The sequence below is a fragment of the Pseudomonas faucium genome, assembly GCF_021602585.1.
Lineage (GTDB): Bacteria > Pseudomonadota > Gammaproteobacteria > Pseudomonadales > Pseudomonadaceae > Aquipseudomonas > Aquipseudomonas faucium.
This window is the reverse complement of the sequence record NZ_BQIP01000008.1, coordinates 55602-170002: the sequence shown is the minus strand read 5'-3', so window position 1 is coordinate 170002 and position 114401 is coordinate 55602. Positions and strand designations below refer to the sequence as shown.

General features: G+C 64.4%; 107 protein-coding genes and 1 pseudogene (1 of these 108 only partly in view). 59 read left to right on the top strand and 49 right to left on the bottom strand.

Annotation, left to right across the window (positions count from 1 at the left end; genetic code table 11):
• Positions 1-713, bottom strand: the 5' portion of a protein-coding gene (locus L6D75_RS11945; RefSeq protein ID WP_176514663.1) for a glucokinase. 247 nt of this gene lie to the left of the window's left edge; the window shows 713 of its 960 coding nt (coding positions 1-713); it begins with the start codon at positions 711-713; its stop codon lies off the left edge, out of view.
• Entirely contained in the window at positions 710-2536 is a 1827-nt protein-coding gene (edd, locus tag L6D75_RS11940) for a phosphogluconate dehydratase (protein WP_176514661.1), read from the bottom strand. The genes L6D75_RS11945 and edd overlap by 4 nt, the downstream gene beginning before the upstream one ends.
• Positions 2537-2800: 264 nt before the next feature.
• Here edd and gap point away from each other — a divergent pair, with 264 nt between their 5' ends.
• The 6 genes from gap (at position 2801) to L6D75_RS11910 (ending at position 9574) form a co-directional block, all read left to right on the top strand.
• Positions 2801-3802, top strand: a complete 1002-nt coding sequence (gap, locus tag L6D75_RS11935) for a type I glyceraldehyde-3-phosphate dehydrogenase (protein ID WP_176514659.1) — start codon at positions 2801-2803, stop codon at positions 3800-3802.
• A 225-nt stretch (positions 3803-4027) separates the two neighbouring features.
• Positions 4028-4540 (top strand): RNA polymerase sigma factor, encoded by a 513-nt coding sequence (locus tag L6D75_RS11930; RefSeq protein ID WP_176514657.1) that lies wholly within the window; start codon positions 4028-4030, stop codon positions 4538-4540.
• Between the two features lie 90 nt (positions 4541-4630).
• Entirely contained in the window at positions 4631-5593 is a 963-nt protein-coding gene (locus L6D75_RS11925) for a FecR family protein (protein ID WP_176514655.1), read from the top strand.
• Between the two features lie 125 nt (positions 5594-5718).
• On the top strand, positions 5719-8307 hold the full coding sequence (locus tag L6D75_RS11920) for a TonB-dependent receptor (RefSeq protein WP_176514653.1): 2589 nt from the start codon (positions 5719-5721) through the stop codon (positions 8305-8307).
• A 206-nt stretch (positions 8308-8513) separates the two neighbouring features.
• On the top strand, positions 8514-9107 hold the full coding sequence (locus L6D75_RS11915; protein WP_176514651.1) for a biliverdin-producing heme oxygenase: 594 nt from the start codon (positions 8514-8516) through the stop codon (positions 9105-9107).
• 53 nt (positions 9108-9160) lie between these two features.
• Entirely contained in the window at positions 9161-9574 is a 414-nt protein-coding gene (locus tag L6D75_RS11910) for a YbaN family protein (RefSeq protein WP_176514649.1), read from the top strand.
• Here L6D75_RS11910 and arcD (L6D75_RS11905) read toward each other — a convergent pair.
• Positions 9554-10981, bottom strand: a complete 1428-nt coding sequence (gene arcD / locus L6D75_RS11905; RefSeq protein ID WP_176514647.1) for an arginine-ornithine antiporter — start codon at positions 10979-10981, stop codon at positions 9554-9556. The two genes, L6D75_RS11910 and arcD (L6D75_RS11905), sit on opposite strands and share 21 nt — an antisense overlap.
• A gap of 432 nt (positions 10982-11413) precedes the next feature.
• Here arcD (L6D75_RS11905) and arcD (L6D75_RS11900) point away from each other — a divergent pair, with 432 nt between their 5' ends.
• From arcD (L6D75_RS11900) to L6D75_RS11840, 13 genes are all read left to right on the top strand, one after another.
• Complete coding sequence (arcD, locus tag L6D75_RS11900) at positions 11414-12841, top strand: arginine-ornithine antiporter (protein ID WP_176514645.1); 1428 nt, start codon at positions 11414-11416, stop codon at positions 12839-12841.
• A 33-nt stretch (positions 12842-12874) separates the two neighbouring features.
• Entirely contained in the window at positions 12875-14131 is a 1257-nt protein-coding gene (gene arcA / locus L6D75_RS11895) for an arginine deiminase (protein ID WP_176514643.1), read from the top strand.
• 69 nt (positions 14132-14200) lie between these two features.
• The gene (locus L6D75_RS11890; protein ID WP_176514641.1) at positions 14201-15211 is read left to right on the top strand and encodes an ornithine carbamoyltransferase; all 1011 of its coding nucleotides are present in this window, start codon (positions 14201-14203) and stop codon (positions 15209-15211) included.
• Positions 15212-15280: 69 nt separating this feature from the next.
• Positions 15281-16219, top strand: coding sequence for a carbamate kinase (gene arcC, locus L6D75_RS11885; RefSeq protein WP_176514640.1), 939 nt, complete (start codon positions 15281-15283; stop codon positions 16217-16219).
• Positions 16220-16275: 56 nt separating this feature from the next.
• Positions 16276-16647: a DUF5064 family protein gene (locus L6D75_RS11880; protein ID WP_176514639.1), complete on the top strand. Its 372-nt coding sequence runs from the start codon at positions 16276-16278 to the stop codon at positions 16645-16647.
• A gap of 152 nt (positions 16648-16799) precedes the next feature.
• Positions 16800-18311 (top strand): sigma-54-dependent transcriptional regulator, encoded by a 1512-nt coding sequence (locus tag L6D75_RS11875; RefSeq protein WP_176514638.1) that lies wholly within the window; start codon positions 16800-16802, stop codon positions 18309-18311.
• Between the two features lie 91 nt (positions 18312-18402).
• Positions 18403-19608: a sodium/glutamate symporter gene (gltS, locus tag L6D75_RS11870; protein ID WP_176514636.1), complete on the top strand. Its 1206-nt coding sequence runs from the start codon at positions 18403-18405 to the stop codon at positions 19606-19608.
• Positions 19609-19888: 280 nt separating this feature from the next.
• Positions 19889-20272, top strand: coding sequence for a glycine cleavage system protein GcvH (gene gcvH / locus L6D75_RS11865; protein ID WP_176514634.1), 384 nt, complete (start codon positions 19889-19891; stop codon positions 20270-20272).
• A gap of 10 nt (positions 20273-20282) precedes the next feature.
• Complete coding sequence (gene gcvP, locus L6D75_RS11860; RefSeq protein WP_176514632.1) at positions 20283-23138, top strand: aminomethyl-transferring glycine dehydrogenase; 2856 nt, start codon at positions 20283-20285, stop codon at positions 23136-23138.
• 129 nt (positions 23139-23267) lie between these two features.
• Positions 23268-24644, top strand: coding sequence for an L-serine ammonia-lyase (locus tag L6D75_RS11855; RefSeq protein WP_176514630.1), 1377 nt, complete (start codon positions 23268-23270; stop codon positions 24642-24644).
• 24 nt (positions 24645-24668) lie between these two features.
• Positions 24669-25793: a glycine cleavage system aminomethyltransferase GcvT gene (gene gcvT / locus L6D75_RS11850; RefSeq protein ID WP_176514628.1), complete on the top strand. Its 1125-nt coding sequence runs from the start codon at positions 24669-24671 to the stop codon at positions 25791-25793.
• 357 nt (positions 25794-26150) lie between these two features.
• Positions 26151-26363 (top strand): cold-shock protein, encoded by a 213-nt coding sequence (locus L6D75_RS11845; RefSeq protein ID WP_008094261.1) that lies wholly within the window; start codon positions 26151-26153, stop codon positions 26361-26363.
• 92 nt (positions 26364-26455) lie between these two features.
• The gene (locus L6D75_RS11840) at positions 26456-26944 is read left to right on the top strand and encodes an RDD family protein (RefSeq protein ID WP_176514626.1); all 489 of its coding nucleotides are present in this window, start codon (positions 26456-26458) and stop codon (positions 26942-26944) included.
• 63 nt (positions 26945-27007) lie between these two features.
• Here L6D75_RS11840 and lptG read toward each other — a convergent pair whose 3' ends face one another.
• Positions 27008-28069, bottom strand: coding sequence for an LPS export ABC transporter permease LptG (lptG, locus tag L6D75_RS11835; protein WP_176514624.1), 1062 nt, complete (start codon positions 28067-28069; stop codon positions 27008-27010).
• On the bottom strand, positions 28062-29177 hold the full coding sequence (gene lptF, locus L6D75_RS11830) for an LPS export ABC transporter permease LptF (protein ID WP_176514622.1): 1116 nt from the start codon (positions 29175-29177) through the stop codon (positions 28062-28064). Before lptF ends, lptG begins: the two co-directional genes overlap by 8 nt.
• Before the next feature lie 289 nt (positions 29178-29466).
• On the opposite strand from lptF, the gene L6D75_RS11825 reads away from it, so the two are divergent.
• The 5 genes from L6D75_RS11825 (at position 29467) to rlmF (ending at position 35919) form a co-directional block, all read left to right on the top strand.
• On the top strand, positions 29467-30960 hold the full coding sequence (locus L6D75_RS11825) for a leucyl aminopeptidase (RefSeq protein WP_176514620.1): 1494 nt from the start codon (positions 29467-29469) through the stop codon (positions 30958-30960).
• A 51-nt stretch (positions 30961-31011) separates the two neighbouring features.
• Positions 31012-31440 carry a DNA polymerase III subunit chi gene (locus L6D75_RS11820; RefSeq protein WP_176514618.1) on the top strand — a complete coding sequence of 143 codons (429 nt, stop codon included), beginning with the start codon at positions 31012-31014 and terminating at the stop codon, positions 31438-31440.
• A 5-nt stretch (positions 31441-31445) separates the two neighbouring features.
• Positions 31446-31817, top strand: coding sequence for a DNA polymerase III subunit chi (locus L6D75_RS11815; RefSeq protein WP_176514616.1), 372 nt, complete (start codon positions 31446-31448; stop codon positions 31815-31817).
• Between the two features lie 197 nt (positions 31818-32014).
• Positions 32015-34861 (top strand): valine--tRNA ligase, encoded by a 2847-nt coding sequence (locus tag L6D75_RS11810; protein ID WP_176514614.1) that lies wholly within the window; start codon positions 32015-32017, stop codon positions 34859-34861.
• Positions 34862-34968: 107 nt separating this feature from the next.
• The gene (gene rlmF, locus L6D75_RS11805; protein ID WP_176514612.1) at positions 34969-35919 is read left to right on the top strand and encodes a 23S rRNA (adenine(1618)-N(6))-methyltransferase RlmF; all 951 of its coding nucleotides are present in this window, start codon (positions 34969-34971) and stop codon (positions 35917-35919) included.
• Positions 35920-35969: 50 nt separating this feature from the next.
• On the opposite strand, the gene L6D75_RS11800 is transcribed toward rlmF, so the two are convergent.
• Positions 35970-36251, bottom strand: coding sequence for an HU family DNA-binding protein (locus tag L6D75_RS11800; RefSeq protein ID WP_027920195.1), 282 nt, complete (start codon positions 36249-36251; stop codon positions 35970-35972).
• Between the two features lie 393 nt (positions 36252-36644).
• Here L6D75_RS11800 and yejK point away from each other — a divergent pair, with 393 nt between their 5' ends.
• A complete protein-coding gene (gene yejK / locus L6D75_RS11795; protein WP_176514609.1) occupies positions 36645-37652 on the top strand; it encodes a nucleoid-associated protein YejK in 1008 nt (335 codons plus the stop codon).
• Here yejK and L6D75_RS11790 read toward each other — a convergent pair.
• The 14 genes from L6D75_RS11790 to L6D75_RS11725 all read right to left on the bottom strand — a co-directional run bounded on the left by L6D75_RS11790 (position 37633) and on the right by L6D75_RS11725 (position 48577).
• Complete coding sequence (locus L6D75_RS11790) at positions 37633-37941, bottom strand: GIY-YIG nuclease family protein (RefSeq protein ID WP_176514607.1); 309 nt, start codon at positions 37939-37941, stop codon at positions 37633-37635. The two genes, yejK and L6D75_RS11790, sit on opposite strands and share 20 nt — an antisense overlap.
• 17 nt (positions 37942-37958) lie before the next feature.
• Positions 37959-38429, bottom strand: coding sequence for a nuclear transport factor 2 family protein (locus tag L6D75_RS11785; protein WP_176514605.1), 471 nt, complete (start codon positions 38427-38429; stop codon positions 37959-37961).
• A gap of 149 nt (positions 38430-38578) precedes the next feature.
• The gene (locus tag L6D75_RS11780) at positions 38579-39844 is read right to left on the bottom strand and encodes a CynX/NimT family MFS transporter (RefSeq protein ID WP_176514603.1); all 1266 of its coding nucleotides are present in this window, start codon (positions 39842-39844) and stop codon (positions 38579-38581) included.
• 13 nt (positions 39845-39857) lie between these two features.
• Positions 39858-40508: a FadR/GntR family transcriptional regulator gene (locus tag L6D75_RS11775; RefSeq protein ID WP_176514601.1), complete on the bottom strand. Its 651-nt coding sequence runs from the start codon at positions 40506-40508 to the stop codon at positions 39858-39860.
• Positions 40509-40613: 105 nt separating this feature from the next.
• A complete protein-coding gene (hisC, locus tag L6D75_RS11770) occupies positions 40614-41660 on the bottom strand; it encodes a histidinol-phosphate transaminase (protein ID WP_176514599.1) in 1047 nt (348 codons plus the stop codon).
• Between the two features lie 2 nt (positions 41661-41662).
• The gene (hisD, locus tag L6D75_RS11765; protein WP_176514597.1) at positions 41663-42988 is read right to left on the bottom strand and encodes a histidinol dehydrogenase; all 1326 of its coding nucleotides are present in this window, start codon (positions 42986-42988) and stop codon (positions 41663-41665) included.
• 134 nt (positions 42989-43122) lie between these two features.
• A complete protein-coding gene (gene hisG, locus L6D75_RS11760) occupies positions 43123-43758 on the bottom strand; it encodes an ATP phosphoribosyltransferase (protein ID WP_012316063.1) in 636 nt (211 codons plus the stop codon).
• Between the two features lie 124 nt (positions 43759-43882).
• Positions 43883-45148, bottom strand: coding sequence for a UDP-N-acetylglucosamine 1-carboxyvinyltransferase (gene murA, locus L6D75_RS11755; protein ID WP_176514595.1), 1266 nt, complete (start codon positions 45146-45148; stop codon positions 43883-43885).
• A 23-nt stretch (positions 45149-45171) separates the two neighbouring features.
• A complete protein-coding gene (locus L6D75_RS11750) occupies positions 45172-45411 on the bottom strand; it encodes a BolA family protein (RefSeq protein ID WP_003255121.1) in 240 nt (79 codons plus the stop codon).
• A 118-nt stretch (positions 45412-45529) separates the two neighbouring features.
• Positions 45530-45832, bottom strand: coding sequence for an STAS domain-containing protein (locus tag L6D75_RS11745; protein WP_176514593.1), 303 nt, complete (start codon positions 45830-45832; stop codon positions 45530-45532).
• The gene (locus L6D75_RS11740) at positions 45829-46476 is read right to left on the bottom strand and encodes an MlaC/ttg2D family ABC transporter substrate-binding protein (RefSeq protein WP_176514591.1); all 648 of its coding nucleotides are present in this window, start codon (positions 46474-46476) and stop codon (positions 45829-45831) included. The genes L6D75_RS11745 and L6D75_RS11740 overlap by 4 nt, the downstream gene beginning before the upstream one ends.
• A 9-nt stretch (positions 46477-46485) precedes the next feature.
• The gene (mlaD, locus tag L6D75_RS11735) at positions 46486-46971 is read right to left on the bottom strand and encodes an outer membrane lipid asymmetry maintenance protein MlaD (RefSeq protein ID WP_176514589.1); all 486 of its coding nucleotides are present in this window, start codon (positions 46969-46971) and stop codon (positions 46486-46488) included.
• Positions 46971-47768, bottom strand: a complete 798-nt coding sequence (gene mlaE, locus L6D75_RS11730; RefSeq protein WP_176514587.1) for a lipid asymmetry maintenance ABC transporter permease subunit MlaE — start codon at positions 47766-47768, stop codon at positions 46971-46973. The genes mlaD and mlaE overlap by 1 nt, the downstream gene beginning before the upstream one ends.
• A complete protein-coding gene (locus L6D75_RS11725) occupies positions 47768-48577 on the bottom strand; it encodes an ATP-binding cassette domain-containing protein (protein WP_043213285.1) in 810 nt (269 codons plus the stop codon). Before L6D75_RS11725 ends, mlaE begins: the two co-directional genes overlap by 1 nt.
• A 248-nt stretch (positions 48578-48825) precedes the next feature.
• Between L6D75_RS11725 and L6D75_RS11720 the strand changes: the two genes are divergently transcribed.
• The 10 genes from L6D75_RS11720 to L6D75_RS11675 all read left to right on the top strand — a co-directional run bounded on the left by L6D75_RS11720 (position 48826) and on the right by L6D75_RS11675 (position 55841).
• Complete coding sequence (locus tag L6D75_RS11720; protein WP_176514585.1) at positions 48826-49800, top strand: KpsF/GutQ family sugar-phosphate isomerase; 975 nt, start codon at positions 48826-48828, stop codon at positions 49798-49800.
• A gap of 14 nt (positions 49801-49814) precedes the next feature.
• The gene (locus L6D75_RS11715; RefSeq protein WP_176514583.1) at positions 49815-50339 is read left to right on the top strand and encodes a KdsC family phosphatase; all 525 of its coding nucleotides are present in this window, start codon (positions 49815-49817) and stop codon (positions 50337-50339) included.
• Positions 50340-50347: 8 nt separating this feature from the next.
• On the top strand, positions 50348-50920 hold the full coding sequence (gene lptC / locus L6D75_RS11710; RefSeq protein WP_176514581.1) for an LPS export ABC transporter periplasmic protein LptC: 573 nt from the start codon (positions 50348-50350) through the stop codon (positions 50918-50920).
• A complete protein-coding gene (gene lptA, locus L6D75_RS11705) occupies positions 50907-51431 on the top strand; it encodes a lipopolysaccharide transport periplasmic protein LptA (protein WP_176514579.1) in 525 nt (174 codons plus the stop codon). The genes lptC and lptA overlap by 14 nt, the downstream gene beginning before the upstream one ends.
• Positions 51432-52157, top strand: a complete 726-nt coding sequence (gene lptB, locus L6D75_RS11700; protein WP_176514577.1) for an LPS export ABC transporter ATP-binding protein — start codon at positions 51432-51434, stop codon at positions 52155-52157.
• Positions 52158-52330: 173 nt separating this feature from the next.
• A complete protein-coding gene (locus L6D75_RS11695; protein WP_176514575.1) occupies positions 52331-53824 on the top strand; it encodes an RNA polymerase factor sigma-54 in 1494 nt (497 codons plus the stop codon).
• A 78-nt stretch (positions 53825-53902) separates the two neighbouring features.
• On the top strand, positions 53903-54211 hold the full coding sequence (gene hpf / locus L6D75_RS11690; protein ID WP_176514573.1) for a ribosome hibernation-promoting factor, HPF/YfiA family: 309 nt from the start codon (positions 53903-53905) through the stop codon (positions 54209-54211).
• Positions 54212-54223: 12 nt separating this feature from the next.
• Complete coding sequence (ptsN, locus tag L6D75_RS11685; RefSeq protein WP_176514571.1) at positions 54224-54691, top strand: PTS IIA-like nitrogen regulatory protein PtsN; 468 nt, start codon at positions 54224-54226, stop codon at positions 54689-54691.
• Positions 54692-54693: 2 nt separating this feature from the next.
• The gene (gene rapZ / locus L6D75_RS11680) at positions 54694-55548 is read left to right on the top strand and encodes an RNase adapter RapZ (RefSeq protein WP_176514569.1); all 855 of its coding nucleotides are present in this window, start codon (positions 54694-54696) and stop codon (positions 55546-55548) included.
• 20 nt (positions 55549-55568) lie between these two features.
• Entirely contained in the window at positions 55569-55841 is a 273-nt protein-coding gene (locus L6D75_RS11675) for an HPr family phosphocarrier protein (RefSeq protein ID WP_176514566.1), read from the top strand.
• A gap of 42 nt (positions 55842-55883) precedes the next feature.
• Here the strand turns inward: L6D75_RS11675 and L6D75_RS11670 are convergent, their stop codons facing one another.
• The 6 genes from L6D75_RS11670 to pmbA all read right to left on the bottom strand — a co-directional run bounded on the left by L6D75_RS11670 (position 55884) and on the right by pmbA (position 61232).
• Positions 55884-56777, bottom strand: a complete 894-nt coding sequence (locus L6D75_RS11670) for a ZIP family metal transporter (protein ID WP_176514748.1) — start codon at positions 56775-56777, stop codon at positions 55884-55886.
• Between the two features lie 11 nt (positions 56778-56788).
• The gene (locus tag L6D75_RS11665) at positions 56789-57400 is read right to left on the bottom strand and encodes a superoxide dismutase (RefSeq protein ID WP_176514564.1); all 612 of its coding nucleotides are present in this window, start codon (positions 57398-57400) and stop codon (positions 56789-56791) included.
• A 1-nt stretch (position 57401) separates the two neighbouring features.
• Positions 57402-57863, bottom strand: coding sequence for a hypothetical protein (locus tag L6D75_RS11660; RefSeq protein ID WP_176514562.1), 462 nt, complete (start codon positions 57861-57863; stop codon positions 57402-57404).
• Between the two features lie 25 nt (positions 57864-57888).
• Complete coding sequence (locus L6D75_RS11655; protein WP_176514560.1) at positions 57889-59265, bottom strand: class II fumarate hydratase; 1377 nt, start codon at positions 59263-59265, stop codon at positions 57889-57891.
• Positions 59258-59659 (bottom strand): FagA protein, encoded by a 402-nt coding sequence (locus L6D75_RS11650; RefSeq protein WP_176514558.1) that lies wholly within the window; start codon positions 59657-59659, stop codon positions 59258-59260. Before L6D75_RS11650 ends, L6D75_RS11655 begins: the two co-directional genes overlap by 8 nt.
• Before the next feature lie 226 nt (positions 59660-59885).
• A complete protein-coding gene (gene pmbA, locus L6D75_RS11645) occupies positions 59886-61232 on the bottom strand; it encodes a metalloprotease PmbA (RefSeq protein WP_176517443.1) in 1347 nt (448 codons plus the stop codon).
• Positions 61233-61340: 108 nt separating this feature from the next.
• Between pmbA and yjgA the strand changes: the two genes are divergently transcribed.
• A complete protein-coding gene (gene yjgA / locus L6D75_RS11640) occupies positions 61341-61862 on the top strand; it encodes a ribosome biogenesis factor YjgA (RefSeq protein WP_176517444.1) in 522 nt (173 codons plus the stop codon).
• 44 nt (positions 61863-61906) lie between these two features.
• On the opposite strand, the gene tldD is transcribed toward yjgA, so the two are convergent.
• The 8 genes from tldD to mreB all read right to left on the bottom strand — a co-directional run bounded on the left by tldD (position 61907) and on the right by mreB (position 72990).
• Positions 61907-63346, bottom strand: a complete 1440-nt coding sequence (gene tldD / locus L6D75_RS11635; RefSeq protein ID WP_176517445.1) for a metalloprotease TldD — start codon at positions 63344-63346, stop codon at positions 61907-61909.
• Between the two features lie 2 nt (positions 63347-63348).
• Positions 63349-64200, bottom strand: a complete 852-nt coding sequence (locus L6D75_RS11630; RefSeq protein ID WP_176517446.1) for a carbon-nitrogen hydrolase family protein — start codon at positions 64198-64200, stop codon at positions 63349-63351.
• 14 nt (positions 64201-64214) lie between these two features.
• On the bottom strand, positions 64215-68030 hold the full coding sequence (locus tag L6D75_RS11625) for a YhdP family protein (protein ID WP_176517447.1): 3816 nt from the start codon (positions 68028-68030) through the stop codon (positions 64215-64217).
• 82 nt (positions 68031-68112) lie between these two features.
• Entirely contained in the window at positions 68113-69570 is a 1458-nt protein-coding gene (rng, locus tag L6D75_RS11620) for a ribonuclease G (protein ID WP_176517448.1), read from the bottom strand.
• Between the two features lie 70 nt (positions 69571-69640).
• Complete coding sequence (locus L6D75_RS11615; protein ID WP_176517449.1) at positions 69641-70237, bottom strand: Maf family protein; 597 nt, start codon at positions 70235-70237, stop codon at positions 69641-69643.
• Between the two features lie 33 nt (positions 70238-70270).
• Positions 70271-70759, bottom strand: a complete 489-nt coding sequence (gene mreD / locus L6D75_RS11610; RefSeq protein WP_176517450.1) for a rod shape-determining protein MreD — start codon at positions 70757-70759, stop codon at positions 70271-70273.
• Entirely contained in the window at positions 70759-71730 is a 972-nt protein-coding gene (gene mreC / locus L6D75_RS11605; protein ID WP_236193542.1) for a rod shape-determining protein MreC, read from the bottom strand. The genes mreD and mreC overlap by 1 nt, the downstream gene beginning before the upstream one ends.
• 222 nt (positions 71731-71952) lie before the next feature.
• Positions 71953-72990: a rod shape-determining protein MreB gene (mreB, locus tag L6D75_RS11600; RefSeq protein WP_003255163.1), complete on the bottom strand. Its 1038-nt coding sequence runs from the start codon at positions 72988-72990 to the stop codon at positions 71953-71955.
• 204 nt (positions 72991-73194) lie between these two features.
• Here mreB and gatC point away from each other — a divergent pair, with 204 nt between their 5' ends.
• From gatC to L6D75_RS11570, 6 genes are all read left to right on the top strand, one after another.
• Complete coding sequence (gatC, locus tag L6D75_RS11595) at positions 73195-73482, top strand: Asp-tRNA(Asn)/Glu-tRNA(Gln) amidotransferase subunit GatC (RefSeq protein WP_176517451.1); 288 nt, start codon at positions 73195-73197, stop codon at positions 73480-73482.
• Positions 73483-73497: 15 nt separating this feature from the next.
• Entirely contained in the window at positions 73498-74949 is a 1452-nt protein-coding gene (gatA, locus tag L6D75_RS11590) for an Asp-tRNA(Asn)/Glu-tRNA(Gln) amidotransferase subunit GatA (protein WP_176517452.1), read from the top strand.
• Positions 74950-74960: 11 nt separating this feature from the next.
• Entirely contained in the window at positions 74961-76406 is a 1446-nt protein-coding gene (gene gatB, locus L6D75_RS11585) for an Asp-tRNA(Asn)/Glu-tRNA(Gln) amidotransferase subunit GatB (protein ID WP_176517453.1), read from the top strand.
• Between the two features lie 130 nt (positions 76407-76536).
• On the top strand, positions 76537-76911 hold the full coding sequence (locus L6D75_RS11580; RefSeq protein ID WP_176517454.1) for a septal ring lytic transglycosylase RlpA family protein: 375 nt from the start codon (positions 76537-76539) through the stop codon (positions 76909-76911).
• Positions 76912-76972: 61 nt separating this feature from the next.
• Positions 76973-78016: a calcium/sodium antiporter gene (locus tag L6D75_RS11575; RefSeq protein ID WP_176517457.1), complete on the top strand. Its 1044-nt coding sequence runs from the start codon at positions 76973-76975 to the stop codon at positions 78014-78016.
• A gap of 10 nt (positions 78017-78026) precedes the next feature.
• Positions 78027-78398 (top strand): carboxymuconolactone decarboxylase family protein, encoded by a 372-nt coding sequence (locus L6D75_RS11570; protein WP_236193540.1) that lies wholly within the window; start codon positions 78027-78029, stop codon positions 78396-78398.
• A 111-nt stretch (positions 78399-78509) separates the two neighbouring features.
• Here L6D75_RS11570 and L6D75_RS11565 read toward each other — a convergent pair whose 3' ends face one another.
• The 4 genes from L6D75_RS11565 to L6D75_RS11550 form a co-directional block, all read right to left on the bottom strand.
• Entirely contained in the window at positions 78510-79871 is a 1362-nt protein-coding gene (locus L6D75_RS11565) for an amino acid permease (protein ID WP_176515416.1), read from the bottom strand.
• Positions 79872-79925: 54 nt separating this feature from the next.
• Entirely contained in the window at positions 79926-80867 is a 942-nt protein-coding gene (locus L6D75_RS11560; protein WP_176515414.1) for an AEC family transporter, read from the bottom strand.
• A gap of 191 nt (positions 80868-81058) precedes the next feature.
• Positions 81059-81619, bottom strand: coding sequence for a response regulator transcription factor (locus tag L6D75_RS11555; protein WP_016391130.1), 561 nt, complete (start codon positions 81617-81619; stop codon positions 81059-81061).
• Positions 81619-82875: an ATP-binding protein gene (locus L6D75_RS11550; protein WP_176515412.1), complete on the bottom strand. Its 1257-nt coding sequence runs from the start codon at positions 82873-82875 to the stop codon at positions 81619-81621. Before L6D75_RS11550 ends, L6D75_RS11555 begins: the two co-directional genes overlap by 1 nt.
• A gap of 202 nt (positions 82876-83077) precedes the next feature.
• Between L6D75_RS11550 and L6D75_RS11545 the strand changes: the two genes are divergently transcribed.
• From L6D75_RS11545 to L6D75_RS11510, 8 genes are all read left to right on the top strand, one after another.
• Positions 83078-83794, top strand: a complete 717-nt coding sequence (locus L6D75_RS11545) for an SIMPL domain-containing protein (RefSeq protein ID WP_176515410.1) — start codon at positions 83078-83080, stop codon at positions 83792-83794.
• 366 nt (positions 83795-84160) lie between these two features.
• Positions 84161-85786: an ABC transporter substrate-binding protein gene (locus L6D75_RS11540; RefSeq protein WP_176515408.1), complete on the top strand. Its 1626-nt coding sequence runs from the start codon at positions 84161-84163 to the stop codon at positions 85784-85786.
• A gap of 272 nt (positions 85787-86058) precedes the next feature.
• Positions 86059-87438, top strand: a complete 1380-nt coding sequence (locus tag L6D75_RS11535; RefSeq protein WP_176515406.1) for an OprD family porin — start codon at positions 86059-86061, stop codon at positions 87436-87438.
• 73 nt (positions 87439-87511) lie between these two features.
• Positions 87512-89107 carry an ABC transporter substrate-binding protein gene (locus L6D75_RS11530; RefSeq protein ID WP_176515404.1) on the top strand — a complete coding sequence of 532 codons (1596 nt, stop codon included), beginning with the start codon at positions 87512-87514 and terminating at the stop codon, positions 89105-89107.
• Positions 89108-89183: 76 nt separating this feature from the next.
• Positions 89184-90194 (top strand): ABC transporter permease subunit, encoded by a 1011-nt coding sequence (locus L6D75_RS11525; RefSeq protein ID WP_016391137.1) that lies wholly within the window; start codon positions 89184-89186, stop codon positions 90192-90194.
• A gap of 10 nt (positions 90195-90204) precedes the next feature.
• On the top strand, positions 90205-91131 hold the full coding sequence (locus L6D75_RS11520; protein ID WP_176515402.1) for an ABC transporter permease subunit: 927 nt from the start codon (positions 90205-90207) through the stop codon (positions 91129-91131).
• A gap of 10 nt (positions 91132-91141) precedes the next feature.
• Positions 91142-92110, top strand: coding sequence for an ABC transporter ATP-binding protein (locus L6D75_RS11515; protein ID WP_176515400.1), 969 nt, complete (start codon positions 91142-91144; stop codon positions 92108-92110).
• Positions 92110-93078: a peptide ABC transporter ATP-binding protein gene (locus L6D75_RS11510; RefSeq protein ID WP_176515397.1), complete on the top strand. Its 969-nt coding sequence runs from the start codon at positions 92110-92112 to the stop codon at positions 93076-93078. Before L6D75_RS11515 ends, L6D75_RS11510 begins: the two co-directional genes overlap by 1 nt.
• A 213-nt stretch (positions 93079-93291) precedes the next feature.
• Here the strand turns inward: L6D75_RS11510 and L6D75_RS11505 are convergent, their stop codons facing one another.
• On the bottom strand, positions 93292-94179 hold the full coding sequence (locus L6D75_RS11505) for a hypothetical protein (protein WP_176515395.1): 888 nt from the start codon (positions 94177-94179) through the stop codon (positions 93292-93294).
• Between the two features lie 230 nt (positions 94180-94409).
• On the opposite strand from L6D75_RS11505, the gene L6D75_RS11500 reads away from it, so the two are divergent.
• The 4 genes from L6D75_RS11500 (at position 94410) to L6D75_RS11485 (ending at position 98196) form a co-directional block, all read left to right on the top strand.
• Positions 94410-95219 (top strand): AraC family transcriptional regulator, encoded by an 810-nt coding sequence (locus L6D75_RS11500; RefSeq protein ID WP_176515393.1) that lies wholly within the window; start codon positions 94410-94412, stop codon positions 95217-95219.
• Positions 95220-95283: 64 nt separating this feature from the next.
• Complete coding sequence (locus L6D75_RS11495; protein WP_176515391.1) at positions 95284-96690, top strand: NAD(P)/FAD-dependent oxidoreductase; 1407 nt, start codon at positions 95284-95286, stop codon at positions 96688-96690.
• Between the two features lie 32 nt (positions 96691-96722).
• A complete protein-coding gene (locus L6D75_RS11490; protein ID WP_176515389.1) occupies positions 96723-97064 on the top strand; it encodes a cupin domain-containing protein in 342 nt (113 codons plus the stop codon).
• Between the two features lie 52 nt (positions 97065-97116).
• A complete protein-coding gene (locus L6D75_RS11485; protein WP_176515387.1) occupies positions 97117-98196 on the top strand; it encodes a polyamine ABC transporter substrate-binding protein in 1080 nt (359 codons plus the stop codon).
• Between the two features lie 113 nt (positions 98197-98309).
• Here the strand turns inward: L6D75_RS11485 and L6D75_RS11480 are convergent, their stop codons facing one another.
• The 3 genes from L6D75_RS11480 to L6D75_RS11470 form a co-directional block, all read right to left on the bottom strand.
• Positions 98310-99893, bottom strand: a complete 1584-nt coding sequence (locus L6D75_RS11480) for a peptide chain release factor 3 (protein ID WP_176515385.1) — start codon at positions 99891-99893, stop codon at positions 98310-98312.
• Positions 99894-100004: 111 nt separating this feature from the next.
• On the bottom strand, positions 100005-100373 hold the full coding sequence (locus L6D75_RS11475; RefSeq protein WP_371871966.1) for a helix-turn-helix domain-containing protein: 369 nt from the start codon (positions 100371-100373) through the stop codon (positions 100005-100007).
• Positions 100318-100653 carry a type II toxin-antitoxin system RelE/ParE family toxin gene (locus L6D75_RS11470; protein ID WP_236193538.1) on the bottom strand — a complete coding sequence of 112 codons (336 nt, stop codon included), beginning with the start codon at positions 100651-100653 and terminating at the stop codon, positions 100318-100320. The genes L6D75_RS11475 and L6D75_RS11470 overlap by 56 nt, the downstream gene beginning before the upstream one ends.
• Before the next feature lie 433 nt (positions 100654-101086).
• Here L6D75_RS11470 and L6D75_RS11465 point away from each other — a divergent pair, with 433 nt between their 5' ends.
• From L6D75_RS11465 to L6D75_RS11450, 4 genes are read left to right on the top strand one after another with little or no spacing between them, the layout of a single operon-like run.
• Positions 101087-101800: an ABC transporter permease gene (locus L6D75_RS11465; protein WP_176515381.1), complete on the top strand. Its 714-nt coding sequence runs from the start codon at positions 101087-101089 to the stop codon at positions 101798-101800.
• Positions 101801-101813: 13 nt separating this feature from the next.
• On the top strand, positions 101814-102725 hold the full coding sequence (locus L6D75_RS11460; protein WP_176515379.1) for a glycine betaine ABC transporter substrate-binding protein: 912 nt from the start codon (positions 101814-101816) through the stop codon (positions 102723-102725).
• Positions 102722-103375: an ABC transporter permease gene (locus tag L6D75_RS11455; RefSeq protein ID WP_176515377.1), complete on the top strand. Its 654-nt coding sequence runs from the start codon at positions 102722-102724 to the stop codon at positions 103373-103375. The genes L6D75_RS11460 and L6D75_RS11455 overlap by 4 nt, the downstream gene beginning before the upstream one ends.
• Positions 103372-104529 carry an osmoprotectant ABC transporter ATP-binding protein OsmV gene (locus L6D75_RS11450; protein WP_176515375.1) on the top strand — a complete coding sequence of 386 codons (1158 nt, stop codon included), beginning with the start codon at positions 103372-103374 and terminating at the stop codon, positions 104527-104529. The genes L6D75_RS11455 and L6D75_RS11450 overlap by 4 nt, the downstream gene beginning before the upstream one ends.
• A 120-nt stretch (positions 104530-104649) precedes the next feature.
• Here the strand turns inward: L6D75_RS11450 and L6D75_RS11445 are convergent, their stop codons facing one another.
• From L6D75_RS11445 to L6D75_RS11415, 7 genes and pseudogenes are all read right to left on the bottom strand, one after another.
• Complete coding sequence (locus L6D75_RS11445) at positions 104650-105327, bottom strand: DUF2931 family protein (protein ID WP_176515373.1); 678 nt, start codon at positions 105325-105327, stop codon at positions 104650-104652.
• Positions 105314-105988, bottom strand: a pseudogene (locus L6D75_RS11440) (DUF2931 family protein). Before L6D75_RS11440 ends, L6D75_RS11445 begins: the two are co-directional and overlap by 14 nt.
• Positions 105975-106631, bottom strand: coding sequence for a DUF2931 family protein (locus L6D75_RS11435; protein ID WP_176515371.1), 657 nt, complete (start codon positions 106629-106631; stop codon positions 105975-105977). The pseudogene L6D75_RS11440 and the gene L6D75_RS11435 overlap by 14 nt, the downstream one beginning before the upstream one ends.
• A complete protein-coding gene (locus L6D75_RS11430; RefSeq protein ID WP_176515369.1) occupies positions 106624-108528 on the bottom strand; it encodes a PAAR domain-containing protein in 1905 nt (634 codons plus the stop codon). Before L6D75_RS11430 ends, L6D75_RS11435 begins: the two co-directional genes overlap by 8 nt.
• A gap of 180 nt (positions 108529-108708) precedes the next feature.
• The gene (locus L6D75_RS11425) at positions 108709-111138 is read right to left on the bottom strand and encodes a TonB-dependent siderophore receptor (RefSeq protein ID WP_176515368.1); all 2430 of its coding nucleotides are present in this window, start codon (positions 111136-111138) and stop codon (positions 108709-108711) included.
• Positions 111139-111245: 107 nt separating this feature from the next.
• Positions 111246-112208: a FecR family protein gene (locus tag L6D75_RS11420; RefSeq protein WP_176515365.1), complete on the bottom strand. Its 963-nt coding sequence runs from the start codon at positions 112206-112208 to the stop codon at positions 111246-111248.
• A 20-nt stretch (positions 112209-112228) separates the two neighbouring features.
• Complete coding sequence (locus tag L6D75_RS11415; protein ID WP_176515364.1) at positions 112229-112711, bottom strand: sigma-70 family RNA polymerase sigma factor; 483 nt, start codon at positions 112709-112711, stop codon at positions 112229-112231.
• A gap of 505 nt (positions 112712-113216) precedes the next feature.
• Here L6D75_RS11415 and L6D75_RS11410 point away from each other — a divergent pair.
• Complete coding sequence (locus L6D75_RS11410) at positions 113217-114380, top strand: type III PLP-dependent enzyme (RefSeq protein WP_025337787.1); 1164 nt, start codon at positions 113217-113219, stop codon at positions 114378-114380.
• Positions 114381-114401: the final 21 nt, after the last annotated feature.

The following is a 114401-nucleotide window of genomic DNA, read 5'->3' as shown; positions in this document are numbered from 1 at the left end:
CAGAACTGCTCGACCACCGCCAACGCCCGTGGCTCGCCGTTCAAGGCCGCATCGGTAATCTGCGCCGGGGTCTTGTGCCGCGGGGTATCACCGTCCAGCGCACACAGGGCCTGGTACAGGCGCACCAGGCCGCCGCCGCTGAGCACCGTCTCGGCGCTGACATGCCCGATCTGTTGGTGAATCTGCTGATGGATCGCCGCCTCGCGGGCATTGCCCACCGGCAGGTCGACATGCCCGCCCTCGCCCGGCAAGGCCTGCCAGCGTTGCTCGCCCAGGCGCAGCAGGCTGCCGACGCCAAGCCCGGTGCCCGGGCCGATCACCAGCGCCGGCCGCACGGGGTCGGCCTGGCCGGGGCACACTTCGCGAAATTCGCCCGGCTGCAGGCGGGTCATGCCCAGGGCCATGGCCGAGAAATCGTTGATCAGCAGCAGCTGCTCGACCTGCAAGGTCTTGCAAAAGGCGCTGCGGCTCAGCCGCCAGTGGCTGTTGGTAAAGCGAAACTCATCGCCATCGACCGGCCCGGCGACCGCCAGGCACACCGCCGACAAGCCACCGCGGGCAATGCCCTGGTCGTCCAGGTAAGCCTCGATGGCCTGCTCGGGGCTCGTGTAGTCCGCCGTGGCGAATACCTTCACCTCATGCAGCTGGTTGCCACGCCACAAGGCAAAACGGGCGTTGGTGCCACCGATGTCGCCAACCAGCAAGTCCTTCATTTGAGGTTCTCCAGGGCCGAGGTGAAGGCGCTGGCACCCTGCTCTGCCGGGCTGAACGCCATGCGCATGAAGCCGAACAGCTCGCGGCCACAACCCAGGTCGTTGCCCTGGGGCGGCGCCGGCAGGTCGCGGCTGGCCAGCTCATCGGCCGAGACCATCACCTGCAGCGTACCTTCGACACCATCGACGCGCACGATATCGCCGTCGCGTACCCGCGCCAGCGGGCCACCGTCGAAGGCTTCGGGGCACACGTGGATGGCTGCCGGGATCTTGCCCGAGGCACCGGACATGCGCCCGTCGGTCACCAGGGCCACCTTGTAGCCGCGGTCCTGCAGCACGCCGAGGAATGGCGTCAGCTTGTGCAGCTCGGGCATGCCGTTGCAACGCGGCCCCTGGAAGCGCACCACGGCAACGAAGTCGCGCTCAAGCTCGCCGGCCTTGAACGCATCGGCCAGCGATTGCTGGTCGTGGAAGATGCGCGCCGGCGCTTGCACCACCTGGTGCTCGGCGGCTACGGCAGACACTTTCATCACGCCACGGCCGAGGTTGCCTTCCATCACCCGCAGGCCGCCTTCGGCCGAGAATGGCCGCGACACCGGGCGCAGGATGCTCTCGTCCAGGCTCTGCAGCGGGCCTTCGCGCCACACCAGCTTGCCGTTGTCGAGGAACGGCTCCTGGGTGTAGCGGCGCAGGCCGTGGCCTGCCACGGTGTTGACGTCTTCGTGCAGCAGCCCGGCATCGAGCAGCTCGCGGATCAGGAAGGCCATGCCGCCTGCCGCCTGGAAGTGGTTGATGTCGGCCTTGCCGTTGGGGTAGACGTGGGACAGGGTCGGCACCACCTCGGAGAGGTCGGCCATGTCCTGCCAGGTGAGCTGGATGCCAGCGGCCTGGGCAATCGCCGGGATGTGCAGGGTGTGGTTGGTCGAGCCGCCGGTGGCGTGCAAGGCCACGATCGAGTTGACCAGCGCCTTCTCATCGACGATCTCGCCCAGGGGCATGAAGCTGCCGCTGGCCTTGGTCAGGCGCGTGACCTGCTGCGCGGCCTCGGCGGTGAGGGCATCGCGCAAGGGGGTATATGGGTTGACGAACGAGGCGCCGGGCAAGTGCAGGCCCATCACTTCCATCACCAGCTGGTTGGTGTTGGCAGTGCCATAGAAGGTGCAGGTGCCGGGGCTGTGGTAGGACTTCATCTCCGACTCCAGCAGCTCCTCGCGGCTGGCCTTGCCCTCGGCATAGCGCTGGCGCACATCGGCCTTCTGCTTGTTGGAGATGCCCGACACCATCGGCCCGCCGGGCACGAAGAGGGTCGGCAGGTGGCCGAAGCGCAGGGCGCCCATCATCAGCCCGGGGACGATCTTGTCGCAGATGCCGAGCATCAGCGCGGCATCGAACATGTTGTGCGACAGCGCCACGGCGGTGGACATGGCGATCACTTCGCGGCTGGCGATGGCCAGCTCCATGCCGGGCTCGCCCTGGGTCACGCCATCGCACATGGCCGGCACGCCGCCGGCGAACTGGCCGACCGAACCGACCTCGCGCAGCGCCTGTTTGATCTGTTCGGGGAAGTGCAGGTAGGGCTGGTGGGCCGAGAGCATGTCGTTGTAGGCCGAGACGATGGCCACGTTGGCCGCGTTCATCAGCCGCAGGCTCTGCTTGTCGTCGGCGCCACACCCGGCCACGCCGTGGGCGAAGTTGGCGCATTGCAGGCTGGCCCGCATGGGTCCGTCACTGGCCGCGCCGCGAATCAGCTGCAGGTAGCGTTCACGGGTGGCACGGCTGCGTTCGATCAGCCGCTGGGTGACCTCAAGGATGCGCGGGTGCATGTACTGGACTCCAGGCTAACGATTAGGGCGGCTTAGCGGGCATTTCCCCTCCAAACGATTGCGACCTAGGCTCAAGGTTAAGGGCCTGGTGCATCGACGGAGGCGGCTCACCCGACCGCTCGTTGTATATTTAAACAAAATACTGCCAGCAAAAAGGCTTGTTTTCTATCGCTCAGTGAATAATCTTGTAATTCCAACAACAAAACCGTTTCAGTGAAGCTACTTTGTGCCACAGGTTTCACTCCGACTGCCAGAGGTACTGCCATGACCCTACGCATCGCCATCAACGGATTCGGCCGCATCGGGCGCAACATCCTGCGCGCACTGTATACCCAAGGCTACCGCCAGGACCTGCAGGTCGTCGCCATCAATGACCTGGGCGACAGCGCGATGAACGCCCACCTGCTCAAGTTCGACAGCGTGCACGGCATTTTCGCTGCATCAGTCGAGGCCGATCATGAAAGCCTGACGGTGAACGGCGATCGCATTGCCGTGAGCGCCATCCGCAACCCGGCCGAACTGCCCTGGAAGGCCGAGGCGATCGATGTGGTGTTCGAATGCACCGGCTTGTTCACCGACCGCGCCAAGGCGGCCGCGCACCTGGCTGCGGGGGCTGGCAAGGTGATCGTCTCGGCGCCGGCCAAGGGCGCCGACGCCACGGTGGTGTATGGGGTCAACCATGACGTGCTGCGTGCTTCGCACCAGGTCATTTCCAGCGCCTCCTGCACCACCAACTGCCTGGCACCGATCGCCCAGGTGCTGCACCGCGAGTTCGGCATCGAGCAAGGGCTGATGACCACCATCCATGCCTACACCAACGACCAGGTGCTGACCGACGTCTACCACAGCGACCCCTACCGGGCCCGCTCCGCCACCCAGTCGATGATCCCGAGCAAGACCGGCGCCGCCGAGGCCGTGGGCCTGGTGCTGCCGGAGCTGGCCGGCAAGCTCACCGGCATGGCGGTGCGGGTGCCGGTGATCAACGTGTCGCTGGTCGACCTCACCGTCAACCTCAAGCGCGAGGCCACCGCCGAGCAGGTCAACCAATTGTTCCAGGAGGCCAGCCTGCACTCCAAGGTGCTCGGTTACAACGCCTTGCCGCTGGTGTCGTGCGACTTCAACCACAACCCGTTGTCGTCGATCTTCGATGCCAACCACACCCGCGCCAACGGGCGGATGCTCAAGGTGCTGGCCTGGTACGACAACGAGTGGGGGTTCTCCAACCGCATGCTGGATAACTGCCTGGCGCTGTGCAGCGCCCGCTGATACCGCGTCGGCCAGGTTGTAGGAGCGGCCTTGTGTCGCGAAAGGGCTGCGCAAGCAGCCCCAGGATATCTGCAGCGCAGCAGGAATCTGGGGCCGCTGCGCAGCCCTTTCGCGACACAAGGCCGCTCCTACAGACAATCTTTACCTTTTCCTAACACTTCCAGGCTTGACCTACAGGCAAGATGATAAGCATTATCATTCACCTTTCGTCGGCCAGGTCACCCCGTGAGTCAGTCCCGGTTCAACTCCGTCTTCCTCGTCCAGCGCCTTTCCCTGCTGCGCACCCTGCAGCGCATGGTGGGCAACCCCAGCACCGCCGAGGACCTGCTGCAGGAAACCTACCTGCGGGTTTCCCGTGCCCTCGGCGAGCGGCCCATCGAGCACCTCGAACCCTTCGTGTTCCAGACCGCCCGCAACCTGGCCCTGGACCACCTGCGCACGCGCCGCGTGCAAGCGCGCATGCTGGTCGACGATGTGCCCGACGAGGTGCTGCACAATGTGGCGGCGCCGCTGAGCAGCAGCGAAGACGCCGCCCATGCCGAGCAGTTGCTCAAGCACCTGAGCGTCAGCCTCAACCAGCTGACCGAGCGCCAGCAACGGATCTTCATCCTCAGCCGCCTGCATGGCGCCAGCTACCTGGAAATCGCCGAACAACTGAAGGTTTCGGCCAGCACGGTACAGAAGGAACTGAAACTGATCATGGCCATCTGCATGGGCGTGGCCGATCGCCTCAAATGAGCCGACCGTTGGCCGCCTGGGTAGGCCGAAACCCTTGCCACGCCCCGCCTTAGCCTTGATCATTCGAAAAAATCCATTCAAGGACTCACCGTGACCGACAGCCCCGCCCCTCGCCCGCCTGCTGCCGGGCCCGACGCCCGTGCCCGTGCGATGAGCGAGGCGCTGGACTGGCTCGTGCGCCTGCAATGCGCCAGCGACGCCGACACCCTGGCGTTCGAGCAATGGCTCAGCGCAGCCCCGGAAAACGCCGAGGCCTATGTCGAGGCCGAGGCCCTGTGGAACGGCACGCCACTGCGCCAGGCCGCCACCCAGATGCACCAGGGCCGGCGGCGCTCCGTGCGCGGGCGCCTGCGCAGCCATTGGAAACCGCTGGCCACTGCCGCCGTGCTGCTGGTCGGGCTGTTCACCTTCGGCAACCTGCCGGTGCGCCTGCAGGCCGACCACCTGACCGTGGTTGGCGAGCGCCAGCGCCTGCAGCTGGACGATGGCGCCAAGGTGCTGCTCAACACCAACTCGGCGTTTGCCAGCGACCTGCGCGAAGGCCGCCAGGTGGCGCGCCTGCTGCAGGGCGAGGCGTACTTCCAGGTAACGGGCGCTGCGCAACTGCCGCTGGAGGTGCAGGCCGGGCCGCTGCGCGCGCAGGTGCGCGACACCGATTTTGCCGTGCGCTACCTCGATGGCGAGGCGCAGGTGCGCGTGCAGCGCGGTGACGTCGACCTGCAGGCCGCCAGCGACCAGCGCATCCGCCTCAGCGCCGGCGACAGCATCAGCGTCGGCCCGCAGGGCTTCGGTGAGCGCCAGCGCCCCGACATGCACAAGGACCTGGCCTGGGTCGAAGGCCGCCTGGTGTTCGAGAACTGCCCGCTGAGCCAGGTGCTGGCCGAAGTGCGCCGCTATTACCCCGGCTGGATCATCAACCGCAACGGCCACCTCGACGACATGGCCGTGACCGGCAACTACCGCCTCGACCAGCCCCTGGAGACCTTGCGCGCCCTGGCGCACATCACTTCCGCGCAGCTTCACGAATACCCCGCCGTGGTCATCCTCAACTGACCTGAAATTATTTTTACGCGATCGCGCTGCCCCGTCCGTCTCGTTATAGCCAATGCAACTGATTCTTGTTTGAAAACGAGAACGGTCATCACCTATAACAGTTCGCGCGTCAGGGAGCGCTTTCGATGTCCACAGGTCCAACTCGCCCGTCCACCCTTCCCCGCCGCACAGGGCAATTGTCCCTGCTGACGCTGGCCCTGCTCGCCAGCGGCGCCTGCAGCCTGCCGGCGCTGGCCGCAGAACCGGCCCAGGCCAGCAGCCCGCGCATGGGCGACTACCGCTTCAGCATCGCCCAACAGCCGCTGGTCGAGGCGATCAACGCCTTCAGCCAGGTCACCGGCTGGCAGGTCGGCTTCAGCGCCGAGCTGGCCGACGGCGTGGCGTCCCCTGGCGTGCAGGGTTCGCTGCCGCCTGAGGCCGCGCTCAAGCGCCTGCTGCAAGGCACGGGCCTGGGCTACCGGAAGATCAGCAACGGCAACGTGGTGCTCGAGCGCCAGTCGGCGGGCAACGCCATCGCCCTGCAGCAGATGACCGTCAGCGCCACCCGCAGCGCCCAGGACGTAAGCCAGGTGCCGAGCACCGTGAGCGTGCAGACCCGCGAGCAACTGGACCGGCAGAACGTCAACAGCATCAAGGAACTGGTGCGTTACGAGCCCGGCGTGTCGGTTGGCGGCGTCGGCCAGCGCAGTGGCCTGAACGGCTACAACATCCGCGGCATCGACGGTGAGCGCATCCTGACCCAGGTCGACGGCGTGTCGATCCCCGACAGTTTCTTCTACGGCCCCTACGCCCAGACCCAGCGCAACTACGTCGACCCGGAAATCGTCAAGCGCGTGGAAATCCTCCGCGGCCCGGCCTCGGTGCTGTACGGCAGCAACGCCATCGGCGGCGCGGTGAGCTATTTCACCCTCGACCCGGACGACATCATCAAGCCCGGCAAGGACGTGGGTGCGCGCCTGAAGACCGGCTACAGCTCGGCCGATGAGAGCTGGCTGACCTCGGCCACCGTGGCCGGCCGCCAGGGCGACTTCGACGGCCTGCTGCACCTGAGCCAGCGCAACGGCCACGAGACCGAGTCCTATGGCGAGCACGGCGGCACCGGCCTTGGCCGTACCGAAGCCAACCCCGAGGATGTGCGCACCACCAACGTGCTGGCCAAGCTGGGCTGGAACTACGCCGACGACGCGCGCCTGGGCTTTACCTACGAGCGCTACAAGGATGACCGCGACCAGAACATCCTCAGCGCCGTGGGCGGCCCGTTCATTCCAGGCTTCGGCGCCATGAACTCCTACCGCATGCGCCAGGGCAACGACACCGTCACCCGCGAGCGCTTCGGCATCAACCACGAATTCGGCCTCGACAGCCTGGTCGCCGACCACGTGAAGTGGAGCCTGAACTACCAGATCGCCAAGACCGACCAGCGCACCGACGAGCTGTATGTGGCCTCGGGGCGCCAGGTCATGCGCGACCGCCAGACCACCTACAAGGACCGCCAATGGGTATTCGACGCCCAGCTGGACAAAGCCTTCAGCCTCGGCCAGACCGACCACCTGCTGACCTACGGCACCACCCTCAAGCATGAAGAAGTGACCGGTTCGCGCAGCGGCTCCGGCACCTGCGTGGCGGTTGGCGGTGGCTGCAGCGCCATCGGCCAGGACAGCCCGCGCGACGGCCAGGCGCTGGTCAGCGACTTCCCGGACCCAACCGTCAACACCTACAGCCTGTTCGTGCAGGACGAGATCCGCTGGAACAACTGGACCTTCCTGCCAGGCGCCCGTTACGACTACACGCGCATGGAGCCAAAATTCACCGACGAATTCCTGCGCGGCATCCAGGGCACGGGCACGGCGCCCAGCGAGCTGGACGACTCGGACAAGAAGTGGCACCGCGTGTCGCCCAAGCTCGGCATCACCTACGCCTTCAACGACAACTACACCTGGTACGGCCAGTACGCCGAAGGCTTCCGCACGCCGACCGCCAAGTCGATGTACGGCCGCTTCGAGAACCCGGGCCTGGGCTACAGCGTGCGCGGCAACCCGAACCTGGAGCCGGAAAAGAGCAAGAGCTACGAAACCGGCCTGCGCGGCAACTTCGATGCCGGTAACTTCAGCGCCGCGGTGTTCTACAACAAGTACCGCGACTTCATCGACGAAGACGCCGTGCAGTCGGCCAACCTGGGCACCACCTTCCAGGCCAACAACATCAAGCACGCCACCATCAAGGGTGCCGAGGTCAAGGGCCGCCTCAACCTCGACCACTTCGGTGCGCCGCAGGGCCTGTACACCCAGGGTTCGATCGCCTATGCCAACGGGCGCAACGATGACAACGGCCAGCCGCTGAACAGCGTCAACCCGCTGACCGGCGTGTTCGGCCTGGGCTATGAGCAGCCGAACTACGGCGGCTTGCTGAGCTGGACCCTGGTCAAGCGCAAGACCCGCGTCGACGACACCACCTTCTACGCCCCCGATGGCGCCAGCTCGCAGTTCCGCACCCCCGGTTACGGCGTGCTGGACCTGAGCGGCTTCTACAAGGTGACCGACGATGTGACGGTGAACGCCGGGCTCTACAACCTGACCGACAAGAAGTACTGGCAGTGGGATGACGTACGCGGCTACGACGGCCAGGGCGAAGCGGCTGTGACCCAGCCGGCCAACCTCGACCGCCTGACCATGCCGGGGCGCAACTTCGCCATCAATGTGGTGTGGGATATCTGATGTGAGCTGATCCGTTCTGGCCTCATCGCCGGCAAGCCGGCTCCCACAGGTGCAGCACAGGTTTCGAATACTGTGCAGTTCCTGTGGGAGCCGGCTTGCCGGCGATGAGGCCAGCACAAACACCACAAGGCCACAGTTTTTTTACTGTCCCCGCCCCGCTGTTTCGTCTTGTCACTAGACGCCCTCATTTTCCAAGGACCCACCCCATGACCGACCGCCCAGCCCTGCGCTCGCAACGCCTCAACCAGGTCACCCACGCCCCGCACACCGAGCTCGACGCCCTGGTCAAATCGCACAAGCCGTTCGACAGCCGCGAAAGCTTCGCCCGCTTCGTCGTCGCCCAGTACCTGTTCCAATCCGAACTGCAGGCCCTGTACAACGACCCGCAACTGATCGCCATCGTCCCCGACCTCGCCGAGCGCTGCCGCGCCGAACAAGCCCGCCTGGACCTCGCCGACCTGGATACCGAAGTGCCGGCCGCAGTACCCGGCGCACTGCACACGCCAAGCCTGGGTGAGGCATTGGGCTGGATCTTCGTCTCCGAAGGCTCCAAACTGGGCGCTGCGTTTCTGATCAAGCGCGCCGTGGCGCTGGAATTGTCCGACAGTTTCGGTGCCCGCCACCTCGGCGAACCGGCCGGTGGCCGTGCCGAAGGCTGGAAGCAGTTCACCCGTATCCTCGATGGCCTGGCGCTGTCGGCCGAAGAAGACGCTGCTGCCGAACGCGGTGCAGTCGCCGCCTTCGAGCGCTTCACCGAACTGCTCAAGCATGCCTACGCCGCGGACGCCGCGCTGGCCTGACACGCATCACCCGGCCGCCCCTCCGGTGGCCGGACGTTTTACGCAGTGAGACCATGACCCGACCTGCCCGCTCGAAACTGACGCGCCTGCTGTACGGCATCCTGGCTTACGTGAGCCTGGGCATCGGCCTGGTGGCGATCGTCATCCCCGGCCTGCCGACCACCGAATTCATCCTCCTTGCCGCCTGGGCCGCGACCCGCAGCTCGCCACGGCTGTCGGCCTGGCTGGAGAACCACCGGCTGTTCGGGCCAATTCTCTACAACTGGCGCAATGGCAAGGTGATCCAGCGCCGGGCCAAGGTCAGCGCGACGATCAGCATGCTGCTGTGCGCAGGCCTGATGCTGACCTTCCTCGAGCACCACTGGCCGGTGTTCCTGGCCATTGCCGGCATGACCCTGGGCAACCTGTGGATCTGGTCGCGCCCGGAGCGGGCATGCCCTGCCGGGTCACAGGCTCAGCAGCCCTGAATACAGCAAGTAGGCCGCCAGCGCAGCGCCAGCCAGCACCGCCGCGAAGATCAGCTTTTCCCAGGTGGTGAACAAAGGCTGGCCCTGCTCGCGCTTGGCCCGGGCGAACAGGATGACCCCGGGGGCATACAGCAGCGCCGACAGCAGCAGGTACTTGAGCCCCCCGGCGTACAGCAGCCACACCGCATACACCAGCGCCACCGACGCCACCAGCAGGTCCTTGCGCCGCAGCGCCGGCTGCCCGGCGTAGCTTTCGCCGCGCACCGCCAGCAGCACCGCATAGGCTGCCGACCATAAATAAGGCACGAGGATCATCGACGAGGCCAGGTAGATCAGGCTGGTGTAGGTGCCCGCCGACACCAGGGTGATCAGCAGGAAGCCCTGGATCATGCAGTTGGTCAGCCACAGGGCGTTGGCCGGCACGTGGTTGGCGTTTTCCTTGGCCAGAAAGCGCGGCATGGTCTTGTCCCGCGCCGTGGCATACAGGATTTCGGCGCACAGCAGCGCCCACGACAGCAGCGCACCGAGCAGCGAGATGGCCAGGCCGACGCTGATCAGCAAGGCGCCCCAGGGCCCGACGATGTGCTCGAGCACCGTGGCCAGCGACGGGTTCTGCAGCCCGGCCAGCTCCGGCTGGGTCATCACCCCCAGCGACAGCACGTTGACCAGCACCAGCAGCGCCAGCACGCCGATGAAGCCGATCACCGTGGCCTTGCCCACGTCCGAACGGCGCTGCGCCCGCCCCGAGTACACGCTGGCGCCTTCGATACCGATGAACACGAACACCGTCACCAGCATCATGTTGCGCACCTGGTCCAGCACATTGCCGAACTGCGGGTTGCTCAGGCCCCAGATATCGCGGGTGAAGATGTCGGCACGGAAGGCAAAGGCAGCGATGACGATGAAGATCAGCAGCGGCACCACCTTGGCCACGGTGGTCACCTGGTTGATGAACGCCGCCTCCTTGATGCCGCGCAGCACCAGAAAGTGCACCGCCCACAGCAGCAGCGACGCGCAACCGATGGCGACCGGCGTGTTGCCCTCGCCGAACACCGGAAAGTAGAAGCCCAGGGTGCTGAACAGCAGCACGAAGTAGCCGACGTTGCCCAGCCAGGCGCTGATCCAGTAGCCCCAGGCCGAGGAAAAGCCCATGTACTCGCCAAACCCGGCCTTGGCATAGGCGTATACGCCTGAGTCCAGCTCAGGCTTGCGGTTGGCCAGGGTCTGGAACACGAAGGCCAGCGCCAGCATGCCCACCGCGGTGATGCCCCAGCCGATCAGCACGGCACCGACGTCGGCGCGTGCTGCCATGTTCTGCGGCAGCGAGAAGATCCCGCCGCCGATCATCGAACCGACCACCAGCGCGATCAATGCACCAAGGCGCAATTTCTGTCCTGGTTCGCTCATGGAGATCTTTTTTCCTGTGTTGTCATGCAGTTGAAACAGCCGAGATGGCCATATGAATAGCGCGTTCTTATATATCCGAGGGTATTTGTGACAGGCTGCTCATAACTGCTTTGTCTATCAACCCTACCTGTGAAAATTAGCAGCATCCGAGCAACTAGAAAAGAAACTGATAAAACTCAATATTCTTGTGAAAAATTTGCGAAAGCGACAAAAGCGTCTAGCTTCAGACATCGCAGGTGTAACAGAGCGTTTGCTCTAGTAGTACATGGAGGTGCCAGCGCACAAGGCCTGCGGCAGAGCGGTTGGCACTCTCCGGGAGCCCGGGTGTGGGAAATTTCCTACATTTCGCGACCATGAACTGATCTAGGTCAGGGCATGGCTTAGGCGTCGGAACTATTCTGTCGTCAACTTTCTCCTGGCAGGAGTTGTTAAATGTCTGATTCATCCGGAAAACTAAAACTCGGCGCGTTAGTTGCACTTGTGGTCGGGTCAATGATCGGCGGCGGGATCTTCTCGCTGCCACAAAACATGGCGGCCAGCGCCGGCGTCGGTGCCGTGCTGATCGGCTGGGGGATCACGGCGGTCGGCATGCTGATGCTGGCATTCGTGTTCCAGACCCTGGCCAACCGCAAGCCTGACCTGGACGGCGGGGTATATGCCTACGCCAAGGCGGGTTTCGGTGACTACATGGGCTTCTCGTCAGCCTGGGGTTACTGGATCAGCGCCTGGCTGGGCAACGTCGGTTACTTCGTCTTGCTGTTCAGTACCCTCGGTTACTTCTTCCCGATCTTTGGCGAGGGCAACACGCCCGCAGCCATCATCGGCGCCTCGATCCTGCTCTGGGCGGTGCATTTTTTGGTGCTGCGAGGCATCAAGGAAGCGGCGTTCATCAACCTGGTCACCACCGTGGCCAAGATCGTGCCGCTGGTGCTGTTCGCCCTGATCTGCCTGTTCGCCTTCAGGCTCGACATCTTCACCGCCGACATCTGGGGCACCGGTACGCCTGAGCTGGGTAGCGTGATGAACCAGGTGCGCAACATGATGCTGGTCACCGTCTGGGTGTTCATCGGCATCGAAGGCGCAAGCATCTTCTCGTCCCGTGCGGAAAAACGCTCCGACGTCGGTAAGGCCACGGTCATCGGCTTCATCACCGTGCTGCTGTTCCTGGTGCTGGTCAACGTGCTGTCGCTGGGCGTGATGACCCAACCGGAGCTGGCCAAGCTGCAGAACCCATCGATGGCGGCCGTGCTCGAGCACGTGGTCGGCCACTGGGGCGCGGTGCTGATCAGCGTCGGCCTGATCATCTCGCTGCTCGGAGCCCTGCTGTCGTGGGTGCTGCTGTGCGCCGAGATCATGTTCGCCGCGGCCAAGGACCACACCATGCCGGAGTTCCTGCGCCGCGAAAACGCCAACCAGGTACCCGCCAACGCGCTGTGGCTGACCAACGCCATGGTGCAGATCTTCCTGGTCATCACCCTGTTCTCCAGCAGTACCTACCTATCGCTGATCTACCTCGCCACCTCGATGATCCTGGTGCCTTACCTGTGGTCGGCGGCCTATGCGTTCCTGCTGGCCATGCGCGGCGAAACCTATGAGCAAGCTGCCAAAGAGCGCAGCAAGGACCTGCTCATCGGCGCCATCGCATTGGTCTACGCCATCTGGCTGCTGTACGCCGGCGGCGTGAAATACCTGCTGCTCTCCGCCCTGCTGTATGCCCCGGGCGTGATCCTGTTCGCCAAGGCCAAGCACGAAATTGGCCAACCGATCTTCACCAACGTGGAAAAACTGATCTTCGCAGCCGTGGTCATCGGCGCCCTGGTGGCGGCCTATGGTCTTTACGACGGCTTCCTGACCTTGTGATCCCACGTCTTTGCACTAATGGAGGATTGAACCATGTCCGCTGAAAAACAGAAGTACGGTGTCCACTCCGAAGCCGGCAAACTGCGCAAGGTGATGGTTTGCTCCCCGGGCCTGGCGCACCAGCGCCTCACCCCGAGCAACTGCGATGAATTGCTGTTCGATGACGTCATCTGGGTCAACCAGGCCAAGCGCGATCACTTCGACTTCGTCACCAAGATGCGTGAGCGCGGTATCGAAGTCCTCGAGATGCACAACCTGCTGACCGAGACCGTCTCGAATCCAGAAGCCCTGAAATGGATCCTCGATCGCAAGATCACCCCCGATACCGTCGGTGTCGGCCTGACCAACGAAGTGCGTAGCTGGCTCGAAAGCCTGGAGCCTCGCAAACTGGCCGAGTTCCTGATCGGCGGCGTTGCCGGTGAAGACATCCCGGACAGCGCCGGCTCCAACGTGATCAAGATGTACCGTGACTACCTCGGCCACTCCAGCTTCCTGCTCGACCCGCTGCCCAACACCCAGTTCACACGTGATACCACTTGCTGGATCTATGGCGGTGTGACGCTGAACCCGATGTACTGGCCCGCACGACGTCAGGAAACCCTGCTGACCAGTGCCATCTACAAGTTCCACCCAGAGTTCACCAATGCCGACTTCGAAGTCTGGTATGGCGACCCGGACAAGGACCACGGCAAGTCCACCCTCGAAGGCGGCGACGTGATGCCTATCGGTAACGGCGTGGTGCTGATTGGCATGGGTGAGCGCACCTCGCGCCAAGCCATCGGCCAGCTTGCTCAGGAGCTGTTCAAAAAAGGCGCGGTAGAGAAAGTGGTGGTCGCCGGCTTGCCAAAATCCCGCGCTGCCATGCACCTGGATACCGTCTTCAGCTTCTGTGACAGAGACCTGGTTACGGTCTTCCCGGAAGTGGTCAAGGAAATCGTGCCATTCGTTATCCACCCAGACACAAGCAAACCTTATGGGCTGGATGTGCGCCGCATCGATAAATCGTTCATCGAAGTGGTGGCCGAATCGCTCAACCTGAAAAAACTGCGCGTTGTCGAAACCGGTGGCAACAGCTTCGCCGCCGAACGCGAACAGTGGGATGACGGTAACAACGTGGTCGCGGTAGAGCCCGGCGTGGTCATCGGCTACGACCGCAACACCTACACCAACACCCTGCTGCGCAAGGCCGGGGTCGAAGTCATCACCATCAGCGCCGGCGAACTGGGCCGGGGCCGTGGCGGCGGCCACTGCATGACCTGCCCGATCATCCGCGACCCAATCGATTACTAACGTCCATACACCCGGCCGCGCCCACGAGGCGGCGGCCGGGACCCTCACCGAATTCAAGGAGAATCAGTCATGGCGTTCAACATCCACAACCGCAACCTGCTCAGCCTCGAGCACCACACCACGCGCGAGCTGCGCTACCTGCTGGACCTGTCCCGCGACCTCAAGCGCGCCAAGTACACCGGCACCGAGCAGCAGCACCTGAAGGGCAACAACATCGCCCTGATCTTCGAAAAGACCTCGACCCGCACCCGCTGCGCCTTCGAAGTCGCCGCCTATGACCAGGGCGCCAACGTCACCTACATCGACCCCAACTCCTCGCAGATCGGCCACAAGGAAAGCATGAAGGACACCGCCCGCGTACTCGGGCGCATGTACGATGCCATCGAATACCGCGGCTTCAAGCAGGAAATCGTCGAAGAGCTGGCCAAGTTCGCCGGCGTCCCGGTGTTCAACGGCCTGACCGACGAATACCACCCGACCCAGATGATCGCCGACGTGCTGACCATGCGCGAGCACAGCGACAAGCCACTGCACGACATCAGCTACGCCTACCTGGGTGATGCCCGCAACAACATGGGCAACTCGCTGCTGCTGATCGGCGCCAAGCTTGGCATGGACGTGCGCATCGCCGCGCCGAAGGCCCTGTGGCCACATGACGACCTGGTCGAGCGCTGCAAGAAATACGCGGAAGAAAGCGGTGCCCGCATCACCCTGACCGAAGACCCGAAAGCCGCGGTCAAGGGCGTGGACTTCGTCCACACCGACGTCTGGGTATCGATGGGCGAGCCGATCGAAGCCTGGGGCGAGCGCATCAAGCTGCTCAAGCCCTACCAGGTGAACAAGGAGCTGATGAAGTCCACCGGCAACCCACGCACCAAGTTCATGCACTGCCTGCCGGCGTTCCACAACTCCGAGACCAAGGTCGGCAAGCAGATCGCCGAACAGTACCCTGAGATGGCCAACGGCATCGAAGTGACCGACGACGTGTTCGAGTCGCCCGCCTGCATCGCCTTCGAGCAGGCGGAAAACCGCATGCACACCATCAAGGCGATCCTCGTCTCGACCCTGGCCGACCTCTGACGGCGCACCTCGCCCCCCTTGTGGGGGCGAGCTGCTTTCTCTTCTGCACATCCGCAAAGGACATTCCCCATGCGTATCGTTGTTGCATTGGGCGGCAACGCCCTGCTGCGCCGCGGCGAACCCATGACCGCTGACAACCAGCGCGCCAATATCCGCACCGCCGCCGAACAGATCGCCAAGGTTCACCCTGGCAACGAGCTGGTCATCGCCCACGGTAACGGCCCGCAGGTCGGCCTGCTGGCCCTCCAGGGCCTCTCCTACAAGCCGGACGAAGCCTACCCGCTGGACGTGCTCGGTGCCGAAACCGAGGGCATGATCGGCTACATGATCGAACAGGAGCTGGGCAACCTGCTGCCGTTCGAAGTGCCGTTCGCCTCGCTGCTGACCCAGGTCGAAGTCGACCCTAACGACCCAGCCTTCAAAGACCCGACCAAGTTCATCGGCCCGGTCTACGACAAGGACGAAGCACTGCGCCTGGCCGACGAAAAAGGCTGGAAGGTCAAGCCCGACGGCGACAAGTACCGCCGGGTCGTGGCCAGCCCCAAGCCGATCCGTATCTTCGAGATCAAGCCCATCACCTGGCTGCTGGAACGCGGCACCGTGGTGATCTGCGCCGGCGGCGGTGGCATCCCCACCATGTACGACCCTGACAAGACCAAGCGCACCCTCAAGGGCATCGAAGCGGTGATCGACAAGGACCTGTGCTCGGCCCTGCTGGCCAGGGAACTGCGCGCCGACCTGCTGGTGATCGCCACCGACGTCGATGCCGCATACATCGACTACAAGAAGCCAACCCAGAAAGCCATCGCCGAAGCGCACCCCGACGAGCTCGAACGCCTGGGCTTTGCCGCCGGCTCCATGGGCCCGAAAGTCCAGGCAGCCTGCGAGTTCGCCCGCCTGACCGGCCGGGTGGCAGTGATTGGTTCGCTGGAGAACATCGAGAAGATCGTGCAAGGTACCGGCGGCACCCGCGTGAGCATCGCCAAGCCAGGAATCAGCTACCGTTGATTGCAGTAGGCGGGCACCTGGGTGCCCGCCATTTTCACCCTTTCGGAGATTCCGCCATGGCTAAGTACGAGCCCGGTCACGTGCACATCGAGCGCGACGCCCTCAATACCCTTGACCACAGCTACGACCTCAACATCGAGTACGAAGCGACCACGCTCGACCCCAAGGAAGGCCGTGGCATCCAGTTCCACATGCATGGCACCATCGAGGGCAAGCCGGTCGACGAGAAGTTCTTCCTGCCCAAGGACCAGGTATTGCCCAGCTTCCTGATGGTGCTGAGCCGCAAGGCCCAGTCCTACCTCGCACCGCCCAAGAAATTCGAGAACCTCAGCTCGCCGCACAAGCTCTACGACCTGATGTTCGAAGACATCCGCCACAAGCTGGATATGAAGTCCGGTGACGCGGTCAAGATCGACAGCCCCGATTGAGCCCCCAATCGCCGGCAAGCCGGCTCCCACAGGTACTGCGCTGAACCCAGGGCAGCGAAATACCTGTGGGAGCCGGCTTGCCGGCGATTAGGCTTCACCCGTAACACCAAGGCATACTACCGCCCTCCTCCGGCAACCAGCCTGCCCTCTTCATGCGCATCCACGTCAGTTTCATCGACCGCGTCGGCATCACCCAGGAAGTCCTGGCCCTGCTCGGTGCCCGCCACCTCAACCTGGACGCCGTGGAGATGGTGCCGCCGAACGTCTACATCGACGCCCCGACCCTCAGCCCGGCCGTGCTCGAAGAGCTGCACGACGCCCTGTTCGAAGTGCACGGCGTGCAGTCGGTGGACGTGGTCGACATCCTCCCCGGGCAACGCCGCCACCTGCAGCTCGATGCCCTGCTGGCCGCCATGAGCGACCCAGTGCTGGCGGTGGACAGCGCAGGCAAGGTGCTGCTGGCCAACCCCGCGCTGATCGCCCTGTGCGGCCGCGAATCGGCCGGGCGCTCGGTGGGCGAGCTGTTCAACGACGCCGGCCTGCTCCAGGCGCTTCTGGACAACAACTTCCACCTGCCGATGCGCGAAATGCAGCTCAACGGCCAGAGCCTGCTGCTGGACGCCACGCCGATCACCAACGCCGGTGGCCTGCTGACCCTGTACCCGCCCAACCGCATGGGCGAACGCCTGTCGGCCTTGCACCACGACCACGCCGAAGGCTTCGACGCCTTGCTCGGCGACTCCCCGGCCATCCGCACCCTCAAGGCCCGCGCCCTGCGCGTGGCGGCGCTGGATGCCCCGCTGCTGGTGCATGGCGAGACCGGCACCGGCAAGGAGCTGGTGGCCCGCGCCTGCCATGCCATCAGCAGCCGCCATGCCGCGCCCTTCCTGGCCCTGAACTGCGCCGCCCTGCCCGAGAGCCTGGCCGAGAGCGAGCTGTTCGGCTATGCCCCCGGCGCCTTTACCGGCGCCCAGCGCGGCGGCAAGCCCGGGCTGATGGAACTGGCCAACCAGGGCACGGTGTTTCTCGACGAAATCGGCGAGATGTCTCCTTACCTGCAGGCCAAGCTGCTGCGTTTTCTCAGTGACGGCAGCTTCCGCCGGGTGGGCGGCGACCGCGAGGTGAAGGTCGATGTGCGCATCATCAGCGCCACCCACCGCGACCTTGAGCGCATGGTCGCCGAGGGCACCTTCCGCGAAGACCTGTTCTACCGCCTCAACGTGCTCAACCTGCAGGTGCCGCCGCTGCGCGACCGTGGCCAGGACATCCTCATGCTGGCGCATTTTTTCATGCAGCAGGCCTGCACGCAGATCCAGCGCCCGCCCTGCCGGCTGACACCCGCCACCCACTCGGCGCTGCTGGCCAACCCCTGGCCAGGCAACGTGCGCCAGCTGCAGAACGTGATCTTCCGCGCCGCTGCGATTTGCGAAGGCAACCTGGTGGACATCGGCGACCTGGACATTGCCGGCACCTCGGTGGCACGCGGCCAGGATGGTGAGGTGGCGAGCCTGGAGCAGGCAGTGGGCGATTTCGAACGCGAGTTGCTGCAACGCCTGTATGCCAGCTACCCCTCGACCCGGCAGCTGGCCGGGCGCCTGCAGACCTCGCATACCGCGATTGCGCAACGTTTGCGCAAATACGGCATCCCCAAAGCTAATTCCTGATTTTCTACAGCTTTTTCCTACACATATTTGGCCATCACCCCCGCGAAAATGGAGGCACCGTTCACGCCCGAATACAACAAAGAGTTACAGAATGCTTGAGCTTGATTTCTATGGAACGCTGGTCGCCGCATCGCTGGTACTTCTCCTCGGACGCGGCCTTGTCGCACGCATCCATTTCCTGCGCATCTACAACATCCCCGAACCTGTAGCGGGCGGCCTGGTGGTTGCCCTGGTGCTGCTGGGCCTGCGCGGCCTCGATGTGCAGGTGCAGTTCGACACCTCGCTGCAATCGCCGCTGATGCTGGCCTTCTTCGCCACCATCGGCCTTAACGCCGACCTTGCCAGCCTGAAGAAAGGCGGCCGCGTGGTGGCCATTTTCCTCTTTGCCGTCACCGGCCTTCTGCTGGTGCAGAACGCCATGGGCATCGGGCTGGCCAAGGCGCTGGGCCTAGACCCCCTGATGGGCCTGCTGTCCGGCTCGGTTTCCCTGTCGGGCGGCCATGGCACAGGCGCTGCGTGGGGGGCGACCTTCAGCGAGAAATATGGCCTGGTCTCGGCGTCGGAACTGGCGCTGGCGGCCGCAACCTTCGGCCTGGTGCTGGGCGGCCTGATTGGTGGCCCCGTCGCCCGCCTGCTCATGAGCCGGGTGCAGGCGCCGGGGCTGGATCAGCAAACCCCGCACTTGCCCAAGGGGTTCGAGCAGCCGAACAAGGAGCGCTTGATCACCCCGTTCTCGATGGTCGAATCGCTGGCCCTGATTTCGGTCAGCCTGATGGGTGGCTCCGTGCTCAACGGCCTGCTGCTGGGCACGGCCTTTGAATTGCCGACCTTCGTCTGCGTGCTGTTCGTGGGCGTGCTGCTGCGCAACGGGCTGGCGATGTTCGGCCTGTACCAGGTGTTCGAGCGGGAAGTGTCGGTACTGGGCAATGTCAGCCTGTCGCTGTTCCTGGCCATTGCCCTGATGTCGCTGAAACTGTGGGACCTGGCTGCACTGGCGTTGCCGTTCTTCACCATCCTGGCCGTGCAGACGCTGGTGATGGCGCTGTTCGCCATCTTCGTCACGTTCAGGCTCATGGGCAGCAACTACGACGCCGCCGTGCTGGCGGCAGGGCATTGCGGCTTCGGCCTGGGGGCGACGCCGACGGCCATCGCCAACATGCAGGCCGTGACCCAACGCTACGGCCCTTCGCATATCGCTTTCCTGGTCGTGCCGATGGTGGGCGCCTTCTTCATCGACATCATCAATGTGATCGTGATCAAGCTCTACCTCGCCCTGCCCTTCTTCACCGTCCTGTAAAGCCCTCTTCACACCTATGTATCGATTTCACTACATCGTATTGAAATCGATACAAACCCTCTCCGGCACCCACAGCCAAGGGTTTGATCCTCAAACCCTTTTCTGGCCCACGCATTCCGTATCGATTTCATTCCACCAACAAGTCTCAGTACTCGCCAAGAATCTATAACTAACTGATTTATATGATTTTTTTGTAGATGGCCGAGATATTGCTTGAAGGAATCCCAACCCAAGAGCGCGAACCCACCGCGCCCAACGCCCTGCCCCTTGAGGATTCCCCATGAGCGAGTTGCGTTTCACTGAAGATCACGAATGGCTGCGCACCGAGGCCGACGGCAGTGTCACCGTGGGCATCACCGCCTACGCCCAGAACGCCCTGGGCGATGTGGTCTTCGTGCAACTGCCGGAGCTGCAGCAGTACGACAAAGGCGCTGAAGTCTCCACCGTCGAATCGGTGAAGGCCGCCAGCGGCGTGTACATGCCGCTGGAAGGTGAAGTGCTGGCCGTCAACGAAGCCCTCAACGACAGCCCCGAACTGGTCAACGAAGACCCGCTGGGCGAAGGCTGGTTCTTCCGCTTCAAGCCCGCCGACAGCCAGGCAGTGGCCGCCCTGCTCGACCAGGACGCCTACGACCGCCTGATCAAAGCCAACGACGACGCCTGAGGAATTCGCCATGACCACTAACCTCGGCACCGCCAACGAATTCATCGCGCGCCACATCGGCCCGCGCGCCGCCGACGAACAGGCCATGCTGGCCACCCTGGGCTTCGACTCGCTGGACGCCATGAGCGCCGCCGTCATCCCCGACAGCATCAAGGGCACCAGCGTGCTCGGCAGCGAAGACGGCCAGAGCGAAGCCGATGCACTGGCCGCCCTGAAGGCCATCGCCGGCAACAACCAGCTGTTCAAGAACTACATCGGCCAGGGCTACTACAACACCCACACCCCGGCCCCGATCCTGCGCAACCTGCTGGAAAACCCGGCCTGGTACACCGCCTACACCCCGTACCAGCCAGAAATTTCCCAGGGCCGCCTGGAAGCGCTGCTGAACTTCCAGACGCTGATCAGCGACCTGACCGGCCTGCCGATCGCCAACGCCTCACTGCTCGACGAAGCGACCGCCGCCGCCGAAGCCATGACCTTCTGCAAGCGCCTGTCGAAAAACAAGGCCAGCCATGCCTTCTTCGCCTCCGTGCACTGCCACCCACAGACCCTCGACGTGCTGCGCACCCGCGCCGAACCCCTGGGCATCGAAATCGTGGTGGGCGACGAGCGCGAGCTCGGCGATGTGAGCGCCTTCTTCGGCGCCCTGCTGCAATACCCTGCCAGCAACGGTGAAGTGTTCGACTACCGCGAACTGGTGCAGCGCCTGCACGCCGCCAATGCCCTGGTGGCCGTGGCCGCCGACCTGCTGGCCCTGACCCTGCTGACCCCGCCGGGCGAATTCGATGCCGACGTGGCCATCGGCAGCGCCCAGCGCTTTGGTGTGCCGCTGGGCTTCGGTGGCCCGCACGCCGCCTACTTCGCCACCCGCGACGCCTTCAAGCGCGACATGCCGGGCCGCCTGGTCGGGGTGTCGATCGACCGCTTCGGCAAGACCGCCCTGCGCCTGGCCATGCAGACCCGCGAGCAACACATCCGCCGCGAAAAGGCCACCAGCAACATCTGCACCGCCCAGGTGCTGCTGGCCAACATCGCCAGCATGTACGCCGTGTACCACGGCCCGCAAGGCCTCAAGCGCATTGCCCAGCGCACCCACGCACTGACCGCGATCCTTGCCGCCGGCCTGAAAACCCTGGGCATCGAGGTGCTGGGCGACACCGCCTTCGACACCCTGACCCTGGCCACCGGCAACGCCACCGCCAGCCTGCATGCCAAGGCCCGTGAGCAGCGCATCAACCTGCGCCAGATCGACGCCGGCTCGCTGGGCCTGTCGCTTGACGAAACCACCACCCAGGCCGATGTCGAGGCCCTGTGGCAGGTCTTCGCCAACGGCCAGGCACAACCTGACTTCGCCAGCCTGGCCGCCAGCACCGCCTCGCGCCTGCCTGCCGCCCTGCTGCGCCAGTCGGCGATCCTCGAGCACCCGGTGTTCAACCGCTACCACAGCGAAACCGAGCTGATGCGCTACCTGCGCCGCCTGGCCGACAAGGACCTGGCGCTGGACCGCAGCATGATCCCGCTGGGTTCGTGCACCATGAAGCTCAACGCCGCCAGCGAAATGATCCCGGTGACCTGGGCCGAATTCGGCAACCTGCACCCGTTCGCCCCGGCCGAGCAGAGCCAGGGCTACCTGCAGATGACCCAGGAGCTTGAAGCGATGCTGTGCGCCGCCACCGGCTACGACGCCGTGTCGCTGCAGCCCAACGCAGGCTCCCAGGGCGAGTACGCCGGCCTGCTGGCGATCCGCGCCTACCACCGCAGCCGCGGCGAAGGCCACCGCGACATCTGCCTGATCCCGTCCTCGGCCCACGGCACCAACCCTGCGACCGCGCACATGGCCGGCATGCGTGTGGTGGTCACCGCCTGTGACGCCCGCGGCAACGTCGATGTCGAGGACCTGCGGGCCAAGGCCATCGAACACCGCGAGCGCCTGGCCGCGATCATGATCACCTACCCGTCGACCCACGGCGTGTTCGAGGAAGCGATCGGCGAGATCTGCGCGATCATCCACGACAACGGCGGCCAGGTTTACATCGACGGCGCCAACATGAACGCCATGGTCGGCCTGTGCGCCCCGGGCAAGTTCGGCGGCGACGTGTCGCACCTGAACCTGCACAAGACCTTCTGCATCCCCCACGGCGGTGGCGGCCCGGGCGTCGGCCCGATTGGCGTCAAGTCGCACCTGGCGCCGTTCCTGCCGGGCCACGCCCAGCTGGAAAACCGCGAAGGCGCCGTGTGCGCCGCGCCGTTCGGCAGCGCCAGCATCCTGCCGATCACCTGGATGTACATTCGCATGATGGGCGGTGCCGGGCTCAAGCGCGCTTCGCAGATGGCGATCCTCAACGCCAACTACATCGCTCGCCGCCTGGAAGAGCACTATCCTGTGCTGTACACCGGCGGCAATGGCCTGGTCGCCCACGAATGCATCCTCGACCTGCGCCCGCTCAAGGACACCAGCGGCATCAGCGTCGACGACGTGGCCAAGCGCCTGATCGACTTCGGCTTCCACGCCCCGACCATGTCCTTCCCGGTGGCGGGCACGCTGATGATCGAACCGACCGAAAGCGAGTCCAAGGAAGAACTCGACCGCTTCTGCGCGGCCATGATCCAGATCCGCGAAGAGATTCGCGCCGTGGAGAACGGCAGCCTGGACAAGGACGACAACCCGCTGAAGAACGCCCCGCACACCGCGGCCGAGCTGGTTGGCGAATGGGCTCATGGCTACAGCCGCGAGCAGGCGGTGTACCCGCTGCCGAGCCTGGTGGAAAGCAAGTACTGGCCGCCGGTCGGGCGGGTCGACAACGTGTTTGGTGACCGCAACCTGGTCTGCGCCTGCCCGTCGATCGAGAGCTATCAGGACGCCTGACCTGACTGGCTTGCCGGCCTCATCGCCGGCAAGCCGGCTCCCACAGGCGCCGCGCCGTCCTTGTGGGAGCCGGCTCGCCGGCGATGGGCTGCGCAGCAGCCCCAATCGGCTTAACCAGGAGGAACCACCATGTCCCTGAGTGTCTTCGACCTGTTCAAGATCGGCATCGGCCCCTCCAGCTCCCACACGGTCGGCCCGATGCGCGCCGCTGCGCGCTTTGCCGAAGGCCTGCGGCGCGACGGCCTGTTGGCCAGCACCGCCAGCGTCAAGGCCGAGCTGTATGGCTCGCTGGGTGCCACCGGCAAGGGCCATGGCAGCGACAAGGCGGTATTGCTCGGCCTGGAAGGCGAGCACCCGGATACCGTCGACACCGAAGCCATCCCCGCCCGCCTGCAGGCGATCCGCGCCAGCGGCCAGCTGCGCCTGCTCGGCGAGCACGCCATCGCCTTCGTTGAAAAACAGCACCTGGCGATGATCCGCAAGCCGCTGGCCTACCACCCCAATGGCATGATCTTCCGCGCCTTCGACAGCGCCGGCCTGCAGATCCGCAGCCGCGAGTACTACTCGGTGGGTGGCGGTTTCGTGGTCGATGAAGATGCCGCCGGCCACGACCGCATCGTCGAGGACAGCACGCCGCTCATCTACCCGTTCAAGACCGCCAAGGAGCTGCTCGGGCATTGCACCGCGCAACAGTTGTCGGTGAGCCAGGTGATGCTGGCCAACGAGGCCGCCTGGCGCCCGGAGGCCGAGACCCGCGCCGGCCTGCTGCGCATCTGGCAGGTGATGCAGGACTGCGTCCAGGCCGGTTACCGCCATGAAGGCATCCTGCCGGGCGGGCTGAAGGTCAAGCGCCGCGCCCCGGCGCTGTATCGCCAGCTCAGCCAGCACCCGGAAGCCAACCTGCGCGATGCACTGACGGTGCTCGACTGGGTCAACCTCTACGCGCTGGCGGTCAATGAAGAAAACGCCTACGGCGGGCGTGTGGTCACGGCGCCCACCAATGGCGCGGCCGGCATCGTCCCGGCAGTGCTGCACTACTACATGCGCTTCGTGCCGGGCGCCAGCGAGGACGGGGTGGTGCGCTTTCTGCTCACCGCTGCGGCGATCGGCATCCTGTACAAGGAAAACGCCTCGATCTCCGGGGCCGAGGTTGGCTGCCAGGGCGAGGTCGGAGTGGCCTGCTCGATGGCCGCCGGCGCCTTGTGCGAAGTGATGGGCGGCACCGTGCAGCAGGTCGAGAACGCCGCCGAGATCGGCATGGAACACAACCTCGGCCTGACCTGCGACCCGATCGGCGGGCTGGTGCAGGTGCCGTGCATCGAGCGCAACGCCATGGGCTCGGTGAAGGCCATCAACGCGGTGCGCATGGCCCTGCGCGGCGACGGGCAACACTTCGTGTCGCTCGACAAGGTGATCCGCACCATGCGCCAGACCGGCGCCGACATGAAAAGCAAATACAAGGAGACCGCCCGCGGCGGTCTGGCCGTCAACATCATCGAATGTTGACCCGACAATAAAACCAAGGAGTCCTTGATGTCCGAAACACTGCAAAAGACCCCGCTGCACGCCCTGCACCTGGAACTGGGCGCACGCATGGTGCCGTTCGCCGGCTTCGACATGCCGGTGCAGTACCCGCTGGGCGTGCTCAAGGAGCACCTGCACACCCGCGATCAGGCTGGCCTGTTCGACGTCTCGCACATGGGCCAGATCATCCTGCGCGGCAAGGACGCTGCCCGGGCCCTGGAAACCCTGGTGCCGGTGGACATCGTCGACCTGCCGGTGGGCATGCAGCGCTACGCCATGTTCACCAACGCGCAAGGCGGCATCCTTGACGACCTGATGGTCGCCAACCTGGGCGACGACACCCTGTTCCTGGTGGTCAACGCCGCCTGCAAGGACCAGGACCTGGCCCACCTGCAACGGCACATCGCCAGCCGCTGCGAAGTCCAGCCGCTGTTCGAACAGCGCGCCCTGCTCGCCCTGCAAGGCCCGGCTGCGGCCAAGGTGCTCGAGCGCCTGGCGCCGGAAGTGGCCGGCATGACCTTCATGCAGTTCCGTCCGGTCAGCCTGCTCGGGCAGGACTGCTTCATCAGCCGCTCGGGTTACACCGGCGAAGACGGGTACGAAATCTCGGTGCCGGTTGAAGCCGCCGAAGCCCTCGCCCGCCGCCTGCTGGCCGAACCCGAGGTGCAACCGATCGGCCTGGGTGCCCGCGACTCGCTGCGCCTGGAAGCCGGCCTGTGCCTGTACGGCCACGACATGGACACCAACACCACGCCGATCGAGGCCAGCCTGCTCTGGGCGATCTCCAAGGTACGCCGCGCCGACGGCGCCCGCGCCGGAGGCTTCCCCGGTGCCGAGGCGATCTTCGCCCAACAGCAACAGGGTGTGGCACGCAAGCGCGTCGGCTTGCTGCCGCAGGAACGCACCCCGGTGCGCGAAGGCGCCGAGATTGTCGATGCAACTGACAAAGTGGTCGGCAAAGTGTGCAGTGGCGGCTTCGGCCCGACACTCGGTGCACCGCTTGCGATGGGCTATGTCGATATCGAACATGGCGCAATCGATACACCACTGTTTGCCAGGGTGCGCGGTAAGAAGGTGGCCCTGAAAGTCAGCAAAATGCCTTTTGTTCCGCAACGTTACTATCGCGGTTGAAGGCACCGTGTGAGGTTATCTGGCAGGTTCGCGATATTCGATTTCGAACCTGCCCAATAACTTTTGAACACGGCGCCAGGCCAGGCTGCATGCCGTTTCCAACAAACTGTTCGGTCACTGGAAAAAGCCTGATTTTCCAGACGACCAAGGGCTTGTTTTTTTCGCGGGAGTTGGCGTAGAGTCACTTCACTGTGTTTGCATGGGTCGCAACAGTTCGTGACCTGGGCCAGTAGCCGCAATCTGCTACAACCCGTTCGACGTCTCTTACTTTCCTGCAACCCAGCCCAGTACTCTTTCACTCTTATATAACGTGAAAGAAACTGTCATTAAAATTCAAGCTTCATAGGAAATAAGAAAATGGCTGAGCGTCAGAACGGTACCGTCAAGTGGTTCAATGACGAAAAAGGTTACGGTTTCATCACCCCAGAAAGCGGTGCTGATCTGTTCGTGCACTTCCGCGCCATCGAAGGCAACGGTTTCAAGAGCCTGAAAGAAGGCCAGAAAGTCACCTTCGAAGCAGTCCAGGGCCAGAAAGGCATGCAGGCTGACAAGGTTCAGGTCCTCGGCTAAGCCGCTCGAGACTTCGAAAGAAAGCCCCTGCCCAGTGCAGGGGCTTTTTTTTGCCCGTAGAATACCGGCTTCGCCATTCGGAGCCGTTTTGCATGTCCAAGCCTCTGCTCTCACCCCAGGGTGATTTCCCACCGGTCGGCCTTGGCCGGCGCCTGGCGGCGATGTTCTATGACTTCTTGCTGTGCACGGCGCTGCTGATCGTCACTGCCGGTGCCTACAAGATGATCCAGATGGCGATCATCGGCGAAGCCCGCATGCGCGAGCTGACCGAAGCCGGCGCGCTGGACGGCGACCCGCTGCTTTCCACGGTCTTGTTGTTCGTGCTGTTCGGCTTCTTTGCCAAGTTCTGGACCCATGGCGGGCAGACGCTGGGCATGCAGGTGTGGGGCGTGCGGGTGCAGAACGCCGATGGCAGCGCCATCAGCCTGTGGCAGGCGCTGCTGCGTTTCGTGGTCTCGATCGCCTCGTGGCTGTGCCTGGGGCTGGGCTTCTTCTGGTCGTTGATCGACAAGCGCCAGCGTGGCTGGCATGACATCTACTCGGAAACCCAGCTGGTGCGGGTGCCCAAGCGCAATAAATAGCCGTAAGCAGCTGCCCATGAAAAAGCCGACCCTGAGGTCGGCTTTTTCATTGCAGCCAGGCCATCATCCCGCCCGGCGCAGCAACCACACCCCGGCCAGGGCACAGACCCCCGCCGGAATCACCACCGCCAACAGCGGCGGGAAGCCGAACACCTGGCTCGAAGGGCCCAGCAGGTCGCCGGCGATGCGGAACACGAAGCCCACCAGCACCCCGGTGAACACCCGCTGGCCGAGGGTTACCGAACGCAGCGGCCCGAAGATGAAGGAAATCGCCATCAGCACCAGCGCCGCCGTCACCATCGGCTGCAGCACCTTGGTCCAGAACGCCAGCCAATAGCGGGAGTTGTTCAAGCCCTGGTCGGACAGGTAGTGGATGTAGTCCCACAGCCCGCTGATGGACAGCGACTCCGGCGCCAGGATCACCGTGTTCAGCAGCTCTGGCGTGACCGACACGTCCCAGCGCTCCTCGGGGGCCTTGACCACTTCGGTATGGTCGCCACGGAAGTAGGTGGTGCTGACGTCGCTGAGCAGCCAGTGGTCCTGGTTGTACTGGGCACGGCGGGCGAAGCTCGAGGTGACGATCTTGCGATCGCTGTCGAAGCGGTAGCGGGTCACCCCCAGCAGCAGGCCATTGGGCTGCACGGCGTTGATGTGCACGAACTCCTCGCCCTGGCGGTGCCACATGCCGCGCTTGGAGCTCTGCGCCTCACCACCGCCCTGGGCCAGGGAACGGTCGGCCTGGGCCTTGTTCTCGGTGACCGGGGCGACGTATTCGCCGATCAGCACGCCGACCAGCATCAGCACCAGCATCGGCTTCATCACCGCCCAGACGATACGCCCGATGGACACACCGGCGGCGCGCATGATGGTCAGCTCGCTGTTGCTGGCCAGGCTGCCCAGGCCGATCAGGCAGCCGATCAGCGCGGCCATCGGCAGCATGTCGTACAGGCGCCGCGGTGCGGTCAGCAGCACGAAGCTGCCGGCGTCCATCACGGTGTAGGTATCGCTCAGGTCGCTCATCTCATCGATGAAGGCGAACAGCGAAGCCAGGCCGAGGATGATCCCCAGCACGGCGAGGATGGCCAGCAGCACGCTCTGGCCGATGTAGCGATCGAGCTTAGCCACGGGCCACCTCCGCACGACGCGCAGCCATCTTCAGGCGCAGCGGTTCCCAGTACATCAGGCCAAGGCCGATCAACAGGAACAGGGCGTGCACCCACCACAGCCCCAGGGCGATCGGCAACTTGCCCTTTTCCAGGGCGCCGCGAGCGGAAATCAGCATTGTCAGGTAGGCCATGTACAAAAGAATCGCCGGCAACAGCTTGAGGAAGCGGCCTTGGCGCGGGTTGACCCTGGCCAGCGGCACCGCCAGCAGGGTCACGACGAATACCAGGATCGGCAGCGAGATTCGCCATTGCAGCTCGGCACGCTCGCGCAGGCCGCCACTGCCGAACAGCTCGGAGGTCGGAATCGCTTCGCGTTCGGTCACTTCCTCGCTGACTTCAGGCTTGGGCAGCAGCACGCCGTAGGTGTCGTACTTGATGGCGCGGTAGTCGGCCTGGCCGGGGTTGCCGTCGTAGCGGTAGCCGTTTTGCAGGACCAGGTAGCGGTTGCCGTCGGCCTGCACTTCCTGGTGGCCTTTTTCGGCGACCAGCACCGAAGGTGCGCGGTCCTTGGTCTTGTCCTGGTTGAAGCGCTTCTCGGAGATGAACACCCCGGCAAGGTTGCTGCGGTCATCGGACAGCTCTTCGGTGTAGGTCACCCGCGAGCCATCGCGCAGGGTCTGGAAGCGCCCGGGCACCAGGGTGTCGAACTCGGTCAGGGCGTCCTGCTGGCTGATGATCTGCTGCACCTGGGCCACGCCCAGCGGTGCCAGGCTCAGGCTCAGCCAGGCGACCAGCAGGGCGACCAGCGCAGCCGGTGCCATGGTCAGGCCGAGCAGGCGCTGCTGGCTCATGCCGGTGGCTGACAGCACGGTCATTTCGCTTTCCAGGTACAAGCGGCCGTAGGCCAGCAGGATGCCGAGGAACAGCCCCAGCGGCAGGATCAGTTGCAAGAAGCCCGGCAGGCGGAAACCCATGATCAGAAACAGCACGCTCGGGTCGAGCACGCCCTGGGCCGCCTGGGCCAGGTACTTGATGAAGCGCCCGCTCATGATGATCACCAGCAGCACGGCGCTGACGGCGCTCAAGGTCAACAGGACCTCGCGGGACAGATAACGAAAGACGATCAAGCCAGACACTCCTGGGTTGTCAGGGGCGGATTGCCAAACAAAGGCTTACGACAGCCAAGACCAATGCCGGTTCGCCGGGGGCGAACCTCCATGTAAAGTGCGCGCATTATCCTGTGATTGGCCGCGCCTGTCACTTGGCCGCGCATGAAGGTGGACAACGGGGTTGTCAGCACGCTTGCCAGAGGCTCAAACTGGCAGCTTTTCCACTGGTCCGCGAGCACGCGGCCAGGCCCGTCCAGAGCGCGAGACATCCAAGCGCCAACTGCATCGATCATTCGGGGACCCTGACATGGAACTGGTTGTAAAAAGCGTAGCCGCTGCATCCGTAAAAACCGCCACATTGGTTGTCCCGGTGGGTGAAGGCCGCAAGCTCGGCGCCGTTGCCAAGGCCGTCGACCAGGCTTGCGAAGGCGCCATCAGCGCCGTGCTCAAGCGCGGCGACCTGGCCGGCAAGCCTGGCCAGACCCTGCTGCTGCAAAGCCTGCCGGGCCTGAAGGCCGAGCGCGTGCTGCTGGTCGGCGCCGGCAAGGAAGAAGCCCTTGGCGATCGCACCTTCCGCAAGCTGGTCGCCAGCGTGGCCGGTGTGCTCAAGGGCCTGAACGGCAGTGACGCGGTGCTGGCGCTGGACGATATCGCGGTCAGCAACCGTGATGGCCACTACGGCAAGTACCGCCTGCTGGCCGAGACCCTGCTGGACGGCGAATACGTGTTCGACCGTTTCAAGAGCCAGAAGGCCGAGCCTCGCGCACTGAAGAAAGTCACCCTGCTGGCCGACAAGGCCGGCCAGGCCGAGGTCGAGCGCGCCGTCAAGCACGCCAGCGCCATCGCCACCGGCATGGCCTTCACCCGCGACCTTGGCAACCTGCCGCCAAACCTGTGCCACCCGAGCTTCCTGGCCGAGCAGGCCAAGGACCTGGGCAAGGCGCACAAGGGCCTGAAAGTCGACGTGCTGGACGAGAAGAAGATCAAGGACCTGGGCATGGGCGCGTTCTACGCCGTGGGCCAGGGCAGCGAGCAGCCGCCACGCCTGATCGTGCTGAACTACCAGGGCGCCAAGAAGGCTGACAAGCCGTTCGTGCTGGTGGGCAAGGGCATCACCTTCGACACTGGCGGCATCAGCCTGAAGCCAGGCGCCGGCATGGACGAGATGAAATACGACATGTGCGGCGCCGCCAGCGTGTTCGGCACCCTGCGCGCCGTGCTCGAGCTGCAGCTGCCGATCAACCTGGTGTGCCTGCTGGCCTGCGCCGAGAACATGCCCAGCGGCGGCGCCACCCGCCCAGGCGACATCGTCACCACCATGAGCGGGCAGACCGTGGAAATCCTCAACACCGACGCCGAAGGCCGCCTGGTGCTGTGCGACACCCTGACCTACGCCGAGCGCTTCAAGCCGCAAGCGGTAATCGACATCGCCACCCTGACCGGTGCCTGCATCGTCGCCCTGGGCAGCCACACCTCGGGCCTGATGGGCAACAACGATGCACTGGTCAACCAGCTGCTGGACGCCGGCAAGCGCGCCGACGACCGCGCCTGGCAGCTGCCGCTGTTCGATGAGTACCAGGAGCAGCTGGACAGCCCGTTCGCCGACATGGGCAACATCGGTGGGCCAAAGGCCGGCACCATCACCGCGGGCTGCTTCCTGTCGCGCTTCGCCAAGGCCTATGACTGGGCGCACCTGGACATCGCCGGCACCGCCTGGATCAGCGGCGGCAAGGACAAGGGCGCCACCGGCCGCCCCGTGCCGATGCTGACCCAGTACCTGCTGGACCGCGCCGGCGCCTGATGGCGCATGACCGGTGGCGCCTGAACGCGCCACCGGTCGGCAGACACCACCATGAGCCAAGTCGATTTCTACATCCTGCCCACCGACTCGCTGTCGGCGCGGCTGGATTTCGCCTGCAAGCTGTGCGAGAAGGCCTGGCGCCTCGGCCACCGGGTCTACCTGCACTGCCAGGACGCCGAACAGCGCCAGGCGCTGGACCTGCGCCTGTGGCACTTCAAGGGCGAGGCCTTCGTCCCCCACGACCTAGCCGAGGCCCACGCCGATGCCGCCGTGGCCCTGGGCCTGGGCGCCGATGCCGGTGAACACCGCGACCTGCTGATCAACCTGGGTGCCGATGTGCCCGCGTTCGTCGGCCAGTTCCAGCGGGTTGCCGAGATCGTGGTCGAGGAGCCAGGCATCCGCCAGTCGGCCCGTGAACGATTCCGTTTCTACCGCGAACAGGGCTATGCTCTGCAAGACCACCGCTTACAGCGACTTTAATGACGATGGACAAGCCCTCCGCCCTACCCGATTCCGCCCATCTGCTCGACGACCTGGAGTCGATTCGCCAACTGCTGGGTGATGCCGACCTGCAGCCGCCGTTGTTGACCGAGACGGTCGAGCAGATTCCACTGCTGCTGGACACCCCCGCCGGCAATGCCGCGCCGGCGCCTGAGCCGCTCAAGGCCGAGCCCGAGCCCGAAGACGACCCGCAGACCCGCCGCCAGGACACTTTGCTGCACCTGGAGGCCGAACTGCGCGCGGCGGCGCAGCTGATCATGCAGGACGTGATCAACGACTTCACCCCGCATATCGAGACCGAGATCAAGCGCCGCCTGGATGCGCGCATCGAGCGGTTGATCCAGCGCTCCGAATAAGCCCTGACGGCCTCATCGCCGGCAAGCCGGCTCCCACAGGTAAAGCACCAGCCTCCAGCGCAATGGTGAACCTGTGGGAGCCGGCTTGCCGGCGATAGGACCCTGGCAGGCAACTCGAGTACAGCTGTCGCCTGCGGCCCCCACCTTGGTTATACTTCCCGGCTTTCCCGAATAAATGCCATAGGGTCCCGCCGCGCATGGATAAGACCTACCAGCCGCACGCCATCGAAACTTCCTGGTACAACACCTGGGAGTCCGAGAACTATTTCGCCCCGCAAGGTGCAGGTGAGTCCTACACCATCATGATCCCGCCACCGAACGTGACGGGCAGCCTGCACATGGGCCACGGTTTCAACAACGCGATCATGGACGCCCTGATCCGTTTCCGCCGCATGCAGGGCCGCAACACCCTGTGGCAGCCGGGTACCGACCACGCCGGTATCGCCACCCAGATGCTGGTCGAGCGCCAGCTCGAAGCCAAGGGCCAGAACCGCCACGACCTGGGCCGCGAAGCCTTCCTCGACAAGGTCTGGGAATGGAAAGAGCAGTCCGGTGGCAACATCAGCCGGCAGATCCGCCGCCTGGGCTCGTCGGTCGACTGGAGCCGCGAGCGCTTCACCATGGACGATGGCCTGTCCGAAGCGGTCAAGGAAGCCTTCGTGCGCCTGCACGAAGATGGCCTGATCTACCGCGGCAAGCGCCTGGTTAACTGGGACACCAAGCTGCACACGGCAATCTCCGACCTCGAAGTGGAAAACCACGACGAGAAAGGCCACCTGTGGAACCTGCGCTACCCGCTGGCCGACGGCGCCAAGACCGCCGAAGGCAAGGACTACCTGGTCGTCGCCACCACCCGCCCGGAAACCCTGCTGGGTGACGCCGCGGTCGCGGTCAACCCGACCGACGAGCGCTACCAGGCACTGATCGGCAAGTTCGTGGTACTGCCGCTGGTCGGCCGTCGCATCCCGATCGTCGCCGACGACTACTGCGACCCGGAATTCGGCACCGGCTGCGTGAAGATCACCCCGGCCCACGACTTCAACGACTATGAAGTCGGCAAACGCCACAACCTGCCGCTGCTCAACATCTTCGACAAGAACGCCCTGGTGCTGCCCGCCGCCCAGGCCTTCAACCTCGACGGCAGCGTCAACGAGCAGGTCGACACCAGCCTGCCTGCCCAGTACGCCGGCCTCGACCGCTTCGTCGCGCGCAAGCAGATCGTTGCCGACCTGGATGCCCAGGGCCTGTTGGTCAGCATCGATGACCATGCGCTGAAGGTACCGAAGGGCGACCGCTCCGGCACCGTCATCGAGCCGTGGCTGACCGACCAGTGGTACGTCTCCACCAAGCCGCTGGCCGAGCCTGCGATCGCTGCCGTGGAAGACGGCCGCATCCAGTTCGTGCCCAAGCAGTACGAGAACATGTACTTCTCCTGGATGCGTGACATCCAGGACTGGTGCATCAGCCGCCAGCTGTGGTGGGGCCACCGCATTCCGGCCTGGTACGACGAAGCCGGCCAGGTCTACGTCGGCCGTGACGAGCAAGAAGTCCGCGCCAAGCACAACCTGGGCGCCGACGTGGCCCTGCGCCAGGACGACGACGTGCTCGACACCTGGTTCAGTTCGGGCCTGTGGACCTTCTCCACCCTGGGCTGGCCACAGCAGACCGAGTTCCTCAAGACTTTCCACTCCACCGACGTGCTGGTCACCGGTTTCGACATCATCTTCTTCTGGGTTGCGCGCATGATCATGCTGACCATGCACCTGATCAAGAACGAGGATGGCACCCCGCAGGTGCCGTTCAAGACCGTGTACGTGCACGGCCTGGTGCGCGATGGCCAGGGCCAGAAGATGTCCAAGTCCAAGGGCAACGTCCTTGACCCGCTGGACATCGTCGACGGCATCACCCTCGACGCCCTGCTGGAAAAACGCACCAGCGGCATGATGCAGCCCAAGCTTGCCGAGAAGATCGCCAAGCAGACCAAGGCCGAGTTCCCCGAAGGCATCGCCAGCTACGGCACCGACGCCCTGCGCTTCACCTTCTGCTCGCTGGCCTCCACCGGCCGCGACATCAAGTTCGACATGGGCCGCGTCGAAGGCTACCGCAACTTCTGCAACAAGATCTGGAACGCCGCCCGCTACGTGCTGGACAAGGGCGAGGACTGCGGCCAGAACGGCGAGGCCTACGAGCTGTCGCTGGCCGACCGCTGGATCATCTCGCAGCTGCAGCGCACCGAAGCCGAAGTGACCCGCCAGCTCGAGCAGTTCCGCTTCGACCTGGCCAGCCAGGCCCTGTACGAGTTCATCTGGAACCAGTACTGCGACTGGTACCTGGAGCTGTCCAAGCCGGTACTGTGGGACGAAAACGCCCCGGTCGAACGCGCCCGTGGCACCCGTCGCACCCTGGTGCGCGTGCTGGAAGTGGCGCTGCGCCTGGCGCACCCGTTCATGCCGTTCATCACCGAAGAGATCTGGCAGCGCATCGCGCCGCTGGCGGGCATCGATGGCAAGACCATCATGCTGCAGCCGTGGCCGGTGGCCAACGAAGCCCGTATCGACGTGGCGGCCGAAGGCGATATCGAATGGCTGCAACAGCTGATGGTCGGCCTGCGCAACATTCGCGCCGAGATGAACATCGGCCCAGGCAAGCCGCTGCCGCTGTTCCTCAAGAACGCCAATGCCGACGACCAGCGTCGCCTGCAGGAGAACGAGGCGCTGCTCAAGAAGCTGGCCAAGGTCGAATCGTTCACCGTGCTCGGCGATGCCGACGAAGCCCCGCTGTCGGCTACCGCACTGGTGGGCGACCTGCAGGTGCTGGTGCCGATGGCTGGCCTGATCGACAAGGATGCCGAGCTTGCGCGCCTGAACAAGGAAATCCAGCGTTTGCAAGGTGAAGTGCAGCGTGTGGGCGGCAAGCTGTCCAACGCCGCCTTCGTCGACAAGGCGCCGCCTGCGGTGATCGAGAAGGAACGCGCCAAGCTGGCCGAGTCCGAGCAGGCCCTGGCCAACTTCACCGAGCAGCATGCGCGGATTGCTGCGCTGTAACTTAGCGTGAAGCCATAGCAGCCCATCGCCGGCAAGCCGGCTCCCACACGTACAGCGCTGTACAGGTGGGAGCCGGCTTGCCGGCGATGCTATTTCAGGACCTCAGCATGACCGAGAAACCCACCCTGCACCCGCGCAACCGCCACCAGGGCCGCTACGACTTCCCCAGCCTGATCAAGGCCCACCCGGACCTGGCCCGCTTCACCCTCACCAACCCCCACGGCAAACCCAGCATCGACTTCGCCAACCCCGAAGCCGTGCGGGTGTTCAACCGCGCCTTGCTCAAGGCCCAGTACGGCATCCAGCACTGGGACATCCCTGCCGACTACCTGTGCCCGCCAATACCCGGCCGCGCCGACTACATCCATGTGGCCGCCGACCTGTTGGCCGAGGACAACGCCGGCGAAGTGCCCAGGGGCGCCCAGGTGCGCGCCCTGGACATTGGCGTGGGCGCCAACTGCATCTACCCGCTGCTGGGCCACAGCGACTACCGCTGGCGCTTCCTGGGCAGCGACATCGACCCCGTGGCTTTGGCCTCGGCCAAGGCCATCGTGCAGGCCAACGGCCTGAACAAGGGCATCGCCCTGCGCCTGCAAGGCCAGCGCAAGCACATCCTCGACGGCCTGCTGCAGGCCGACGAGCGCTTCGACCTGACCCTGTGCAACCCGCCCTTCCACGCCTCACGCGAAGAAGCCACCCGTGGCAGCCAGCGCAAGTGGAAGAACCTGGACAAGCAGGACCCCAAGCGCAAGCTGCCGGTGCTCAACTTCGGCGGGCAGAACAACGAGCTGTGGTGCGAGGGCGGCGAGATTCGCTTCGTCAGCCAACTGGTCGGCGAAAGCGTGCAGTACGCGCAACAGGTGCTGTGGTTCACCAGCCTGGTGTCCAAGGCCAGCAACCTGCCGGGTATCGAAGCGGCGCTGAGCAAGGCCGGCGTCAAGGCGCGGCGCATCGTCGAGATGGGCCAGGGGCAGAAGCAGAGCCGCATGGTCGCCTGGAGCTTCCATGACGACGACGCACGCCAGGCCTGGAACGCCCGGCGCAAATCACAGGCATGAAAAAACCGCGCCCGGGCAAGCCGGGCGCGGTTTTGTCAACGCATCAACAATTACTTGTTGACGGCGTCGGTCAGGCCTTTGGCCGGAACGAACTTGACGACTTTCTTGGCAGCGATTTCGATGGCAGCGCCAGTCGAAGGGTTGCGGCCGGTACGGGCAGGACGCTCGGAGACTTTCAGCTTGCCAATGCCTGGCAGGGTGATTTCAGCGCCGTTTTCCAGTTGGTCGGCAACGATCTGGCCCAGTTGCTCCAGCGCGTTGCGAGCGGTGGTTTTCGGCGCGTCGATGGCTTCGGCGATGTCGGCAATCAGTTGGTCTTTGGTCAATGCCATGGTGGTGTTCCTTCCCTATCTAATTCAGTGGTTATGCAGCGTTCTACGACGTTATCGGGCCAGCCCCGGAATACTGGAGGGCCGCGCCAATCGCGAATGTAGATACGCAAATCGGCGTTTGGTTCGACACGGCGTAAGCTCGCTGCCAGCAATGCGCCACCCGAGGTGCGCAAGACCGCGCAAAGCTACCACAGGAATGCAGAAATATCCGCTGCCCAGGTGGTTTTTATGCAGGTTTTTCGGGGGTTTTAGCCGAAATCGCACAAAATTGAACAAAAAACGAACAACCGGCATTTCTGCCAACATCCGGCCACTGCAGCGCCTGTGACCTGGGGTAAACTGGACGACTTTTGCAGCGCGGCCCCTGACCGCCCCAGACTCGCCGAGACCTCCATGCCAATCCGTCACTGCATCGTCCACCTGATCGACAAGAAGCCCGATGGCAGCCCCGCCGTGCTCCATGCACGGGACACGGAGCTTGCAGCGTCGGACGCCATCGAGAACCTGCTGGCCGACCTCAACGACAGCTACAACGCCAAACAGGGCAAGGCCTGGGGCTTCTTCCACGGCGAGTCTGGCGCCTACCCGCTCAGCGGCTGGCTCAAGCAGTACCTGGAAGACGAAAAGGACTTTGCCGCCTTCAGCCGGGTGGCTGTCGAGCACCTGCAAAAGCTGATGGAAGAATCCAACCTGTCCACCGGCGGCCACATCCTCTTCGCCCATTACCAGCAAGGCATGACCGACTACCTGGCGATCGCCCTGCTGCACCACAGCGAAGGCGTGGCGGTGAACGCCGAGCTGGATGTGACGCCGTCACGCCACCTGGACCTGGGCCAGTTGCACCTGGCGGCGCGCATCAACCTGTCGGAGTGGAAGAACAACCACAACTCCAAGCAGTACATCTCGTTCATCAAGGGCAAGAACGGCAAGAAGGTGTCGGACTATTTCCGCGACTTCATCGGCTGCCAGGAAGGCGTCGACGGCCCGGGCGAGACCCGCACCCTGCTCAAGGCCTTCAGCGACTTCGTCGAAAGCGAAGACCTGCCAGAAGAATCCGCCCGCGAAAAGACCCAGACCCTGGTCGACTACGCCACCACCCAGACCAAGCTGGGCGAACCGGTGACCCTGGAAGAGCTGTCGAGCCTGATCGACGAAGACCGTCCCAAGGCGTTCTACGACCACATCCGCAACAAGGACTATGGCCTGTCGCCCGAGATCCCGGCAGACAAACGCACCCTGAACCAGTTCCGCCGCTTCACCGGGCGCGCCGAAGGCCTGTCGATCAGCTTCGAGGCGCACCTGCTGGGTGACAAGGTGGAATACGACGAGGTGGCCGGCACCCTGATCATCAAGGGGCTGCCGACGCAGCTGGTGGATCAGCTCAAGCGCCGCAAGGACTGAGCAACTGCCCGCCATAGGAGGCCACCAGCGCCTCCTTGGCCGACTTGCGCAGGCGTTTTACCAGGCGCTCCTGGCGCAGCGCCTCGCCCTTGTCCGGCCATTGCTCGACATACACCAGCGCCTGCGCCGGGCTGGTCTTGAAGTAACGGGCGCCCTGCCCCTTCTGATGCGCGGCGAAGCGCCGCTGCGGGTCATCGCTGATGCCGCAGTACAGCGAACCATTGGCAGCCCTTACCAGGTAGACATACCAGGGCTTGCTGACCGGGGTCGTGGATACATCGCTCGCCATCTTTTCTTCGCAACCGCTCAATTTGCCTGCTGGAAGGCACGCAGCCCTTTGTACGCCTGCTGGCGCACCTTGTTCTGCAGCATCGGCGTCCAACCCAGCAGCACACCCGGCATGCCCAGCGCCTGCCGCGACCAGCGCCACAGGTCGAAGCTGTCGTCATGCTGGCAGATCAGGCCGTCGCGAATGACGAAGCGCGCCTGGATATCGTTGATGACCACGCGGCCGGTCTGGCTGAACAGGTAGGTGGCCACCCAATGGGCGCAGCCGCTGCCGGCGTCGGCACGCACCTGGTCGAAGGTCAGGGAGAAATCCTTGGCCCGGCTGGTGAGCATACGCCACATGTCGCCGGCATCATGCCCGCGCAAGGTGCCGAAGACCGGGTCGCTGAAAACGATATCGTCGCTGTAGCAGGCCACCATGGCTTCGGCGTCCAGGCGCTGGAACGCCTGGTAGAAGCGGGTGATCAGGTCACGGTTGGCGTCGCTCATGGGGCGGGGCCCTCCTGGCAGTCGAAAGCAGCACGATAATCTGCCGCGCCCGTGTATGCCAGTACCGCCGCCATCGGCAAGCCAGCAGCCCTCAAGGCCTGCGCTGTACCTGTGGGAGCCGGCTTGCCGGCGATAGGGCCAGTGAATGCTCAGAGCTTCTCGCTGGTCACCTGCACGTGCAGCGCCCGCCCGGCCCCAAGCCCGAACACGATGGCGCCGATACCCTGCACGGCGAAGATCCAGCCCACGGCCGCCCAGCCGCCGGTGATGTCGTGCACCAGGCCCACCGCGAACGGCCCCATGGACGCCAGCGTATAGCCCACCCCTTGGGCCATGCTCGACAGGTTGGCCGCCACGTGGGCGTCCTTCGAGCGCAGCACGATCAGCGTCAGCGCCAGGGCGAAGGTGCCGCCCTGCCCCAGCCCGAGCAGCACGGCCCAGCCCCAGAGCCCGTCGATGGGGGCATACAGGCAACCGAACAGGCCCGCCAGGGTCACCAGCATCACGATCACGATGGCCAGGCGCTGGTCCTTGCCCCGGGTCGCCAGCCAGGGTGCACCGAGCGAGCTGATCAACTGCACGATCACCGAGCCGGACAGCACCAGCCCAGCCTCGGTCGGGCTCAAGCCACGGCCGATCAGAATGGACGGCAACCAGCCGAACACGATGTACGCCAGCGAGGACTGCAAGCCCATGTACAGGGTGACCTGCCAGGCCAACGGGTCACGCCACAGCCCGCGCACCCGGTAGGCCACCTTGTGCAGGCCGTGGCCCTGGCGCGCCTGGGGCAACCAGACCAGCATCGCCAGCAGCGCCGGGATCATCCAGAAGCCCAGGCCCAAGGCCCAGCTGCCGTCGAAGTGCTGGCTCAGCGGCACCGTGGCCCCTGCCGCCATGGCGGCGCCCAAGCACAGGGCCATGGTGTAGACGCCGGTCAAGGTCCCGGCATGCTGCGGGAAATCACGCTTGACGATACCCGGCAGCAACACCCCGATGATGCCGATGCTGGCGCCCGCCAGCAGGCTGCCCACGAACACCCCGACCGCCCCCAGCGCACTGCGCACCAGGATGCCCAGCGCCAGAGTCAGCAGGATGCCGAGGATCACCCGCTCGCTGCCAAAGCGCCGCGCCAGGATCGGCGCCAGTGGCGCGAAAAGCCCCAGGCACAGTACAGGCAGCGTGGTCAGCAGGCCGGCTTGCGATGCATTCAGGCCCAGGCCTTCGGACACCTGGCCAAGCACCGGGGCCATGCTCGACAGCGCGGGGCGCAGGTTCAGCGCCACCAGCACCAGCCCCAGCAGCAGCAACCACGGCCGCTGCAGCACCACAGGCTGTTGCTGTACCTGCGCGTCGTCGGCTTCGGCATCGATCAGCAGTTCATCGAGCTCGCGCTCGCGGGTCATTGGTTCAGCCATGGGCTTCTCGTGGTCAGGATTCGATGAGGGTGCGGCTCAGGCGCTTGGCCTGCTGCGCATCGCGTTGTTCGATGGCGGCGAGGATCTGCCCGTGCAGGTCGAAGGTCGCCTGGCAGCGTGGCACGGTGGTCATGTTGTGCTGCAGCGCCGCCCCCACTACACCGGAGAAATACCGGTACAGCTCGCTCAAGGCCGGGTTGTGCGCGGCATCGATCAGGCGCTGGTGAAACACCAGGTCGCAGCTGACGTAGGCATTGATATCGCCATGAAAGTGCCCCGCGCTGGCCTGCAGCGCTTCGCGCAGGCCCTGCAGGTCTGCTTCGGTGCGCCGCAGCGCCGCCAGGCCGATGGCCTCGCTTTCGAGGATGTGCCGGGTCTCCCGTGCCTGCTCCGGCGTGCAGCGCGACATTGCCAGCACCGCCTGCAGCGGGTCCTGGCAGGTGCGCAGGTAACTGCCGTCGCCCTGGCGGATTTCCACCAGGCCGCTGAATGCCAATACCCGCATGGCTTCGCGCACGGTATTGCGGCTGATGCCCATTTCCACGGCCAGCACCGGCTCGGTGGGCAGGCGTTCACCCACTTGCCAGTCGCCCTGAAGAATGCGCTCGCGCATACGTTCCACGGCGAGCTCGACCAAGGAACGCCTTGGCAATTCGCTGCTCATGATACTCAACCAATCATCCGATGAATTTTCGGAGCTTACTGCAACCCCGAATACCAGGCAACAGAACTGGAAAGCATCGGGGCCGCAAAGCGGCCCCGACCTCGATCAACCCAAGGCGTCGATCAGTGCCTGGTTCATCTCTGGCGTACCAATGGTGATACGCAGGAACTGGGCGATGCGCTGCTGCTTGAAGTGACGCACGATCACCCCTTGCTCACGCAGGCGCGCCGCCAGTTGAGCGGCATCTTGCTGCGGGTGGCGGGCGAAGATGAAGTTGGCGGCCGATGGCAACACCTCGAACCCCTTGGCGACGAGCTGTTCGACCAGGGCCTCGCGGCTCTCGATCACCTTGCGGCAGGTGTCCGCGAAGTACGCCTGGTCTTCGAAGGCTGCAGCTGCGCCGACGATCGCCATGCGGTCCAGCGGGTAGGAGTTGAAGCTGTTCTTGATCCGCTCCAGCGCCTCGATCAGGTCCGGGTGGCCGACTGCCAAGCCGACGCGCAAACCGGCCAGCGAGCGCGATTTGGACAGGGTCTGGGTCACCAGCAGGTTGTCGTAACGCCCTACCAGGCTGATCGCCGTTTCGCCGCCAAAGTCGATGTAGGCCTCGTCCACCACCACCACCGAGCCCGGGTTGGCCTGCAGCATCTGCTCGATCGCCTGCAGCGGCAACAGGCAGCCGGTCGGCGCGTTGGGGTTGGGGAAGATGATGCCGGCGTTGGGCTTGCTGTAGTCCTGCACGCGGATCTGGAACTGCTCGTCCAGCGGCACCTGTTCGAACGGGATGCCGTACAGGCCGCAGTACACCGGGTAGAAGCTGTAGCTGACATCCGGGAACAGCAGCGGGCCGCCGTGCTGGAACAGGCCGTGGAAGATGTGCGCCAGCACCTCGTCCGAGCCGTTGCCGACAAATACCTGGGCGGGGGTTACAGCGTAGTACTCGGCCACCGCCTGCTTGAGCCGGTCGCTGTTCGGGTCCGGGTACAGGCGCAGGTTGTCGTTGAGCTCACCGCGCATGGCTTCCAGCGCCTTGGGCGACGGGCCATAGGGGTTCTCGTTGGTGTTCAGCTTGACCAGCCGCGCCAACTTCGGCTGCTCGCCCGGCACGTAAGGCACCAGGTCCTTGACGAAGGGGCTCCAGAATCGACTCATGTTCAGTTCCCCTTGCCTTGGGTCAGGATACGGAATTCGGCGCTGCGGGCGTGGGCCGTCAGCGATTCGCCACGGGCCAGCACCGAGGCGGTGTGGCCGAGCTCGGAGGCACCTGCTTCGGAGCAGAAGATGATCGACGACCGCTTCTGGAAGTCATACACGCCCAGCGGCGACGAGAACCGCGCGGTGCCGGAGGTCGGCAGCACGTGGTTGGGGCCTGCACAGTAGTCGCCCAGCGCCTCGCTGGTGTGGCGGCCCATGAAGATCGCGCCGGCGTGGCGGATCTGCGGCAGCCAGGCCTGCGGGTCGGCGACCGACAGCTCCAAGTGCTCGGGAGCGATGCGGTTGGCCACTTCCATGGCCTGCTGCATGTCACGCACCTGGATCAGCGCACCACGGCCGTTGATGGATTTCTCGATGATCTCGGCGCGCTCCATGGTTGGCAGCAGCTTGTCGATGCTGGCGGCAACGCGGTCGAGGAAGTCGGCATCGGGGCTGACCAGGATGGCCTGGGCGTCTTCATCGTGCTCGGCCTGGGAGAACAGGTCCATGGCGATCCAGTCCGGGTCGGTCTGGCCGTCGCACACCACGAGGATTTCCGAAGGGCCGGCGATCATGTCGATGCCGACCTGGCCGAACACGTGGCGCTTGGCGGTGGCCACGTAGATGTTGCCGGGGCCGACGATCTTGTCCACCTGCGGCACGCTCTCGGTGCCGTAGGCCAGCGCCGCGACCGCCTGGGCACCGCCCACGGTGAACACCCGGTCGACGCCGGCGATGCAGGCGGCAGCCAGCACCAGCTCGTTGACCTCGCCACGCGGGGTCGGCACCACCATCACCACCTCGGTGACACCCGCGACCTTGGCCGGAATGGCGTTCATCAGCACCGACGAAGGGTACGACGCCTTGCCGCCCGGCACGTACAGGCCCGCGCGGTCCAGCGGGGTGACCTTCTGCCCCAGCACGGTGCCGTCGGCCTCGGTGTACTGCCAGGAATCCTGCTTCTGCCGCTCGTGGTAGATGCGCACGCGGTTGGCGGCTTTTTCCAGGGCTTCACGCTGGGTCGGGGTGATGCGGGTCAGGGCCAGTTCCAGGCGCTCGCGGCCCAGGATCAGGTCGTCGATGGTCTTGGCATCGACGCCATCGAAACGCTGGGTGAATTCCACCAGCGCCGCATCGCCACGCTCGCGCACGGCCTTGATGATGTCGAGCACGCGCTGATTGACCGCGTCATCGGACACACTTTCCCAGCTCAGCAGATGATCCAGATGTCGGGCGAAATCCGGGTCAGCAGCGTTGAGACGGGCAATTGCAGTGGACACGGTCATGGCGAGGGCCTCGATTATTAGCGAATGCTCAGGCGCCCTAGGCTACCAGTCGATCCGCGCGGGCACCCGAGAAAAGTGGCTGTGACGCGGACAGACGGGCGCGGCTGCGAAAGCCGCGCACAGAAGGTAGTGAGTTAGCCGCGGTGTCGCGACTCGACCGCCTGGCGAAGGGTGTCGATCAGGCTCTGGATGCGGGCGTGCTGCATCTTCATCGATGCCTTGTTGACCACCAGGCGCGAGCTGATCGTGGCGATCAGGTCCTGGGGCTCAAGGCCGTTGGCACGCAGGGTATTGCCGGTGTCGACCACGTCGATGATCTTGTCGGCGAGGTTGATTAGCGGGGCCAGTTCCATCGAGCCGTACAGCTTGATGATGTCGACCTGGCGGCCCTGCTCGGCGTAGTAACGCTTGGCAACGTTGACGAACTTGGTGGCCACGCGCAGGCGCCCCTTGGGCTCCGGTGCACCGACCACGCCGGCGGTCATCAACTTGCAGCGGGCGATCTGCAGGTCCAGCGGCTCATACAGGCCCTGGCCGCCGTACTCCATCAGCACGTCCTTGCCTGCCACGCCCAGGTCGGCGGCACCATGCTCGACATAGGTCGGCACGTCGGTGGCACGCACGATCAGCAGGCGCACGTCGTCCTGCGTGGTGGGGATGATCAGCTTGCGGCTCTTGTCCGGATTCTCGGTCGGCACGATACCGGCCTCGGCCAGCAACGGCAGGGTATCGTCGAGGATGCGGCCTTTGGAAAGCGCGATGGTCAACATTGGAACGTCGGTCCTTAAGCGGCTACTGCCGGCCGGGCCTGGGCCCGACCGCATACAATTCGTGTGTGGAAGCGGGCCGCGGCACCGGAAAAACCGGTGCCACAGCCCGCTCCCAGGCAGATGACTAGCCCGGTACGCGACGGATCTTCGCGCCCAGCATCTGCAGTTTTTCTTCGATGCACTCGTAACCACGGTCGATGTGGTAGATGCGGTCGATCAGGGTATCGCCATCGGCGACCAGGGCCGACAGCACCAGGCTGGCCGAAGCCCGCAGGTCGGTGGCCATGACCGGGGCGCCCTTGAGGGACGGCACGCCGGTAACGATGGCGGTATTGCCTTCGACCTGGATCTGCGCGCCCATGCGGTGCATTTCGTACACGTGCATGAAGCGGTTTTCGAAGATCGTCTCGATGACAGCGCCAGTGCCTTCGGCAATGGCGTTGAGCGAGATGAACTGCGCCTGCATGTCGGTCGGGAAGGCCGGGTACGGGGCGGTGCGCAGGTTGACGGCCTTGGGCCGCTTGCCGTGCATGTCCAGCTCGATCCAGTCTTCACCGGTGGTGACGTCGGCACCGGCTTCCTTGAGCTTTTCCAGCACCGCTTCAAGGATGGTCGGGTCGGTGTCCTTGACCTTGACGCGGCCACCGGTCACGGCAGCGGCAACCAGGTAGGTACCGGTCTCGATACGGTCCGGCATGACGCGGTAGTTGGCCGAGTGCAGGCGCTCGACGCCATCGATGGTGATGGTGTCGGTGCCAGCGCCCTGGACCCTGGCGCCCATGGCGATCAGGAAGTTGGCCAGGTCGACCACTTCCGGCTCGCGCGCGGCGTTCTGCAGCACGCTGCGGCCCTTGGCCAGGGCAGCGGCCATCATGATGTTCTCGGTACCGGTGACGCTGACGGTATCGAAGAAGAACTGCGCGCCACGCAGGCCGCCTTCAGGCGCCTGGGCCTTGATGTAGCCGCCTTCCACTTCGATTTGCGCACCCATGGCCTCGAGGCCGCGGATGTGCAGGTCGACCGGACGCGAACCGATGGCACAGCCGCCTGGCAGGGCCACTTCGGCCTTGCCGAAGCGCGCGACCATGGGGCCGAGCACCAGGATCGAGGCGCGCATGGTCTTGACCAGCTCGTAGGGGGCGACCAGGGTCTTGATGGTGCGCGGGTCGATCTCCACCGCCAGCTTCTCGTCGATCACAGGCTCGATGCCCATGCGCCCGAATAGCTCGATCATGGTGGTGATGTCGTGCAGGTGTGGCAGGTTGCCCACGGTGACCGGGCCATCGGCCAGCAGGGTCGCCGCCAGAATCGGCAGGGCCGCGTTCTTCGCGCCCGAAATGCGGATCTCGCCGTCGAGGCGAGCGCCGCCAGTAATAATCAGTTTGTCCATTGGAGTCTCGCCGCCAAGTTGGCTCAGGTGCGCTCAGCCCAGGCTGCGCTGCTGAAAAATTTCATGGTTACCGCATGGATGCTGCCATTGGCGATCCAGGGATTCAGGTGAGCATAGATTGCCTGCTGGCGCTTGACCGGGCTCAGGCCAGCCAGTTCATCGCTGATCACGTTCAACTGGAAGTTGCAGCCTTCGCCTTCAACTTCGACCCGGGATCCCGGCAATTTTTCTTCAAGGAAGCTCTTAACTTCTACGGCCTGCATGCTCAACCTCAATCGGCGCCCGATGCGCACGGGTCGGCCATCATACAAAAAAGCCCCTCGCCTGCGAAGCCCACCGAGTGGGCGCACTGACCGAGGGGCCTCCATCAGTGACGAGCCATCAGCTCGCCAGTACTTCATCGAGGTCATAGACCCCGGCAATTTCCCGCATGTCGTCCGGCATGCCGCGCACTTCGCAGACCTTGCCTGCCGCCTGGGCGTCACGGATGAACGCCAGCAGCAGCGAAAGGCCAACGCTGGACGACTTCTCGACCGACGAGCAATCGAGCACCAGCTGCGTTTCGCGGGCCGCGGCGATCAACGCCCTGCCCTGCTTGCGCAAGGCCGGGCCGCTGCGGTAGTCCAGCACGCCGGCCAGGCGCAGCACGCCCGGCTCGGCCATGCTTACACCGGCCTCGCTCATTTCACTTCCTTCTCGGGAGAGTTGTCGGCAGCCTGCTTGGCCTTGGCCACTTCGCCGGCCCAGCCGTCGATGGTCTTGTCCAGGTCGTTGCCATTGCGCTGCATGGCGTCGGCGAACTGGTCGCGGAACAGCTTGCCGATGTTGATGCCGTTGACGATCACGTTACGCACCTTCCACTCGCCACCGAGGTTCTCCAGGGTGTACTGCACCGGGTAGACGGCACCGTTGTTGCCGGTGACCTTCATGCCGACGCTGGCGCGCTTGCCATCATCGGCCTTGGCCGGATCGACGACGATGCCCTGGTTGTTGTACTCGAGCAGGGCGTTGCCATAGAACTGCATCAGGCTGCGCTTGAAGTTTTCCTGGAAGCGCTGCATCTGCGCGGGCGTGGCCTTGCGCGAATACTTGACGGTCATGATGCTCTTGGAAATGCCGTCGGCATCGACCACCGGGCCGAGGATGCGGTTGAGCGCATCGTAGAATGCCTGCGGGTTGCTCTTGTACTGTTCCTTGTTGGCCTTCAGATCCCCGAGCAGCTCGTTGGTAGTGCTCTGCACCACGTCATGGGGCGATTGCGCTGCCAGGGTCAGCAGGGGGAAGGCCGCCAGCAGGACCAGCAGGCCACGTCGCAAGATCGAAATCATGGAAACTCCTTAATTAGCCGGTTGCGCTTCTTTCGGTTCCTTGCCAACGGTGTTGAGCAGGAACTTGCCAATCAGATCTTCCAGCACCAGGGCAGACTGGGTGTCATGGATGGTTGCACCGTCCTTGAGCACCTCTTCTTCGCCGCCCACGCTGATGCCGATGTACTTCTCGCCAAGCAAGCCGGCGGTCAGGATCGAGGCAGTGGAGTCGGTCGGCAAGTTGTCCACCGACTTGTCCAGCTGCAGCGTCACCCGACCGGTGTAGGAATCACGGTCCAGATCGATGGCGGTGACCTTGCCGATCGTCACGCCGGCCATGGTCACTTTAGCTCTGACCGTCAAACCGGCGATATTGTCGAAGTAAGCATAAACTTTGTAGGTATCGCTGCTCGGGCTGGCCGACAGCCCGCTGACACGCAGGGCCAGCAGCAGCAGCGCCAGGATCCCGGCCAGGAGGAACAGGCCGACACCGATTTCCAGGGTGCGGTTTTGCATCAGAAATCTCCAAACATCAAGGCGGTCAGAATAAAGTCCAGACCCAGTACTGCCAATGAGGCATAGACCACGGTCTTGGTGGTGGCACGGCTGATCCCCTCTGAGGTGGGCTCACAGTCATACCCCTGGAATACGGCGATCCAGGTCGTGACGAAGGCGAATACCAGGCTCTTGATCAAGCCGTTGAGCACATCGTCGGTGAAGGAAACGCTGTTCTGCATGTTGGCCCAGAACGAGCCTTCGTACACACCCAGCCAGTCCACCGCGACCCACGAGCCGCCCCAGATGCCGACCACGCTGAAGATCAGCGCCAGCAACGGCAGGGAAATGAAACCGGCCCACAGGCGTGGGGCGATGATGTACTTGAGCGGGTCGACGCCGATCATCTCGAGGCTCGACAGCTGCTCGGTCGATTTCATGTTGCCGATCTCGGCGGTCAAGGCGGAACCGGCACGCCCGGCGAACAGCAGCGCGGTCACCACCGGCCCCAGCTCGCGCAGCAGGGTCAGGGCGACCATCTGGCCGACCGCCTGCTCGGAACCGTACTTGGTCAGGATGCTGTAGCCCTGCAGGGCCAGCACCATGCCGATGAACACACCGGACACGGCGACGATTGCCAGCGACAGCACGCCCACCGAGTACAGCTGCTTGGTCAGCAGCTGGAAGCCGCCACCGATGCCGCCGCGGCCGACCAGCGCATGGAACAGGAACAGGCAGGAACGCCCGAGCACTGCCAGCACGTCGATGGCCGAGCGGCCGAGCAGGCGGATACGTTCGAGTAGGGATTTTCTACGCATCAACGCGCCCCCAGCAGATCGGCGCGGTAGTCAGGCGCAGGGAAGTGGAATGGCACCGGGCCGTCCGGGTCGCCTTTCATGAACTGGCGAATGCGCGGATTGTCCGAGCCCATCAGCTCGTCGGGGGTGCCTTGGCCCAGCACCTGGCCATCACCGACCACGTAGATGTAGTCGGCGATGCTGGCGGTTTCCGCCAGGTCGTGGGAGACCACGATGCTGGTGATGCCCAGGGCATCGTTGAGCAGACGGATCAGACGCACCAGCACGCCCATGGCGATCGGGTCCTGGCCGACGAACGGTTCGTCGTACATGAGGATCTGCGGGTCCAGGGCGATCGCCCTGGCCAGCGCCACGCGGCGCTTCATGCCACCGGACAGCTCATCGGGCATCAGGTCGATGGCGCCGCGCAGGCCCACGGCCTGCAGCTTCATCAGCACGATGTCGCGGATCATCTCGTCCGAAAGCTGGGTATGCACCCGCAGCGGGAAGGCGACGTTCTCGAACACATCGAGGTCGGTGAACAGCGCGCCACTCTGGAACAGCACGCCCATCTGCTTGCGCGCGTCGAACAAATCGCTGCGCGACAAGCTCGGCAGGTTCTGCCCGGCCACCCATACTTCGCCGCTGGACGGGCGCAGCTGTGCCCCCATCAAACGCAGCAATGTCGTCTTGCCGCAACCCGACGGCCCCATGATGCCGGTGACCTTGCCACGCGGGATGCGTATGTCGACATTGCTGAAAATGCTGCGCGAACCGCGCTTGAAGGTGACTCCCTTCAACTCGACCGCGTAGGCGCTATCCACACTCATCTAGACTCCTTGCTAGTGCAGCCTCGTCCTAATGGACGCCGGCCCCCTTCATGAAGGCACACGCGCCCCTGACGGGCCGAATAGCGGCGAACTATAGCACCGCTCACAGTGCGTCCCCAAGGCCATGGAACGTGTCGTTCAGGCCAATGACAGACTTTGGTGACATTTGTTACAGCAATCGAAAGGATGAGGCTTTCTTCCATTGCGGCTATAATCGCCGCCTTTTCATCAGACATCGTTTTCCACACATGAGCCAATCCAGCGAGCTGATCCAATCCGCCCAGCGTACCCTGCGCCTTGAACTCGAGGCCGTCGAGGGCCTGATGGCCCGCATCGACGCCAATTTCGTCAAGGCGTGCGAGCTGATCCTGGCAAGCAAAGGCCGCGTCGTGGTCGTGGGCATGGGCAAGTCCGGGCACATCGGCAACAAGATCGCCGCGACCCTGGCCAGCACCGGCACGCCGGCGTTCTTCGTGCACCCGGCCGAAGCCAGCCACGGCGACATGGGCATGATCACCCGCGACGACGTCATTCTCGCCCTGTCCAACTCGGGCAGCACCGCGGAGATCGTCACCCTGCTGCCGCTGATCAAGCGCCTCGGCATCCAGCTCATCAGCCTCACCGGCAACCCCGATTCGCCCCTGGCCCAGGCCGCCGAGGTCAACCTCGACGCCCGGGTCGCCCAGGAAGCCTGCCCGCTGAACCTGGCACCGACGTCTTCGACCACCGCCTCGCTGGTGCTGGGCGACGCGCTGGCCATCGCCCTGCTCGAGGCACGCGGCTTCACCGCCGAGGATTTCGCCTTCTCGCACCCCGGCGGCGCCCTGGGCCGGCGCCTGCTGCTCAAGGTCGAGAACGTGATGCACGCTGGCGACGAACTGCCAAAGGTGCAACGCGGCACGCTGCTCAAGGACGCGCTGCTGGAAATGTCCCGCAAGGGCCTGGGCATGACCGTGGTGCTGGAGAAGGACGGCAAGCTGGCCGGGATCTTCACCGACGGCGACCTGCGCCGCAGCCTGGACCGCAGCATCGATGTGCACACCACCCTGATTGACCAGGTAATGACCGTGCACGGCAAGACTGCCCGCGCCGACATGCTCGCGGCCGAAGCGCTGAAGATCATGGAAGACCACAAGATCAGCGCCCTGGTGGTGGTGGACAAGCACGACCACCCGACCGGCGCCTTGAACATGCACGACCTGCTGCGCGCCGGCGTGATGTAAGGAGAACCCTGCAAATGACCCAGGATCTGCTGCAACGCGGCAAAGCCATCAAACTCGCGGTTTTCGATGTCGACGGCGTGCTCACCGACGGGCGCCTGTACTTTCTCGAGGACGGCAGCGAGTTCAAGACCTTCAACACCCTCGACGGCCACGGCATCAAGATGCTCATGGCCTCGGGCGTGACCACCGCGATCATCAGCGGGCGCAAGACCCCGGTGGTCGAGCGCCGGGCGAAGAACCTCGGCATCCCACACCTGTTCCAGGGCCGCGAGGACAAAATGGTGGTGCTCGACGGCCTGCTCGCCGAACTGGGCCTAAGCTATGAACAGGTCGCCTATCTGGGCGACGACCTGCCCGACCTGCCGGTGATTCGCCGGGTGGGCCTGGGCATGGCGGTGGCCAACGCCGCGCCATTTGTTCGCCAGCACGCCCACGGCGTGACCCAGGCGCGCGGTGGCGAAGGCGCCGCCCGCGAGTTCTGCGAACTGATCATGCAGGCCCAGGGTACCCTGGACGCTGCCAACGCCCATTACCTTTAAGGCCGACCATGTTCAGCAAGAAAGCCCGCAACATTGTGCTGCTCGCGCTGATCGCCGCCCTGCTGGTGGCGATCGGCTACTGGAATGTCAGCCCGGAGAGCTTCCTCGACAAGCCGGTGGCAGAGGTCGACGAAAGCGCCATCGACTACTACGCGACCAACGCCCACAGCCTGCAATTTCTACCCGATGGCAAGCTGCAGTACGAAATGACCGCCGACAAGGTCGAACACCTCAAGGCCAGCGAGGTCACACTGGTGACCACACCGGACCTGCACATGTACCGGGGCACCGAATACCCCTGGCACGTGCAGAGCGTTCGCGCCGAAGTCAGCCCCGACGGCAGCGAAGTCGAACTGATCGACCAGGTGCGCGTGGCCCGCACCGATGAAAAACAGCGCGAAACCATCATTACCAGCTCGCGCATGACCGTATTCCCACAGAAGCAATATGCGCAGACCGAGCAAGCCGTTAGAATCGACGGCGCCGGTGGCACGACCACGGGCAAGGGAATGAAAGCGTATTTGAAAGAAGGCAGGATGGACCTGCTTTCTAACGTAAGAGGACAGTATGAGGCTCGTTAAAACCCTCCCCCTTTTGCTCAGCCTGAGCGCAGCACTGGGAAGCGCGAGCGCCTTCGCCCTGCCGACCGACCGTGACCAGCCGATCCGCATCCAGGCCGACAACGCTCACCTGGACGACAAGCAAGGCGTGGCCACCTACACCGGTGACGTGATCATCACCCAAGGCTCCATGATGATCAAAGGCAACACCGTGACCATGACCCGCGCCGCCAACGGCGACATCGACGTGGTCACCTCGGTGGGCAACCTGGCCTATTTCGAGCAGCAGCAGAGCACCGCCAAGCCCGACAAGATGAAAGGCTGGGCGATCACCATCCAGTACCAGGCGCAGAAAGACACGGTGATTCTCACCGACCGCGCCAAGGTCGAGAACGAAGGCAACACCACCGAAGGCGAGAAGATCGTCTACAACACCAAGTCCCAGGTGGCGACCGCCGGTCGTGGCGGCAACGTCACTGCACCACGTCAGCGCATCGACATGGTGATCCAGCCGAAGAAGAAGGCCGAGTAAATGGCAACCCTCAAAGCCCAGCACCTGGCCAAGAGCTACAAAGGGCGGCAAGTCGTACGCGACGTCAGCCTGTCGATCGACAGCGGGCAGATCGTCGGCCTGCTCGGCCCCAACGGCGCCGGCAAGACCACCTGCTTCTACATGATCGTCGGCCTGGTCCAGGCCGACCAGGGCCGGGTGCTGATCGACAGCCTCGATGTCAGCCACCAGCCCATGCACGGCCGCGCCCGCGCCGGCATCGGCTACCTGCCGCAGGAAGCCTCGATCTTCCGCAAGCTGTCGGTGGCCGACAACATCATGGCGATTCTCGAGACGCGCAAGGAACTCGACCGCGAGGGCCGGCGCAAGGAACTGGAAAGCCTGCTGCAGGAATTCCACATCAGCCACATCCGCGACAACCTCGGCATGAGCCTCTCCGGTGGCGAACGCCGCCGAGTCGAGATTGCCCGCGCACTGGCGACAGCGCCCAAGTTCATCCTGCTGGACGAACCCTTTGCCGGCGTCGACCCGATCTCCGTGGGCGACATCAAGCAGATCATCCACCACCTCAAGGCCAAGGGCATCGGTGTGCTGATCACCGACCACAACGTGCGTGAAACCCTGGATATCTGCGAAACCGCGTACATCGTCAACGATGGCCAGCTGATCGCCGAGGGCGATGCCGAAACCATCCTGGCCAACGACCTGGTCAAGGAAGTGTACCTGGGCCACGAGTTCCGCCTCTGAGCCAAGGTATGCCTGGAGCACTGCAATTGGTCCTTGACGGGGCTTAAGTTGTTACAGTGCTCTAGGCAAACGCTACAATTTAAGGCATAAAACTTGCTTGAATTTGGCGCTCCGGCGCCCTCGTGTAGTGGATGGCGCATGCGCGCCGGCGAACAAGGTATTTAGCCCCTGCCATGAAACCATCGCTCGTCCTAAAAATGGGCCAGCAACTGACGATGACCCCGCAGTTGCAACAGGCCATTCGCCTACTTCAGCTTTCCACCCTGGACCTGCAGCAGGAAATCCAGGAAGCGCTGGAGTCCAATCCGATGCTCGAACGTCAGGAAGACGGCGACGACTTCGACAACAGCGACCCGATGGCCGACAACGCCGAGAACAAGCCGGTTGCCGAAGCCCAGGACAACAGCTTCCAGGAAAGCACCAGCAGTGCCGAAACCCTGGAAGACGGTGAGTGGAACGAGCGAATCCCCAACGAGCTCCCGGTCGACACGGCCTGGGAAGACATCTACCAGACCAGCGCCAGCAGCCTGCCGAGCAACGATGACGACGAGTGGGACTTCACCACCCGCACATCGGCCGGCGAGAGCCTGCAAAGCCACCTGCTGTGGCAATTGAACCTGGCGCCGATGTCCGACACCGACCGGCTGATCGCCGTGACCCTGATCGACAGCATCAACGGCCAGGGCTACCTCGAAGACACCCTCGAAGAGATTTGCGCAGGCTTCGACCCGGAGCTGGATATCGAGCTCGACGAAGTCGAGGCGGTGCTGCACCGCATCCAGCAGTTCGAGCCCGCCGGGGTCGGCGCGCGCAACCTGGGTGAGTGCCTGCTGCTGCAGCTGCGCCAGCTGCCTGCCAGCACGCCGTGGATGAGCGAGGCCCAGCGCCTGGTCAGCGACTTCATCGACCTGCTCGGCAGCCGCGACTACAGCCAGCTGATGCGCCGCATGAAGCTCAAGGAAGACGAGCTGCGCCAGGTCATCGAACTGGTACAGAGCCTCAACCCGCGCCCGGGTTCGCAGATCGAATCGAGCGAGCCGGAATACGTGGTGCCGGACGTGATCGTGCGCAAGGACAGCGAACGCTGGCTGGTCGAGCTGAACCAGGAAGCGATCCCGCGCCTGCGGGTCAACCCCCAGTACGCAGGCTTCGTGCGCCGCGCCGACACCAGCGCCGACAACACCTTCATGCGCAACCAGCTGCAAGAGGCGCGCTGGTTCATCAAGAGCCTGCAGAGCCGCAATGAAACGCTGATGAAGGTGGCCACGCAGATCGTCGAGCATCAGCGCGGCTTCCTCGACCACGGCGACGAGGCGATGAAACCGCTGGTGCTGCACGATATCGCCGAAGCGGTCGGCATGCACGAGTCCACCATTTCGCGGGTGACCACGCAGAAGTACATGCACACCCCCCGCGGCATCTACGAACTGAAGTACTTTTTCTCCAGCCACGTCAGCACCGCCGAAGGTGGAGAATGCTCGTCCACGGCGATCCGCGCGATCATCAAGAAACTGGTTGCGGCGGAAAATCAGAAAAAGCCATTGAGTGACAGCAAGATCGCTGGTTTACTGGAGGCACAAGGCATCCAGGTAGCCCGTCGCACCGTCGCCAAGTACCGCGAGTCCCTCGGCATCGCACCGTCGAGCGAGCGCAAGCGACTGATGTAGCCCCTGGGTGTGCCACAGCGTTTGTGGGGCAGGTGCAATACCTGCCTCTTTATGCACGGGCAACAAAGGAGAAGCTGTATGCAAGTCAATATCAGTGGACAGCATGTAGAAGTCACCCAGCCGCTGCGCGATTACGTGCTTGAAAAGCTAGCCCGGGTGGAGAGTCACTTCGACAAGATCACCAACGTGCAGGTCATCATGAAGGTCGAGAAGCTGCTGCAGAAGGTCGAAGCGACCGTGCAGATTCCCGGCGGCGAAGTGGTTGCCAACGCGGAACACGAAGACATGTATGCAGCGATCGACGCCTTGGCCGACAAGCTCGACCGCCAACTGAAAAAACACAAGGAAAAACAGCAGAGCTTGCTGCAAGGTCAAGCCGCCCGCTGATCCCCCTCATCCATGATCCGACTTGAAACCATCCTGACCCCCGGCCGTTCCCTGGTGAACGTGCCGGGCGTCAGCAGCAAAAAACGCGCGCTGGAAACCATCGCCACTGCGGTCCACCGCGAAGTCCCCGAGCTTGATGAGCAAGATCTCTTCGAGAAGCTGATTGCTCGCGAAAAACTGGGCTCCACCGGTTTCGGCAATGGCATAGCCATTCCGCACTGCCGGCTCAAGGGCTGCGAAACCCCGGTCAGCGCCCTGCTCCACCTAGCTGCCCCCATCGATTTCGACGCCATCGACGGTGCGCCCGTGGACTTGCTGTTCGTCCTGCTGGTGCCAGAGGCCGCCACCGATGCCCATCTGGAACTGCTGCGCCAGATTGCCAGCATGCTCGATCGCAAGGATGTTCGCGAGCGCCTGCGTGCTGCACACAGCAGCGAGGCCCTGTACCAGGTTGTCCTGGACGCACAGAACGAGCACTGAACATGCGCCTGATCATCGTCAGCGGCCGGTCCGGCTCCGGCAAGAGTACCGCCCTCGATGTGCTGGAAGACAACGGCTATTACGTCATCGACAACCTGCCAGCCGGCCTGCTGCCGCAGCTGGCGGAGAACGCGCTGATCAACACCGAGCTGTTGCAGCCCAAAGTCGCTGTCTCGATCGATGCACGCAACCTGCCAAGCCACCTGTCACGCTTCCCCGAACTGCTTGCCGAAGCCCGCGGCCGCCACATCAAGTGTGATGTGCTGTTCCTCGATGCCGACGAAGAGACGCTGCTCAAGCGCTTCTCCGAAACCCGCCGTCGCCACCCGCTGACCAACGCCGACCGTTCGCTGGCCGAGGCTATCCGTGTGGAAAGCGAGTTGCTGGGGCCGATCGCCGACCTTGCCGACCTCAAGATCGACACCACCAGCCTCAACCTCTATCAGCTGCGCGACACGATCAAGCTGCGCCTGCTCAATCAACCCGAGCCTGGCACTGCATTTCTGGTCGAGTCGTTCGGCTTCAAGCGCGGCATGCCGGTCGATGCCGACCTGGTATTCGACGTGCGCTGCCTGCCCAACCCGTACTGGAAGCCCGAGCTGCGCGAGCATTCCGGGCTCGAACAGCCGGTCATGGATTACCTTGCCGCCCAGCCGGACGTGGAAGAAATGTTCAACGACATTTCCAGCTACCTGCTCAAATGGCTGCCGCGCTTTGCCGCCAGCAACCGCGCCTATGTCACCATCGCCATCGGCTGCACCGGCGGTCATCACCGCTCGGTCTACATCACCGAACGCCTAGGCCAGCTGTTGCAACAGTCCCTGAAAAACGTCCAGGTCCGCCACCGCGACCTCTAGCCCACAGGATCCGCCCCACGATGCCCGCCCGCGAAATCACCATCATCAACAAGCTGGGGCTGCACGCCCGAGCGGCCGCCAAGTTCGTTGGCGTGGCCGGGCGCTTCCCTTGCCAGGTGCGGGTGGGGCGCGCACCCGACAAGCTGGTGGACGGCAAGAGCATCATGGCCGTGATGATGCTCGCGGCAGGCAAAGGCACCCAGGTGCACCTGCACACCGAAGGTGAGCAGGACAGTGAAGCGCTGGATGCACTGGTGGCGTTGATCAACAACTACTTCGACGAAGGCGAGTAAGCCGCCTCGAACCGCGCCGGCATCAAGGCCGGCGCAGCCCACTCAAGACATCGCGGTATCCATCACCATCATCAGGCAAAAGCCGACGCACAGCCCCAGGCTGGCCAACCGGTGATGCCCATTGCTGCGAGACTCGGGAATGATCTCCTGGGTGACCACCAGCAGCATCGCCCCCGCCGCACAGGCCAGGCCCAGTGGCAGCAGCAATTCGGCGACATTCACCAGCCAGGCGCAAAGCACCGCCGCCAGCGGCTCCACCAGCCCTGAAGCAGCGCCGATCAGAAACGCCTTGAACCGCGGCATCCCCGCCCCCGCCAGCACCAGCGCAATCACCAGGCCCTCGGGCACATCCTGCAGGGCAATGCCCATCGCCAGGCTGTCGGCATCGGCCATGCCGCCCCCTGCGGAAACGCCGATGGCCATGCCTTCGGGAATGTTATGGGCAATGATGGCAATCACGAACATCCAGATCCGCGCCGCGATCACCGGTTGCTGCGCGGTGCCGACCAACGCCTCGGGCGATGCACCGGACACCTTCAGGTCGACCACGAACAGGCACAACGCCCCGAACAGCAAGCCGAAGCTGATCAGCCCACCCGCGCCCCACGGGCTGAAACCGATGGACTGGGCAGCCTCGAGCCCCGGGATGATCAGGGAAAACGCAGTGGCCGCCAGCATCACCCCGGCGCCGAAGCCCAGCAAGGTGTCAGCCAGGGCCACCGGCATGTTGCGAATCACCAACACCGGTACCGCACCCAGCGCCGTGCCCAGCGCACATACCGCGCCCCCTTCCAGGGCGCGCAGCATGCGTGGGTCCAGGTCCAGCCAGGCAATGCCCCGCGCCACCAGCAAGGCCGTGCCGACCAACAGCAGCAGCGTGCCTATGGCCAGGCGAAACAGGCGCACACTCCCGACAGACATCACCTCCGCGCGCATACCGGTTCGGCTCACTTCAATGCTTCAAGGTAACGACGTTCCACCTGCGCCCAATCGATGACGTTGTAGAAGGCACCGATGTATTCCGGACGACGGTTCTGGTACTTCAGGTAGTAGGCATGTTCCCAGACATCCAGGCCGAGAATCGGTGTGTTGCCGTGCATCAACGGGCTGTCCTGGTTGCCGCTGCTTTCCACCACCAGCGCCTTTTGCGGGGTGACACTCAGCCACGCCCAGCCACTGCCGAAGCGCGTCAGCGCAGCCTTGGTGAACGCCTCCTTGAAGGCCTCGAAGCCACCGAGTTCGGCGTCGATGGCCTTGGCCACCTGCCCTTGCGGCTGGCCGCCGCCCTGGGGCGACATGATGATCCAGAACAGCGAGTGGTTGGCATGGCCGCCACCATGGTTGGTGACCGCGCCGCGCAGGTTTTCCGGCAACTGCTTGACCGCCCCGACCAGCTTTTCAACCGGCCACTCGGCCCATTCGGTGCCTTCCACGGCCGCGTTCAGGCCGTTGACGTAGGTCTGGTGATGCTTGGTGTGGTGGATCTCCATGGTCTGGGTATCGATGTGCGGTTCCAGCGCGTTGTAGGCATAGGGCAACGCAGGCAAGGTATGGGGCATGTCAATGGATTCCGTAGACAGAGGGTCGGGGTGCCACATGCGCCTGGGCGGCCAGTTCACTGGCCCCCGGCGCGTGGCGATTGAGCAGGCGCTCGGTACGCGGGTACTGGCCGTACTCGGCGATGAAACTCAGCAACTCGGTGTAGGTGCGTCCGCTGTGGCGCAGCGCGGCATCCCGCAGCGCCTGCGCCAGGCGCGCGTCCTGGCTGGCCTGCAGCAGGCGCTGATGGGCAGCGCACAGGTAGTCCGCGCTTTCGTGGGGCTGGTTCAGGCGCAGGTGCAGGTCGGCCAGGTTGTGGTGGGCGATGACGAATGCCGCCACCGCTTCGTCGACGTCATGCCAGCGCTCGAACAGCACCTGGGCCAGGGCCAGGGCTTGCAGGTAGAGTTCCCGCGCATCCACCAGCTCGCCCTGTTCGAACAGGCGATTGGCGGCTTGTGTGGTGCGTTTCCAGTGCTGCATGGCGTGTCTCCTAGGCGCTGGCCGGTCAGATGCCGCCAGCGGTGAGTTTTTCCGGGTCGAGCAGCGCCTCGAGCTGGTCACGCGACAGGTCGGTGTGCTCAAGGGCCACGTCGATGATCGGCCGGCCCTGCTGGTAGGCGGTCTTGGCGATTTCGGCGGCCTTGAGGTAGCCAATGATCGGGTTCAGTGCCGTGACCAGGATCGGGTTGCGCGCCAGGGCTTCCTTGAGCTTGCCTTCGTTGACCTTGAAGCTGGCGATGGCCTTGTCGGCGAGCAGGCGGCTGGCGTTGGCCATCAGCTCGATGCTTTCCAGCAGGTTGCGGGCAATGACCGGCAGCATCACGTTGAGCTCGAAGTTGCCCGACTGGCCGGCAATGGCGATGGTCGCGTCGTTGCCGATCACCTGTGCGGCCACCATGGCGGTGGCCTCCGGGATCACCGGGTTGACCTTGCCCGGCATGATCGAGGAGCCCGGCTGCAGGCCTTGCAGCTCGATTTCACCCAGGCCCGCCAGCGGGCCGGAGTTCATCCAGCGCAAGTCGTTGGCGATTTTCATCAGCGCTACGGCAGTGGTCTTGAGCTGGCCGGACAACGCCACGGCGGTGTCCTGGGAGCCGATCAGGGCGAACAGGTTCTGCCCGGGCGTGAACTCGACCTGGGCCAGGGCGCTCAGCTGCTTGGCAAAGCCGGCAGCGAACTGCGGGTGGGCATTGATGCCGGTGCCCACGGCGGTGCCGCCCTGGGCCAGGGCCTGCAGGCTCGGCAGCGTGGCTTCAAGGTGCGCCTTGGCGCCGTTGACCTGTGCTGCCCAGCCATCGAGCACCTGGCTCATGCGCACCGGCATCGCATCCATCAGGTGGGTGCGGCCGGTCTTCACGTACTGATGCACCTGCGCCGATTTGCTTTCGATCACCTGCACCAGGTGGCGCAGCGCCGGCAGCAGTTGCTCATGCAGGGCCAGCGCGGCGCTGACGTGGATGGTGGTGGGGATGATGTCGTTGCTGCTCTGGCCGCAGTTGACGTGGTCGTTGGCGTTGACCGGCTCGCCGAGCACGCGGCTGGCCAAGGTGGCGATCACCTCGTTGGCGTTCATGTTGGAGCTGGTGCCGGAGCCGGTCTGGAACACATCCACCGGGAAGTGCTGGATGAAGTCTTCGGCCAGCAACTGCTCGACCGCCTTGACGATGGCCTGGCCCTGCCCCGGCGAAAGCTGCTCCAGCTCGACGTTGGCCTTGGCCGCAGCCGCCTTGGCCAGCAACAGCGCACGAATGAACTGGGCCGGCATTGGCTTGCCGCTGATCGGGAAGTTGTCGACCGCGCGCTGGGTCTGGGCACCGTACAGGGCCTGGGCCGGCACCTGCAGTTCGCCCATGCTGTCACGCTCGATACGGGTATCACTCATCATCAAATCCTTGCATCAGTTCATCGGGAGAAATCGACGGCAGCAACCGGCAATTGGCCAGTTGCAGGGCATAGGGTTGCCAGCGCTGGTTCTGTTCGCGGCGATCGAGGTTGCGCAGGTCGAGCAGCGGGCGCCAGGCCTGGTCCAGGCACAGGCAGCGCCAATGCCAGGGCAGCATGCGGTCGCAGGCGGTATCCAGGAGCAGGCGGAACGAGGTCAGCGCCACCGTCCATGACGAGGTTTCGGTGCAGCACACCAGGTAGCGGCCTTCGGCCAGGTAGTGCTCGATCAGGCGCGGCTCGTCGGGTTCGAGGGCGCAGCGGATGCGCCGGCTGAGCCAGCGCCAGTTTTCCAGGTAGGGCAGTTCGCGCAGGACGGGTTTCATGAACATCATCGCCAAGTTACTGGATAATGATATTCATTATTAAGTGATAAATAGAATCACTTCAAGAGGGGTGCGACGAAAGTAAAAAACCCGGCGCGAGGGCCGGGTTCTTTAAAACAGTCTATTTCTGTACCGGCCTCTTCGCGGGGCAAGCCGGCTCCCACGGGTATCCCGCTACAGCGCAGAACCTGTGGGAGCGGGCTTGCCCCGCGAAGAGGCCGGTACAGATGAAGCATCAGCTACCGGCGACGGTCATCCGCTCGATCAGCACCGACCCTGTGTGAATGTTGCTGCGTGTCTCAAGATCGCTGCCAATCGCGACGATCTGCTGGAACATGTCCTTCATGTTGCCGGCAATGGTCACTTCCTGAACAGCGTGCTGAATCTCGCCATTCTCGACCCAGAACCCCGCCGCACCGCGCGAATAGTCGCCGGTCACCATGTTCAGCCCATGCCCCATCAACTCGGTCACCAGCAGTCCGCGCCCCATGCGACGAATCAGCGCCGCCTGGTCTTCCACGCCATGGGTGACGTAGAGGTTATGCACGCCACCGGCATTCGCCGTGCTTGGCAGGCCCAGCTTGCGCCCCGAATAGGTGCCCAGCAGGTAGGACACCAGCTCGCCTTTGTCGACGAACGGCTTGGCATAGGTCGCCAGCCCATCGCCGTCGAAGGCGGCGCTGCCCAGCGCGCGAGGGATATGCGGGCGTTCGTCGAGGGTCAGCCAGCTGGGGAACAGGCGTTGCCCCATCGCACCATCGAGGAACGACGACTTGCGGTACAGGTTGCCGCCGGAGATGGCCGAGAGGAAGCTGCCGAACAAACCACCCGCCAGCTCGGCGGAGAACAGCACCGGCACCTCGCAGGTCGGCACCGGGCGGGCGCCGAGGCGGCTCGCGGCGCGCAGGGCTGCGCGCTGGCCGATGCTGCGCGGGTCGGCCAAAAGGTTGCCCTGGCGGTTCACGTCGTACCAGTAGTCGCGCTGCATCTGCCCGTCGCCCTCGGCGATCATCACGCAGCTCAGGCTGTGCCGAGTAGAGGCGTAACCGCCGATGAACCCGTGGCTGTTGCCGTAGACCCGGCAACCCTGGTGGGTGTTCAAGGTGGTGCCATCGGCATTGAGAATGCGCGGATCGGCGTCGAACGCCGCAGCCTCGCAGGCCAGCGCCATCTCGATGGCCTTCTCCGGCTCGATGTCCCAGTCATGGTAGAGGTCGAGGTCGGGAATCTCGCGGGCCATCAACGCCGCATCGGCAAGGCCTGCGCATTCGTCCTCGGAGGTGTGCTTGGCAATGGCGAGGGCGGCGGCCACGGTTTCGCGAATCGCCTCCGGGCCACTGGCCGAGGTACTGGCCGAGCCCTTGCGCTGGCCGACATAGAGGGTGATGCCAAAGCCCTGGTCGCGATTGAATTCGACCGTTTCGACTTCGCGCTGGCGCACCGTGGTGGACAGGCCCTGCTCCAGCGATACCGCCACCTCACAGGCGCTGGCACCCTGCCGGCGCGCCTCGGCGACGATCGCTTCGACCTGCTCCTGCAACGCTGGCAGGTCCTTGGGGCCTACGCTCTGGACTGCACTCATGGTTTTCTCCACTCAAATTCTGCGTTCGGCAAGGGTCATTCTACGACCGGGCCGGACAAGCGGCCCCCGACTGGTTATCATGGCGGCGATTTCTAGCGGACTGCCACCATGGTTGATTCATACGACGACGCCTTCGACGGCGAAAAAAGCAAAACCCAGATCAAGCGCGAGCTGCATGCGCTGGTCGAACTCGGCGAGCGCCTGACCACGGTCAAGGCCGATACCCTGGCGCGCCTGCCGCTGACCGACGAGCTGCGCAAGGCCCTGGCCGAGGCCAGCAAGCACACCGCCCACGGCGCACGCAAACGCCACATGTCGTTCGTCGGCAAGCTGATGCGCGACCAGGACCTGGACGCCATCCATGCGGTGCTCGAGCAGATCGACAGCTCCAGCCGCCAGTACAACGAGCGCTTCCACAGCCTGGAACGCTGGCGCGACCGCCTGATCGACGGCAATGACGAAGACCTCGAGCGCTTCGTCAACGAGTACCCCGACACCGACCGCCAGCAGCTGCGTTCGCTGATCCGCCATGCCCAGCACGAAAAAGCGCGGAACAAACCGCCCGCCGCTGCGCGCAAGGTGTTCAAGTACATCCGCGACCTCGACGAAATCCAGCGCGGCCTGCGCTGACGGCAAGCACCGGGGCTGCCATGCGCGCAGCCCCGGTGCTGCCATCACGCGCCGGTACCGCCGACGGTGATCGCATCCAGCTTCAAGGTCGGCTGGCCAACGCCCACGGGCACCGACTGTCCATCCTTGCCACACGTCCCCACGCCACTGTCTGGCGCCAGGTCGTTGCCGACCATCGATACCCGGCTCATGGCCTCAGGCCCGTTGCCGATCAGGGTCGCGCCCTTGACCGGGGCGGTGATCTTGCCGTCCTCGATCAGGTAGGCCTCGCTGGTTGAAAACACGAACTTGCCGCTGGTGATGTCCACCTGGCCGCCGCCGAGGTTGGCGCAGTAGATGCCCTTCTTCACCGAGGCGATGATCTCCTGCGGGTCGCTTTCGCCGGCGCGCATGTAGGTGTTGGTCATGCGCGGCATCGGCAGGTGCGCGTAGGATTCGCGGCGGCCGTTGCCGGTCACGGCCATGCCCATCAGGCGGGCATTGAGCTTGTCCTGCATGTAGCCCTTGAGAATGCCGTTCTCGATCAGCGTGGTGCATTCGGTGGGGGTACCTTCGTCGTCCACGCTCAGCGAACCACGGCGGCCTTCGAGGGTGCCATCGTCGACGATGGTGCACAGGCTCGATGCCACTTTCTCACCCAGGCGGCCACTGAACGCCGAGCTGCCCTTGCGGTTGAAGTCGCCTTCCAGGCCATGGCCCACGGCCTCGTGCAGCAGCACGCCCGACCAGCCCGAACCCAGCACCACTGGCAGGGTGCCCGCCGGCGCCGGGATCGCTTCCAGGTTCACCAGCGCCTGGCGCAGCGCTTCGCGGGCATAACCCATGACCTTCTCTTCGGTGAAGAAGCGGTAGTCGGTACGCCCGCCACCGCCCTGCCCACCGCGTTCGCGACGGCCGTTCTGCTCGACGATGACGCTGACATTGAAACGCACCAGCGGCCGCACATCGGCCGCCAGGCTGCCATCGGCGGCAGCAATCAGGATGCGCTCCCAGACCCCGGCCATGCTCACGCTGACCTGCTGGATGCGCGGGTCCAGCGCACGGGTGGCGGCGTCCACGCGCTTGAGCAGCTCGACCTTCTCGGCGCGGCTGAGCACATCCAGCGGGTTATCGGGCGCATACAGGGCCGTCACGTCCTGGCTGCGGAAGGCCTGCACCTTGCCGTTCTGACCCGCACGGGAAATCGAACGCGCAGCGCGTGCCGCCGAGGTCAGCGCCTCGAGGTTGATCGCGTTGCTGTAGGCGAAACCGGTCTTCTCACCCGACTGGGCACGCACGCCCACGCCCTGGTCGAGGTTGAAGCTGCCTTCCTTGACGATGCCGTCCTCCAGCGCCCAGGTTTCCGAAATCTGGCCCTGGAAATACAGGTCGGCGGCGTCGATGCCCGGGCCGGCCAACTCGCCCAGCACAGCCTGCAGGCTGTCCAGGGTCAGTCCGCCTGGGGCCAGGAGCTGCTCGCTGACGGTGGATAACATCTGGCTCATAGTCACTCCGAGGTGTGCGCAGGGCGCAAGGCGTCCTGCGAGAAAAAGCGCCGGTGCGAAACCACCGGCATGCGCGCCCGTATGGACGCTTGTTCGTCAGGGTCGCGCGCGGCGATCAATACCGCCTCGCCGCGCGCCTGTTCGGCAACGATCCGCCCCCAGGGGTCGATGATCGCCGCTTGCCCGTGGGTTTCCCGCGGGCCGGGATGGGTGCCGCCCTGGGCCGCCGCCAGCACATAGCACTGGGTCTCGATGGCGCGGGCGCGAATCAGCACTTCCCAGTGCGCTGCCCCTGTGACCGCAGTGAACGCGGCAGGTGCCGTGATCAGTTCCGCGCCGGCGCCGCGCAGGGCGCTGTACAGCTCGGGGAAGCGCAAGTCGTAGCAGACGCTGAGCCCCACGCGCCCGACTGGCGTATCGGCCACCACCACCTGGGCGCCGTGGGCGTAGTCGTCGGACTCACGGTAGCGGCCGCGGTTGTCGGCCACATCGACGTCGAACAGGTGCAGCTTGTCATAACGCGCCACCACCTCACCGTGTTCGTCGATCAGCAACGAGCAGGCATGGGCCTTGGCCTCGGGCCGACCTTCGGGCGGCAGCGGCAAGGTGCCGGCAACTATCCATAATCTGAGGTCGCGGGCGGTGCGTTTCAACCAGGGCAGTATCGGCCCCTCGCCCATGGCTTCGGCACGGCCGATGGCGGCGGCGTCCTTGCGGCCCATGGCCGCGAAGTTCTCGGGCAGCACCGCCAGCCGGGCGCCGCCGAAGGCCGCCTGTTCAAGCAGAGCACCCGCCCGCTGCAGGTTGGCCAGCACATCGTCCTGGCTGACCATCTGGATAACCGCTGCCTTCATGGGCACTCCCGGAACTACTTGTTGAAGGGTTTCACAAAGGTGATTCTAGGCTCTTTCCACGGCCCTTCGACGCGATAGTGCACGCTGGCAAAGCGCGATACCCGGTCGCCGATCAGCCGGTCGACCAGGAACAGCGCCCCGCCGACCGCCGGCGCGCCCACGATCAGCGCTGCCAGGGGCAGGTTGTTGGTCACAGGCAGGGTCACCTGCAGGTTGGCATCGACTCGGTCACGAACCATGTCCAGGGTGCCATCGAGCTCGAAATTGCTCGATGGCCCGGTCACGGTGATCGGCTCGCGGGTCACGTAGACCCCGTTGCTGGCCACCAGCAAGCCTCTGACCCGGTCGTAGGCCAGGCCCTTGTCGAACAGGTCGGAGAAGTCCAGGCGCAGCCGGCGGCCGATCGAGTTGAAGTTGAGCAGGCCGAACACGCGCAAGGCCTGGGCGCTGCCCTCCACTTCGACGAACTGGCCGCTGTTCAACGCCGCATCCATGCTGCCCGAGAAGCGCTTCAGGCCGACCCAGGCCGGCGAACCGGGCCAGCGGCCGTCCACGTCCAGGCGGAAATCGCGGCTGGTCACGGTAGGGGCGAAGCCCCAGCCCTTGAGCACATCGGCCAGGTTCTTGCCTTTCAGGCGGCCCTTGTACCAGCTGCTGGTGGCGCCGGGGGTGCCCTCCCAGCCGCCGCCGCCGTCGACCTGCAGCCCCTTGAAGTCCAGCTGCACATCCTGCGCGGCCACACCGCGCGCGGTCGGGCGCAGCTTCAGGGCTGCACTGCCGAACAGGTCGTTACCGCGGTACAGCTTGTCGATGTTCAGGTCCAGCGCCGGCACCTTGCGCGGGTCGAACGTGGCCAGCGGGTCAGGGCCTTCCTCGGCCTGCGCCTGTGCAGGGTCGGCGGCAGGCAGGCGCAAGGTCTGCAGGCGCACGGTCATCGGCGCGGCCTTACTATCCGGTAGCCGCGCATTGCCGATCACTTCCTTGCTGTCCAGGCGCAGATCCCAGGCCGGGCCACTGCGCGCCAGGCGCACCACTGCCTGGTTCAGGTCCATGCCAAAGGCTTTGAGCTGGCCGATGCTCAGGTCGACGCTCTGCAGGTTCTGCCGGGCATTGCCGCCCGGGTCGTCGCCCGCCAGGCGCGATGCCTGCTCCTGCCAGGGCGCCAGGTCCAGTTTGTCCAGCCGCCCGCGCACGCGCAGGCCTTGGCTGGCGGGCAGTTGCGCGGTGCCGGCGCCCAGCAGCAACTCGCCACGGCCCTGGCCGAGCTTGTCGGGCGGCGCGGCATAGGCAAACCGGGCAAGGTCATCGTAGGCCGCATCGAAGCGCCGCTCCTGGCCTTGCAGATTCATGGCGAAACGGGTGTTGCGGGTCTCTTGCGCGGCCTTGCCGAAGGGCGCCGGCAGGTCGATGGCCAGGCCCTTGAGCGAAGAGCTGACGCTCAGGCTGTTGTCACGGCTGCCCAGGTTGACCTGCAACTGGTAGGGCAGCTCGCCCGAGGCAGGCAGCGCCTGCTTGAACTGCAGCCACTCGGTCAAGGCCTTGAGCGCTACCTGGCCGTTGGCATTGATGCGAGTCTGCATCTGCCCGCCCTGGCCTTCGGCGGTGATCTGCGCGGTCACCGGCTTGCCGAACGCCTGCAGGGCAATGTTCTTGCCGCTGAGCCCCTTGTCGAAATCGAAGCTGAAATCGCCCTTCAGGCGGCTCAGCTCCAAGGTGGGTGGGGCCACCTTCAGGCGCGCGTCGGACGTGGCGAAGTCCACCTGCACTTTCGGCCGCTCGCCGTGGGCCAGGGGGATGTCGAGCTTGACCTTGCCCTTGAGCGGCCCTTCGCCTTCCCAGCCGGCAAAGATCTCGCCCGTGCCGATCGGCGCCTCTTTGAGAATCTTCAGGCCGTCGCCGAGGGTGCCGTCGAAGCGGCCGTCGAGGAACAGGTGGCTGTGCTCGTTGCCCTCGACGTGGGGGATATTGACGGTGACGTCACTGACCTTGGTATCGAGCAGCAGGCCCTTGCTGGCCTTGATGCGCACACCGCTGTCCTCGATCAGCACATCGCCATCGACATGCTGCACCTGGGGCCAGCCCGGCTGGAAGTCCAACGCCGCATCATGCACCTTGAAGAACAGGCTGATGCTGCGCGACTCAGGCGTCGCGCCATGGTTGAGCGAGCCCTGGTACTGGAAGTAGCCCTGGTCGACATTGCCTTTGACGATGGCGCTGCGCAGCCATTCGTCGAGTGCCGGGCTGAGCACCTCGGGCAGGTACTTGGCGGTGTAGCGGCCGTCGCCTTCGGTCAGGCCCACACGCAGGTCCATGTAGCTCTCGGTGCCTTCGGCGAACAGCAGGCGAATCAGGAAATCGCCGGCGATCTTGCCCTCTTCGCCCAACACCTTCAGGTACGGAGCGGTCAGGGTGAAACCGTCCTTGTCCAGGGCATAGGTCAGGCGCGCATTGGCTTTCTCGTAGTGCCAGGGTTTGGCGAAGATCGGGTACAGGTGCAGCATGAAGGCATCGGTATCGAGGCGCAGTTCGCCATGCCCGAGGTCGCCACTGATGCTGCCGCTGACATTGCCGGCGGCCGGCGCACCGTGATAGGCATCGAAGCCCACCTTCTCCAGGTTCGCGGCAAACTGCAGGCGCTGGTCGCCTTCGGCCTTGGGCCGCACCTCGAGTTGCACATTGCGCAGGGCACCTGTGACCTTCAAGGCATCGACCACGGTCATGAGTTTTTCCGGCAGCGGAGCCAGGGCATCGATCAGCGGGGTCAGGGGGGTCAGGTCGAGGCGGTCTGCCTGCACCTGCCAGCTTTCAGCCGCAGGTTCGGCGCCTGGCCGCTGGCGCAGCTGCAGGTGCGACTCCCAGCGGGTCTTGCCGATGTTGGTGGCCAGCGAATCGACGACCACATCGAAACCTTGCGCCTGGCGCTGGAACCACGCCGACAGCGCCAGGTTGTCCAGGGTCACGGCCTTGCGCCCGGTGTAGGCACCGCGCAGCTGGGGCGCGTTGAGGCGCACTACGGCCTGTTGCAGCTGGCCTTTGCTCCAGTCGACCCAGAACTCGCCACCGGCACGCAGCGCCTGGGCCTGCCACTGGCCAAGCAGGCGCGGCGGCAGCCAGCTCGCCCAGTCGCTCTGCGGCAGGCTCAGGTAAACCTGGGCCTCGCCGTCACGCCAATTGCTGGCCGTGGCCCGGCTGCGCAGGTTGACCGCCAGGGGCTGGCCGTCGGGCAAGGTCGCACGCAGGTCCAAGGCCTGGCGCGAGGCGCCGGCCTTGAGGCCGAGGCTTACATAGGTGAGGGTCAGCGGGTCGCGCTGCCAGGGTTGCAGCGTCACCTGGCTGTCGAACACATCGATGCGCCCCAGCTGGCGCAGGCGCTCGAGCAGCTCGGCCGGGTCCAGTGGCGCGTCGTCCTTCTTCGGCAAGCCTTCGAGGGCCCAGGCGCCCTGCTCGTCTTCGCGCAGGATCAGTTGCAAGCCACCGAGCTGGATATGCGCCAGGCGCACCTCGCGCGAAGTCAGGCTGGCCCACAGGTCGGGCACCACTTTGACCTCATCGAGGCGCAAGGCCGAGGCGCCGTCGCCCAGTTGCAGGTCACGCACGCTGAGCACCGGGGCCAGGCCACTCCAGCGGCCTTCCAAGGCGCCCACATGCACCGGCAGGCCCAAGGCCTGTTCGGCCTTGGCCTCGACGTCGGCACGGTATTCGGCCACCAGCGGCACCAGCTCGCGCCCGAGGCTGACATACAACGCCACCAGCACCGCCAGCAGGGCGCAGATACCCAGGCCCCAGCGGGTCAAGGCGACAAGAACGCGGGTCAGACGTCCCATGGCCATGGCCCTCCGATTCGTTTATCCATGATGGCTGCTGGTACCGCTTTTGCCAGCCCGGCCATCATGTGGCGTGCGTCAGAAAGCCTCAGAGCAGCACCACATCGTATTGTTCCTGCGAGTACATCGACTCGACCTGGAAGCGAATGGTTCGACCGATGAAGGTTTCAAGCTCGGCCACGTTGCCCGATTCTTCATCGAGCAGGCGGTCCACCACCTTCTGGTTGGCCAGCACCCGGTAGCCCTCAGCCTGGTAGGCGCGGGCTTCGCGGAGGATCTCGCGGAAGATTTCGTAACAGATGGTTTCCGGGGTCTTCAGCTTGCCGCGGCCCTGGCAGGCAACGCACGGCTCGCACAGCACCTGTTCGAGGCTTTCGCGGGTGCGCTTGCGGGTCATCTGCACCAGGCCCAGCTCGGTGATGCCGATGATGTTGGTCTTGGCATGGTCGCGTTCGAGCTGCTTTTCCAGGGTGCGCAGCACCTGGCGCTGATGCTCTTCGTCTTCCATGTCGATGAAGTCGATGATGATGATGCCGCCGATGTTGCGCAGTCGCAGTTGCCGGGCAATGGCGGTGGCCGCTTCGAGGTTGGTCTTGAAGATGGTCTCTTCAAGGTTGCGATGGCCAACGAAGGCGCCGGTGTTGACGTCGATGGTGGTCATCGCCTCGGCCGGGTCGACCACCAGGTAGCCACCCGACTTGAGCGGCACCTTGCGCTCCAGGGCGCGCTGGATTTCGTCCTCGACCCCATACAAGTCAAAAATTGGGCGCTCGCCGGGGTAATGTTCCAGACGATCGGCAATCTCCGGCATCAATTCGCCGACGAACTGCGTGGTTTTCTGGAAGGTTTCCCGCGAGTCGATGCGGATTTTCTCGATTTTCGGGTTGACCAGGTCGCGCAGGGTACGCAGGGCCAGGCCTAGGTCTTCGTAGATGACGGTAGGCGCGCCGCAGGTCTGGATTTGGCTGCCGATCTGCTCCCACAGGCGGCGCAGGTAGCGGATGTCCTGGAGGATCTCTTCGGCACGCGCGCCTTCGGCGGCGGTGCGCAGGATGAAACCACCGGCGTCCTTGATGTTCTCGTTGTTGATGCAGTCGCTGACCACCTGCTTGAGGCGCTCGCGTTCGGCTTCGTCTTCGATCTTCAGGGAAATACCGACATGGCTGCTGCGCGGCATGTACACCAGGTAGCGCGAGGGAATCGACAGCTGGGTGGTCAGGCGTGCGCCCTTGGTGCCGATTGGGTCCTTGGTGACCTGGACCACCAGGGCCTGGCCCTCATGCACCAAGGCAGTGATGGTCTCCACCGCCGAGCCTTCGCGCTGGGAAATTTCCGAGGCATGGATGAACGCCGCGCGCTCGAGGCCAATGTCGACGAACGCCGCCTGCATGCCCGGCAGCACGCGCACCACCTTGCCTTTGTAGATATTGCCGACGATGCCGCGGCGCAGGGTGCGCTCGACGTGCACTTCCTGCAGCACCCCGTTTTCCACCACCGCCACACGTGATTCCATCGGGGTGATGTTGATCAGGATCTCTTCACTCATGGCAGGCTCTCGTCAAAGGTCTTCGCTAATGATGGATCGCGCGTGCCAGGCTGGCCACCGCTGGTTTCTATTACCTCTGGCAAAGCGCCGGTACCTGCCAGCAGGCGATACCGAATTGGCCGAGCAGTTCGGCCGTTTCACTCAAGGGCAGGCCGACCACCGCCGAATAGCTGCCTTCAAGCCCGGTGACGAATACCGCCCCCAGGCCCTGGATGGCATAGCCGCCGGCCTTGTCCGCCGGCTCGCCACTGGCCCAGTAGCGTTCGGCTTCTGCCGGGCTGATGGGGCGAAAGCGCACGTTGCTGGCGACACACAGGCTCTGGCAGCGCTGGCCATCACTCACTGCGACGGCGGTCAGCACCTGATGCGCGCGGCCAGACAGCTCGGCCAGCATGGCCAAGGCATGTTCGCGGTTTTCCGGCTTGCCGAGAATACGACCATCGAGCACCACCGCCGTGTCTGCGCCAAGCGTTAGCGCCGGGCCCCCCAGGCTGGCAAGGCCGGCCTCGGCCTTGGCCACGGCCAGGCGCTCGACGTAGGCCTCGGCGCTTTCGCCGGGCAGCGGGGTTTCATCGATGGGGGCACTGACAGGGGTGAACGGCACGCCGATCTGGGTCAGCAGTTCACGCCGACGGGGGGAGCCGGAGGCCAGGTAAAGCGGGTTCATGCAGACATCTCCCTGTCAGTGGCGCCAGCGCCGTCAGTTGATATGCAAGCGCCGGCGCAGGTCGCGCAGGGCGAAACTGATCCAGGGCCAGAGCAAGGCGCTGATGACCGCCGACCAGACCAGCGCCAGGGTCGGCAGGCGGTTGCCGGTGAGCGCGCTGAGCCACAGCTGGATCAGCTGGGCGATGCCGAAGATCACCAGGATCACCAGGCTCTGCTGCCACATCGGGAACATGCGCAGGCGCTGCTGCAAGGACAGCACCAGGAAGGTGATCAGGGTCAGGATCAGGGCGTTCTGCCCCAACAGCGTGCCATACAGCACATCCTCGGCCAGGCCGAGCACGAACGCGGTGGTCATGCCCACCTTGTTCGGCACCATGAGGGTCCAGAACGACACCAGCAGCGCCAGCCACATGGGCCGGAACACTTCGAGGAACTGCGGCATGGGGGAAACGCTGAGCAGCAGGCCGATGGCGAACGTCAGCCAGATGACCCAACCGTGGTTACGGCGCGACTTGGCCATCATTGCCTCCGTGGGTGAGCAGGTGCCGCGGGCGCCGACGCCGGGCTGGCGGGCGCAGCGGCGGGAGCAGGTGCCCCGGCAGCGGGGGCCGGTGCACTGGCCGGCGCGGCCTGATCGCCATTGGCGGCTGGCTGGGCCGGGCTCGTCGCACCCTTGCGGTCAGCTTCTTCCTGGGCGATCGCCGCTTCGGTGGCGCGCTGCTCCGGCGTGCGCCGGTCGCTGAACACCAGCAGCATGTAGCGGCTGCGGTTGAGCGCGGCGGTGGGAATGGCGCGAACGATGGCGAAAGGCTGGCCGGAGTCGTGGATCACTTCGTTGACCGTGGCCACCGGGTAGCCGGCCGGGAAGCGCTGGCCCATGCCGGAGCTCACCAGCAGGTCGCCTTCCTTGATGTCGGCGGTGTCCGCCACATGGCGCAGTTCCAGGCGTTCCGGGTTGCCGGTACCGCTGGCGATGGCGCGCAGGCCGTTGCGGTTGACCTGCACCGGGATGCTATGGGTGGTGTCGGTGAGCAGCAGCACCCGCGAGGTGTACGGCATCAGCTCGACCACCTGGCCCATCAGGCCGCGGGCATCGAGCACCGGCTGGCCGAGGAACACGCCGTCGCGCTCGCCCTTGTTGATCAGGATGCGGTGGGTGAACGGGTTGGGGTCGACACCGATCAGCTCGGCCACTTCGACCTTTTCATTGACCAGCGCCGAAGAGTTGAGCAACTCGCGCAGGCGCACGTTCTGCTCGGTCAGGGCCGCCAGCTTCTGCAGGCGCCCCTGCAGCAGCAGGGCCTCGGTCTTGAGCTTTTCGTTCTCGGCGATCAGTTCGGTACGGCTGCCGAACTGGCCGGCCACACCTTGCCACGCACGTTGCGGCAGGTCGGTGATCCAGTACGACTCCATCAGCACCAGGCCCATCTGGCTGCGCACGGGCTTGAGCACGTCGAAGCGCGCGTCGACAACCATCAACGCGACCGACATGACTACCAGAACGAGCAGGCGAACGCCCAGCGAGGGGCCCTTGGAGAAAAGCGGTTTAATGGGCCGTTCCTCGTGGACGACTCAGGAGGTCATTGGACATGGGACAACGCACCAGCCTGGTTGCGGGTTGACGGAAACGACGCCCGGAAGGACGCCAGCCCAGCGCATACAGGTAGCACTGCGCGTGCTACCTGTAAACCGGGCACTGGAAAGCGGCGCAGATCACTCGCTCGAGAGCAGGTCCATCGCGTGCTTGTCCATCATTTCCAGGGCGCGGCCGCCGCCACGGGCGACGCAGGTCAGCGGGTCCTCGGCAACGATCACCGGCAGGCCGGTTTCCTGGGCCAGCAGCTTGTCCAGGTCACGCAGCAGCGCGCCACCACCGGTCAACACCAGGCCGCGCTCGGCGATGTCGGAGGCCAGCTCCGGCGGCGATTGCTCCAGGGCGCTCTTGACCGCCTGAACGATGGTCGCCAGCGACTCCTGCAGCGCTTCGAGCACTTCGTTGGAGTTCAGGGTGAAGGCGCGTGGTACGCCCTCGGCCAGGTTACGGCCGCGCACGTCGACTTCGCGCACTTCGCCGCCCGGGTAGGCGGTGCCGATTTCCTGCTTGATGCGCTCGGCGGTGGATTCGCCGATCAGGCTGCCGTAGTTGCGGCGCACGTAGGTGACGATGGCTTCGTCGAAACGGTCGCCGCCCACACGCACGGACTCGGCGTAGACCACGCCGTTGAGCGAGATCAGGGCGATTTCGGTGGTACCGCCGCCGATGTCGACGACCATCGAGCCACGCGCTTCCTCGACCGGCAGGCCGGCACCGATGGCAGCGGCCATCGGTTCTTCGATCAGGAACACTTCACGGGCACCGGCACCCAGGGCCGACTCGCGAATGGCGCGGCGCTCTACCTGGGTCGACTTGCACGGCACGCAGATCAGCACGCGAGGGCTGGGCTGCAGGAAGCTGTTTTCGTGAACCTTGTTGATGAAGTACTGCAACATTTTTTCACAAACGCTGAAGTCGGCGATGACGCCGTCCTTCATCGGACGAATGGCAGCAATGTTGCCAGGCGTGCGGCCCAGCATGCGCTTGGCTTCGGTACCGACGGCCACGACGCTTTTCTGGTTGCCGTGGGTACGGATGGCAACAACCGAGGGCTCATTCAGGACGATACCGCGCTCACGCACGTAAATAAGGGTGTTGGCAGTACCCAGGTCGATGGACAGATCGCTGGAAAACATGCCACGCAGTTTCTTGAACATGGGAAAGTGACCCTGGGGAAAGCGTGGGTAAAAAAGTGCGGCAAACTCTAACAATGGCAGGGATTTTGGGCAAGGAGCCAATATGTTAAATTGGTCGTTTTTCCGAGCATGCCAGCCGATGATCGCGGCCGTATGACCGCCAGAAAGCTGACATGTTCCTCATCGCGGACCCTTTTCCGTTCTTTGTTTCCCCTGGAGATTCCCATGGCGCTTGAACGCTGCGACGTGGAAAAGATCGCCCATCTGGCCCGCCTGGGCCTGAATGAAGGCGAACTGCCACGCATTACCGACGCCCTGAACAGCATTCTCGGCCTGGTCGACCAGATGCAAGCGGTCGACACCACCGGCATCGAGCCCCTGGCCCACCCGCTGGAGGCCAGCCAGCGCCTGCGCCCGGACCAGGTCACCGAAAGCAACCAGCGCGAGGCCTACCAGGCCATCGCACCCTCGACCGAAAGCGGTCTGTACCTGGTTCCGAAAGTCATCGAGTAAGGGATAGAGCCTGCCATGCATCAATTGACCCTGGCCGAGATCGCCCGCGGACTCGCCGACAAGTCGTTTTCCTCCGAAGAGCTGACCGGCGCGCTGCTGGCGCGCATCAAGCAGCTCGACCCGCAACTCAACAGCTTCATCAGCGTCACCGAGGAGCTGGCCCTGGGCCAGGCCCGTGCCGCCGACGCCCGTCGCGCCGCTGGCGAAGCCGGCGCGCTGCTGGGTGCCCCCATCGCCCACAAGGACCTGTTCTGCACCCAGGGCGTGCGCACCAGCTGCGGCTCGAAGATGCTCGACAACTTCAAGGCGCCGTATGATGCCACCGTGGTTGCCAAGCTGGCCGAAGCCGGCATGGTCACCCTGGGCAAGACCAACATGGACGAGTTCGCCATGGGTTCGGCCAACGAATCCAGCCACTACGGCGCGGTGAAGAACCCGTGGAACCTCGAGCACGTGCCTGGCGGCTCGTCCGGTGGCTCCGCCGCGGCCGTGGCCGCGCGCCTGCTGCCGGCCACCACCGGCACCGACACCGGCGGCTCGATCCGCCAGCCGGCTGCGCTGACCAACCTCACCGGCCTGAAACCGACGTACGGTCGCGTTTCGCGCTGGGGCATGATCGCCTACGCCTCGAGCCTCGACCAGGGCGGCCCGCTGGCCCGCACTGCCGAAGACTGCGCGCTGCTGCTGCAAGGCATGGCCGGCTTCGACACCAAGGACTCCACCAGCATCGACGAGCCGGTGCCGGACTACAGCGCCAACCTCAACGCCTCGCTGCAGGGCCTGCGCATCGGCCTGCCGAAGGAATACTTCGGCGCCGGCCTCGACCCGCGCATCGCCGAACGGGTGCAGGCCAGCGTCAAGGAGCTGGAAAAGCTCGGCGCGGTGGTCAAGGAAATCAGCCTGCCGAACATGCAGCACGCCATCCCGGCGTACTACGTGATCGCGCCGGCAGAAGCCTCCTCCAACCTGTCGCGTTTCGACGGCGTGCGCTTCGGCTACCGCTGCGAAGAGCCCAAGGACCTCACCGACCTGTACAAGCGCTCCCGTGGCGAAGGCTTCGGTGCCGAAGTGCAGCGGCGCATCATGGTCGGCACCTACGCCCTGTCGGCCGGCTACTACGATGCCTACTACGTCAAGGCGCAACAGATTCGCCGCCTGATCAAGAACGACTTCATGGCCGCCTTCGAGGGCGTCGACCTGATCCTCGGCCCGACCACGCCGAACCCGGCCTGGAAGCTTGGCGCCAAGAGCAGCGACCCGGTCGCCGCCTACCTTGAAGACGTCTACACCATCACCGCCAACCTGGCGGGCCTGCCGGGCCTGTCGATGCCAGCCGGCTTCGTCGATGGCCTGCCGGTCGGCGTGCAGCTGCTGGCCCCGTACTTCCAGGAAGGCCGCCTGCTCAACGTCGCGCACCGCTACCAGCAAGTCACCGACTGGCACACCCGCGCCCCCAACGGCTTCTGAGGAATTCACACATGCAATGGGAAGTTGTGATCGGGCTGGAAATTCACACCCAGCTGGCCACCCAGTCGAAGATCTTCTCCGGCAGCGCCACCACCTTCGGCTCCGAGCCGAACACCCAGGCCAGCCTGGTTGACCTGGGCATGCCCGGCGTACTGCCGGTGCTGAACCAGGAAGCCGTGCGCATGGCCTGCATGTTCGGCCTGGCGATCGACGCCGAGATCGGCAAGCGCAACGTGTTCGCGCGCAAGAACTACTTCTACCCGGACCTGCCCAAGGGCTACCAGATCAGCCAGATGGACCTGCCGATCGTCGGCAAGGGCCACCTGGACATCGCCCTGGAAGACGGCACCATCAAACGCATCGGCGTGACCCGCGCGCACCTTGAAGAAGACGCCGGCAAGAGCCTGCACGAAGACTTCAGCGGCTCCACCGGCATCGACCTGAACCGCGCCGGCACCCCGCTGCTGGAAATCGTCTCCGAGCCGGACATGCGCAGCGCCAAGGAAGCCGTGGCCTACGTCAAGGCGATCCACGCCCTGGTGCGCTACCTGGGCATCTGCGACGGCAACATGGCCGAAGGCTCGCTGCGTTGCGACTGCAACGTCTCGATCCGCCCGAAAGGCCAGGCCGAGTTCGGCACCCGCTGCGAGATCAAGAACGTCAACTCGTTCCGCTTCATCGAGCGCGCCATCAACAGCGAGATCCAGCGCCAGATCGAGCTGATCGAGGACGGCGGCAAGGTGGTCCAGGAAACCCGCCTGTACGACCCGAACAAGGACGAGACACGCTCCATGCGCAGCAAGGAGGAAGCCAACGACTACCGTTACTTCCCCGACCCGGACCTGCTGCCGGTGGTCATCGAGGACAGCTTCCTCGAAACCATCCGCGCCGGCCTGCCGGAGCTGCCGCCGCAAAAAGTCGAGCGCTTCCAGAGCCAGTACGGCCTGTCGGCCTACGACGCCAACGTGCTGGCCTCCAGCCGCGAGCAGGCGGACTACTTCGAAGAAGTGGTGAAGATCGGTGGCGATGCCAAGCTTGCGGCCAACTGGGTGATGGTCGAGCTGGGCAGCCTGCTCAACAAGCTGGGCATCGAGATCGACCAGGCGCCGGTAACCGCCGCGCAGCTGGGTGGCATGTTGCAGCGCATTCGCGACAACACCATCAGCGGCAAGATCGCCAAGACCGTGTTCGAGGCCATGGCCGCCGGTGAAGGCGATGCCGACAGCATCATCGAAAGCCGTGGCCTCAAGCAGGTCACCGACACCGGTGCGATCGACAAGATGCTCGACGAGATGCTCGCCGCCAATGCCGAGCAGGTCGAACAGTACCGCGCCGCCGACGAGGCCAAGCGGGGCAAGATGTTCGGCTTCTTCGTCGGCCAGGCGATGAAGGCGTCCAAAGGCAAGGCCAACCCGGGGCAGGTGAACCAATTGCTCAAGGCCAAGCTCGAAGGGTGAGCTGAAAAACGCGGCGAGGGCTTTGCCCTCGATCGCGGATGAATCTGCTCCTACAAACACACACCTGTAGGAGCGGATTCATCCGCGATGGGCCGCACAGCGGCCCCAACAGCAGCACCGGAGCATCACCTTGCTAAAACGATCCCTCGGCACCCTGGCCCTGTTCTCCTTCCTGGCCGGCTGCGCCAGCCACGACATCGACCCCCGCGGTTACAACGAAACCGGTACCGCCTCCTATTACGGCTCGCGCCACCACGGCAAACGCACCGCCAGCGGCGAAGCCTTCAACCAGCACGGCCTGACCGCCGCCCACCGCAGCCTGCCCTTTGGCAGCCGCGTGCTGGTCACCAACCTTGCCAACCAACGCAGCGTGGTCGTGCGCATCAACGACCGCGGCCCGCACACGCGTGGCCGGCTGATCGACCTGTCACGCGCAGCCGCAGAAAAAATCGGCATGCTCCGTAGCGGAACGGCGCGCGTCCGGGTACAAGGTCTGAGCGACTGACACCACTGGAGCCCCGACCATTTTCGACCTGGCCACCCTCCCCACCTTCAGCCTCCTGCAACTGGGCCTGGCCCTGCTGTTGCTGGTGGCCGGCGCCGAACTGATGGTGCGCGCCGCCCTGCGCCTGGCCCTGCGCCTGCATGTGCGGCCGCTGATCATCGGCCTGAGCCTGGTGGCGTTCGGCAGTACCGCGCCGCAACTGACCGTGAGCCTGCAGGCGGCCTACCAGGGCGCGCCCGACGTGGCCGTGGGCAGCGTGATCGGCAGCAACATCTTCAACGTGCTGGTGATCCTCGGCCTGGCGGCGCTGATCATCCCGCTGCGGGTCTCACGCCAACTGGTGCGCCTGGACATCCCGCTGATGATTGTCGCCAGCGCGCTGGTCTACGCCCTGGCCGCCAACGGCCACCTGGGCCGGCTCGAGGGCTTGCTGTTGTTGCTGGGCCTGCTGGGCTACCTGGGCATGCTCTGGCACCAGTCGCGCCACTACGCCCGCACCTACCCCGCCCCGCGCCCGCTCAGCAGCAGCCCGGCACGCTTCTGGTCCGGCACGCTGCTGCAGGTGCTGTGCGGCCTCGGCCTGCTGAGCCTGGCCGGCCACCTGCTGCTCGAAGCCGCGGTGGAAGTGGCGACCGACCTGGGCCTGTCCGAGCGCATCATCGGCCTGACCGTGGTCGCGGTCTGTACCTCGATGCCCGAACTCGCCGCGGCGCTGATCGCCGCCCTGCGCGGCGAGCGGGAAATCGCCGTGGGCACGGTGATCGGCAGCAACCTGTTCAACCTGCTGGGGGTGCTGGGCCTGACCGCGCTGATCACTCCCGAGACGCTGACCATTTCCCCCAATGCCCTGGGCTTCGACCTGCCGGTGATGCTCGGCGTCGCCGCCCTGAGCCTGCCGGTGTTCTACTCCGGCTACCGCATCACCCGCGCCGAAGGGCTGGTGTTCCTGTGCCTGTACCTGGCCTACGGCCTGCACGTGGCGGCCTTTACCATGGGCATGCCGCTGGCCGGCCGCCTGGAGCGGTTGATGCTGTTCTATGTCCTGCCAGTGCTCGGCGTGGTGTTGCTGTTCACCACGGTGCGCGCCTGGCGCCGCCAACACTAAGGAAAACAACATGGCTGAAAACAACACTGGCGAACAGATTCGCCGCCAGGTCATGGGCGACGCATTCGTCGACCGCGCCCTGGGCAACGCCACCGAGTTCACCCAACCGCTGCAGGACTTCGTCAACCAGCACGCCTGGGGCAGTGTCTGGGCGCGTGAGGGCCTGCCGCTGAAAACCCGCAGCCTGATCACCCTGGCCACGCTGACGGCACTCAAGTGCCCGCAGGAGCTCAAGGGCCATGTGCGCGGGGCGTTGAACAATGGCTGTACGGTGGAGGAGATTCGCGAGGCGCTGCTGCATTGCGCCGTGTATGCGGGGGTGCCGGCGGCGATCGATGCGTTCAGGGCCGCGCAGGAAGTGATCGACAGTTACCAGGCTTGAACGATCGGTGGCCAGTACTGGCCTTATCGCCGGCAAGCCGGCTCCCACGTTGACCGCAGCGCTGCTGATCTCTGTGGGAGCCGGCTTGCCGGCGATGAGGCCGGAAAAGACTCAGCCCTTGGCCTGCCGAGCTTTCTTCAGGCGGAAGGCGACGTAAAGCACGGCAATCCACCCCGGAATCAGCATCACCGAGATGCGAATCGGCGGGGTCAGGTACATCACCACCAGAATCAGCACGATGAACGCCAGGCACAGGTAGTTGGTGAACGGGTGCCCCCAGCTCTGGTAGAACGGCTTGATACCCGCCGCCAGCTTGGCCTTGCGGAACTTCAGGTGGGTGATGCTGATGCTCGCCCAGTTGATCACCAGCGCCGACACCGCCAGCGCCATCAACAGGCCGAACGCCTCACCCGGCATCAGGTAGTTGATCAGCACGCACATGCCCGTGGCGAACGCCGACACGCCCAACGCCGTCAGCGGCACACCGCTGCGGCTGACCTTGAGCAGCTGGCGCGGCGCATCGCCCTGGCTGGCCAGGCCGAACAGCATGCGGCTGTTGGCGTACACGCAGCTGTTGTACACCGACAGCGCGGCGGTCAGCACCACGACGTTGAGGATGGTCGCCACCAGGTCGCTGTCCAGCTCGTGGAAGATCATCACGAACGGGCTGCCACCCTGCACCACCTTCTGCCAGGGGTACAGCGACAGCAGCACCGCCAGGGCACCGATGTAGAAGATCAGGATGCGGTACACCACCTGGTTGGTGGCCTTGGGGATGCTGTGGCGCGGGTTGTCCGCCTCGGCAGCGGTGATGCCCACCAGCTCCAGGCCGCCGAAGGAGAACATGATCACCGCCAGGGCCATCACCAGGCCGGTGACGCCATTGGGGAAGAACCCGCCGTACTGCCACAGGTTGGCCACGCTGGCATCCGGGCCGCCATGGCCACTGCCCAGCAGCCAGGCACCGAAGCCGATCATGCTGACGATGGCCACCACCTTGACCAGGGCGAACCAGAACTCCATCTCGCCGTAGACCTTCACCTGGGTCAGGTTGATGAGGTTGATCACCACGAAGAAGATCGCCGCCGTGGCCCAGGTGGGGAATTCCGGCCACCAGTACTGCACGTAGATGCCCACGGCCGTGAGCTCGGCCATGCCGACCAGCACGTACACCACCCAGTAGTTCCAGCCCGAGACGAAGCCTGCGAACTCGCTCCAGTACTGGTGGGCGAAGTGGCTGAAGCTGCCGGCGACCGGCTCCTCGACCACCATCTCGCCAAGCTGGCGCATGATCAGGAAGGCCATCAGGCCAGCCACGGCATAGCCCAGCAAAACGGAGGGGCCGGCCAGCTGGATGGTCTGGGCGATGCCCAGGAACAACCCGGTGCCGATGGCCCCGCCCAGCGCGATCAGCTGGATATGGCGATTCTTCAGCCCGCGCTGCAAGCGCTCGGGCGTGCTCTGGTCTTGCATGAAGTGTCCTTTAGCTCAGTGAGGCGATGTTGTTGTGTTGTTGCAGTGAAGGATCTAGATCCATCCGCCCCACTGCAAGATGAAAATGCCAATATTGGTGGTGATCGCCGCCATTAGCGTAGTTATCACGATGATCGACGCCGCCAGCTCGTGGTTGCCATTGGCGGCGCGCGCCATCACGTAGCTGGCCGCCGCGGTCGGGCTGCCGATGTAGAGGAACAGGATGCCCAGCTCGGCCCCGCGAAAACCGCAGAGCCAGGCGCCGAGGGTGCCAACCAGCGGCAGCCAGACCATCTTCACCAGGCTGGCATCGATGGCCAGCTTGCCACTGTCGCGCAGCGCCGCCAGCGACAGCGTGCCACCAATGCAGATCAGCGCCAGCGGCAAGGTCATCTGCGCCAGGTAGTCGCCCGAGGTGAGCAGCCAATTGGGCAGCGGCACCTGGCCGTAGGCCATGGGCGTGGCCACCAGCACGCTGATGATCAATGGGTTGCTGAGGATGCTCTTGCAGATGCTCCACGGGTCGGACTTCAGATCCGGGCTGTACACCGCCAGCACCACCGCCGACAGCGAGTTGTACATGAGGATCACCAGGCCGGCGAGCACCGCGCCCAGGGAGATACCGTAGTCGCCGTACAGGCTGGCGGCCAGGGCCAGGCCGATCACGCCGTTGTTGCCGCGAAACGCACCTTGGGTATAGATGCCCCGGTCTGCCTCGGGGCAACGCCAGATGGCCAGGCCCCAGGCGGCTGTGAAACCGAGCAGGGTCACGGCGATGAAATAGAAGATCACGCCGGGTTTGACCGCGCTGGCCAGGTCGGCGTGGTAGATGCCGAGGAACAGCAGCGCCGGCATGCACACGTTGAACACCAGCTTGGAGGCGACTCGGTTGAAGTTGTCGTCGATCAGGTTGATGCGTTTGAGCAGTACGCCCATGAACAGCATGGCGAAGACGGGCGCCGTGATGTTCAGCGTCTGGATGAGAAGGGCGAGCATGCGCAAGCGATCCTGGGAGGGTTGCCGTCAGGGGGGCTAATGATACGTCAACGCGTCAGGAGTTGCGGGATCGGCTGCAATTTAAAGCGATTTCGGTCTGTACCGGCCCCATCGCCGGCAAGCCGGCTCCCACACAGATCATCGCTGTCCTTGTGGGAGCCGGCTTGCCGGCGATGAAGGCGACGCCGATTTCAGCGCCGAACCGGGCGCTTCTGCAGCTTGCGCTGCAAGGTCCGGCGGTGCATGCCCAGCGCCCGCGCGGTGGCAGAGATATTGCCCTCGTGCTCGTTCAGCACCCGCTGGATGTGTTCCCACTGCAGGCGGTCCACCGACATCGGGTTTTCCGGCACCAGGGTATCCAGGTCGGTGTGCTCGGAGAGCAACGCCGCCAGCACATCGTCAGCGTCCGCCGGCTTGCACAGGTAGTTGCAGGCGCCACGCTTGACCGCCTCGACTGCGGTGGCAATGCTCGAGTAACCGGTCAGGATCACCACGCGCATTTCCGGGTCCAGCTCCAGCAGCTTGGGCAGCAGCACCAGGCCCGAGTCACCTTCCATCTTCAAGTCCAGCGTGGCGTAGTCCGGCAGGTCCTGCTGGGCCAGGATCAGTCCCTCCTCGGCGGAGCTCGCCGTGCTCACGCGGAAACCGCGGCGGCTCATGGCCCGGGCCATCACTCGGGTGAAAGTGGCATCGTCATCCACCAGCAGCAGGTGCGGCAGCTCTTCGCCTTCGACCTGGTTTTCTTCGCTCATCATTCATCTCCTCGCTTGCCATGGGGCAGGCGCAATTCGGTCAGGGTGCCACCCTGTTCATGACTATAGAGTTTCACCGAACCGCCCGCACGGGTCACGCTGGCCTTGCTCAAGAACAGGCCCAGGCCGAAGCCTTTGCCCTTGGTGGTAATGAAGGGTTTGCCGATTGCTTCGGCGATGGCCGGCGGCACGCCGGGGCCATGGTCACGGATGCTGATGACGATGTCGTGGGCGTCCCAGTCCAGGCGCACTTCCAGGTCATCGGGGCAGGCATCGGCGGCATTGTTCAGCAGGTTGAGCAGCGCCTGGGTCAGGTCGGGCGGTGGCGTCAGGCGCGGCACCTCGCCGTCGCGCAGGCGCTGGAAGCGGTAGCTGGCCTCCGGGCGCATCAGGTGCCAGCGGTTGAGCGCCTCATCGAGCCAGGCGGTGACGTCCTGCTCGACGATCGCCAGGCGGCGGTTGGCCTCGGCGGCGCGCACCAACTGCTGCAGGGTTTCCTTGCACAGCTTGACCTGGTCCTGAAGGATCTGCAGGTCTTCCTGCAGCAGCGGGTCGGGGTGGTCCTGGCGCATTTCGTTGAGCAGCACGCTCATTGTCGCCAGCGGCGTACCCAGCTCGTGGGCAGCACCTGCGGCCTGGGTGGCCACGGCCAGCAGCTGTTCGTCGCGCAGGCTTTCTTCGCGGCGCTCCGAACGCAGTTGCTCCTGGCGGCGCAGCTCCTCGGCCATGCGCGCGGCGAAGAAGGTGATCACTGCGGCGGCCAGGGCAATGCTCAGCCACATGCCGTAGACCTGCATCTTGTCGCGCGCCATCGGCAGCCCTTCGAGCGGGTAGAACTGCACCAGCAACAGGCTGTAGAGGGTCAGGGCGATGCCGGAAAGAATCAGCGAATACAGCCAGGGCAAGGTCACCGCGGCAATCGCCAGCGGCACCAGGTAGTAGGACACGAACGGGTTGGTCGAGCCGCCGGAGTAATAAAGCAGGGCACTGTGGATCAGCAGGTCGCAGGCCAGTTGCAGGGCATATTCGAGTTCGGTGACCGGCAACGACAGGCGCAGGCGCAACGCCGTGAAGGCGCACAGCAAGGACGACAGCGCCAAGGTGGCGGCCAGCGACAGCCACGGCAGCGGCAGCAGTTCGGTCCAGTAGGCAACGCCCACGGAGCCGGCCTGGGCGGCCAGGACCAGCACGCGGATGACGGTCAGGCGCCAGAGGTTCTGGCGAGTTGCAGACAGCGGTTGTACGGCGGCGAGCATGAGCTCTCCTGATGAGTGCTCCAGAAAAATCGGCTGGAGTATACCGAAGCCAGGCCCCTCACTGCAGCGATGCGGCAAACCGCCACACTTTGACACAGGTTCATGATGGCACTTTTGAACCCACTACACTGGTTTCGGTCTGATGGGCCATGCGTGGAATGGATGGCCAGACCCCACGCCTTTTATTGCCAAGGAGTATCCCATGCAAATCCCACGTCGCAGCGCGGCCCTGATCCTGTCTTGCGGCATGCTCGCCAGCCTGCCTGCGCTGGCAGCCGATGAGCCGCGCTACAACCAGGTATCGCTGCGCGCCGAAGTCAGCAAGGAAGTGCCGCGCGACCTGATGGTCGTGACGCTGTACAGCGAAGCGCAGAACAACGACCCCGGCAAGCTCGCCAAGCAGATCACCGAGACCATGAACAAGGCCGTGCAGCAGGCACGCCAGGTCAAGGACGTGAAGATCAGCCAGGGCAGCCGCAACAGCTACCCGATCTACGACAGCAAGGGCCAGAAGATCACCGGCTGGCGCGAGCGCGCCGAGCTGCGCCTGGAAGGTGCCGACTTCCCGGCCCTGTCCCAGCTTACTGCCGAGCTGCTCAACGACCTGAAAATGGGCGGCATGGACTTCTCCATCGCCCCCACTACCCGCAAGGCCAGCGAAGACGCCCTGCTCAAGGATGCGGTGGATGCCTTCAAGGCCCGCGCCCAGCTGGCCACCGAGGCCTTGGGCGGCAAGGGCTACAAGGTTGTCAGCCTGAACCTCAACAGCAGTGGCTACCCACGGCCGTACCTGCGCAGCGCGCCGATGGCCATGAAAGCCATGGCCGCCGATGAAGCGGCGCCAGCGCCGGACATCGAAGCGGGTACCAGTGAAGTCAGCATGAATGCCGATGGTTTGATCGAAGTGCAGATGCCTTGACCTGAGCGGGCCGCCTGGCGGCCCGATCGCCGGCAAGCCGGCTCCCACAGGAGCAGTACATCGCTCACCGTGGGCGCTGGCTTGCCAGCACTGACTACAAAGCTTTTGGAATTTTCCTACGCACTGCAACGGTGCATCCCACGCAAAACCCCGCCTCGAAATATCCCGCAAAAAGCCATCATTTTGCCCACGCAAACGTTCAACTTCGTCGAAAGTTATACCGATGCGACATCCATGTACGCTCGTACTACTTTTCTGACGCCAACTATCCTTCTGAGTGTTGCATTGGGAATAGCCCCTGCATAAGTATCGCCAGGTCGGCTCACGAGGCCACCTCAAACCAAAAATGACAACAATGAGGCCACCATGCTCAAACACGCAGTCATTCCGTTCCTGCTCGGCGCAGGCCTGTTCGCTGGCGCCCCCCTGGCCCACGCCGCGTCCAACCTGGTGTTCTGCTCCGAAGGCAGCCCGGCGGGCTTCGACCCGGGGCAATACACCACCGGAACCGACTTCGACGCCTCGGCCGAGACCGTGTTCAACCGCCTGACCCAGTTCGAACGCGGCGGCACCGCGGTCATCCCGGGCTTGGCAACGTCCTGGGATGTGTCCGACGACGGCAAGACCTACACCTTCCACCTGCGTGAAGGGGTGAAGTTCCACACCACCGACTACTTCAAGCCCAGCCGCCCATTCAACGCCGACGACGTGCTGTTCACCTTCGAGCGCATGCTCGACAAGAACCACCCCTTCCGTAAGGCCTACCCCACCGAATTCCCCTACTTCACCGACATGGGCATGGACAAGAACATCGCCAAGGTGGAGAAGCTCGACGATAAAACGGTCAAGTTCACCCTCAACGAAGTGGACGCCGCGTTCATCCAGAACCTGGCGATGAGCTTCGCCTCGATCCAGTCGGCCGAGTACGCCGGCCAACTGCTCAAGGATGGCAAGGCCGCCGACATCAACCAGAAGCCGATCGGCACCGGGCCATTCGTATTCAAAAGCTACCAAAAAGACTCGAATATTCGTTTCGAAGGCAACAAGGATTACTGGAATCCTGAAGACGTGAAGATCGATAAGCTGATCTTCGCCATCACCACCGACGCCTCGGTGCGCATGCAGAAGCTGAAGAAGAACGAATGCCAGGTCACCCTGTTCCCGCGACCGGCCGACATCGAGCCGCTCAAGGCCGACAAGAACCTGCAGATGCCCCAGCAGGCCGGTTTCAACCTCGGCTACATCGCCTACAACGTGATGGACAAGATCAAGGGCAGCAACGAGCCCAACCCGATGGCCAAGCTTGAAGTGCGCCAGGCGCTGGACATGGCCGTCGACAAGAAGAAGATCATCGAATCGGTGTACCAGGGCGCCGGCCAGCTCGCCGTCAATGGCATGCCGCCGACCCAGTGGTCCTACGACACCAGCATCAAGGACGCCCCCTTCGACCCGGAAAAAGCCAAAGAGCTGCTGAAGAAAGCCGGGGTCAAGGAAGGCACCGAGATCACCCTGTGGGCCATGCCCGTGCAGCGCCCCTACAACCCCAACGCCAAGCTGATGGCCGAGATGCTGCAATCGGACTGGGCCAAGATCGGCATCAAGGCCAAGATCGTCAGCTACGAATGGGGCGAATACATCAAGCGCTCCAAAGGCGGCGAACAGGGCGCCATGCTGATTGGCTGGAGCGGCGACAACGGTGACCCGGACAATTGGCTGGGCACCCTGTACGGCTGCGATGCCGTCGACGGCAACAACTTCTCCAAGTGGTGCTACAAGCCCTACGACGACTTGATCAAGCAGGCCAAGGCCACCTCCGACCAGGCCAAGCGCACCGAGCTGTACCAGAAGGCCCAGCACATCCTCAAGGAACAGGTGCCGATCACCCCGATCGCCCACTCCACCGTGTACCAGCCGATGAGAGCCAATGTGAAGGACTTCAAGATCAGTCCATTCGCATTGAACGCGTTCTACGGCGTCAGCGTGGAAAAATAGCACCGGGCCACCCTCGCCCACTCCCTTAAGCCACACCCACCTCGGCGCTACCCGCGCCGGGGATGGGTCCCTGTTGCCGCCATTCACCCCAGGCACCTCAAGCATTGCGGGAGGACTGCCTGTGGGAGGCGGCTGGCCGGCGCTAGGGCCGGACGACCAGCACAACCCCCGATTCTGCCCGGCGATCCCGTGGCAACCCTGGCAACACCGCAGCGAACCACCCGGCCCACAAGGCCAGGCAATAACTAAAAAAATAGAAAGGGAGCTTTAACTTGAGACTTTTCACTCTCACCGCACTGGCCCTGGCCGTCAGCGCCTATTGCGCCACGGCCCAGGCCGACACCCAGAGCCAGGCCTACGTCCCGTTCAGCCTCAAAGCCGCCAGCGAACAAGACCAGGCCCAAGGCTTCGTCGAAGGCCAGAGCCTGTCCGGCAGCACCCGCAACTGGTACGCCCGCGAACGCGCCACCCGCGCACCGCTGTGGAAGTACTCCAAGGGCGACGGCAGCCGCCACGACACCCACAGCCGCGACAACTGGGTGCAAGGCACCATCCTCAACTACAGCTCAGGCTTCACCCAGGGCACCGTGGGCTTCGCCGTCGAGGCCGCCGGCTACAACGCCATCGCCCTGGAGCAGGGCCGCGCCGCCGTCGCCGGGCCGAACAACCGCACCCTCACCCACAGCGACGGCGACCCTGTCGGCCAGTGGAGCAAGATGGGCCTGGCCAACCTCAAGGCGCGGGTATCCAACACCACCCTGACCGTCGGCCGGCAATCGGTGGACACGCCGATGATCGCCTACATCGGCAACCGCGCCCTGCCCTCGAGCTTCCAGGGTGCATTCCTGCACAGCGCCGAGTTCGACAACCTGTCGTTCGATGTGGGCACCTTCGATCGCGTCTCGCCGCGCAGCGAGCAGAGCCTGAGCAAGTTTCGCAGTGAATACGGCGCCACCGGCGTGGAAACCGACCGCGCCAGCACTGTCGGGGTCAACTACCAGCCGCTCAAGAGCCTGACCACCAGCCTCTACGCCAGCAAGGTCGACGATTTCTGGAACCAGTACTACTTCGGCGCCAACCACGTGCTCGGCGACAGCGCGGCGCTGAGCCTGACCACCGGCCTGAACTACTACAAGACCGTGGACGCCGGCAGCCAGAAGATGGGCAAGATCGACAACGACACCTACAGCCTGTCGCTCGGCCTGACCCACCAGGCGCACACCCTCACGGCATCCTGGCAGCAGGTCAACGGCAACGAGTACTTCGACTACCTGCACGAAACCAACGGCATCTACCTGGCCAACTCGCTGCTGTCGGACTTCAACGGCCCCAACGAGAAATCCCTGCAGCTTGCCTATGTATTGAACATGGCGCCCTACGGCGTGCCGGGGCTCAAGTTCAACCTGTACAACGCCCGCGGCTGGGGCATCGATGGCACCCATTACCGGGGCAGCGCCTACGACGTCAAAGGCATGGACGGCGAAACCCACTACGAGTGGGGCATCGGCACCAGCTACGCGGTGCAGAGCGGGCCGCTGAAGGACACCAGCATCCGCGCCACCTACACCGCGCACCGGGCCAGCAAGGCCCAGGCCGATGGCAGCCTGGACGAGCTGCGCATCGTCACCACCATTCCATTCAACATCCTCTGACCGTTTGCGCCACGGCCCGCTTGCATCCGGGCCGTGGCGGCTACGCTGGAATCAAAGCATGCAGGGAGGTTCCATGACATCGCTAGCACTGCGCGCGGCCCTGGCCGCGATCTTCATCACCAGCGCCGGGCAACTGGCCGCCAAGCCCCTGGTGGTGTGCACCGAAGCCAGCCCGGAAGGCTTCGACGTGGTTCAGTACACCACGGCGGTCACCTTCGACGCCTCGGCCGAAACGGTGTTCAACCGCCTGGTCGACTTCAAGCCCGGCACCACCGACATTCAGCCGGCCTTGGCCGACCGTTGGGACATCTCGCCAGACGGCCTGACCTACACCTTTCACCTGCGCCAAGGGGTGAAGTTCCACACCACCGACTACTTCACCCCAACCCGCGAGTTCAACGCCGACGATGTGCTGTGGAGCCTGAATCGCCAGCTCGACCCGAGCCACCCCTGGCACGACAAGACCAGCGTCGGTTACCCGTACTTCGAGAGCATGGCCTTCAAGCAGTTGCTCAAGTCGGTGACGAAGACCGACGAGCACACCGTGGTCATTACCCTGACGCGCCCTGAAGCGCCCTTCCTGCGGGGCATGGCCATGGGCTTCACCTCGATCTACTCGGCCGAATACGGCGACCAGCTGCTCAAGGCCGGCAAGACCGGCGAGCTCAACAGCAAACCGATCGGCACCGGCCCGTTCATCTTCCAGCGCTACAACAAGGACGCCCAGGTCCGCTTCAAGCCCAACCCGGACTACTTTCGCGGCAAGCCGCCCAGCGATGCGCTGATCTTCGCCATCGCCACCGACAGCAACGTGCGCCTGCAGAAGCTGCGCGCCAACGAGTGCCAGGTGGCGCTGTACCCCAAACCTGACGACGTGCCCTCGATCAAGGCCGACCCCAGGCTCAAGGTGGCCGAGATCGAAGCCCTGGTCACCGGCTACATCGCCATGAACACCCAGCACAAGTACCTGAGCGATGTGCGCGTGCGCAAAGCCATCAACATGGCCTTCGACCGCCAGACCCACGTCGACCAGTTGTTCGGCAAGGGCAACGCGCTGGTCGGGGTGAACCCCTACCCACCGACCATGATCGGCTACAACACCGAGAACCGGAACCCGCCCCGCGACCTGGACAAGGCCCGCCAACTGCTCAAGGATGCCGGCGTGCCGCCAGGCACGGTCATCACCTTGTTCACCCGCAACGGCGGCGGCCCGACCAACCCCAACCCGCGCCTGTCGGCAGAAATGCTCCAGGCCGACCTCAAGCAGGTCGGCCTGACCCTGGATATCCGCGTGATGGAGTGGGCCGAAATGCTGCGCCGGGCCAAGAAAGGCGAGGCCGACCTGGTGTCCACCGGCTGGGCCGGCGACAACGGCGACCCGGACAATTTCCTCAGCCCTTTGCTCAGTTGCGAAGCCGCCAAAAACGGCGAGAACTACGCCCGCTGGTGCAACTCGAAATTCCAGGAGCTGATCACCCGCGCCCGCGAAGTGATCGACAACGACCAACGCGCAAGGCTCTATGCCGAGGCATTGAAGGTGTACGATGACGACCAGCCCTGGATCAGCATGGCCCATCCGAAGCTGTTCACTGCCATGCGTGAGAACGTGGAGGGTTACGTGATCAACCCTCTGACCAACAACAACTTCGCCACCACCAAGGTGAAGTAGAACAACAACGATCGCCGGCAACCCACACGGGCACCGGCGGCACCGCCGTACAACGGCCGATGAGGTAACCCCGACAATGTTGAGTTTTATTGCCCGGCGCCTGGGCTTGCTGATACCGACCTTCTTCGGCATCACCTTGCTGACCTTCGCGCTCATACGCCTGATCCCCGGCGACCCGGTGGAAGTGATGATGGGCGAACGCAGGGTCGACCCCGAAATGCACGCCCAGGCCATGGAGCGCCTGGGCCTGAACAAGCCGCTGCCGGTCCAGTATCTGGATTACGTGGGCAAGCTGGCCCAGGGTGATCTGGGAGAATCGCTGCGCACCCGCGAGAGCGTGTGGACCGAGTTCCTCACCCTGTTCCCGGCCACCCTGGAGCTGTCGTTCGCCGCCTTGCTGTTCGCCGGCACCGTCGGCCTGCTGGCCGGGGTAATCGCGGCCCTCAAGCGTGGCTCGCTGTTCGACCATGGGGTGATGGGCATCTCGCTGGCGGGCTATTCCATGCCGATCTTCTGGTGGGGCCTGATCCTGATCATGTTCTTCTCGGTGAGCCTGGGCTGGACCCCGGTTTCCGGGCGCATCGACCTGCTCTACGACATCGAGCCGAAAACCGGCTTCATGCTCATCGACACCCTGCTCAGCGACGAAGAGGGCGCGTTCAAGGACGCGGTGATGCACCTGATCCTGCCGGCCATCGTGCTCGGCACCATCCCGCTGGCGGTGATTGCCCGCATGACCCGCTCGTCGATGCTCGAGGTGCTGCGCGAGGACTACATCCGCACCGCCCGCGCCAAGGGCCTGTCGCCGGCCCGCGTGGTGTTCGTGCACGGCCTGCGCAACGCGCTGATCCCGGTGCTGACGGTGTTCGGCCTGCAGGTCGGCACGCTGCTGGCCGGTGCGGTGCTCACCGAAACCATCTTTTCCTGGCCGGGCATCGGCAAGTGGCTGATCGAAGCCATCGGTGCCCGTGACTACCCCGTGGTCCAGAACGGCATCCTGTTGATCGCCTGCCTGGTGATCCTGGTCAACTTCGTCGTGGACATCCTCTACGGCCTGGCCAACCCACGCATCCGTCATCAGCGCTGAGGCCCCCGTCATGACTAGCCCGATTGCAAAATCCGTGGCGCCGGCCACCCCGGTGGACCAGAGCCTGCTCTACCCCTCGCCGTACAAGGAATTCTGGCACGCCTTCTCGCGCAACAAGGGCGCGGTGCTGGGCCTGGCCTTCATGTGCCTGGTGGTGTTCTGCGCGCTGTTCGCGCCGTGGGTCGCCCCGCATGACCCCAGCGAGCAGTACCGCGACTTCCTGCTTACGCCGCCGGTGTGGCTCGAAGGCGGCAACTGGCAGTTCATCCTCGGCACCGACGAGCTGGGCCGCGACCTGCTCTCGCGGCTGATCCAGGGCGCGCGGCTGTCGCTGCTGATCGGCCTGTCCTCGGTGGTGATGTCGATGATTCCCGGCATCCTCCTGGGCCTGCTGGCCGGCTTCTTCCCGCACATCCTCGGCCCTTCGATCATGCGCCTGATGGACGTGATGCTGGCCCTGCCGTCGTTGCTCCTGGCCGTGGCGATCGTCGCCATCCTCGGCCCAGGCCTGATCAACACGGTGATCGCCATCGCCATCGTCTCGCTGCCCTCCTACGTGCGCCTGACCCGCGCCGCGGTGATGGGCGAGCTCAACCGCGACTACGTCACCGCCGCCCGCCTGGCCGGTGCCGGCCTGCCGCGGCTGATGTTCGTCACCGTGCTGCCCAACTGCATGGCGCCGCTGATCGTGCAGGCCACCCTGAGCTTCTCCTCGGCCATCCTCGATGCCGCCGCACTGGGCTTCCTGGGCCTTGGCGTGCAACCGCCAACCCCCGAGTGGGGCACCATGCTGGCCTCGGCGCGGGACTACATCGAACGCGCCTGGTGGGTGGTGAGCCTGCCTGGGCTGACGATCCTGCTGAGTGTGCTGGCCATCAACCTGATGGGCGACGGCCTGCGCGATGCGCTGGACCCGAAACTCAAGAACGCCGCCTGAGGAGAGCGCCATGTCACTGTTGCAGATCAACAACCTGAACGTGCGCTTCGGCGACGCCAATGCGGTGCCGGTGGTGGATGGCCTGGACCTGGCGGTGGATGCCGGCGAGATCCTGGCCATCGTCGGCGAGTCCGGCTCGGGCAAGTCGGTGACCATGATGGCCCTGATGGGCCTGATCGACGCCCCCGGGCGCATCACCGCCGATACCTTGAGCTTCGACGGCACCGACATGCTCAAGCTCAGCGGCCGCCAGCGGCGCAAGGTGGTGGGCAAGGACATCGCCATGGTCTTCCAGGACCCGATGACCGCGCTCAACCCGAGCTACACCGTAGGCTTCCAGATCGAGGAAGTGCTGCGCCAGCACCTGGGCCTGAAGGGCAAGGCCGCACGCCAGCGCGCCCTGGAGCTGCTGAAAAAGGTCGAGATCCCGGCCGCCGAAAGCCGCCTGGACGCCTACCCGCACCAGCTCTCGGGCGGCATGAGCCAGCGCGTGGCGATCGCCATGGCGATTGCCGGCGAGCCCAAGCTGCTGATCGCCGACGAGCCGACCACCGCGCTCGACGTGACCATACAGGCGCAGATCATGGAGCTGCTGGTGAACCTGCAGAAGGAGCGCAACATGGCGCTCATCCTGATCACCCATGACCTGGCCGTGGTCGCCGAAACCGCCAGGCGCGTGTGCGTGATGTATGCCGGCCAGGCAGTGGAGGTGGGGCAGGTGCCGGCGCTGTTCGAGGTACCCGCCCACCCCTACAGCGAAGCGCTGCTGGCGGCGATCCCCGAGCACAGCCTGGGCGCCGAACGCCTGGCCACCCTGCCCGGCATCGTGCCCGGCCGCTACGACCGCCCCGCGGGCTGCCTGCTGTCGCCGCGCTGCCCGTATGTGCAGGACAACTGCCGGCGCCAGCGCCCGGCCCTCGAACCCCAGGCCCACAGCCTGGTGCGTTGCTTCTATCCGCTGAACCAGGAGGTGGCGTGATGGCCGTCGTTCTCACTGCGCGGGAGCTGACCCGGCATTACGAGGTATCCCGCGGCCTGTTCAAGGGCCATGCGCTGGTGCGTGCGCTCAATGGCGTGTCGTTCGAGCTGGAGGCAGGCAAGACCCTGGCCGTGGTCGGTGAGTCCGGCTGCGGCAAGTCGACCCTGGCGCGTGCCCTGACGCTGATCGAAGAGCCTTCATCGGGCTCGCTGCAAATTGCCGGCACCGAGGTCACCGGCGCCAGCAAGCAGGCGCGCAAGCAACTGCGCCGCGATGTGCAGATGGTGTTCCAGAGCCCATACGCTTCGCTCAACCCAAGGCAGAAGATCGGCGACCAGCTGGCCGAGCCGCTGCTGATCAATACCTCGCTGAGCAAGGCCGAACGGCGCGAAAAAGTGCAGAAGATGATGGAGCAGGTCGGCCTGCGCCCCGAGCACTACCAGCGTTATCCGCACATGTTCTCCGGCGGCCAGCGCCAGCGCATCGCCCTGGCCCGGGCGATGATGCTGCAACCGAAGGTGCTGGTGGCCGACGAGCCGACATCAGCGTTGGACGTGTCGATCCAGGCCCAGGTGCTGAACCTGTTCATGGACCTGCAAAAGGAATTCAACACCGCCTATGTGTTCATCTCGCACAACCTGGCGGTGGTGCGCCATGTGGCGGACCAGGTGCTGGTGATGTACCTGGGGCGGCCGGCGGAGATGGGGCCCAAAGCGGATATCTACGAGAAGCCGCTGCACCCGTATACGCAGGCGTTGCTGTCGGCGACGCCGGCGATTCACCCGGACCCGCTGAAGCCGAAGATTCGCATTGCCGGGGAATTGCCCAACCCGCTGAACCCGCCGGATGGCTGTGCGTTTCACAAGCGCTGCCCGTATGCGACGGAGCGCTGTGGCAAGGAAGTGCCGGCGTTTCGGCAGGTGGGGAGTCGGCAGGTGGCCTGTCATTATGCCGAGCAGTTTTTGTAGAGGTAGATAGCGGGGGGTGCTTTGCAGCCCTTTCGCGACACAAGGCCGCTCCTACAGGGGATCGCCTATTCCTGTAGGAGCGGCCTTGTGTCGCGAAAGGGCCGCAAAGCGGCCCCGACAATCTCAATGCATGAATATCGCGATCAGGATGATCACCGGAATCGGTACCCCAAGCATCCACAGCAGTAATGAGCGCATGACGTTTCTCCTTCCTCAACGTTGAACGGTACGACGCGCGGTGTAATCCATCCCTTCAGCTTCAACCCACAGCACACGGTCACGACGACGGCCGCCGAACAGCGCCGCCAGGCTGGCGAAGAAGGCCCCGCAAAGCAGCGCAACAAAGGTCCACAGCGCAGTCCACGCCGCCACCTTGGCTGCGGTATCGGCTGCCTGCTGTGCCTGCACCTTGGCTTGCTGCACTTGCGCGAACACCTGGTCCACGCGGGCCTCGGCCTCGGGCTGAGTCAGACGCGTGCGTTGCGCCACCAGTTGCGCCAGGTAAGTGCGGTCGCCCTCGGCGAGCGTGCCCTGGGTGATGGATTTGGCGATGATCCGCGCGGCGATACCGTTGGCGGCATCCTCGCTGACCGGCGCCGGGCCGTCGCCACGGAACAGGCTGTCGACGAAATAGCCATTGGGGTCAGGCTTGGGCGCCATGCTGGCGGCGGCGCCAACAGCGCTGGCCCCGGCCTGCATACCGGCGCTGGCGATACCGCCGGCGGTGCTGACGATCAACATGGCCGCCACCAGCGTGGCCACTGCCCAGGCAAGGAAGCCGTGGGCAGTGTCGCGAAAGTACACTTCATCGCCATGCAGGTTGGCCCACTTCACCCGCAACCGCCCGGCAATGTAGCCACCCAGGCCGGACGCGATGATCTGGGTCAACAGCAGCCAGATGATCGTCGAGATGCCCAGCGCCTTGGCGCTAGCACCTTCATTGGCCCAGGGCGAGGTCGCGGCAAAGCCAAGACCCGCACCCAGCACCACCAGGATCAGGGAAAGGGAAGCCGCCGCAGCGGCACCGGCAAAGATGGCCGCCCAGGACACGCCTGAGCGTGACTGAGCATCGGCATAGGGGTAATCGGCAGAGGGGATCATGGGATTTTCGCCTTTGTTGTGAGCAACAGGACCAGTCGCGTAGAGGTAGGTGCAGGGGCTGTGCCAAATGTGTCAAAAGATGACTTTCATGAAATTCAATGGGTTAGCCTGGCTTCCTTTTTTCTTGTCGTGCAAAACACCCGGTTTGCCGCAAATGCCTCAGGGTTTATGCAATGCCAGCAGCCCGGCACTGGCTTGCCTCCGTTCGCGCCCCTCGGCACTATCTGCACATGAGCTCGAACACCCTCCCCGACGGCCCCGAACAAACGCCGATCACTGCCGAAACGGTCCTGCGCTACCACCTGTGCTGGAAGCATCGCGACCTCGACGGCGTGATCGCGCTCTATCACCCCGACATCCAGTACCACGACTTCTTCCAGAACCGCGTGCTCGGCTACCGCGAGCTTCGCGACTACGTGCGCGCCTGCCTGCCCCACGAAGCCGGCGAAGACATCGTCCACAGCGACCGCATCCGCGTCGATGGCTGCACCGCGTTCATCCAGTACCAGGTCACCGTGCAGGGCGGCGAAGGCCTGGTGGCGTTCCAGTCCAGCGAAGCGATTACGGTCAGGGACGGGCTGATCTGGCGGGTCAACGAATACGCCACGCTGGTTCGGCAGAACAGCCAGGGCCTGGCGCGAAGCGGACCGCGCCCGGCCACCAGCCGCCTGGGCCTGTCGCCGCGGCAACTGTCGACCATGGCCCAGGACCTGGAGCACTACTTCCAACGCCAGCGCCCCTACCTGGACCCGGAGCTGGACCTGCAACAGGTGGCCGAGGCCAGCGGCTACAGCCGCAACCAGATCTCCTACCTGCTCAACCAGGTGCTCGGCCAGAGCTTCTACCGCTACGTCAACCAGGCGCGCCTGCAACATCTGATGGCCAGCCTTGGCCAGAGCAGCCACGCGGCCTCGATCGACGACCTGGCCTTCAGCGCCGGTTTCAACTCGCTGTCGGCCTTCTACAAGTGCTTTCGCGCGCACACCGGGCTCACGCCCAAGGCCTACCTCAAGCAAAATTCCCTGCGTGCACGCACGTAGGACAGCCAAGCGCCCAGCCCACTAGCATCGCCCACAGACCAAGACGGATGTGGAGCCGAACCCGATGCAACCCCTGCGCACGCTAAGCCTGTGGATGGACCAGCTCGACGAGCCCCTGTGCGCCCGCCCGGCCCTGCGCGAAGACCTGGACCTGGACGTGTGCATCATCGGCGCCGGCTACACCGGCCTGTGGACCGCCTACTACCTCAAGCGCCAGGCGCCGCACCTGAACATCGCCGTGCTCGAAGCCAACATCGCCGGCTTCGGCGCCTCCGGGCGCAACGGCGGCTGGCTGATGGGCAACCTGCTCGGCGAAGACCGCCTGCTGGCCAGCTTGTCGCCGCAGCAACGGCGCGCCAGCATCGACCTGCTGCAGGGCATCCCCGACGAAGTCCACGGCGTGCTGCAGCGCGAGGGCATCGATTGCGATTTTCGCAAAGGTGGCGTGCTGTACTGCGCCGCCCGCTACCCGGAACAGGAGCGCACCCTGCGCGCCTACCTCGACGACCTGTACCGCCAGGGCATGCGCGAAGAAGACTACCGCTGGCTCGGCCCCGAACAGCTGGCCGCGCAACTGCGCGTGAGCAATGCCTACGGCGCCATCTACAGTCCGCACACCGCGACCATCCAGCCAGCCAAGCTGGTGCGCGGCCTGGCCCGGGCAGTAGAAGCGCTGGGCGTGCCGATCTACGAAAACACCCCGGCCATCGACTGGCAGCCCGGCGAAGTGCGCACGCCGCTGGCACGCATCCGCTGCCAATGGATGGTGCCTGCCGTCGAAGGCTATGCCGCCAGCCTGCCGCCGCTGGGCAAGCACCAGCTGCCGGTGCAGAGCCTGCTGGTGGCCACCGAACCCTTGCCCGAGTCGACCTGGCAGGAGATCGGCCTGGCCCAGGGCCAGGCCTTCAGCGAGAACAGCCGCCAGGTCACCTATGGCCAGCGCAGCGCCGACAACCGCCTGGTGTTCGGCGCGCGCGGCGGCTATCGCTTCGGCGGCCGCCTGCGCGAGGACTTCAACCTCACCGAGGCCGAAGTGGAGCTGCGCCGCTACCTGTTCAGCGAACTGTTCCCGCAGCTCAAGCACGTGCGCATCACCCATACCTGGGGCGGCAACCTGGGCATGGCGCGGCGTTTCCGCCCGCACATGCTGTGCGACCGCCAGCGCGGTATCGCGCTGTCTGGCGGTTACGGCGGCGAAGGCGTCGGCGCCACCAACCTGGGGGGCCGCACCCTGGCCGCGCTGATCCTCAACCAGCGCAACGAACTGACCGCCCAGCCCTGGGTGCTCGACAACCGCCCCTTGTCGAGCCTGGCCGGCTGGCCGCCCGAGCCCTGCCGCTGGCTGGGCTACAACGCCATCATCCAGAGTTTCGTCCACGAGGACCGGACCCTCGCCAACCCCGCCAGTGCGCCCTGGAGGCGGCGCCTGGCCAGCTCGCTCGCGGACTTCATGGAAGGCTTCATGCACTGACTTCCCTTTCATCTGCACAGGACCCACCTGCAATGAGCATCACCCAGTTCAAACACACCGACAGCGCCGTGCTGGACAGCGCCAACCCGGTAGCCGTCCCCCTCGGCGAGCCCGTATCAGTGGCCTCGGTCACCTGCGTGGAGCGCAGCGACGGCGTCGAAACCGGCATCTGGGAGTGCACGCCCGGCCGCTGGCGGCGGCAGATCGTGCAACAGGAGTTCTGCCATTTCATCAAGGGCCGCTGCACCTTCACCCCCGACGGTGGCCAGACCTTGCACATAGAAGCCGGAGACGCACTGATGCTACCGGCCAACAGCACTGGCATCTGGGACATCCAGGAGACCGTGCGCAAGACCTACGTTCTGATTTTCTGATCCGCTGATCGCCTGCCTTCGATAACAACAGACAAAGCAAGGTAACCCCGACATGCGCACCCTCCTTCTCGCACCCCTGATGCTGGCCACCAGCGTGGCCAGCGCCGCCGACACGGTGAAGATCTACAACTGGTCCAGCTATGTCGCCCCCGACACCCTGAAGAACTTCCAGCAAGCCACCGGCATTGTTCCGACCTACGACGTGTACGACAGCAACGAGACCCTCGACGGCAAGCTGATGACCGGCAACTCCGGCTACGACGTGGTGTTTCCGTCCAACCACTTCATGGCCCGGCAGATCCAGGGCAAGGCCCTGAAGAAGCTCGACAAGTCGCAGCTGCCCAACTGGCAGAACCTCAACCCGGTGCTGCTCAAGGCGCTGGAGGTCAACGACCCGGGCAACCAGTATGGCTTCCCGTACCTGTGGGGCAGCACTGGCATCGGCTACAACATCGACAAGGTCAAGGCGGTGCTGGGCGACAACGCGCCGGTCGATTCCTGGGACCTGATCTTCAAGCCCGAGTACATGAGCAAGCTGAAAAGCTGCGGCGTCGCGGTGCTCGACAACGGCCCCGAGCTGCTGCCGATCGCCCTGCACTACCTGGGCCTGCCGCACCACAGCCAGGACCCGAAGGACTACGAAAAGGCCAAGGACTTGCTGATGAAGGTGCGGCCGTACATCAGCTACTTCCACTCATCCAAGTACACCGGCGACCTGGCCAATGGCGATATCTGCGTGGTGGTGGGCTTCTCGGGTGACGTGCTGCAGGCGAAGAACCGCGCAGACGAGGCGAAGAACGGGGTGAAGGTGGGCTATTCGATACCCAAGGAAGGCGCGCCGATGTGGTTCGACATGGTCGCCATGCCGGCCGATGCACCGGACGAAAAGGCGGGCTACGCCTACATGAACTACCTGCTGCAGCCGCAGGTGATGGCCAACATCAGCAACCACGTGCAGTACGCCAACGGCAACCTCAAGGCTGACGCCCTGGTGGACCCGGCGATGAAGGGCAACAGCATGATCTACCCGAGCGACGAGGTGATGGGCAAGCTGTATGCGCTGGAGGCGATGCCGGCCAAGATCGACCGCATTCGCACGCGAATCTGGACCAGTATCAAGGCAGGGAACTGATACGGGGCCGCTGCGCGGCCCTTTCGCGACACAAGGCCGCTCCTACAGGCGTCATGCGATGCCTGTAGGAGCGGCCTTGTGTCGCGAAAGGAGGGCAAAGCCCTCCCCTGCAATCAGTGATGCTCGCGGGTCGCGCGGAACTTGATGTCCGGCCAGCGCTCTTCCATCAACGCCAGGTTGACCCGGGTCGGCGCCAGGTAGGTCAGGTGCCCACCGCCGTCGATGGCCAGGTTCTCCATGGCCTTGTTCTGGAATTCCTCGAGCTTCTTCTTGTCATCGCAGGCAATCCAGCGCGCCGACCACACGGTGATCGGCTCATAGGCGCACTCAACCTTGTACTCTTCCTTCAGGCGGCTGGCGACCACGTCGAACTGCAGCACACCCACCGCACCGAGGATGATGTCGTTGCTGCGCTCGGGGAAGAACACCTGGGTGGCGCCCTCTTCGGCCAGCTGCTGCAGGCCCTGGCGCAGCTGCTTGGATTTCAGCGGGTCCTTCAGGCGCACGCGGCGGAACAGCTCCGGGGCGAAGTGCGGGATACCGGTGAAGCCCAGCGCCTCGCCTTCGGTGAAGGTGTCGCCGATCTGGATGGTGCCGTGGTTGTGCAGGCCGATGATGTCGCCGGCATAGGCCTCTTCCAGCTGCTCACGCTCGGAGGAGAAGAAGGTCAGCGCATCGCCCACGCGCAGGTCCTTGTTGATGCGCACGTGGCGCATCTTCATGCCCTTTTCGTACTTGCCCGAGCAGATGCGCATGAAGGCGATACGGTCGCGGTGCTTGGGGTCCATGTTCGCCTGGATCTTGAACACGAAGCCGGTGAACTTCTCCTCGACCGGCTCCACGGTGCGCTCGTGGGCCACGCGGCCGAGCGGGCGTGGCGCCCAGTCGACGACGGCGTCGAGCACGTGGTCGACACCGAAGTTGCCAAGGGCAGTACCGAAGAACACCGGGGTCAGCTGGCCGTTGATGAACTCTTCCTGGTTGAACTCGTGGCAGGCGCCCTGCACCAGCTCGAGCTGCTCGACGAACGAATCGTACTGGTCGCCCAGGTGCGCGCGGGCTTCGTCCGAGTCCAGGTTCTGGATGATCTTGGCTTCGGTGCGCTCGTGGCCGTGGCCCGGGGTGTAGACCACGATGTAGTCGCCGGTCAGGTGATACACGCCCTTGAAGTCGCGGTAGCAACCGATCGGCCAGGTGATCGGCGCGGCCTTGATCTTCAGTACCGCTTCGATTTCGTCGAGCAGTTCGATCGGGTCGCGGATGTCACGGTCGAGTTTGTTGATGAAGCTGACGATGGGCGTGTCGCGCAGGCGGCAGACGTCCATCAGGGCGATGGTCCGCGGCTCTACACCCTTACCGCCGTCGAGCACCATCAGCGCCGAGTCCACCGCGGTCAGGGTGCGGTAGGTGTCTTCGGAGAAGTCTTCGTGGCCGGGGGTGTCGAGCAGGTTGATCATGTGCTCGCGGTACGGGAACTGCATCACCGAGGTGGTGATGGAGATGCCGCGCTGCTTCTCCATTTCCATCCAGTCGGAGGTGGCGTGGCGGTCGGACTTGCGCGACTTCACGGTACCGGCGACGGCAATGGCCTTGCCCATCAGCAGCAGCTTCTCGGTGATGGTGGTCTTACCGGCGTCGGGGTGGGAAATGATTGCGAAAGTGCGGCGCTTCGCGACTTCGGCGGCCTGGTTGGTCATGGGAAATCGCCTGACTGGGGATCGAAAAGGGGCAGTATCATACCTGAAGTCGCGCGCGAGGCCAAAATGCGCACCGCCGAACGTGTTGCGCATTATCGCCGCCCGATGAAATCAGGCGCGTGAAACCGGATCCTCTGTAAACCCCTCGAGGGTGACCGGTGCGCGCCCAGGCAAATGCGCTACCAACTCCAGCCTACCGCCCATCGCCTCCAGATAAGTGCGCAGGGTTGAAATCAACATATCGCTGCGATTTTCAACTTTCGAGACGTTCCCCTGGCGCACGTCGAGACGCTCCGCCATCCCTTCCTGAGTGATCTCAAGCTGCTTGCGCAGCGCCTGGAGCGTCATTTCTTCGCGGATAAGTTCGCGGCCGCGCTTTTCGACTTTCGCTCTGCGCTCAGGTGAAAGCTCGCCCATCACATCATCAAGTGTCTTGTACATGTTCTCGACCTCTGGACAGATGCCGATCAAAGCGCTCATCGGCGCGCTCGATCAAACTCCGATAAAACCTACGTTCACTCATGCCCGCTTTATCACCAGCCACTAGCAGCAGTGCACAACGTGCCCTGTCGAAAGCGAACGCGACTCGCCAGACACCGCCATCAGCACTAAAACGCAGCTCTTTCATGTTCGAATGCTTCGAACCATTCAAGGTATCCACGCGCGGTCTCCCCAAAGCAGGCCCCCGGCGCTCAAGCAGATGAAGCTGGGACAGCAGTTCATCCTGTACCTCCTCGGCCAATTGCTCAAACTCGACCATGAACTCCAAGCACATCCCTATAGACCACACGGCAAAAAATACCTCCGGAGGAATATTCCATCAAGTGAATATTCAGTGAATTCCAGGAGAAATATTGCCCTTCGGCCTGACGGCTCAATAGCAGGTAATACAACGCCATTAAGTAGGTTTTGCATTGTTTTTCCGTAGGAAAAATCGCTGCCCCCAGTGATTAACACTGGCCAAATGCCGCCTCAGATGGGAACCTTTACGCCCTCGGAGACGTCCACTCCCCTGCAACCCGCTTCGCTTGGGGACTGGTTTCATCAGCATTTTCGAGCCCGACGGGGTTCGGCTCATGGCCTGATCGCAGCCTTCGGTTGCTTCACGCTGCTACTCGCGAACACACCACTCGCTGCCAGCTATGGCCGGCCAAAAAAAGAGTGTGTTCGCCGACAACACAAGGAGTCCGCCTGTGGCTACACGCTACGGAAAAGGGCTGTTGGGATGGGCCGCCGTGCTCGTCATCCTGGCCCTGCTGGTCCACTGGATCGGCATCGACACGATCGCGCATTATCGCGACGATCTTGGGTTCTACCTGCAAGCGCACCTGGTTCTGGTGCTGGCTTCGATGGCGGCGGCGTTGGCCGTGGGCATCCCCGCTGGCATTGCCTTGAGTCGACCGCACCGGGTCGACAAAGCCGAGCGCTTCATGCAGTTCTTCAACGTTGGCAACACCATTCCCCCCCTGGCCGTTCTGGCCATCGCCCTGAGTATCCTGGGCATCGGCGCCGGGCCCGCGATCTTCGCGCTGTTCCTCGCCTCCCTCCTGCCGATCGTGCGCAACACCTACGAAGGCCTGAAAAACGTCCCCGCCTCGCTCAAGGAAGCCGCCACCGGCATCGGCATGACCCCGCGCCAGCAGCTCTGGCAGGTGGAGTTGCCCAATGCCGTGCCGATCATCGTCGGCGGTGTGCGGGTGGCCCTGGCACTCAATGTCGGCACCGCGCCGCTGGCGTTCCTGATCGGCGCCAACAGCCTGGGCAGCCTGATCTTCCCCGGCATCGCCCTGAACAACCAGCCACAGCTGCTGCTGGGCGCCGCCTGCACGGCGCTGCTGGCCCTGCTGCTCGATGCGCTGGTGAGTTTCTCCAGCAGACGCTGGCTGGAACGCGGCCTGGCCCACTGACAAGAGGGAACGTATGAAGAAGACAATCGCCTTGCTCCTGGGCGCGGCCCTGCTGTTCGCAGGTGTTGCCCAGGCAGCGGAAAAACCGCTGATCCGCGTCGGCGCGCGGGTGTTCACCGAACAGACCGTGCTCGCCGAAATCACCGCCCAGTACCTGCGCGCCAATGGCTTCGAGGTGCGTGTTACCGGCGGTCTGGGCAGCAGCCTGGCGCGCCAGGCCCAGGAAACCGGCCAGCTCGACCTGATGTGGGAATACACCGGGGTGTCGCTGGTGTCGTACAACCACATCGACGAACGCATGCCCAATGCCGAGGCCACCTACGCCCGGGTCAAGCAACTGGATGCCAAGAAAGGCCTGATCTGGCTGACCCCGTCGAAGTTCAGCAACACCTACGCCCTGGGCCTGCCCAAGCAGGTGGCCGAGGCGTATCCACAGGTCAACTCGATCAGCGACCTGAACCAGGTGCTGCGTGACGAAAGCCAGCGCAACCACCTGATCGCGCTGGACACCGAGTTCGCCAACCGCCCCGACGGCCTGGTCGGCTTGAAAGAAATGTACGACCTGCAAGTGGGCCGCGCCAACATCCGCCAGATGGATGCCGGCCTGGTCTACACCGCCATGAGCAATAACCAGGTGTTCGCCGGCCTGGTGTACACCACCGACGGGCGCCTGAACGCCTTCAACCTCAAGCTGCTCGAAGACGACAAGCACTACTTCCCGGACTACACCGCCGCCCCGGTGGTGCGCCAGGCCGTGCTCGACGCCCACCCGCAACTGGTCGCCCTGCTCAAGCCGCTGGCCGAGCAGCTCGATGACGAAACCATGCGCCAGCTCAACGCCAAGGTCGACGTCGAGCACCAGAGCCCGACCAGCGTCGCCGCCGCGTTCCTGCGTGACCACCCGCTGAGCGAGGTACAGCCATGAATCTGCTCGACGCCTTCACCCACCTGGACTGGGCCCTGGTGCTGCAACTGACCTGGCAGCACATCATGCTGGTCGGCATCGCCGTGGGCCTGGCGATCCTCTTCGGCGTGCCGCTGGGCATCCTCATGACCCGCTTCCCCGCCCTGGCCGGCCCCCTGCAGGCCAGCGCCACGGTATTGCTGACCATCCCCTCGATCGCCCTGTTCGGCCTGCTGCTGCCGTTCTACTCCAAGTTCGGCCAGGGCCTTGGGCCGCTGCCGGCGATCACCGCGGTGTTCCTTTATTCGCTGCTGCCGATCCTGCGCAACACCTACCTCGCGCTGACCAACGTCGAGCCCGGCATCCGTGAAGCCGCGCGCGGCATCGGCATGACCTTCGGCCAGCGCCTGCGCATGGTCGAGCTGCCCATCGCGGTGCCGGTGATCCTCGCCGGCGTGCGGACCGCCGTGGTCATGAACATCGGCGTCATGACCATCGCCGCCACCATCGGTGCCGGTGGCCTGGGCGTGCTCATCCTCACTTCCATCAGCCGCAGCGACATGTCGATGCTGCTGGTCGGCGCCGTGCTGGTCAGCCTGCTGGCGATCATCGCCGACCTGCTCCTGCAAACCCTGCAACGTGCCCTGACTCCAGAAGGACTGCGCTCATGATCGAACTCAAGAACCTCAGCAAAACCTTCAACGTCAACGGCAAGGACGTCAAAGCCGTGGACGCGGTCAGCCTGACCGTCAACGAAGGCGAAATCTGCGTGTTCCTCGGCCCCTCGGGCTGCGGCAAGAGCACCACGCTGAAGATGATCAACCGCCTGATCACGCCCACCTCCGGCCAGGTATTCATCAACGGCGAAGACACCAGCGGCCTGGACGAGGTGACCCTGCGCCGCCACATCGGCTACGTGATCCAGCAGATCGGCCTGTTCCCCAACATGACCATCGAGGAGAACATCACCGTGGTCCCGCGCCTGCTGGGCTGGGACAAGCAGCGCTGCCACGACCGCGCCCGCGAGCTGATGAGCATGATCAAGCTCGAACCCAAGCAGTACCTGCAGCGCTACCCACGCGAGCTGTCCGGTGGCCAGCAGCAGCGTATCGGCGTGATCCGCGCGCTCGCCGCCGAGGCGCCGGTGCTGCTGATGGACGAGCCGTTCGGCGCGGTCGACCCGATCAACCGCGAGATGATCCAGAACGAGTTCTTCGAGATGCAGCGGGCGCTGAACAAGACCGTGATCATGGTCAGCCACGACATCGACGAAGCGATCAAGCTGGGCGACAAGATCGCCATCTTCCGCGCCGGCAAGTTGCTGCAGCTGGACCACCCGGACACCCTCCTGGCGCACCCGGTGGATGATTTCGTCAGCAACTTCGTCGGCCAGGACAGCACCCTCAAGCGCTTGCTGCTGGTGCGCGCCGAAGATGCCGCGGACAACGCGCCATCGGTGAGCCCGGAGACGCCGGTGAGCGATGCCCTGGAGCTGCTGGACGAGCACGACCGGCGCTACGTGGTGGTGACCGATGGGCAGAACAAGGCGCTGGGCTATGTGCGCCGGCGTGACATGCACCGCCAGCAAGGCACTTGCGGGGACTTCCTGCGCCAGTTCAATGCCACGGCGTCGCACGATGAGCACCTGCGCATCCTGTTGTCGCGCATGTACGAGTTCAACCGGGCGTGGTTGCCGGTGCTGGATGCCGAGCAGGTGTTCCTTGGCGAGGTGACTCAGGAGTCGATTGCGGCCTACCTGAGTTCGGGGCGATCGCGGGGCGGCAAGACCAGCATCGTGTCGCCGGCCGAGGCGGTGGTTTCCTAGAGCGCTGGGCAAGCCCGCTCCTACAGGATCTGCGCAAGACCTGTAGGAGCGGGTTTACCCGCGATGCATGCAACGCCTTATCAGATCCCTACGCTGGCCCTCACAGAGAAGATCCGAAACTCACCACGAGCCATACGGAATCCCGTAGCGCTCGATGTAGGCCTTGGACTCGGGTTCCAGGGGCAAGGCGTATTGACCATCACTCTGCCCGCCATCCGGCCCCTTTTTCACGATCCTGCCCTGCACCCGTGCGACATCGAGTGCAGGCAAGCAGGCCCCCATGAGCCACACCCGAGCCACGCCGCCCGGGGCCAGACCGATCGTCAGCATCTTGCGATAGTCCGTGATCCATTTTCCGTCAAAGATGCAATAGGCCTTTTCACCCTCGAGCATCGCCTGCCGACTCGCCTCGGGTATCACGATATAGGCCTCATAGGTCTGCGGCTCGACCAACGACTGCCAGCGCACGTAGAGCAACCGAGGCAGGTCGGCACCCAGGACATGTTTGCCTTTTCCAGCGCCAAGTACCTTCGGCCAGCCGCGTGGATTGCCCTTGAGGTTCTTGGGCGTGTTGATTGCGGCGACCCCGCTCATCGCGCGGCGGAACACGCGATCATGCACGTCCACCGCATCGGCGCTCTCGATCCACACTTCCATGTAGTTGGGTGCGAACAGCCCCAACCACCACGAATCGTACGGCAGCCGGTGGACGCCATGGGTGCAACCGCTCAAGCAGAGCAGCAGCCCCAATGACAGCAACGTCCGCAAGCACTTGCTGACTGCATCACCACGAACCATAGGGAATTCCGTAGCGCTCGATGTAGGCCTTGGATGTGTCGGACAACGGCCTGTGCCGCCCATTCGACGTACCGTCATAGGGACCAATCTTCACCACTGTGCCCTGCACCCGTGCGACATCGAGTGCGGGCAAGCAAGCCCCCATGAGCCACACCCGAGCCACGCCGCCCGGGGCCAGACCGATACTCAGCATGTCGCGATAGTCCGTGATCCATTTTCCGTCAAAGATGCAATAGGCCTTTTCACCCACGAGCATCGCCTGCCGACTCGCCTCGGGTATCACGATATAGGCCTCATAGGTCTGCGGCTCGACCAACGACTGCCAGCGCACGTAGAGCAACCGAGGCAGGTCGGCACCCAGGACCTGCTTACCCGCACCCGAACCAGGCTCCTTCGGCCAGCCGCGTGGATTGCCCTTGAGGTTCTTGGGGGTGCTGATCGCAGCAATCCCGCTCATCGCACGGCGAAAGACGCGCTCCTGCACGTCCACCGCATCGGCGCTCTCGATCCACACTTCCATTTAGTTGGGTGCGAACAATCCCAGCCGCCACGAATCGTAAGGCAGCCGGTGGACGCCATGGGTACAACCGCTCAAGCAGAACAACAGCCCCAATGACAGCAACGTCCGCAAGCACTTGCTCACTGCATCACCACGAACCATAGGGAATTCCGTAGCGCTCGATGTAGGCCTTGGACTCGGGTTCCAGGGGCAAGGCGTATTGGCCATCACTCTGCCCGCCATCCGGCCCCTTTTTCACGATCCTGCCCTGCACCCGTGCGACATCGAGTGCGGGCAAGCAAGCCCCCATGAGCCACACCCGAGCCACGCCGCCCGGGGCCAGGCCGATCGTCAGCATCTTGCGATAGTCCGTGATCCATTTTCCGTCAAAGATGCAATAGGCCTTTTCACCCACGAGCATCGCCTGCCGGGTCGCCTCGGGTATCACGATATAGGCCTCATAGGTCTGCGGCTCGACCAACGACTGCCAGCGCACGTAGAGCAACCGAGGCAGGTCAGCACCCAGGACCTGCTTACCCGCACCCGAACCAGGCTCCTTCGGCCAGCCGCGTGGATTGCCCTTGAGGTTCTTGGGGGTGCTGATCGCAGCAATCCCGCTCATCGCGCGGCGAAAGACGCGCTCCTGCACGTCCACCGCATCTGCGCTCTCGATCCACACTTCCATGTAGTTGGGTGCAAACAATCCCAGCCGCCACGAATCGTAAGGCAGCCGGTGGACGCCATGGGTGCAACCGCTCAAGCAGAGCAGCAGCCCCAATGACAGCAACGCCTCCAGCCTATTCATTGGGGTGTTCCTTACGCCGCATTCCTGTAGCTGGGCGATTGATGAACACCACGTCCAACCCACTGTCGTTCCAGCCTTTGGCCGCATTCCAGTTCGCCGAAAGGTGGATGTATCGACCGTTCAACAAAGCAGCTTCCTCAGTGGTCAACGCCGTGTATGCCTCGCGCAGGGCAAATGCCTGGAGTTTGCTCGCGATGGAAAGTAGTTCGGTGGGTAGCGCGAAAGCCTGGGTACTAGGTACAGCTCTGAACGCCACCCCGGCACGTACCGCCAATTCGCGCATGATGCGCAGGTAAACCAAAGAAAGTTCGCCGCGCACCTCTCGTTCACCGGTAATTGCGGCATACACACGCTTTTCAGCCACGCTGTCTCGTCCCCGCTGCCGAACAGGTACTGACCAGGTGGCGATGTCCAGACCGGCAGGTGGCACGTAGGTCAGCCAGTGGTTCGCTTCGTCATGGAAACGCTGGCGGGTACGCGAAAAGGCGGCGCTGCGCGCGTTGGCGAGGGAGGCGACTTCGACGCTGCTGTCCGGCTTGCTCAACAGCAGCTTTTCACGCATCCAGGGCTGGTAGCCGCCGCCAATGTCCGAATGACAGCCGGGAAGCTCGATATCCTGCTCGGCCTGGGTCAGCGAGAAGTTGTGGCGATACTCGTCACGCGCCACCAGGTGGATGACCTGGCGTGCCACACCTGGCGCAAGGCGCAGGTTGAGCCCGGGGTTGTCGGCATTGTGCGGGCTGAAATCACCATGACCCGGCGAGACGATACCGGCCACAGTGTCGAATAGGCCGATGAAGTTGAGGGTGAAGTCGCTGCGATGACGCCAGGCGAAGGATTCAACGAACCCAGGCGTTCCAACAGGGATGGCGCGAGCCAGCAAGCTGCCCGGCCCCTTGAGCAGGTCATTGGCACAATGCCGCCCCGCTGCGGCACCTCGGCTGAAACCGAACAGGTCGAACTCTATCCGGCGAATCTTGATCTGCGGATTAGCTGAAGCGAATCGGCGCAACTTCTCCATGACCAGATCCGGCACCTGCTCAACCCGTGCCACCACCCCCGTGCTTCCCTTGCCGGTGCCTTGACTGTAGAGGGAGTCGGCCAGGCCGCTGCGGGTGCCTATGCCTTCAAGATACACCTTGAGATAGGCTTGGTCGGCCTCGGGCAGCAGTCGCTCCTCGCTCTGGTCGGGGTACAGGTCATGCAGGCGTGCAACATTACTAACGCCATTGCCGTAACTGTTGTCGGGCCCGTTGCCTTGGCCGTCATAGCCGTAAGCGGCGCAGTACTGGCGAATATCCTCGGCGACCTGCTGCGCCATGCCCAGGCCGGACGCATGGCAACCTTCGGTGGCGGCACTGTTGGCCTGGTTGTTCCCGGTACCATCGAAGAACAGGCCCAGGTGCAGCACGATGCCCGTCTCCTCGAGCAGTTCCTCCTCTTCTTCCTCTTCTTCCGGCAGGCTGTAGAAAGTCGGTTCGGCCGCACCATCCGCTGGCGCCACCGGGTGCGGCGCTGTAGCGACGACGCCGGGAGAAGAGGCTGCGGCACTGGGAGCGCTCCTTGACTGGTAGGTGGCGTTGAGCAACGACGGCAACAGCCTTGCACGGCAAGGGCAACCGCTGAAACTGTCCAGCGTACCTGCCACCAGCGCACCGTGACTGCGTATGTACCAGACGCCACCCACGATCCGATAGACCTTGCCATCCTTGCCACAGGAAACCCGATCCCCCTGGCGTGCATGGGCAATGCCGAACATCATGACCTGGGGGTCGGCTTCCAGTACTACGCCACCACAGGTGGTCTGGTCGCCCTGACGAATGAAATGCCCTATAGCCACTGAATCCCTCTCTACAAACCGCCCGCAAACGCAAAGTGCGCAGGCGTTGTTGGTCATGGATTACCGGCCCACCCGCAGAGGGGTTGGGTCACCCGGTACCGAACCGCAAGGGTCGAGGGGTGGTACTTCACAGGTAAATAGGACGCGTCCTAGAGCGTTGTAGGAAACTTCTAAGCATCCGGCGCAGGGCACCGAACCGATCGGAAAGGGCCGCGAAGCGGCCCCGGAAATAGCGAATCAGAACCCTACACTGGCCTGCACATAGAAGGTGCGCGGCTCACCCACATAAATGCCGGCGTTGTTGTCGCTGGAGCGGGTGAAGTACTGCTTGTCGAACAGGTTCTTCACCCCCGCCGCCACTTTCAGGTTCGACAGCTTCGGCCCGAAGTCATAACCACCACGGGCATGCCAGGTCACGTAACCCGGAATATCGCCATACTGCCCGTCAGCGCTCGGCTCGGTGATGTAGTCGCCGTTGAAGCTGCCATCGGCGTTGATCCCGGTGCCCGGTGCGCGCTGCTTGGATTGGGCGAAGGCATCCAGGTTCCAGGTCCAGCGGTTGACCTGGTAGCGCACGCCGGCGGTGGCCACCTGGCGCGAGTAGAACGGCAGGTCACGGCCCTTGAAGCCGGGGATGTCACCTTCGTAGGTGGCGCGGGTATAGGTGTAGCCGCCATTGACCGACAGGCCCGCCAGACGCGGATCCAGGCCCTCCAGGTCATAGCGCGCCGAGGCCTCGATACCCTGGTGCTTGGTCGCGCCCAGGTTGGTCCAGCCCACATCGTTGCTGATGTACTGCAGCTCGTCGTCGAAGTCGATGTAGAACGCCGTCAGCTCGCCGGCGAAGCCGCCGTTGTCATAGCGCGTACCGATTTCGTAGGTCTTGGCCTTTTCCGGCTCCAGGCCATTGGCCGTGCTGTTGCCGGTACCGCCCTGGCCCAGCTGGAAGTACTGCAGGCTGCCGAACGAGGTCTCGTAGTTGGCGAACAGTTTCCAGGCGTCGGAGAGGTGGTACATCACGCTCAGCGCCGGCAGCGGCTCGTTGCTGGTGATGCTGCGGTTCTTCTCCGGCACCGGGCGGTTGTTGGCGTCCAGCACCGGGCGGTCGCGCCAGTCGGTGTTGATGTGCTCGAAGCGGATGCCCGGGGTGATGGTCCAGTTGCCGATATCGATCTTGTCATCGATGTAGTAGGCGCTGGCCTCGGTGCCGCCGCTGCGGTCCTGGAACACGTGGCCATCGGAGGTCGGGGTCGGCGTCGGCACGTTGTCGATCAGGGCCAGGCGGGTCGACTGCTCGCGCATGGCTTCCTTCAGGTAACGGTAGCCAACGCTGACTTCCTGGGTGGCGGGGCCGGTGAAGAAGATCCGCGACACCCGTGGCTCGATGGCGAAGGTGTGGTAGTTGCGCGGGTACGACGACAACGTCTTCATGTCACGCGAGGCGATGGCGCTGCCGCGGAAGCTGTCGGTGTAGTAGGTCAGCACTTCGAACTGGGTGGCTTCGTCGAGCTGGCGCTGCCACTTGAACGACACGTCCTTGCGCCGCCCGGCGAAGTAGTCGTAGTCGCGCAGCGACTGGTACGGGTTGCTGTCGTATTGCGCCTGGGTCAGGCCGCCGGGCATGTCGGCGCGGCCATCGTAGTAGTGGAAGTTGAGCCAGAACTCGTCGACGTCGGTCGGCGCCCAGTGGGTCTTGAGGATGACGTCGTCGATGTCGTTGCCGTTGTTGCTTTCACGGTAACCGTTGCCGTTCACCCCGGTGTACAACAAGGCCACGCCCATGCCGTTGTCGGCGGTGCCGCCGACGAAGGCCGATTCGGTGTGCTTCCAGCCACCATGCTGGGACGTCTCCAGGGTGGTGGACAGCTCTGCCGAGGGCTTCTCGGGGATGGCGCGGGTGACGAAGTTGATGACCCCGCCGACGTTCTGCGGGCCATAGCGCACCGAACCTGCGCCACGCACCACGTCGATGCTGTCCAGGTTGCCCGAGGAGATCGGCGCCATCGACAGCTGCGGCTGGCCATAGGGGGCGAAGGCCGCCGGCACGCCATCGATCAGCACCGTCGAGCGCGGCGACAGGCGCGAGGTCAGGCCGCGCACGCCGACGTTGAGCGACAGGTCGCTGCCGCCGGTGCCGTTGGAGTCCTGCACCTGCACCCCGGGGATGCCGCGCAGCACATCGCGCACGTTCATCGCGCCCTCTTCCACCATCGCCTCGCGACGCACCACGGTACGCGCACCGGGGTGGTTCTGCACCACGGCCTGGTCGGCATCGCCCAGCCAGTCACCGACCACCTTGATGTCGGTGGGCGCCAGCTCCAGGCTGCCGCTGCCCAGGTCGACCGTGCTCGGCAGCGGCTTGACCACCACGGTGTCCTGGGACATCTCGTAGGTCAGCCCGCTGCCCTGCAGCAACTGCTGCAGCGCCTCTACCGGGCTCAGCTGGCCGGACACCGCCGGCGCCTGCTTGCCAGCCACCAGCTCCGGGCTGAAGAACAGCTGCAGGTTGGTCTGCTGGCCCAGCTGGCTCAGCGCCGAGGCCAAGGGTTGCGCCTGGATCTGGATGGCGGCGCCGGCCTGCGCGGCCTGGCTGTTGACGGCCACGGCGCTGACCGCAAGGGCCAGCGCCAGGGCGCGGAAGCGCGGGAAAGGCTTGTTGTTGTTCACGTCGTCAAAACATCCTGAAGGTCGGGATAACGCCAATCGCATGCAAATGTAAATGCTTGGCAGTTGCAGCTGGCGGGGAAGACGAACGAGCGGAAAAAAACCTGAATCTATTTCGCGATTATTTCTCGCGAACCATCTTCATGCGCCTTGATGGCCACCGGCAGGATGCTCGGCAAGGCGCGCAACAGGGCGTCGGTGTCGTCGATGCTGAAGGTGCTGGACAGGCGCATCTGCGCCACCTTGCCCGGCGCGACCCGCAGCGGCTGGGCGCGGTAGCGCGAGGCTTCGGCCACCACCTCGGCCAGGGTGGCGTTGTCGAACACCTGCTTGCCCTGGCGCCAGGCGGTCAGCGAAGCGGCATTGACGGCGTAGGGGGCGGCGACGTTGCCGTGCTCGTCGATGTGCGCGCCTTGCCCGGCCCCCAGTTGCGCCAGCGCACTGCCCTTGCCCTGCACGCGTACCGAGCCTTGCTCGACGGCCACGCGGGTGGCGGCCGGGTCCTGGCGCACATCGAAGCGGGTACCTGTGACCGTCACGCTGCCCTGGGCGGTGTCGACCACGAACGGCCGGCTGCTGTCATGGGCAACGCTGAACATCGCTTCGCCCGCACGCAGCACGATATGCCGCCGGCCCGGGCTGAAGTCGACCTGCAGCTCGGTGGCGCCATTGAGCTCCAGGTGCGAGCCGTCCGGCAGTTGCACCTGGCGGCGCTCGCCGAAGGCGGTGTGCAAGGCGGCCTGATGATTGAGCTGCTGATACTGCCAGCCGCCCCAGCCCAGCCCCAGGGCCACCACCGCCACGCCGGCCGCCAGCGCTTGGTGCAACAGCCGCCGGCGAGGCAACTGGCGCACCGGCTCGGGTTGGCACAGCGCTTCGAGGCGCTGGCGCGGGATGAAGTCAGTGGCCTGCCACAGCCGCGCGAGCTGCTGGTACTCCTGCCGATGCACAGGGTCAGCCGCCAGCCAGGCCTCGAGCCGCGCCTGCAGCCCGGCATCACGCGGCGCATCCTGCACGCGGGCGAACCATTCGGCCGCCTGCTCGCGGACGCTATCGATAGCGTGCTGTTTCATGGGCAAGGTCTCCTGACTCATCATGCCGACACATCCAGGTGCTCACGCAGATGTCGGAGCGTGCGGATCATATACTTTTCGACCATGTTCTTGGTCAAACCCATGCGCTCGGCGATCTCGGCCTGGGTCAGGCCCTCGATCTTCTGCCAGATGAACACCCGCCGGCAGTTGAGCGGCAGCTCGGCCAGCGCCCGCTCGACACTTTCGGCCAGCTCCAGGGCATGCACGTAGGCTTCCGGGTCGCTGCTGCTGGCGGCCTCGTCGAAGGCCTCCAGCGCCAGGGCCTGGCGCCGGTCCTCACGACGGAAACCGTCCACGGCGATATTGCGCGCCGTCTGGTGCAGGTAGGCGCGCGGCTGCTCGACCTGCTCGCGCGGGTTTTCCAGTACCCGCACAAAGGCGTCATGGGTGAGGTCCTCGGCCTGCTGCCGACTGCGCAGCTTGCGCGTCCAGGTGCCGATCAGCTCATGGTAGTGGTCGAGGAAGCCTTTGTGTCCAGACACGGTCTCGGTCGTCAGGGAGGCGGATGAGGGTGCGAATAGTAATGTTTCTCATCAATTGCGGCAATTCCGCCGATCGGTAACAAAAAATTTAAGGGAAATTTCATGCACCAAAGTGCCAGTTTTGGTGGCCATAAATATGAACACCTGTGGCCCCTTCGCGGGGCAAGCCCGCGCCCACGGAAAAAGCAGATCCCTGTAGGAGCGGGCTTGTCCCGCGAAGAGGCCAAGCGGTCTATTCCACAATTTTTTACGCTTGAAACATCGCGGGGAACATCTACCGGTCACACGAGTCGGTTATTCAAACGATAGGGCCCAGATCCACGACGAACGCGGCCGGATTGCCTGTTGATCTTGCTGGGTTCACGCCCTAAAGTGCGCGCCGAACGTCCATGCTGGAAACGATCCATCCGGCTCAAGTACTGAGTAGGCGAACCAAAGTGGGGATACGGAGGACGTTCAGTTTGCAGCCACTTATCTTTTCAGTTTGCCCATGGAGTCCCTGAGCATGTCGATCCAGGTCGAAGACTATTTCGCGCGCGACACCTTCCAGAAAATGAAGGCGTTCGCCGACAAGCAGGAAACCCCGTTCGTACTCATCGACACCCAGATGATCAGCCAGGCCTATGACGACCTGCGCGCCGGGTTCGAATTCGCCAAGGTCTACTACGCGGTCAAGGCCAACCCGGCCGTGGAGATCATCGACCTGCTCAAGGAGAAAGGCTCGAGCTTCGACATCGCCTCGATCTACGAGCTGGACAAGGTACTGGGCCGCGGCGTCAGCGCCGACCGCATCAGCTACGGCAACACCATCAAGAAGTCCAAGGACATCCGCTACTTCTACGAGAAGGGCGTGCGCCTGTATGCCACCGACTCGGAAGCGGACCTGCGCAACATCGCCAAGGCCGCGCCGGGCTCCAAGGTCTACGTGCGCATCCTCACCGAAGGCTCCACCACTGCCGACTGGCCGCTGTCGCGCAAGTTCGGCTGCCAGACCGACATGGCCATGGACCTGCTGATCCTCGCCCGCGACCTGGGCCTGGTGCCTTACGGCATTTCCTTCCACGTAGGCTCGCAGCAGCGCGACATCAGCGTGTGGGACGCGGCCATCGCCAAGGTCAAGGTGATCTTCGAGCGCCTGAAGGAAGAAGACGGCATCGAGCTCAAGCTGATCAACATGGGTGGCGGCTTCCCGGCCAACTACATCACCCGCACCAACAGCCTGGAAACCTACGCCGAAGAAATCATCCGCTTCCTCAAGGAAGACTTCGGTGACGACCTGCCGGAAATCATCCTCGAGCCTGGCCGTTCGCTGATCGCCAACGCCGGCATCCTGGTCAGCGAAGTGGTGCTGGTGGCGCGCAAGTCGCGCACCGCGGTGGAGCGCTGGATCTACACCGACGTGGGCAAGTTCTCCGGCCTGATCGAAACCATGGACGAAGCCATCAAGTTCCCGATCTGGACCGAGAAGAAAGGCGAGGCCGAAGAAGTGGTGATCGCCGGCCCGACCTGCGACAGCGCCGACATCATGTACGAGAACTACAAGTACGGCCTGCCGCTGAACCTGGCGATCGGTGACCGCCTGTACTGGCTCTCGACCGGTGCCTACACCACCAGCTACAGCGCCGTGGAGTTCAACGGTTTCCCGCCGCTGAAGGCGTACTACCTGTAATGCACGACGGGGCCGCAAGGC

Bases quoted from the DNA above. Each gene is read 5' to 3' on its own strand.
- L6D75_RS11410 (WP_025337787.1), top strand. From the start codon at position 113,217: ATGTCGATCCAGGTCGAAGACTATTTCGCGCGCGACACCTTCCAGAAA.
- L6D75_RS11470 (WP_236193538.1), bottom strand. From the start codon at position 100,653: ATGGTCGAGTTTGAGCAATTGGCCGAGGAGGTACAGGATGAACTGCTG.
- gltS (WP_176514636.1), top strand. From the start codon at position 18,403: ATGCTTGAGCTTGATTTCTATGGAACGCTGGTCGCCGCATCGCTGGTA.
- L6D75_RS11565 (WP_176515416.1), bottom strand. From the start codon at position 79,871: ATGCAAGACCAGAGCACGCCCGAGCGCTTGCAGCGCGGGCTGAAGAAT.
- yejK (WP_176514609.1), top strand. From the start codon at position 36,645: ATGCCAATCCGTCACTGCATCGTCCACCTGATCGACAAGAAGCCCGAT.
- mreB (WP_003255163.1), bottom strand. From the start codon at position 72,990: ATGTTCAAGAAACTGCGTGGCATGTTTTCCAGCGATCTGTCCATCGAC.
- ptsN (WP_176514571.1), top strand. From the start codon at position 54,224: ATGATCCGACTTGAAACCATCCTGACCCCCGGCCGTTCCCTGGTGAAC.
- L6D75_RS11800 (WP_027920195.1), bottom strand. From the start codon at position 36,251: ATGGCATTGACCAAAGACCAACTGATTGCCGACATCGCCGAAGCCATC.
- L6D75_RS11485 (WP_176515387.1), top strand. From the start codon at position 97,117: ATGCGCACCCTCCTTCTCGCACCCCTGATGCTGGCCACCAGCGTGGCC.
- L6D75_RS11540 (WP_176515408.1), top strand. From the start codon at position 84,161: ATGCTCAAACACGCAGTCATTCCGTTCCTGCTCGGCGCAGGCCTGTTC.
- L6D75_RS11625 (WP_176517447.1), bottom strand. From the start codon at position 68,030: ATGGCCATGGGACGTCTGACCCGCGTTCTTGTCGCCTTGACCCGCTGG.
- L6D75_RS11920 (WP_176514653.1), top strand. From the start codon at position 5,719: ATGTCCACAGGTCCAACTCGCCCGTCCACCCTTCCCCGCCGCACAGGG.
- L6D75_RS11890 (WP_176514641.1), top strand. From the start codon at position 14,201: ATGGCGTTCAACATCCACAACCGCAACCTGCTCAGCCTCGAGCACCAC.
- L6D75_RS11825 (WP_176514620.1), top strand. From the start codon at position 29,467: ATGGAACTGGTTGTAAAAAGCGTAGCCGCTGCATCCGTAAAAACCGCC.
- L6D75_RS11840 (WP_176514626.1), top strand. From the start codon at position 26,456: ATGTCCAAGCCTCTGCTCTCACCCCAGGGTGATTTCCCACCGGTCGGC.
- L6D75_RS11495 (WP_176515391.1), top strand. From the start codon at position 95,284: ATGCAACCCCTGCGCACGCTAAGCCTGTGGATGGACCAGCTCGACGAG.
- rlmF (WP_176514612.1), top strand. From the start codon at position 34,969: ATGACCGAGAAACCCACCCTGCACCCGCGCAACCGCCACCAGGGCCGC.
- L6D75_RS11675 (WP_176514566.1), top strand. From the start codon at position 55,569: ATGCCCGCCCGCGAAATCACCATCATCAACAAGCTGGGGCTGCACGCC.
- L6D75_RS11570 (WP_236193540.1), top strand. From the start codon at position 78,027: ATGGCTGAAAACAACACTGGCGAACAGATTCGCCGCCAGGTCATGGGC.
- gap (WP_176514659.1), top strand. From the start codon at position 2,801: ATGACCCTACGCATCGCCATCAACGGATTCGGCCGCATCGGGCGCAAC.
- L6D75_RS11435 (WP_176515371.1), bottom strand. From the start codon at position 106,631: ATGAATAGGCTGGAGGCGTTGCTGTCATTGGGGCTGCTGCTCTGCTTG.
- L6D75_RS11545 (WP_176515410.1), top strand. From the start codon at position 83,078: ATGCAAATCCCACGTCGCAGCGCGGCCCTGATCCTGTCTTGCGGCATG.
- lptC (WP_176514581.1), top strand. From the start codon at position 50,348: ATGTTCAGCAAGAAAGCCCGCAACATTGTGCTGCTCGCGCTGATCGCC.
- gatA (WP_176517452.1), top strand. From the start codon at position 73,498: ATGCATCAATTGACCCTGGCCGAGATCGCCCGCGGACTCGCCGACAAG.
- L6D75_RS11530 (WP_176515404.1), top strand. From the start codon at position 87,512: ATGACATCGCTAGCACTGCGCGCGGCCCTGGCCGCGATCTTCATCACC.
- rng (WP_176517448.1), bottom strand. From the start codon at position 69,570: ATGAGTGAAGAGATCCTGATCAACATCACCCCGATGGAATCACGTGTG.
- L6D75_RS11430 (WP_176515369.1), bottom strand. From the start codon at position 108,528: ATGACCAACAACGCCTGCGCACTTTGCGTTTGCGGGCGGTTTGTAGAG.
- murA (WP_176514595.1), bottom strand. From the start codon at position 45,148: ATGGACAAACTGATTATTACTGGCGGCGCTCGCCTCGACGGCGAGATC.
- arcA (WP_176514643.1), top strand. From the start codon at position 12,875: ATGTCCGCTGAAAAACAGAAGTACGGTGTCCACTCCGAAGCCGGCAAA.
- L6D75_RS11665 (WP_176514564.1), bottom strand. From the start codon at position 57,400: ATGCCCCATACCTTGCCTGCGTTGCCCTATGCCTACAACGCGCTGGAA.
- L6D75_RS11875 (WP_176514638.1), top strand. From the start codon at position 16,800: ATGCGCATCCACGTCAGTTTCATCGACCGCGTCGGCATCACCCAGGAA.
- gatB (WP_176517453.1), top strand. From the start codon at position 74,961: ATGCAATGGGAAGTTGTGATCGGGCTGGAAATTCACACCCAGCTGGCC.
- L6D75_RS11525 (WP_016391137.1), top strand. From the start codon at position 89,184: ATGTTGAGTTTTATTGCCCGGCGCCTGGGCTTGCTGATACCGACCTTC.
- L6D75_RS11655 (WP_176514560.1), bottom strand. From the start codon at position 59,265: ATGAGTGATACCCGTATCGAGCGTGACAGCATGGGCGAACTGCAGGTG.
- lptA (WP_176514579.1), top strand. From the start codon at position 50,907: ATGAGGCTCGTTAAAACCCTCCCCCTTTTGCTCAGCCTGAGCGCAGCA.
- L6D75_RS11475 (WP_371871966.1), bottom strand. From the start codon at position 100,373: ATGAGCGCTTTGATCGGCATCTGTCCAGAGGTCGAGAACATGTACAAG.
- edd (WP_176514661.1), bottom strand. From the start codon at position 2,536: ATGCACCCGCGCATCCTTGAGGTCACCCAGCGGCTGATCGAACGCAGC.
- rapZ (WP_176514569.1), top strand. From the start codon at position 54,694: ATGCGCCTGATCATCGTCAGCGGCCGGTCCGGCTCCGGCAAGAGTACC.
- mlaE (WP_176514587.1), bottom strand. From the start codon at position 47,768: ATGCGTAGAAAATCCCTACTCGAACGTATCCGCCTGCTCGGCCGCTCG.
- L6D75_RS11500 (WP_176515393.1), top strand. From the start codon at position 94,410: ATGAGCTCGAACACCCTCCCCGACGGCCCCGAACAAACGCCGATCACT.
- L6D75_RS11505 (WP_176515395.1), bottom strand. From the start codon at position 94,179: ATGATCCCCTCTGCCGATTACCCCTATGCCGATGCTCAGTCACGCTCA.
- L6D75_RS11785 (WP_176514605.1), bottom strand. From the start codon at position 38,429: ATGAGCGACGCCAACCGTGACCTGATCACCCGCTTCTACCAGGCGTTC.
- L6D75_RS11515 (WP_176515400.1), top strand. From the start codon at position 91,142: ATGTCACTGTTGCAGATCAACAACCTGAACGTGCGCTTCGGCGACGCC.
- L6D75_RS11910 (WP_176514649.1), top strand. From the start codon at position 9,161: ATGACCCGACCTGCCCGCTCGAAACTGACGCGCCTGCTGTACGGCATC.
- L6D75_RS11615 (WP_176517449.1), bottom strand. From the start codon at position 70,237: ATGAACCCGCTTTACCTGGCCTCCGGCTCCCCCCGTCGGCGTGAACTG.
- mreD (WP_176517450.1), bottom strand. From the start codon at position 70,759: ATGGCCAAGTCGCGCCGTAACCACGGTTGGGTCATCTGGCTGACGTTC.
- tldD (WP_176517445.1), bottom strand. From the start codon at position 63,346: ATGAGCCAGATGTTATCCACCGTCAGCGAGCAGCTCCTGGCCCCAGGC.
- L6D75_RS11810 (WP_176514614.1), top strand. From the start codon at position 32,015: ATGGATAAGACCTACCAGCCGCACGCCATCGAAACTTCCTGGTACAAC.
- L6D75_RS11880 (WP_176514639.1), top strand. From the start codon at position 16,276: ATGGCTAAGTACGAGCCCGGTCACGTGCACATCGAGCGCGACGCCCTC.
- L6D75_RS11695 (WP_176514575.1), top strand. From the start codon at position 52,331: ATGAAACCATCGCTCGTCCTAAAAATGGGCCAGCAACTGACGATGACC.
- gcvH (WP_176514634.1), top strand. From the start codon at position 19,889: ATGAGCGAGTTGCGTTTCACTGAAGATCACGAATGGCTGCGCACCGAG.
- mlaD (WP_176514589.1), bottom strand. From the start codon at position 46,971: ATGCAAAACCGCACCCTGGAAATCGGTGTCGGCCTGTTCCTCCTGGCC.
- L6D75_RS11490 (WP_176515389.1), top strand. From the start codon at position 96,723: ATGAGCATCACCCAGTTCAAACACACCGACAGCGCCGTGCTGGACAGC.
- L6D75_RS11455 (WP_176515377.1), top strand. From the start codon at position 102,722: ATGAATCTGCTCGACGCCTTCACCCACCTGGACTGGGCCCTGGTGCTG.
- L6D75_RS11855 (WP_176514630.1), top strand. From the start codon at position 23,268: ATGTCCCTGAGTGTCTTCGACCTGTTCAAGATCGGCATCGGCCCCTCC.
- gcvP (WP_176514632.1), top strand. From the start codon at position 20,283: ATGACCACTAACCTCGGCACCGCCAACGAATTCATCGCGCGCCACATC.
- hisC (WP_176514599.1), bottom strand. From the start codon at position 41,660: ATGAGTCGATTCTGGAGCCCCTTCGTCAAGGACCTGGTGCCTTACGTG.
- L6D75_RS11420 (WP_176515365.1), bottom strand. From the start codon at position 112,208: ATGAAACAGCACGCTATCGATAGCGTCCGCGAGCAGGCGGCCGAATGG.
- L6D75_RS11845 (WP_008094261.1), top strand. From the start codon at position 26,151: ATGGCTGAGCGTCAGAACGGTACCGTCAAGTGGTTCAATGACGAAAAA.
- arcD (WP_176514645.1), top strand. From the start codon at position 11,414: ATGTCTGATTCATCCGGAAAACTAAAACTCGGCGCGTTAGTTGCACTT.
- L6D75_RS11790 (WP_176514607.1), bottom strand. From the start codon at position 37,941: ATGGCGAGCGATGTATCCACGACCCCGGTCAGCAAGCCCTGGTATGTC.
- L6D75_RS11915 (WP_176514651.1), top strand. From the start codon at position 8,514: ATGACCGACCGCCCAGCCCTGCGCTCGCAACGCCTCAACCAGGTCACC.
- L6D75_RS11715 (WP_176514583.1), top strand. From the start codon at position 49,815: ATGACCCAGGATCTGCTGCAACGCGGCAAAGCCATCAAACTCGCGGTT.
- L6D75_RS11775 (WP_176514601.1), bottom strand. From the start codon at position 40,508: ATGAGCAGCGAATTGCCAAGGCGTTCCTTGGTCGAGCTCGCCGTGGAA.
- L6D75_RS11670 (WP_176514748.1), bottom strand. From the start codon at position 56,777: ATGCGCGCGGAGGTGATGTCTGTCGGGAGTGTGCGCCTGTTTCGCCTG.
- hisD (WP_176514597.1), bottom strand. From the start codon at position 42,988: ATGACCGTGTCCACTGCAATTGCCCGTCTCAACGCTGCTGACCCGGAT.
- lptB (WP_176514577.1), top strand. From the start codon at position 51,432: ATGGCAACCCTCAAAGCCCAGCACCTGGCCAAGAGCTACAAAGGGCGG.
- L6D75_RS11660 (WP_176514562.1), bottom strand. From the start codon at position 57,863: ATGCAGCACTGGAAACGCACCACACAAGCCGCCAATCGCCTGTTCGAA.
- L6D75_RS11815 (WP_176514616.1), top strand. From the start codon at position 31,446: ATGGACAAGCCCTCCGCCCTACCCGATTCCGCCCATCTGCTCGACGAC.
- mreC (WP_236193542.1), bottom strand. From the start codon at position 71,730: ATGTCGGTCGCGTTGATGGTTGTCGACGCGCGCTTCGACGTGCTCAAG.
- arcD (WP_176514647.1), bottom strand. From the start codon at position 10,981: ATGAGCGAACCAGGACAGAAATTGCGCCTTGGTGCATTGATCGCGCTG.
- gatC (WP_176517451.1), top strand. From the start codon at position 73,195: ATGGCGCTTGAACGCTGCGACGTGGAAAAGATCGCCCATCTGGCCCGC.
- L6D75_RS11745 (WP_176514593.1), bottom strand. From the start codon at position 45,832: ATGAGCGAGGCCGGTGTAAGCATGGCCGAGCCGGGCGTGCTGCGCCTG.
- L6D75_RS11550 (WP_176515412.1), bottom strand. From the start codon at position 82,875: ATGCTCGCCGCCGTACAACCGCTGTCTGCAACTCGCCAGAACCTCTGG.
- L6D75_RS11650 (WP_176514558.1), bottom strand. From the start codon at position 59,659: ATGATGTTCATGAAACCCGTCCTGCGCGAACTGCCCTACCTGGAAAAC.
- L6D75_RS11720 (WP_176514585.1), top strand. From the start codon at position 48,826: ATGAGCCAATCCAGCGAGCTGATCCAATCCGCCCAGCGTACCCTGCGC.
- L6D75_RS11450 (WP_176515375.1), top strand. From the start codon at position 103,372: ATGATCGAACTCAAGAACCTCAGCAAAACCTTCAACGTCAACGGCAAG.
- hisG (WP_012316063.1), bottom strand. From the start codon at position 43,758: ATGTTGACCATCGCGCTTTCCAAAGGCCGCATCCTCGACGATACCCTG.
- L6D75_RS11820 (WP_176514618.1), top strand. From the start codon at position 31,012: ATGAGCCAAGTCGATTTCTACATCCTGCCCACCGACTCGCTGTCGGCG.
- L6D75_RS11520 (WP_176515402.1), top strand. From the start codon at position 90,205: ATGACTAGCCCGATTGCAAAATCCGTGGCGCCGGCCACCCCGGTGGAC.
- L6D75_RS11510 (WP_176515397.1), top strand. From the start codon at position 92,110: ATGGCCGTCGTTCTCACTGCGCGGGAGCTGACCCGGCATTACGAGGTA.
- L6D75_RS11780 (WP_176514603.1), bottom strand. From the start codon at position 39,844: ATGGCTGAACCAATGACCCGCGAGCGCGAGCTCGATGAACTGCTGATC.
- L6D75_RS11725 (WP_043213285.1), bottom strand. From the start codon at position 48,577: ATGAGTGTGGATAGCGCCTACGCGGTCGAGTTGAAGGGAGTCACCTTC.
- L6D75_RS11555 (WP_016391130.1), bottom strand. From the start codon at position 81,619: ATGAGCGAAGAAAACCAGGTCGAAGGCGAAGAGCTGCCGCACCTGCTG.
- L6D75_RS11460 (WP_176515379.1), top strand. From the start codon at position 101,814: ATGAAGAAGACAATCGCCTTGCTCCTGGGCGCGGCCCTGCTGTTCGCA.
- L6D75_RS11480 (WP_176515385.1), bottom strand. From the start codon at position 99,893: ATGACCAACCAGGCCGCCGAAGTCGCGAAGCGCCGCACTTTCGCAATC.
- L6D75_RS11740 (WP_176514591.1), bottom strand. From the start codon at position 46,476: ATGATTTCGATCTTGCGACGTGGCCTGCTGGTCCTGCTGGCGGCCTTC.
- yjgA (WP_176517444.1), top strand. From the start codon at position 61,341: ATGGTTGATTCATACGACGACGCCTTCGACGGCGAAAAAAGCAAAACC.
- L6D75_RS11630 (WP_176517446.1), bottom strand. From the start codon at position 64,200: ATGAAGGCAGCGGTTATCCAGATGGTCAGCCAGGACGATGTGCTGGCC.
- pmbA (WP_176517443.1), bottom strand. From the start codon at position 61,232: ATGAGTGCAGTCCAGAGCGTAGGCCCCAAGGACCTGCCAGCGTTGCAG.
- L6D75_RS11445 (WP_176515373.1), bottom strand. From the start codon at position 105,327: ATGGTTCGTGGTGATGCAGTCAGCAAGTGCTTGCGGACGTTGCTGTCA.
- L6D75_RS11560 (WP_176515414.1), bottom strand. From the start codon at position 80,867: ATGCTCGCCCTTCTCATCCAGACGCTGAACATCACGGCGCCCGTCTTC.
- L6D75_RS11750 (WP_003255121.1), bottom strand. From the start codon at position 45,411: ATGCAGGCCGTAGAAGTTAAGAGCTTCCTTGAAGAAAAATTGCCGGGA.
- arcC (WP_176514640.1), top strand. From the start codon at position 15,281: ATGCGTATCGTTGTTGCATTGGGCGGCAACGCCCTGCTGCGCCGCGGC.
- hpf (WP_176514573.1), top strand. From the start codon at position 53,903: ATGCAAGTCAATATCAGTGGACAGCATGTAGAAGTCACCCAGCCGCTG.